71 protein-coding genes (1 of these 71 only partly in view) are annotated in these 90,239 nt (G+C 55.8%); 46 read left to right on the top strand and 25 right to left on the bottom strand.

The annotated features are described in order from the left end of the window. Positions 1–397: 397 nt before the first annotated feature. Positions 398–1,090, top strand: a complete 693-nt coding sequence (locus NHH03_RS10790) for a zinc metallopeptidase (RefSeq protein WP_253155968.1) — start codon at positions 398–400, stop codon at positions 1,088–1,090. A gap of 194 nt (positions 1,091–1,284) precedes the next feature. Beyond that, entirely contained in the window at positions 1,285–2,424 is a 1,140-nt protein-coding gene (locus tag NHH03_RS10785) for a DUF4832 domain-containing protein (protein ID WP_253155967.1), read from the top strand. Positions 2,425–2,573: 149 nt separating this feature from the next. Here NHH03_RS10785 and NHH03_RS10780 read toward each other — a convergent pair whose 3' ends face one another. From NHH03_RS10780 to NHH03_RS10735, 10 genes are all read right to left on the bottom strand, one after another. After that, complete coding sequence (locus NHH03_RS10780; RefSeq protein ID WP_253155966.1) at positions 2,574–3,368, bottom strand: hypothetical protein; 795 nt, start codon at positions 3,366–3,368, stop codon at positions 2,574–2,576. Beyond that, positions 3,365–4,300, bottom strand: coding sequence for an ABC transporter ATP-binding protein (locus NHH03_RS10775; RefSeq protein ID WP_253155965.1), 936 nt, complete (start codon positions 4,298–4,300; stop codon positions 3,365–3,367). Before NHH03_RS10775 ends, NHH03_RS10780 begins: the two co-directional genes overlap by 4 nt. Before the next feature lie 3 nt (positions 4,301–4,303). After that, entirely contained in the window at positions 4,304–5,296 is a 993-nt protein-coding gene (locus tag NHH03_RS10770; RefSeq protein ID WP_253155964.1) for an ABC transporter permease subunit, read from the bottom strand. Continuing rightward, positions 5,283–6,227 carry an ABC transporter ATP-binding protein gene (locus NHH03_RS10765; protein WP_253155973.1) on the bottom strand — a complete coding sequence of 315 codons (945 nt, stop codon included), beginning with the start codon at positions 6,225–6,227 and terminating at the stop codon, positions 5,283–5,285. The genes NHH03_RS10770 and NHH03_RS10765 overlap by 14 nt, the downstream gene beginning before the upstream one ends. Positions 6,228–6,387: 160 nt before the next feature. Continuing rightward, positions 6,388–6,693, bottom strand: coding sequence for a hypothetical protein (locus NHH03_RS10760; RefSeq protein ID WP_253155963.1), 306 nt, complete (start codon positions 6,691–6,693; stop codon positions 6,388–6,390). Then, complete coding sequence (locus NHH03_RS10755) at positions 6,690–7,154, bottom strand: hypothetical protein (protein ID WP_253155962.1); 465 nt, start codon at positions 7,152–7,154, stop codon at positions 6,690–6,692. The genes NHH03_RS10760 and NHH03_RS10755 overlap by 4 nt, the downstream gene beginning before the upstream one ends. Before the next feature lie 79 nt (positions 7,155–7,233). Beyond that, positions 7,234–7,740: a large conductance mechanosensitive channel protein MscL gene (gene mscL, locus NHH03_RS10750; protein WP_253155961.1), complete on the bottom strand. Its 507-nt coding sequence runs from the start codon at positions 7,738–7,740 to the stop codon at positions 7,234–7,236. A 78-nt stretch (positions 7,741–7,818) separates the two neighbouring features. Continuing rightward, positions 7,819–9,516 carry a hypothetical protein gene (locus NHH03_RS10745; protein ID WP_253155960.1) on the bottom strand — a complete coding sequence of 566 codons (1,698 nt, stop codon included), beginning with the start codon at positions 9,514–9,516 and terminating at the stop codon, positions 7,819–7,821. Beyond that, the gene (locus NHH03_RS10740) at positions 9,513–10,874 is read right to left on the bottom strand and encodes a DUF1501 domain-containing protein (RefSeq protein ID WP_253155959.1); all 1,362 of its coding nucleotides are present in this window, start codon (positions 10,872–10,874) and stop codon (positions 9,513–9,515) included. The genes NHH03_RS10745 and NHH03_RS10740 overlap by 4 nt, the downstream gene beginning before the upstream one ends. Then, positions 10,832–12,421, bottom strand: coding sequence for a DUF1549 and DUF1553 domain-containing protein (locus NHH03_RS10735; protein ID WP_253155958.1), 1,590 nt, complete (start codon positions 12,419–12,421; stop codon positions 10,832–10,834). Before NHH03_RS10735 ends, NHH03_RS10740 begins: the two co-directional genes overlap by 43 nt. Positions 12,422–12,902: 481 nt before the next feature. On the opposite strand from NHH03_RS10735, the gene NHH03_RS10730 reads away from it, so the two are divergent. Beyond that, entirely contained in the window at positions 12,903–13,328 is a 426-nt protein-coding gene (locus NHH03_RS10730) for a DUF5684 domain-containing protein (protein WP_253155957.1), read from the top strand. On the opposite strand, the gene NHH03_RS10725 is transcribed toward NHH03_RS10730, so the two are convergent. Continuing rightward, positions 13,325–14,851, bottom strand: coding sequence for a hypothetical protein (locus NHH03_RS10725; RefSeq protein ID WP_253155956.1), 1,527 nt, complete (start codon positions 14,849–14,851; stop codon positions 13,325–13,327). The two genes, NHH03_RS10730 and NHH03_RS10725, sit on opposite strands and share 4 nt — an antisense overlap. A 501-nt stretch (positions 14,852–15,352) precedes the next feature. Between NHH03_RS10725 and folE2 the strand changes: the two genes are divergently transcribed. Further along, positions 15,353–16,171 carry a GTP cyclohydrolase FolE2 gene (folE2, locus tag NHH03_RS10720; protein ID WP_253155955.1) on the top strand — a complete coding sequence of 273 codons (819 nt, stop codon included), beginning with the start codon at positions 15,353–15,355 and terminating at the stop codon, positions 16,169–16,171. 472 nt (positions 16,172–16,643) lie between these two features. On the opposite strand, the gene NHH03_RS10715 is transcribed toward folE2, so the two are convergent. Next, positions 16,644–16,784: a hypothetical protein gene (locus NHH03_RS10715; protein WP_253155954.1), complete on the bottom strand. Its 141-nt coding sequence runs from the start codon at positions 16,782–16,784 to the stop codon at positions 16,644–16,646. A gap of 2 nt (positions 16,785–16,786) precedes the next feature. Here NHH03_RS10715 and NHH03_RS10710 point away from each other — a divergent pair, with 2 nt between their 5' ends. The 3 genes from NHH03_RS10710 to NHH03_RS10700 all read left to right on the top strand — a co-directional run bounded on the left by NHH03_RS10710 (position 16,787) and on the right by NHH03_RS10700 (position 18,512). Then, a complete protein-coding gene (locus NHH03_RS10710; RefSeq protein ID WP_253155953.1) occupies positions 16,787–17,260 on the top strand; it encodes a hypothetical protein in 474 nt (157 codons plus the stop codon). A gap of 340 nt (positions 17,261–17,600) precedes the next feature. After that, positions 17,601–17,861, top strand: a complete 261-nt coding sequence (locus tag NHH03_RS10705) for a hypothetical protein (RefSeq protein ID WP_253155952.1) — start codon at positions 17,601–17,603, stop codon at positions 17,859–17,861. A gap of 162 nt (positions 17,862–18,023) precedes the next feature. Next, positions 18,024–18,512 carry a hypothetical protein gene (locus tag NHH03_RS10700; RefSeq protein ID WP_253155951.1) on the top strand — a complete coding sequence of 163 codons (489 nt, stop codon included), beginning with the start codon at positions 18,024–18,026 and terminating at the stop codon, positions 18,510–18,512. A 19-nt stretch (positions 18,513–18,531) separates the two neighbouring features. Here NHH03_RS10700 and NHH03_RS10695 read toward each other — a convergent pair whose 3' ends face one another. After that, positions 18,532–19,482 (bottom strand): sugar phosphate isomerase/epimerase family protein, encoded by a 951-nt coding sequence (locus NHH03_RS10695; RefSeq protein WP_253155950.1) that lies wholly within the window; start codon positions 19,480–19,482, stop codon positions 18,532–18,534. An 88-nt stretch (positions 19,483–19,570) separates the two neighbouring features. Between NHH03_RS10695 and NHH03_RS10690 the strand changes: the two genes are divergently transcribed. Together NHH03_RS10690 and NHH03_RS10685 are read left to right on the top strand one after the other, a co-directional pair. After that, positions 19,571–20,554, top strand: coding sequence for a hypothetical protein (locus NHH03_RS10690; protein WP_253155949.1), 984 nt, complete (start codon positions 19,571–19,573; stop codon positions 20,552–20,554). A gap of 116 nt (positions 20,555–20,670) precedes the next feature. Beyond that, on the top strand, positions 20,671–22,890 hold the full coding sequence (locus tag NHH03_RS10685) for a sulfatase-like hydrolase/transferase (RefSeq protein ID WP_253155948.1): 2,220 nt from the start codon (positions 20,671–20,673) through the stop codon (positions 22,888–22,890). On the opposite strand, the gene NHH03_RS10680 is transcribed toward NHH03_RS10685, so the two are convergent. After that, the gene (locus NHH03_RS10680; protein ID WP_253155947.1) at positions 22,872–25,325 is read right to left on the bottom strand and encodes a diguanylate cyclase; all 2,454 of its coding nucleotides are present in this window, start codon (positions 25,323–25,325) and stop codon (positions 22,872–22,874) included. The two genes, NHH03_RS10685 and NHH03_RS10680, sit on opposite strands and share 19 nt — an antisense overlap. 477 nt (positions 25,326–25,802) lie before the next feature. On the opposite strand from NHH03_RS10680, the gene NHH03_RS10675 reads away from it, so the two are divergent. The 5 genes from NHH03_RS10675 to NHH03_RS10655 all read left to right on the top strand — a co-directional run bounded on the left by NHH03_RS10675 (position 25,803) and on the right by NHH03_RS10655 (position 33,308). Then, on the top strand, positions 25,803–27,566 hold the full coding sequence (locus tag NHH03_RS10675) for a TolC family protein (protein WP_253155946.1): 1,764 nt from the start codon (positions 25,803–25,805) through the stop codon (positions 27,564–27,566). Next, a complete protein-coding gene (locus NHH03_RS10670) occupies positions 27,563–28,552 on the top strand; it encodes an efflux RND transporter periplasmic adaptor subunit (protein ID WP_253155945.1) in 990 nt (329 codons plus the stop codon). The genes NHH03_RS10675 and NHH03_RS10670 overlap by 4 nt, the downstream gene beginning before the upstream one ends. A gap of 68 nt (positions 28,553–28,620) precedes the next feature. Further along, positions 28,621–29,985, top strand: coding sequence for an efflux RND transporter periplasmic adaptor subunit (locus NHH03_RS10665; RefSeq protein ID WP_253155944.1), 1,365 nt, complete (start codon positions 28,621–28,623; stop codon positions 29,983–29,985). A 9-nt stretch (positions 29,986–29,994) separates the two neighbouring features. After that, positions 29,995–32,208 (top strand): site-2 protease family protein, encoded by a 2,214-nt coding sequence (locus NHH03_RS10660; protein WP_253155943.1) that lies wholly within the window; start codon positions 29,995–29,997, stop codon positions 32,206–32,208. A 50-nt stretch (positions 32,209–32,258) separates the two neighbouring features. After that, positions 32,259–33,308: an endonuclease/exonuclease/phosphatase family protein gene (locus NHH03_RS10655; protein ID WP_253155942.1), complete on the top strand. Its 1,050-nt coding sequence runs from the start codon at positions 32,259–32,261 to the stop codon at positions 33,306–33,308. Between the two features lie 5 nt (positions 33,309–33,313). Here the strand turns inward: NHH03_RS10655 and NHH03_RS10650 are convergent, their stop codons facing one another. After that, positions 33,314–33,655: a Rieske (2Fe-2S) protein gene (locus NHH03_RS10650; RefSeq protein WP_253155941.1), complete on the bottom strand. Its 342-nt coding sequence runs from the start codon at positions 33,653–33,655 to the stop codon at positions 33,314–33,316. Positions 33,656–33,773: 118 nt separating this feature from the next. Between NHH03_RS10650 and NHH03_RS10645 the strand changes: the two genes are divergently transcribed. From NHH03_RS10645 to pstB, 13 genes are all read left to right on the top strand, one after another. Beyond that, a complete protein-coding gene (locus tag NHH03_RS10645) occupies positions 33,774–36,608 on the top strand; it encodes a M16 family metallopeptidase (RefSeq protein WP_253155940.1) in 2,835 nt (944 codons plus the stop codon). Positions 36,609–37,082: 474 nt separating this feature from the next. Continuing rightward, the gene (locus NHH03_RS10640) at positions 37,083–38,069 is read left to right on the top strand and encodes a CHAD domain-containing protein (protein WP_261364201.1); all 987 of its coding nucleotides are present in this window, start codon (positions 37,083–37,085) and stop codon (positions 38,067–38,069) included. Between the two features lie 179 nt (positions 38,070–38,248). Beyond that, complete coding sequence (locus NHH03_RS10635; protein WP_253155938.1) at positions 38,249–39,871, top strand: ecdysteroid 22-kinase family protein; 1,623 nt, start codon at positions 38,249–38,251, stop codon at positions 39,869–39,871. Further along, positions 39,868–40,770, top strand: a complete 903-nt coding sequence (locus NHH03_RS10630) for a GAK system ATP-grasp enzyme (RefSeq protein ID WP_253155937.1) — start codon at positions 39,868–39,870, stop codon at positions 40,768–40,770. The genes NHH03_RS10635 and NHH03_RS10630 overlap by 4 nt, the downstream gene beginning before the upstream one ends. Then, positions 40,755–41,861 (top strand): HprK-related kinase B, encoded by a 1,107-nt coding sequence (locus tag NHH03_RS10625; protein ID WP_253155936.1) that lies wholly within the window; start codon positions 40,755–40,757, stop codon positions 41,859–41,861. Before NHH03_RS10630 ends, NHH03_RS10625 begins: the two co-directional genes overlap by 16 nt. Next, complete coding sequence (locus NHH03_RS10620; protein ID WP_253155935.1) at positions 41,843–42,790, top strand: NUDIX hydrolase; 948 nt, start codon at positions 41,843–41,845, stop codon at positions 42,788–42,790. The genes NHH03_RS10625 and NHH03_RS10620 overlap by 19 nt, the downstream gene beginning before the upstream one ends. Positions 42,791–42,800: 10 nt before the next feature. Continuing rightward, positions 42,801–43,484 carry a histidine phosphatase family protein gene (locus tag NHH03_RS10615; RefSeq protein WP_253155934.1) on the top strand — a complete coding sequence of 228 codons (684 nt, stop codon included), beginning with the start codon at positions 42,801–42,803 and terminating at the stop codon, positions 43,482–43,484. 9 nt (positions 43,485–43,493) lie between these two features. Further along, positions 43,494–44,861, top strand: coding sequence for a metallophosphoesterase family protein (locus NHH03_RS10610; protein WP_253155933.1), 1,368 nt, complete (start codon positions 43,494–43,496; stop codon positions 44,859–44,861). Between the two features lie 3 nt (positions 44,862–44,864). Then, positions 44,865–45,134, top strand: a complete 270-nt coding sequence (locus NHH03_RS10605; RefSeq protein ID WP_253155932.1) for an amphi-Trp domain-containing protein — start codon at positions 44,865–44,867, stop codon at positions 45,132–45,134. A gap of 604 nt (positions 45,135–45,738) precedes the next feature. Beyond that, complete coding sequence (gene pstS / locus NHH03_RS10600; RefSeq protein WP_253155931.1) at positions 45,739–46,791, top strand: phosphate ABC transporter substrate-binding protein PstS; 1,053 nt, start codon at positions 45,739–45,741, stop codon at positions 46,789–46,791. Between the two features lie 43 nt (positions 46,792–46,834). Continuing rightward, entirely contained in the window at positions 46,835–47,866 is a 1,032-nt protein-coding gene (pstC, locus tag NHH03_RS10595) for a phosphate ABC transporter permease subunit PstC (protein WP_253155930.1), read from the top strand. Beyond that, complete coding sequence (gene pstA, locus NHH03_RS10590) at positions 47,866–48,798, top strand: phosphate ABC transporter permease PstA (RefSeq protein WP_253155929.1); 933 nt, start codon at positions 47,866–47,868, stop codon at positions 48,796–48,798. Before pstC ends, pstA begins: the two co-directional genes overlap by 1 nt. 9 nt (positions 48,799–48,807) lie before the next feature. Further along, positions 48,808–49,638 carry a phosphate ABC transporter ATP-binding protein PstB gene (gene pstB / locus NHH03_RS10585; RefSeq protein ID WP_315861445.1) on the top strand — a complete coding sequence of 277 codons (831 nt, stop codon included), beginning with the start codon at positions 48,808–48,810 and terminating at the stop codon, positions 49,636–49,638. Here the strand turns inward: pstB and NHH03_RS10580 are convergent. Further along, positions 49,635–50,762 carry a pyruvate kinase gene (locus NHH03_RS10580; RefSeq protein ID WP_253155928.1) on the bottom strand — a complete coding sequence of 376 codons (1,128 nt, stop codon included), beginning with the start codon at positions 50,760–50,762 and terminating at the stop codon, positions 49,635–49,637. The two genes, pstB and NHH03_RS10580, sit on opposite strands and share 4 nt — an antisense overlap. Positions 50,763–51,055: 293 nt before the next feature. On the opposite strand from NHH03_RS10580, the gene ppk2 reads away from it, so the two are divergent. Beyond that, positions 51,056–51,958: a polyphosphate kinase 2 gene (gene ppk2 / locus NHH03_RS10575; protein WP_253155927.1), complete on the top strand. Its 903-nt coding sequence runs from the start codon at positions 51,056–51,058 to the stop codon at positions 51,956–51,958. A gap of 122 nt (positions 51,959–52,080) precedes the next feature. On the opposite strand, the gene NHH03_RS10570 is transcribed toward ppk2, so the two are convergent. The 4 genes from NHH03_RS10570 to hemE form a co-directional block, all read right to left on the bottom strand. Further along, positions 52,081–53,535 (bottom strand): DUF1501 domain-containing protein, encoded by a 1,455-nt coding sequence (locus tag NHH03_RS10570; protein WP_253155926.1) that lies wholly within the window; start codon positions 53,533–53,535, stop codon positions 52,081–52,083. A gap of 4 nt (positions 53,536–53,539) precedes the next feature. After that, the gene (locus NHH03_RS10565; RefSeq protein ID WP_253155925.1) at positions 53,540–55,975 is read right to left on the bottom strand and encodes a PSD1 and planctomycete cytochrome C domain-containing protein; all 2,436 of its coding nucleotides are present in this window, start codon (positions 55,973–55,975) and stop codon (positions 53,540–53,542) included. Positions 55,976–55,998: 23 nt separating this feature from the next. Further along, complete coding sequence (locus NHH03_RS10560) at positions 55,999–57,927, bottom strand: arylsulfatase (protein WP_253155971.1); 1,929 nt, start codon at positions 57,925–57,927, stop codon at positions 55,999–56,001. Between the two features lie 177 nt (positions 57,928–58,104). Continuing rightward, positions 58,105–60,054: a uroporphyrinogen decarboxylase gene (hemE, locus tag NHH03_RS10555; protein ID WP_253155924.1), complete on the bottom strand. Its 1,950-nt coding sequence runs from the start codon at positions 60,052–60,054 to the stop codon at positions 58,105–58,107. A gap of 142 nt (positions 60,055–60,196) precedes the next feature. On the opposite strand from hemE, the gene trmB reads away from it, so the two are divergent. The 15 genes from trmB to NHH03_RS10480 all read left to right on the top strand — a co-directional run bounded on the left by trmB (position 60,197) and on the right by NHH03_RS10480 (position 83,235). Further along, positions 60,197–60,877, top strand: coding sequence for a tRNA (guanosine(46)-N7)-methyltransferase TrmB (gene trmB, locus NHH03_RS10550; protein ID WP_253155923.1), 681 nt, complete (start codon positions 60,197–60,199; stop codon positions 60,875–60,877). 322 nt (positions 60,878–61,199) lie between these two features. Continuing rightward, positions 61,200–64,766, top strand: a complete 3,567-nt coding sequence (gene dnaE / locus NHH03_RS10545; RefSeq protein WP_253155922.1) for a DNA polymerase III subunit alpha — start codon at positions 61,200–61,202, stop codon at positions 64,764–64,766. A gap of 42 nt (positions 64,767–64,808) precedes the next feature. Further along, positions 64,809–66,512 carry a glucan biosynthesis protein gene (locus tag NHH03_RS10540; protein ID WP_253155921.1) on the top strand — a complete coding sequence of 568 codons (1,704 nt, stop codon included), beginning with the start codon at positions 64,809–64,811 and terminating at the stop codon, positions 66,510–66,512. 24 nt (positions 66,513–66,536) lie between these two features. Further along, positions 66,537–68,942: a DUF255 domain-containing protein gene (locus NHH03_RS10535; RefSeq protein ID WP_253155920.1), complete on the top strand. Its 2,406-nt coding sequence runs from the start codon at positions 66,537–66,539 to the stop codon at positions 68,940–68,942. Positions 68,943–68,970: 28 nt separating this feature from the next. After that, the gene (locus tag NHH03_RS10530) at positions 68,971–69,450 is read left to right on the top strand and encodes a hypothetical protein (protein WP_253155919.1); all 480 of its coding nucleotides are present in this window, start codon (positions 68,971–68,973) and stop codon (positions 69,448–69,450) included. A gap of 46 nt (positions 69,451–69,496) precedes the next feature. After that, positions 69,497–70,939, top strand: coding sequence for a sulfatase (locus tag NHH03_RS10525; RefSeq protein WP_253155918.1), 1,443 nt, complete (start codon positions 69,497–69,499; stop codon positions 70,937–70,939). 331 nt (positions 70,940–71,270) lie between these two features. After that, entirely contained in the window at positions 71,271–72,272 is a 1,002-nt protein-coding gene (locus tag NHH03_RS10520) for an AAA family ATPase (protein ID WP_253155917.1), read from the top strand. 75 nt (positions 72,273–72,347) lie between these two features. Further along, the gene (locus NHH03_RS10515) at positions 72,348–73,223 is read left to right on the top strand and encodes a DUF58 domain-containing protein (protein WP_253155916.1); all 876 of its coding nucleotides are present in this window, start codon (positions 72,348–72,350) and stop codon (positions 73,221–73,223) included. Then, complete coding sequence (locus NHH03_RS10510; protein ID WP_253155915.1) at positions 73,220–74,188, top strand: DUF4381 family protein; 969 nt, start codon at positions 73,220–73,222, stop codon at positions 74,186–74,188. Before NHH03_RS10515 ends, NHH03_RS10510 begins: the two co-directional genes overlap by 4 nt. Beyond that, positions 74,188–75,282, top strand: a complete 1,095-nt coding sequence (locus tag NHH03_RS10505; RefSeq protein WP_253155914.1) for a vWA domain-containing protein — start codon at positions 74,188–74,190, stop codon at positions 75,280–75,282. Before NHH03_RS10510 ends, NHH03_RS10505 begins: the two co-directional genes overlap by 1 nt. Before the next feature lie 7 nt (positions 75,283–75,289). Next, entirely contained in the window at positions 75,290–76,384 is a 1,095-nt protein-coding gene (locus NHH03_RS10500; RefSeq protein ID WP_253155913.1) for a VWA domain-containing protein, read from the top strand. Between the two features lie 41 nt (positions 76,385–76,425). Next, the gene (locus tag NHH03_RS10495; protein WP_253155912.1) at positions 76,426–77,568 is read left to right on the top strand and encodes a hypothetical protein; all 1,143 of its coding nucleotides are present in this window, start codon (positions 76,426–76,428) and stop codon (positions 77,566–77,568) included. 29 nt (positions 77,569–77,597) lie between these two features. Beyond that, complete coding sequence (locus NHH03_RS10490; RefSeq protein ID WP_253155911.1) at positions 77,598–80,327, top strand: BatD family protein; 2,730 nt, start codon at positions 77,598–77,600, stop codon at positions 80,325–80,327. Then, positions 80,327–81,478: a hypothetical protein gene (locus NHH03_RS10485; protein ID WP_253155910.1), complete on the top strand. Its 1,152-nt coding sequence runs from the start codon at positions 80,327–80,329 to the stop codon at positions 81,476–81,478. The genes NHH03_RS10490 and NHH03_RS10485 overlap by 1 nt, the downstream gene beginning before the upstream one ends. A gap of 461 nt (positions 81,479–81,939) precedes the next feature. Further along, on the top strand, positions 81,940–83,235 hold the full coding sequence (locus tag NHH03_RS10480; protein ID WP_253155909.1) for a hypothetical protein: 1,296 nt from the start codon (positions 81,940–81,942) through the stop codon (positions 83,233–83,235). Between the two features lie 49 nt (positions 83,236–83,284). On the opposite strand, the gene NHH03_RS10475 is transcribed toward NHH03_RS10480, so the two are convergent. After that, complete coding sequence (locus NHH03_RS10475; protein WP_253155908.1) at positions 83,285–84,373, bottom strand: primase-helicase zinc-binding domain-containing protein; 1,089 nt, start codon at positions 84,371–84,373, stop codon at positions 83,285–83,287. A 174-nt stretch (positions 84,374–84,547) separates the two neighbouring features. Here NHH03_RS10475 and queA point away from each other — a divergent pair, with 174 nt between their 5' ends. Continuing rightward, a complete protein-coding gene (gene queA, locus NHH03_RS10470; protein ID WP_253155907.1) occupies positions 84,548–85,639 on the top strand; it encodes a tRNA preQ1(34) S-adenosylmethionine ribosyltransferase-isomerase QueA in 1,092 nt (363 codons plus the stop codon). On the opposite strand, the gene NHH03_RS10465 is transcribed toward queA, so the two are convergent. After that, a complete protein-coding gene (locus tag NHH03_RS10465; protein ID WP_253155906.1) occupies positions 85,608–86,030 on the bottom strand; it encodes a hypothetical protein in 423 nt (140 codons plus the stop codon). The genes queA and NHH03_RS10465 overlap by 32 nt on opposite strands. Before the next feature lie 370 nt (positions 86,031–86,400). On the opposite strand from NHH03_RS10465, the gene leuC reads away from it, so the two are divergent. Both leuC and leuD read left to right on the top strand, forming a co-directional pair. Further along, on the top strand, positions 86,401–87,825 hold the full coding sequence (leuC, locus tag NHH03_RS10460; RefSeq protein ID WP_253155905.1) for a 3-isopropylmalate dehydratase large subunit: 1,425 nt from the start codon (positions 86,401–86,403) through the stop codon (positions 87,823–87,825). Positions 87,826–87,913: 88 nt separating this feature from the next. After that, positions 87,914–88,504 (top strand): 3-isopropylmalate dehydratase small subunit, encoded by a 591-nt coding sequence (gene leuD / locus NHH03_RS10455; RefSeq protein ID WP_253155904.1) that lies wholly within the window; start codon positions 87,914–87,916, stop codon positions 88,502–88,504. Positions 88,505–88,611: 107 nt separating this feature from the next. On the opposite strand, the gene NHH03_RS10450 is transcribed toward leuD, so the two are convergent. The 3 genes in view from NHH03_RS10450 to NHH03_RS10440 are tightly spaced (at most 16 nt apart) and all read right to left on the bottom strand, a layout consistent with a single transcriptional unit that may run on beyond the window. Continuing rightward, positions 88,612–89,103, bottom strand: a complete 492-nt coding sequence (locus NHH03_RS10450) for a 6-pyruvoyl trahydropterin synthase family protein (RefSeq protein ID WP_253155903.1) — start codon at positions 89,101–89,103, stop codon at positions 88,612–88,614. Between the two features lie 16 nt (positions 89,104–89,119). Beyond that, on the bottom strand, positions 89,120–89,968 hold the full coding sequence (locus NHH03_RS10445) for a triphosphoribosyl-dephospho-CoA synthase (RefSeq protein ID WP_253155902.1): 849 nt from the start codon (positions 89,966–89,968) through the stop codon (positions 89,120–89,122). Further along, positions 89,965–90,239, bottom strand: the 3' end of a protein-coding gene (locus NHH03_RS10440) for an alpha/beta fold hydrolase (RefSeq protein WP_253155901.1). It continues 619 nt past the right edge of the window; only the last 275 of its 894 coding nucleotides appear in the window; its start codon lies beyond the right edge, outside the window — the gene reads right to left on this strand; it ends in the stop codon at positions 89,965–89,967. Before NHH03_RS10440 ends, NHH03_RS10445 begins: the two co-directional genes overlap by 4 nt.

Below are 90,239 nucleotides of genomic sequence, written 5' to 3'. Positions count from 1 at the left end.
GGGATTGAGTGCATGCGACTCTCCCACTGGTTGGCACGCGAAGCTGGACGACCTCCCGGCGGGAGAGTAAAGAGATCGAAGCGGTAATTTGCTGAGTCATTTGAGTTGAAAAGGCTGTTTAACGCTGGCTTCAAAACGCGCCGGCAAAGCTGCCGATCGCAACCGGTCTGGAAACGTTGGGTTTGACGGCGACTTGATCAAACTCTGGAAATTCGAGCGATTCCCAAATTGAGACTCGCGAGCTGCGAGCAATAACCCGCTGTCTCAGCAGCGATGCCCCCCAGTTGCGTGAGCATGGCGTCTGGGATTTTGACTCTGGCGGTCCGCTTCTCGTCCCTTGGGCGTTATAAATTCAGGCCGCCGTTGCTGTTGTGTCACCTCTCGGAAGAATCCATTCATGTCTGATCCGTTGTTTCTGCTGCTGTTGTTTGGCATCCCCATGATCAGCCAAATGGTGTCATCGCAAATGCGAAAGCGGTTCGTACGATTCTCGCGTGACCCGATGCCGATATCGGGGCGCCAGGCCGCAGAACAAATGCTGCGTGATCACGGTATCACCGATGTCCAGGTCATCTCCACACCCGGTCAATTGACGGATCACTACGACCCCGGCAATAAAACGATCAATCTAAGCCAGGTTGTTTTTCAGGAACGCAATGTGGCGGCGGTGGCAGTGGCAACACATGAGTGCGGACACGCCGTTCAAGACGCCACTGGCTATCCCATGATGACAGCTCGCTCAAAAATGGTGCCACTGTTGAAACTCAGTAACATCGCACTGCCGGTACTGGCGTTCGGTGGCGCAACGGTCTTTCAACTCGCCGGCAATCGAGGGACCGCGCTATTGTGCCTGCTGGGGCTAGGGATGCCGGCCTTGTTTAGTTTGATCACCTTGCCGGTCGAGTTTAATGCCAGTCGTCGCGCATTGAAGTGGTTAGAGCAAGTTGGTATCGCCACCGGTGATCAATACGCTGGCGCAAGAAAATCATTGTTCTGGGCAGCGATGACCTACGTCGTCGGCGCTCTCGGCGCGATCGTCCAAGCCATGTACTTTGCCCGCTTCTTTTTCGGCCGTGGTCGTGGCCGCTGAAATTGCAGCCCTGACCGGTGGTCCGCGGACACGAACAGGCACTTGAAGTTTTTGAAATCGATACGAGATTGCGAACCATGCGATTCCCACCAACCATTTTGATTGTATGCCTCGCTGTCTCTCAGGCTGGTTCCACAAGGGCACAAGGGGCCCGCGGAGTTCCGCTAAAGTCATCGATCACGCGGGTCCAGCCGATGACCGGAATCGTCTTGTGGTCCGACAATGTCAACGCCGGCAAGCACCCCGATGCAATCACACTGGAATATCGATACTGCGGCTACAACGATGTCGTCGGCCCCGATGCAACCTACGACTACACCAAGATCGATCAAATGCTGGACGAGATCGCCGAACGCAACCACCAAGCTGTTTTGCGTTTCTATTTCTGTTACGTCGGCAAACCGACCACGGTCCCCGAATTCATCCGCGCTCGGTCGGACTACGAGGAGACGATTGGTACCAGCGAACGCAAAACGACACACTTCTGCGATTGGAGCAACCAAGCGTTGCAAGACTTCACGCTTGATTTCTACACCAAATTTGCCAAGCGGTACGACAACGATCCGCGCATCGCATTCCTACAAACGGGATTTGGTCTTTGGGCCGAGTTCCACATCTACGACGGACCTCGCGAGATCGGCAAGACGTTTCCGTCGAAAGACTATCAGGCCAAATTCCTGAAGCATATGGACAAACAGTTCACCCAGCTACCTTGGTCGATCAGCGTCGATGCCGCGGATAACGACTACACGCCGTTGGAAGAAAACCCTGAACTGCTGGCACTAAATTTTGGTGTGTTCGACGATTCGTTCCTGTGCAAATCACACCCCAAGGTAAACGCGATGAACTGGAAAACCTTGGGGGCAACCCGCTGGAAACGACAACCCGGTGGCGGTGAGTTCAGCTACTACAACAGGAACGACCAAAAAAACGCGCTCGCCAAAGACGGCCCCAATGGTGTCTCATTCGAGGAAGCCGCGAAACAGTTTCACATCACTTACATGATCGGAAACGACCAGTCACGGCACAGCACCGTGGACCGCATCACATCCGCCGGCATGGCAACCGGATATCGCTTTCGAGTCACCGAAGCCGCCGTCAAAAATGACGAACTGCGACTGAATGTCACCAATGAAGGGGTGGCTCCCCTCTACCGCGATGCTTTTTTCGCAGCTGGCAATAAGCGATCGGCAACGTCCCTAAAAGGCTTGCTTCCTGGCCAAAGCGCCGTTTGCTCGATCAGCGACGTCACCGCGCAAGATCTCAAGCAGATCACGATCCAAAGCGATGCAATTTTGCCCACACAATCGATTCAATTCAGCGCTGACCTGTAGCGGGCGTCGTTAGTGGGGAATGCCATTGTCGTAGCTGATCCCGCCAGGGTTCAGACGTCCTGATTGTTTCGACGACAGAACCAGGTAAACGCAAGTGCATTGAACTCCCGTCAGAATGTTCGATCGGGGCCAAGGGGCGGCTGCCGGCTCTATCCTTCTTGCTGCGTCGGATACTCCGTTCTTCCGACGCGCCACAATGCCAGTGTGATCAGCGTCAGTGCCATCACCGCCAGCATCGAGACATGGGTCGTTGCCGATTCACTGCCGAAGATGTTTTCGGCTTGACTGCGAGCGTCTTCCCAGCCCATCCAGTCGGCCAACAATCCACGTAATCTGTAATTGACCGTCAACTTGTTGACCAGTGCTGGAACAAACGACATGCCATACTCCACGACCATCGTGTAGACGACCGCCGCGACCATCGTGCGGCGGTAAAACACCGCGCCGATCAACACGTACAATGCGGCATGCACGACACATGACAGCACCGACAAGACCGATAGCACCCACCACAGTCGAAAAGAAACCTCGGGGCCGATGATCAGCGCGCTGATCCCGACCGAGACAAGTGCCGCCGAAAGTGTCCAGACAACAGCGGTCATGTATTTGCCCAGCAGAACCGTGCTGCGGCCCGCAGAACGCATGGTCAAGTAGACCCATGTTTGGCCTTCGATCTCACTACTGATCGCTGGCGTTGCCCACAGCAATAGCCCCAACAAACAGGTGACTTCGGGGACCAGAAAATACAGCGTCATGCCAAACGGTTCGACCAATTCCTGAGCATTGAACTCGGCGCCCAAGTTGATTCTGGCGATCGAACTGATCGTTGCGATGATGGCGACCGGGAACGCGACCAACAGGAACCACAGTGCCAGCCGGCCAAGCGTCATCGATCGACGCAGTTCGAAACGCATCACATCAAACGGCAAACTCCATGCATTCATGGCGTCTCCCCCCGATGATGCCGCAACAATGATTCGAACAACGCTTCCAAATTTCCATTGGAGGTTTTCAATCGGTCGATACTCAACTGATCGTCACTGATCCACTGTGGGATCAAACGATAGAACTCAGCGGTATCACTTAGCGAAACGTTCAACTGGGTGCGCTGATTAGTCAGGGACAACGAATTGACCCAAGGCGCGTCGGCCAATCGCTGAACCAATCGACTGGCATCGGCCCCCAGCACCACGACATCCTGCGGCGTGTCGGCCAAAATCGATTCAATTTCGTTTGCCGTCCCAGATGCCAACAGCCGCCCGCCGTGGATCAATAAAAAGGATGATGTGACCGCCTCGATTTCCTGCAGCACGTGACTGGCAAACAACAGTCCGCGTCCTTCGGATGCCCACGATTTTAGAATGGTAGTCATCTCCGATCGTCCCACCGGATCCAACCCGTTGTAAGGTTCATCCAAAATCAGCAGGTCCGGTTGATGTGCAATCGCCTGAGCCAGCTTGGTTCGTTGCCGCATCCCCAGCGAATAGGTTCCCATCGGTCGGCCCATCGCCTCGGTCATGCCAACGATCTCCAGCGCGGCTTCGGCCAATTTGCCACATTGGTGTCGATCGATGCCATGCAACCTGACTTGATAGCGCACCCATTCCAACGCTGAAACATTGGGGTACAACACATCAGACGCCGGGCACAGGCCGATCCGTCGCAGGATTTCGCGGTTGCGGGTCGGTGTTTTGCCAAACACGGTGACGCTGCCGATGGTCGGCCGGAAATGACCGATCAACAAGTTGATCAGCGTGGTTTTACCCGATCCGTTGGGGCCGATCAGTCCGTAGGCTGCCGAATCCAAGGTGACATTGATGTCATTCAAACCGACCACGTTTCCATACATCTTGGTCAAGTGTTGCAATTCAATCATCGTTCAAACACTTAACCTCGCCAGGATACGCCGGCGCACAATCCAGAAACCGACAACGGTGATGGCGACCAACAGCACGACACAGGGGATCACGCTCGCCGAAGTGGTGTCCAGCCCGAAGATCCAGGCCTGGACCTTGCCCAACGTGTGATACGGGGACAGCAATCGCCAGCGGTCCAAATCGACCCCCATTGCTTCCCAGTCCACCGGGCCGCGGCGACGGCGCGGCCGATCGCCTGACATTGCGGCGGGCGAAAAGGTCAGGATTTGATAGGCGACAAATCCCAATGCCCAGGTCGCAAACCAACAAAACGTCGCATACCGGCTCTCGGCAGTCAGTGATGAAAACAGAATCGCCAGCGTCGTTGTCGGGATCAATAATACAAATGACGCGGCAAAAATTCGCAGCGGAATGTCCCAAGTCTGCTGCACCACCGATAGATCCGGCGATAGCAGGACCCCCATACCGTACAACAACAGCGCCGGCAGCGTCACCACCATACCGAGCAAACACCAGATCACAGCTGATTTTCCGATGATGTACTGCGTCGGTGACAGTGGTCGCGAAAAATACATCAAGTAGGCTTTGGTGCGCAAGTCATACGACACCAACAACGGCGCGATCAATCCGATCAGAGCGACCATTGCAAACAATTGCGGATAGCGAAAAAACATTAGGATCAACGTCGACCAGACCTGATGCCGTGCTGCTTCCGGATCGTTGCGGATCAACGCGCCCAATTCGGGTTGTTGCAGGGGGCGGCTGACCAGACCGACGATCATGTCTTGCAGTTCAGGTTCGGTCGACGAGTATTCAAACGCAAAGATTCCGAACGCTGGGAACAACACCGGCAACCAAGCCAGCACCAGCATGATCCGCAGCCAACGCCGTTTGAAAACCAGTGCGATACCGGCGCGCGCGACCACCAACGGACGTAAAAAGTGCGCGGCGCGTTCACCACGCCACGTTCGATAGCCAAGATCATGGACCGGCACGATCGGCCTCTGGATCTAATCCTGCAGCGTGTAATCCCGCAGCAATCTCTTGCGTGCTACCCGACGTTTTCTTTCCCGCGGCGACGTCCATGAAGATCTGTTCCAGCGAGTTCACTGCCGGTTCCAAGCGACGAACGGCTGTTTCGGTTTCCGCGGCCCAACTCCACAACTGGGCTGTCTGGTCGGGAGCGATGCCACCGACCGTTAGCGTTCCCGTCTGGGCATTCCAACGGACGCTATGGCCGGCGGACGAGACTCGATCTATCAGCGTTTGTGGGTCACCCATGATCGACAGGTGCATTGTCGGCTCGACCGGGCGACTTAGGTTTTCCAGGGTGTCCATCACCCGCACCGTGCCGGCGACCAGGATCACGACGTGATCACAAACCGTTCTTACATCCGGCAAAATATGTGTCGACAAGATCACTGATTTTCCATGCTGTGTTGCTAAATTTCGAATGCGACGCAACATCGACAAACGCTGATCGGGGTCCAGACCCGTGGTCGGTTCATCCAAAATCAGCAGCGGCGGGTCATGCACCAACGTCTGCGCAAATTTCAGCTTCTGTCGCATCCCTGTGGAATAGGACTCGACCTCGCGATAACGTTCCTCTCCGAAACCACAAAAGTCCATCATCTCGTGGCTGCGACGCAATGCTTCTCCGGTCGGTAAACCGGACAGCTGAGCCATCAGCGTGACCGACTCGATGCCTTCCAATCCGGCGATGTAACAATCGTCTTCGGGCAGGTAACCGATCGAATCTCGAATCGCTCGTGATTGTTGCGGCCAGGCATGATCCAGCACCCGGCCGCTACCGGTTTGTGTTCGTAGCAATCCCAACAACGCCTTGATCAGCGTGCTCTTTCCCGATCCGTTGGGCCCCAGCAGTCCGGTGACACCCGTTGGAATACGCAGCGAAACATCGCGCAGCGCTTGGATGTCGCCGTAGGATTTTGTGACGTTCTGAAGATCAACAATGGTGTCCAGCTTGCCGCCTCTTCCGGTGTAGTTCGCGAGTGTCCATTCTAGACGTGTTTCTTGCAGCAGTTCGGCCCAGACATTGATTCCTTGCCTACTCTGACCAGGTTTTTCATTCTTCGAATCGATGAGCCATCGCCAGTGCGCGGCGTCTGGATTTCGCCCGTATTCGCAGAAATCCTATCAGCAGAAATCCGACCGAGCCGAGCAACAAACAAATTCCCAACGGAAATGCAAACCCACGGTAGGTGACTTGGTAGTTCGACCATCCAAACGTCAGCACGACCACCAATCCGATCGGCAGTCCGAACGACCCGATCGCCAAACAAAACAGCGACACGATCCCTCCGCGGGCGATCACGACAGGGGCGTCGGTCGCGGTGTCGAGGTTTTGATTCGATGGCTTATATGGATTCATCTCAACTGATCGTCGTCGTTGACCACGCCGTCACCATTTGTGTCCTCATCAGGAACCCAAGGCCGACCTTGGTGATGAGCGATACGCTTCAATGTACCGTCACCGTGGCGCACACGGCAGAAAATCCAGGCTTCTGCCGGAACCGCTGCCGCGACGGTTTCATACTGGATCAGTGATAGAGCCCGAGCAGCACGAACTTGTTGCAGGTTGGGGAATTGCGAAAGCACGCGAAGATCGGCGAGTTGTATCCCGCGATTTGGCAGCGTCACATAATGAACGTCTTCAACGGTGTAGACCGGCAACAGGCCACAGCACAGCCCCGTTCCCGCACAAGGGTCGCGGCCTTGCAATTCCATCCCGACCGATCGCAACCGATCGACCACCGCCGCAGTCGGATCATAGATGGGCGGGGCGTACATCAACGCAGTCAACAACGCTGTCAGAAGTGCTTGACCAGCCATCGGAAGTACCAAGAATACGTGAGTGCCCCACTACCGGCACGAGCCTATCGCAATCGGTTATCGCATGGCAAGATTGGCATCAATTTGTCGCCTGTGGGGCGGCTTCCAACTCGGAGGTGCAGTTGGGGCAGCGGGTGGCGCGGTAGGCGATCGTGGTGCGACAGAAATCGCATTTTTTGTCAGCCGGTTCACCTTCGGGGGGCTTGGATCCGAAGGCTTCGTCCAATTGTTCGTCGACTCGGTTGACCACACGGATGATAAAGAACATCGCCAGAGCGACGATCAGCAGCGATAAACAACTGTTAAAAAACTGTCCATAGTTGATCGTGATCGCCCCCGCCTCTTGCGCCGCCTTTAACGTTGGGAATCCACCCTCGGGCACAGTGGTGCCATCGGGAAGATTCAAGATCCAGAACAGATCTGAAAAATCGGCGTTGCCCGTCAGCCAACCGATCGGCGGCATGATGATGTCATTGACGAGCGACTTGACGACCGTCGTGAACGCCGCCCCCACGGTGAATCCGATCGCCAGGTCGACCATGTTGCCACGAAGCGCAAATTTCTTTAGGTCAGTCAGCAGGCTCATCCGTTCGCTCCCAAGGTAGGTTTTCGCTCCAATTCTATGGCACCGGGTTTCTGGTCGCTAGCTACGGTGGGCGCGGAATTAAGGAGTGGCGAGTGCGATTTCGTCGCTGCTTAAGAAGTGATCGCCATTGACGTCTAATTGCTGGAACGCCTTGAGCGGGCCAACGAATTCGTTGCGACTGATGTCCCCGTCATGGTTGCTGTCCATTGCGATGGCCCAGCGAGGACGGTCATCGGAGTCTTTTCGAACCGGTGTGGTCTGGAACAGCCTGTTGTCTTGATCGGGTTCGCCGCGACCGAATTGAATCAACAACGCCTCGGGAATCGCATCCGCACCCAGTGATCCATCGGCCTGGGAGATCTGCTGCAAGCGTCCGGCAGCCAAATGGATCTCACGACTGGACAGCATCTGGTCGTGGTTCAAATCCAACCAGGCAAACACGGCATCTGGCGATTCCGCGGCGCGGCCGCGTACTTGAATGGACCAGATCGAGGATTCGTTTTTCATTCCAGGCGAATCTTGTGCGATCACGTCAATCTGTGCAGCGGCGGTCGAAATCTGAATTCGATTTGCAAAGTGTTCTTGGACGGTTGCCGATTCGGCAAGTGATGGCGCAAGTTCGGCACGCACCGTCGGCCCGTCGCCGGTCTGAGAATCGAAGCGAATGATAAGCGTCAACTCAGGAGACACGTCCAGGATGGTGCGGGCTTCGTCGACAGAGATCCTGCCATCGTCGTCGGCATCTATTGCGAGCAGCGGGTTTCGTGGACCGATCAGCGGCGAGTGTTTGAGCATCCCGCCCATCGAGTACGACAGGTTGGACCAGTCGACATAGTCCGATAGATCCATCGCCACCTCACCATGTCGATCCGACCGCCGCCGTTGCCAAGGATCGTCCGAGCGATCCGAGAGTTCAGCCAGTTCGTCAGGGCTCAAGCAGCCGTCTAAGTTTCTGTCCACGTCCACCAGCAGCGACGTTTCTGCAGCAGCGATTTCCTGTTGATCAAGCCGTTGATCGCTGTTTCGGTCCAACGCTTTGAACAACGGTGAATGCGCGCGGTTGGACCAACTGAATGCGTCCGTCCCGTAGACCCGCAGTTGGCTGGCAAAGTTCACCTCGCGAAACAAGAAACGCAGCAATTCCGCCGGTTCGGCAATCTGGTTGCGGTTGCGGTCATAGCGTTTGATCAATCCCTGCTGTTGCCCGGCAACGCGCGACGCGTTTCGGCCAAACGTTGCCACGTCGTCGGAAACACGCTGGAGCAATGGTTTCCATCCCAAGGTCGCGTCGGTCGATTGCAACGTCTGTTGAATCGATTGAATTCGAGCGTCAAAGGCGTCTTGCAACGTCGCCTCGCCGATCCAAATCTCCAATCCAACCAACAACGGCCCGCCCGAGGTCGGAAACCATAACAGGTAGGGCGGCAGCGGATTCGCGATCGCAGATTCCGCCAAATCATCGTCCGGTTGCTCTGAGTCGCTGCCCGGTTCAGGGTCGCTGCCCGGTTCTGAGTCGCTGCCACGTTCAGAGTCGCTGCCACGTTCAGGGGCGTTCGTTAGTTCGGTATCGCGAGCGGGGTTAGTGTCACTGATTGATTCCGAGTCATCTCTGTCGCCGGGCGACGAATCGGCCGCGGTCGCCGGGGGAGTGGTTTCCGGCGGCGGTTGCGTTTTCGGTTGCGGCTGGGTGACCACGACCGGTGTGTGGTCACGCTGGCATCCGATAGCCGCACCGACCAAGATCATCACCGCGAGGACGCGGCGGTGATCAATCACAGCAAGACCTGTCGGATGACATTGCCTTCGGCGATCGCGATCGGGCGTCCACCTTCGGCGATGTTTTCGTTAGACGGATCAACGCCCAGTGCAGTGCAGAGCGTCGACAGCAAGTCCTGCTGGTCGATCTTGCCGTCGGTGACTTCCATCCCGTCGGCACTGGTCTGGCCATAGACTTGACCACCGGCGATGCCACCGCCGGCGAGCACGCAAGTGAACGCTTGTGGGAAATGGTCTCGGCCACCGTTGCTATTGATCACCGGCGTTCGCCCGAATTCACCGGCCATCATCAAGGTTGTTTTTTCCAATAGACCAAGATCGGCCAATTCAGTCATCAGCGTGGACCAGCCAGCGTCAAGCTGTTCACTTAATTGTCGAACGCGTTGAAAATTGTCGGTATGGGTGTCCCAGCCCAATCCATCTCCCAGCGTGACTTCGACAACCGGAACGCCACGTTGAACAAGTCGCCGCGCCAACAAACAACCCTGGCCAAACGTTCCGGTGCCATAGGCGCGGCGGACCACATCGGGTTCTTGTGACAGGTCAAATGCGTCATTGGCATCACTGGCTGACATCTCAATGGCTGATCGATAAACGGTGTCGTGAGCCACCACATTTTCAGTCTGGTGGGTGTTTAAGAAATTTTGCTGCAATGATTCCCAAATCGCCAACCTCTGGGCGACACGTTCCTGATCAATTGATGAAGGTGGCCGCAGGTGGTCAACACGCAACTGTGCATAGGTCGCTTGGTCGCCCGGGGCAGCGCCGTTGACGGAGGTCGCCGCGAATTTTGGTCCCAGGAACCCGGGACTGAGTGAGCGGCGGGCGAACGGGCCGGGAGAAACGGTGACATAGCTGGGCAGATGTGACCGGGAGTTGTGCAGCGATTTGGAAAGCGAGCAACCGATGGCGGGATAGCGAACCGGACCGCCTAGAGGATGCCCGGTGCGCATCACGGTGGTGCCGCGTTCGTGGTCGCCCTCTTTGGTCGACATCCCGCGCAGAATGGCCAGTCGATCGGCTTGCTTGGCCAGTCCCGGCAGGTGCTCACTGAACCGGATTCCCGGCACCGCGGTGGCAACCTCGCTGAATGACCCGCCATTGGCATGATTCGGTTTCATGTCAAACGTGTCGATCTGACTGGGACCTCCAGACATCCACAGCAGAATGCAATGACGGCCGTCGCGTTTGGCGGCGACATCGGCTGCGGCAGCAATCCTTGGCAACCAGCCGCTGGTCCCCAGCGCACCGCCAATGGACACTGCGGTCGGCATCCAGCGACGACGACTCATCACAGCGCCAAATGGGAATCGATTCAGGGACATACGAAACACTCCGCGGTATTGAGCAGCACCCATGCCAGATCGCTTTGTTTCGATGCGGCGGAGCGATCGCCGTTGGGGGCTGCCAGGTAATCCAGGAATTGCTGCGATTCTTGCTCGGTTGGCGCCCGAGACAAACAGGCTAAGAACAATGTCTCGACGCGCTGATGATCGGTCAGGAACGGAGCTTGAAGTGATCCGATCAAACCACTGCGTTGTTCGGCGGTCGCTGCCAACATCTCTGGCCCATTCATCATCCCTAGCACTTGCACCACGCCGTGCGGGTATTCCGTCGGAACTGCGTCGGGGGCCTGCATGCGAGCGAGAAACTGTTGGCGGATCATTTCGTCCGGTAGCGGTCGGCCGGGCACCGTCGACGTCGCAGAATCACGCGGCAAACCGCCCAGCAGGACGTTCTGACGCAGACTGTCAAAATACTGTTCAGCCGAAAGTGTTTTGACGTTCATCGCAGCGAATCGGTCCGCCGGCGGGCGCGGACGATCGCCAACCGCACTGCTACGGCCGTACGCTTGGGTGCGGCTAAGCATTTGATACAGTGATCGCAAATCGAATCGCTGCTCGATCAGATAGTCCGCTAGGAAATCCAACAACTGTGGGTGACTGGGCGGATTGTCGTTGTCCATCGCATCGACCGGTTCAACCAGTCCCCGGCCGAACAAATGAGACCACACGCGATTGGCGGCGGCGCGGGCAAAGTACGGGTTGTTCCGTGAAGCCAGCCAGATGGTCAACTGGCGGCGGCGAAAGTCCGTCGGATCAGGCTCCGGCGCCGCAGCCACACCAGGGTAGCGCGGTGACATCACACGCTCCGTCTCGGGGAACGTGACCTCACGGCCGCTACGATCTTCGATCGACTGGCCACCGGATAGATTTGATTGATCGAGTTCCAGTTGCGCAAAGAACGCGGCGAAGGACCAGAAATCATCTTGGGTCCAGCGAGCGTAGGGATGGTCGTGGCACTGTGCACATTGCAGTTGGATGCCCATGAACAATTGCGACGTCGAAGCGGCAAGTTTCACCGGATCCAGATTGCGCGAGGTATAGAAGATCGCAGGACCACGGTCACTTTTCCCACCGGCAGTCAAGAATCCGCCGATGATGTGATCATAGGGCGTGTTGCTCTGAAATTGCTTTCGCAGCCATCGATGCAGTGCCGCGGCATTGTCCTGGCCTCCGACCAACGCGTCCTCAGGCAACAGAGTCTGATTCCAGCGATTGGCCATGTGAGTGGCGAAACGTGGGGACGCCAACAGTTGATCGATCAATCGCCAACGCTTGTCCGGCGACGTGTCTTGCAGAAACGTTCGCAGTTGCCAAACCGGCGGCGCCACACCAGCAAAATCCAACCAGACACGGCGGCAAAATTCCGCATCACCACTCTGCGGCGTCGGCTGAATCGCTTCATCAGCCCAGCCTTGCTGAATCAAACGGTCGACGTTCTCAGTGGCTGCACGAGCGTCCGGCGCTGAATCCGCAGGCGTTTCGCCCTGCGACGGCGCAGCACCAGCGATCTGCAGTGCAATGACCAGTGTGACAACAGCAAGAGACGACGTAGAAGCCATGGGTGGATTAGCCGCGATGAACGATTGGCAACCAAGCCTTCAATGTATCAGCTGCGGCCGCTTTGCGTACATTTTTTTGAAGTCGCACTTTCGCGTCAGGCATTGGTTTTTTCGTAGCCCGACGCGTTAGTTTTGAAGTTGTGTTTTTGCGTGGGTATTTGTTTTTGGTAACCCGACGCGTCAGCGAGGGATCCCGTCAACCGGCTAAATCCCTCGCTGACGCGTCGGGTTACTATAAAAGCGCAACTTCAAAACGCGTTAGCGAAAGCTATTGATCGCCGTTGGCGTAGAGATGGCATTCAGTGCATGTGCCGATCCACTGGACTTGATTAGGCCGTTTAACGCTGGCTTCAAACGTTGAATTGAGTCGCGCTTAGGGACGATTCCACACTTGTCTGGTGAGACGACCGGCATTGCACTCTAATGGGGGTGTTCGATTCTGTTGAACCGTAAACAATTAAGGTGAAGAGCGATGAACGTCATGAATTTTCAAATGCTGTTGGGGCAACAACCAGATGCGGCGGTCACGGCGGCCGGCGGGATAGCGGGAGCGGTGTTCATGCTGGTTTGGCTAGCGCTGCTGGTGGTTGTCATCGCGGGCCTGTGGAAGACATTCGAAAAAGCGGGCAAACCTGGCTGGGCGGCGCTGATTCCCATTTACAACATGGTGATCCTGCTGGAGATCGCCGGGAAACCGATCTGGTGGTTGCTGCTGTACTTCATTCCGTTTGTGAACGTAGTGGTTCACATCTTGGTGTCTTTGGCAGTGGCAGAGAATTTCGGCAAAGACGTGTTATTCGGTTTGGGGTTGTCGTTTCTGGCGTTCATTTTCTTTCCGATCCTAGGCTTTGGCGATGCCGTTTACCGGCCTCGATCCCCGGCGGTCGGATCCGGACCGGCAGTTTAAATCTCCGTTTCAGGTCCCGTCTCGATAGCTTCGTTTGACTCGCGGCGCGGCAGAAATCGGCGCCGCCCTTCGCTGGATTCGCGTCGCCGGCGCAGACGTTCACGTAAGCTGGTCGCGTGTTGACCATCGCCGGATCCCTCCAACAGGCCTTCGACAATGCCCAGCACCGAGTCGGTGATTTCACGGCCGGCGGCCGATTCGCCAGCCAGTTGTGAATCCTCGCTCTGGTCACCCGACAAATCTCCGCTTGCAGGGTTTTCATCGGCCGGGTGATCAGCAGTAGAGCCATCACCAGTGGACTGGCTGTCGCTCCTTTGTTCTCTGGCGGCGAGCACCTCGTGCAGCCGATCGGTCCAACCGCCGCTGGAGTCGAGTTTGATTTTGGGATCATGCAGGGTTCCGCTGACTTGAATTTGCACCGACTGGGAGGCTAGGAATTTGGAGATCGCAGATTTTCCCAGCAGGTGCTCGGGAGCTTGGATTTCCAATTGCACGTCGATCGAGTCGTCGACGCCGACGCTGCCACTGGATTTGATTTCCAACGCTGAACCGCGTAGGGGCATCTGCATCACCAATCCTTGATGGTGAATGCGCCCCTGGGCCACCTGGAAATCGACCGCCGATAATTCACTGACAGTCATGGAGACCGTGCGGTCGAATTTTCCCAGTCGTTCAAGCAGCGGCACTAACTTGGCGACGATCTGGTTGTTCAAGCCGACTGTCACACCGTCCAGGCCGACCGCACCGGAGATTTCGACCAATTCGGAGCGTCGCTGAGGATCCATCGGGCCGACCGGGATGCTGAATTGATCCAAGCGAAACGAGACATTTCCGGTGACGTCGACCACGTTTGCCAATAGTGGTGCGACCAAGTGCAATCCTTGGCTGCACAATTGGGGCGTCAACGGTTCGTGATCGAGGATCGTGACCGGGTCGACAATCACCCGATCCGCATCAGATCCGGCTTGAGTCCGTACGATGAAATTGATGTCGTGAAGATTCACCAGCGGCTCGTCACTGCTGATCTGGCGCACGCGAACGGAAGCGTCAACAAATTGTGCCACCAACCGCGGCAACGATTTTTGCTTGGCCTGGTGCTGCGATGTTTCCTCCGCCGTGGATTCGTCGGGATCGTTTGCAATCCCGGTCACGATGTCGACCTTTGGATGTTCAAACGTAAACTGGCCCAATTCGCCGTCCGACATCAGCAGCGACAACCAAGATTGCTGCGCGTTGATCGATTCGATCTGTAATTGGAACACGCCGTTGTTCTGGCCCAATTGAAATCCGTTGATGGCCAGCGGGCTGAAGTATCCGAAGGAGGCATTGTCAGTCGACGCGACCAGTTTTGGATTGGCGATTGCAGCATTGATCAGGCGGTCCCGCAGGGACGTGTTGGCGATGATCGTCGGCGCCAGCAACAGCGTTCCCGCCAACACGATCAACAGGCCGGCTGCGATCGGTTTCCAGAGGCGGCGGGCAGTTGACTTTGCGGGGACGGCGTCGTCAGTGGAGGATGTCACGGTCAAAGTGTCTGGTCAAAGGGTTTCAAAGGGGGGGACTCAGCACGCCGATGCCGCGTGCGAATGGATGCGTGTGGGCGTTCCGCTGGCCGAATGGTAGGGGATTGATTTTACCGTTTTAGCAATAAATGCGGTGTTTCGGGCGCATTATTTGCAATCAGCATTGTCGAGGGGTTGCCATCACGTCACACTTCAGCGGCCGGGACAACTGCATTCGCATGCGACTCGGGTCACGCTGACGTGATCCGGGCACCGTTCTCCCGCCAGCCAAGTCAGGCTCGCCCACGGTAGCCGCCTCTTTTGGCTTAACTGTTTAACCACCGTAAACGCGATCCAGGGCAGACGATAGCGTCTTCCTTGCGGGCCCCGGAGGGGCTCGACCAATACGCCAGCTTTCAGGTGGCGCGGCCGGAGGTTTCCGAACACCTCATTCGCTGCGGCAACGACCGAAGCGGCAGCGCGTCAACGCAAGCCAGTTTTAACTGAGAGAAAACGAAGTCTATGTCTGATGCCGCCAGCGACACCACTCCGCTTCCCGATATCCAATCCAGCGGCGACGAGCGCCAAATTGCGATCAATAAAGTCGGCGTGACCAACGTCCGCTATCCGATTTCGCTGCGCACCCCTGGGAAGGGACAGGGCAATGAATTCATTCACACCGTCGCGACAATCAATATGTTTGTCTCGTTGCCGCACGACGTGAAAGGGACGCACATGTCGCGTTTCCTGGAGGTTCTGAACGAGTATCACAACGAGCTGTGCAGCGATTCGTTGCGATTGGTCGCCAATCGCATGAAGGAAAAACTGGACGCCAAAGATGCGTACTTGGAATTGAACTTTCCATACTTCGTCGACAAACAAGCACCGGTATCCGGCCAAACCGGTAAACTGGACTTCGACGTGACGTTCGAGATCGCCAGCAACGGCACCGACGATTTTGTCATGACGCTGAAGATCCCGGCCACCAGCCTGTGCCCCTGTTCCAAAGAGATTTCCGATTACGGGGCGCACAACCAACGCTGTGACATGACCGTCAAAGTACGGATGGCCGATGGAGTCCACCTGTGGATCGAAGAATTGTTCGCCATCGTCGAGCAATGTGCATCGACCCAAGTCTTCAGTGTATTGAAGCGACCGGATGAAAAATGGGTCACCGAGCGGGCCTATGAAAATCCAAAGTTTGTTGAAGACATCGTCCGCGATTTGGCCGTGGCATTGAACAAAGACGATCGCATCGTGTGGTATCAGTGCAGCAGCGAAAATTACGAATCGATCCACAATCACAACGCCTACGCATTCATCGAACGCGACAAACGTTGATCGGTAAAGGCGCTCACATCGACTAAGCTGCGTTCTCTGTTCGCTGCAGTCGCGTCACGTTCAGTAGATACAAATGCTCGGTGGTCCCGCCGCCGTCTGTAGTGACATACAGCCAGTGTTGTGTCAGCAGCGCCGAATCAGGGTGCTGGAAAATTGAGCACCACGAAGCGGGTTCCCATCGGGGACAGAGCATCAAGTGTGGTAGCCGAAATGAATGCTAGCATCGCCGAGGCATCTACTCGTCGGCCGAAGTGCTCTGTCCCCAGCCATTGCAGTCCCCAGCCATTGCACCCATTTTTCTTCTGTTGCCGGCCAATTTTTCTGCCCTCATTTTTCTGTCAGCTAACCAGGTCTGCTTCAACCCATGTCCCCGGTTCGGCACAGCCGCGCAGAAGAATGAGCGCACGGGTTCCCATCGGGGACAGAGCATCAAGTGTGGCAGCCGAAGTGAATGCTAGCATCGCCGAGGTGCCTACTCATCAGCCGAAGTGCTCTGTCCCCAGCCATTGTGTCCCCACTTGCTGGGCAGCTGCCAGGCCGGATGACGAATCGCATCGTCTTTGATGACGCGGCCGGTTGAATGGTAGGATAGGACCGACCGTTGATCAGGCATGCTTGAAAACTTGTGACACCAGGGGCACTGCGTTGGCCGCCGAATCTCATGAACTGAATCCCTACGCCACACCCGCAACGGTTTCCGATGCGCCTTTGATAGATGGGGCACGCTTGCGGAGTCCATGGCTGCGCCGCTTCGTTGTGCTGCAAGCAATCGTGATTGTCACATCACTTGCCGTTGAAGCCTACCAGCACGAATCCATTGTCGGCTCGGGGCCTCTCTTCTCGCTGGTTGGACTGGCAATCGCTGTCATCGCATTTCGAAAACGCGATTATGTCGCAGTGCTTTTTGGCGGCTCCGCAATCGTATTCGCTTCGCTAATCGTGTTTCTGATAAACTACAATTCTTGGGGGCCTCCTCAAGGCGATTATCCGATCACGCTGCTTTCGTACACCTACGCCGCCTTTGCTTTGCCCATTTCTTACTGGCTTGCGTTCGTTCGGCCCAGATCGGCAGGAAACCACTTGCTGTAACAAAGTTTGGTTCGCCGATGTGTTTACTCATCAGCCGAAGTGCTCTGTCCCCAGCCACTACCTCATGGACTCACGCAACGTTGCATCATTGGGTCGCCCTCCGAGGCTATGTCGCCCGCTGGGCTTAAGATAGCGCTGGCTTCAATGCAGACGCGTCGGGTTACTTAGAAAACAACGCCTGACGCGAGAAAGCATCTTCAAAGCAGGCGTGCTGGGGATGGGGTGAGTACTTAGGACGCGAAGGAGACTACTTTCCAGGACAAAGCTGAAACTGGCTCGCCGTCGCTGCGACTGCTCTAATTGAGGTTTGCATCAATCGAACTTACTTTCCCAAAGCAGAATGAAGACACTGACGTCTCTGATGATCATTGCATCGTTCATTGCGATTGAGGCGAGTGCCGCTTCGATTCGTATCGCGACGTACAACATCAATCGCGGCGGTGGAATTCGTGAAGCAATGGCGGCACTGTCAACGACTGAAGACAAGCACGCAGCTGAGATCGATGCAATCATCGCAGCGATTGATTGCGAGCGTCCAACGGTTATCGTTATCCGTCGCGACGGATCGGATCATTTTCTGGTGGTTGCCGAGCTCAAATAGCAAGACAGCACGGTTTTGACCGAGCGATTCTCGTGGCAATGTGAATTTGACACTTGATGCGAACGAGGCTAGGATCACGTGATCGCTTCACTTTCGTGACGTCCTGTCGACGGAGTGCATTCGGCGAGATTTCCTTTCCACTTGTTTTAGGAGACCTCTGTCATGTACTCGATCAGTGTCACTGAAATTCTGTTGACCTCTGTCACCGGCGCGCTTGCGATCGTGCTCTATCTCGCTGGGAATGAGCGTTCTCGCTGGGCGTTTGTGGCATTGTGCTGTGCGCTTTGTGCGTCGGTACTCTCACCGGCCGACCTGGCATCAATGCTCGTGCTCTGGATCGCCTTTCTCTGTTTTTTTGTTTTCGGATCGAGATTCAACGTCGCAACATCGGCTGAAAACGCAGAGAAGACGGCTCGTCAGAGTGATTGGGGAACGCCCGATTCCTTTCGGATTTCGATCGCAATCGCCTCGCTGGCTGTGTTGGTTTTCTTGTTCAGTCGGCTGTTTGTATTCACGGCGACCGAGCCGTTGCCGGCTTACCAGGTGTTTCGCGTGTGGTCAGCGACTGTCGCGAGTGCTGGTCTTTTTGCCACTGCAGCCGCGGTTTGGGTTTACAGTGTCGTTTGCCGGCATTGGAAGTTCAGCTCGTAACACGGACGGGCTGGAGCAGTCAGTCGATCAATGCAAATGCTTTGCGAATTGATTTGGAAGTGGCCGCGCAAGCCGCATCATTGTCCATCTGATTGAGAGCTTGGTTGAACGGTTCGGCACGTACCGGGCCGTCATAACCGACATCGACCAGAGCCTGCAAAAAGGATTTTACGTCGATCACGCCAGTCGCCATCGGCAATTCCCGTTCGTTGTCCAGCTGCTGATCGACGGCCAGTCCTTTGGGGGCGTCGTTCAGATCACAGCCGACGATTTGGCGGTTTTCCAGCGACCGAATTTCATTTGCGGTTTCACCAGCGGTGTACCAGTGCCAGGAATCGAGTACAAAGCCCATGTTGTCCACCCCGATCGCGTCATGCAGTTCTGCGGTCTCGCGCATGGTGTGGACAAACGGAAATCGCTTTGAATTTCGCAGCGTCGAAGTGCCGACGTATTCCAGTCCCAACCGCAGCCCGTTGTCTTTCAAAATCTTGGCACACTCGCGAAGCCGGTTGGCATGTTGTTTGAAGTTGGCGACGTACGGCAATTCGTCGTGACAGGGCATGATCCACGTTCCCATCCGATCCACCCCTGCACGCTGCAAGGCGGCGGCCAGACGTGGCAGTTCGCCGAGTCCTTGTTTGAAGGTCGCTTCGTCCTTGCGGAATTCCACGGGCAGACCGGATGATCCCCATGTTAAGTTGTTGGATTTTAGATTGCCGACGAGTGCATCACTTTCATCGTCACTGAGTTTGGCCAAGTCCTGTGGCGATGCGGCAACGGATTCGAAATCGTGCTTCGCAGCCAATTCGATCGCCTGGACTTGATTGGCGCTGACACCGATACTGCCCCATCGCAGGTCCACGGTGAATTTGCGGTTCGATTCGCTTGCCGCAAGCGCGGATCCGGTTGCAGCTAGCGAAACAGCACCGGCCGAAGCAGCCAACCATTCACGTCGATTCAATTTCATCATTCGTCCATTAATAAAAAGTAGGCCAGGTGCAACCTGGCGCCAGCACGCCCTTAATCGCACCAGTCTATCACAGCCCGCACGACCCAACATGATTCTGATTGCAACTGACGAAGCCGGCTACGGACCCAAGTTGGGGCCTTTGATTGTCGCAGCGTCGGCTTGGGAGATCGCTGAGGATGATAGCAGTCCCGCGGCACTGCAAGACGCTTTTGCAGCCATTCGTCGTCCTGCACGGATCGGTGCTCAACGGATCATGGTGAATGATTCGAAAGCCATTTTTAAACCGAAATCTGTGGCCCAGGGGACAGCACCGGCCTATCAAAAATTGGAATGGGTGACGCTGGCCGGTTGCCGTTGGTGTGGGTTGGATCAGCGACCGATCCGGTTGGCTGCTGACTTGGCGACCGACGACGTTCAAGCGATCCATGAAACACCTTGGTTGGTGAAATTCGCCGCCGCTACGATTGACACTGACCCGACACAATGTTTGGTCGACCAATGGGACGTGGGACCGGCCAAGCTAATCGATTTGCAGACCCGTGTGATCACCGCTGCTGAATTTAATCGGGCCTGTGGCGGAGGACGAAACAAGTCCGACTTGCTCTCATCGGCGACATTGGGCTTGGTTCATCAAATGCTGCATCGTGTATCCGCCGGTCGGTCGACAAGTGACGCACCTACGATCGCGGTCTATTGCGATCGACATGGCGGACGGCGTTACTATTCCAGTCCCTTGCAAGCCGAGTTCGACAGTGGGTTGGTGCAAGTGATGGAAGAATCAAAGACACACAGTGGCTATCACGTCCCGTTTGGCAATGGGGCGTTCACGATACACTTCACCGTCAAAGGAGATTCGTTTGCACCGGTAGCGTTTTCATCGATGGTCGCCAAATATTTGCGAGAAAAGGCGATGGAGTCGTTCAACCAATACTTTACGGACCTGCATTGCGGTGCATCGGCGCTGCGTTCCACGGCGGGTTATCCGGTGGATGCGGATCGGTATTTAGCCGACATTGCCCCCATTCTGAAACAGCATTCGATCGAGTCATCGAAACTGGTACGCGATCGATAGTCGCTCGTGCTGCAGCACTGTTTTCGTTCGAGTGGCTGCCGACTCGGTTGCGAGCATTGGTGCTGCGGGGTGATAATGTGCGTCTTTGACGACCGGCATATCGATTGTGTGATATTTTGACAGAAGTACACGACACGAAAACCGAATCACAGCAAGGCGCCGACCGCGCGGACCCGCAGTGCCGACGAGTCAATCGAGAGCGAGTCGCTGATGCCCAGAAACGTCTGGTGTTATTTGCACTGATGACGTGGGTTTGTACAGGTTTGATTTCCAGTCTTTATCCGCTGGATCGCCCTTTTGATGAATTGTCCGAACTGCCGTTTCTGTGGGCGCATGCTTGGGTGATTGCTCAAGCCTTTGCGCCGATCGCGGTGCTGTTGGTGCCACTGCTGGTCTGTTCTTATATTGCGCCGCGATGGGCATGGCGTCTCGGTGCATTGGCATTGGCATTGGTACCGATCGTGGTGTTGTTCGATTGCATCACGTTTCACTGGATCGGAGAACGTTTTTTGTCCAGCACCTTGCTGCATATCGTTCTGTCGTTGCTGCCGGGATTGATCCCGTTCTTGGGACCGACGACGATTCTGGCTGGTGTCGCGGTGGTGCTGGGCGTGATCGGATTGGCGTTTGTCGCGGCATTGCTGGCGACTCGATTTGCACGACGCTGGTCGGTGAATCGCAGCGGCGATGTTGCCCCCATCACGGTGGTTGGATTGATTGCGCTCAGCTGTGGTCTGATCGCGGTCCCGGCACTGTTGAATCTGGATCGCACGCTTGCCGAGATGCGTGACCATTCCATCCGGCATCCGCTGTGCTCACTCGGTGTGGTCCAACACCGCAGCGTCGGCCGCTCGGCTCCGGTCGGCGACGAAGCGGTGCAATCCAAGTTGCACGGTTTGGGGTTGGTAACGCCTGTCCAGCAGCGGATCACGATGTTCAAACAAGCCAGGGTTGCGGCGCAGAGCGACGAACAACTGCCGCCGAGGATTGATGGCGTGATCGTCATCATTGAATCGCTCCAGCACTCGTTGATGTCGCCCGACGTGATGCCCAACGTCCACCGGCTCGGTCGCGACGGCTACATGCTGCGCAACCATTTCTCGGGAGGGAACGCCAGCAACCTGGGCATTTTCAGTCTGTTAAACGGAACCGAAGCGAGTTATTTCCCGCTGTCGCACACGTTTCGACCGTTGATGAATCGATTGTTGCAGCAGGCCGGTTATGAATTGGGGTTCTATGGCGGTACGGATGATTGGGACAAATTTGGGATGAGTGGGTTTATTAAGCCCGACTACTACGATGATTTTCAAATTGAACCGGTGGACTGGATCGCGTCGGACCAACGATCGATCGATCGTGCGACGCAGTTTTTAGAACCCGGCAGCGATCCGACTCAACCGCGCCCGCCTCGAGTCGCAGTGGTCTATTTGTATTCCAGCCATCAACCGTTTGCCAGCCGTCCCGATCAGGAAGTGTTTCAACCGGCCGCCACACAAACGTTCATTGCACCCTACACGGGCAGCCAGCGAGAACTGGTTTGGAATCGCTATCGCAACAGTTTACGTTCGTTGGACTACATGATCGGCCCCTTGCTACAGCGAGATCGTTGGATTGTGATCGTGGGGGACCATGGGGAATCGTTCATGGATGACGGCACGATCGGACATGGGACACGATTGTCCAAAACGCAAAACACGACGTCCGCGATGCTGTATTTCCCGGAGCACGAGCCACGGGTGGTCGACGAACTGACGATGCACGCGGATGTGTTGCCGACAGTGCTATCGGCATTGGAATTCAACACGCAACCCGATGGCCTGTTCGAAGGAATTGATCTGGCAGAGTCATCCGACGCTGATTTGTCACAGCGTCTGTTCGCCACATTTCACTACATGTGGCCGGAGCTGTTATTGGTCGGGCCGTGGACGCGTTCGGAGGACCAACCGTTTGGCTATCGAGCTGCGTTCTCGACGCTCAAATGGCAGCTCGCTGCACTGAATCCTGTCGGCGAGAAAGGATTGGAATGGGACGCCACGGATGTCGAAACACAACCGTTGCAGGAGACGTTGGACCGGTGGTTGGTCCAGCGTTTCGGAGTCAATCCGACGCGTGAGCGGGCAACGCGGGACGAACTGTTTGCCCGTTATTTGAACAGCGAAGACGCATCGGTTCGATTGGATGCCGTCGAAATCGCCCGCTCAGTGGACGCACCCAGCGAGCGGTTGTTGCAATTGATCGGCGAACGTGTCGCCGATCCATCCAAACCCGTCCGTCAGGCGGCTGGTGAAGTCATCATTGCGTTGCAGAAACGATGGAATCAATCGCCGTCGAAATGACCGCCAAGCGGATCGTCGTCATTAGCAGCCGACTGGCCCACTGGGTGCAGCACTTCAGTCTCAGTCACGGCGTGGACCTGGTGACAGATGGCGAGTAGTTGTTCGGTCTCTCGCAACAAATCGAGCCAAGGGATTTCTAGTTCGGTGGCTTGGCCGCTGATACGATCCGCAGCCTCGGCAATCGTTTCGATTTGACAATGATGGGCATGGCGTCCCAATCGGGCAGCCAGATGACGCACGCCATCGATATCTTGTTCATTGATCGCATCGACCAATCGTTCGACTTGGAATTGGATTTGCAGGGTGGCTTCACTGAGTGGCTGGCTGATTTGGGGCTCCGGTTTGTGGGTGACAACGCTGGCAAAGTGTTCGACCAGTTCAGGGTCAAATTGCGTTCCGGCGAACCGACGTAGTTCGTCGACCGCCACATCGTGCGTGCACCCGGCGCGATAGACCTGGTCGGAAACCATGGAGTCGTAACTATCACAGATCGACAACAACCGGGCCCCGATCGGAATCTCTTGACCGCTGGGCAAATTGCGATCACGTCCGGACCCGTCAAAGAACGCGTGCCGTTGTTTGACAATCAGCGTCAGTTCCTGGCATTCGAACGCACTGTCCAAAACTTCGACACCGATTCGGTCGTGCAATTCCATTTGCTCTCGCTCGTCGGGGCTAAGCTTGCCACGTTTGAGCAGGATCTCGTCCGCCACGCCGACTTTTCCGATGTCGTGCAACAGTGCGGCATTTCTCAGAATGTACTGATCATTGGCGTCCATGTATTGTTTCGACACCCGAGCGCACAGATCCGCCACACGTCGACAATGTTCGGCGGTATTGGCATCGCGATAGGCCAGCGACGCTACCAGCGCCGTCACAGCTTGGCGAGGAATTTCAGGCAAACTGACGTCTTCAACGGCTGCGGCCTCGGCCTCCATTTGCGTGAAGTTCTCGCTGTAGGGAACAACACAATTGCGGCCGGTTCGCTTAGCCGCATACAGGCACAAGTCGGCTTGGTTGATCAATTCTTGGGGTTCGTTGGCATTGAACCGCGTTTCAGTCACACCCAGACTGGCGGTCAATTTCAACTCGGCTGGCTCGGCAAATCGGATCTGCTCGATACCGATTCGTGTTTGTTCCGCCATCTCCAACGCATCGGCAAAGTCCATGCCAGGCAACAAGACGCAGAATTCTTCACCGCCATAGCGGCAGACCAATCCATGACCGCTGAAGGTCTCACGCAGCAAACGTGAAACTTCGCGCAGCACGTCGTCGCCAACGCCGTGCCCGTAGGTGTCATTGACCGCTTTGAAGTGGTCGTTGTCGATCATGACACAGGACAGCGGTTTCTGAGTTTGTTGGGCCTGTTTCCAAAGCCGTCCGAACATTTCAAAGAAGGCGCGACGGTTCAAACAGCCGGTCAATGCATCTTGCGTGGCCAGGATTTCGAGTTTCTTGTTCTTCTGTTCGATCTCGTCTTGGCTGTCACGCAGCAGGGACAACATCGTTTCCAGCTCGGCGCGGTGCAGTTCGATATGGGTGACGTCACGAAAGGTCGCCAACGCGCCGCGGCGAGAACCGCCGCCGCCGCCGATAGGAGCTGCGTTGACGGAGAAGATTCGGCGTTGGCCGTCTGCCACACGCAGGTGCAACATCTGTTCGGTGACCGTGGCGGATTCGTCGATCGCTGTCATCCAGGGAAAGTATTCACAGGGCAAATCGTTTTCCTGGGTCCACGGCAGATCGTTCGCACCGGTTTCGACCAGCAGTTCTCGGGGGACATCGACCGTCTGCGCGAACGCTCGGTTGGCCAACACGATTTGCGCCTTTTCATCCAACACCAGCAGGCCTTCGGCAAGTGTGTCGAGCGCTTGGCGAACCCGGTCTGGAACGACTTGCGTGGTGCTGAAGACGCGCATCACCTTGCCGACGAACAGGGTGTAGGCGATGGTTCCGGCGATACAAAAGAAGGCCAACAGACGGACCAACGGGTGTTCGGCGATGGCCCCCATAAACGTCCGATCCGGGGCACGAAAACAGAATTCGACCTCGCCCCAATGTCGCCGGTTCAAAGTGATTGGCACACTGATCGCGTCGATACCGTTTGCATCGGTTGTTAGGCTTTGCCAAATCTCATCGTGATGCCCCGCGTCGACCTTCAGATCGCCGCGAATGCTGCGAACCCCCACTGAGAGCAAGTCGTTGTCGCGGTCGATCAGGGTTGCAATCGTGGCGCGCAAGTCGATCCATTGCTGTTTACGAACATGGGCCGCGGTGTTGATCGCCACCGCTTCGCTCAATCGGCGCCGCGATCCACTTTCGATCTTGGCCAGGTCCGGCATCAGCCCGAACCAGTGGCTAGCCAAAATCAAACTGGCGCCGATGCACACCAGAGCGATAGCCAGCCGAATCGATTGGAAGTAGACCCTACCCAAGGTGCAATCACAGTGATGTCAGAAGGTTGCGGACGATTGCATCAGGCCCGATTTCGCACCTGACGATCGCTGAAAGTTTGGCTTCCGACTGACAGATTTGCGGTTAGGAATTCTCTGCAATCCGAGCGGGGGGACAAAAGAAAATCTCGACGCGCCGTGACGGCCGGTCGCACCGATCATGACGGCGGCAAGTTCGACTTGGCAGAAGTCCGCCAACTGAAAATCCGGATCATGATCCCGGTCGGCTCTGTGATAGGGGGTTCCGAATCACTCCATCGGAACTGGTTCGACTTTGACGGCCCTAACGGTTATTCGGCAGCTGAGCACATTGGACTCTCCATTTCGGTGTACGCAGTGCGATCGATGCGACTGATACGTCCGATCCCAACTACAGCGCGCGTCCCTACCCATGTGACGGCGGCTGATGGCGGATGGTGTGCCGTTGAAACAGCGGAAATGGAGTAGACCCAATAGCAGATGTCGGGCAAGGCGAGTCGATCGAACTGGTGGCTGACGGTGACGGTGGCGTGTTACGTCATCGCCGGCCGCTGCGCGCTGGCTGATTCGCCGATCGGTGACCCTGATTCGCCACCGCGCGTCCTCTCCACAGACCCTGCTCCCGCCGGATACGCCCTGTTGCCGGGTCCGGCGATGAACAGCCAGGGCACTGCCACGGATTGGTGGGTGGGACCGGTTGCCGGGCCGGTGCTCGACCGCGACCGCTGGGTTCGTTTTGATTTGCAAACCGTATTGTTGGACACACTCGCCAACAGCCCACGCATTTTGGGGGTGGCGTTTCAAACCAGTGCTACCTACCAACGGATCGTGCAACAAGACGCCGCTTTTGATTCGACGATGTTGTTGGGCAGCCATCTGGGGGCAACCAATGACCCGGTCGGCAACACTCTGACCACCGGTGGTGCGGATCGCCTGCTGGAAGAATCCTTGAACTTCAATGCCGGTGTCCGCCGGAAAACCCGCCGCGGCACGGAGATCGAACTGCAACAACAATTTGGTTTGTTAGACAGCAACAGTTCGTTCTTTTTGCCTCGCAACCAGGGCAACGCCAGACTGAGTTTGAATTTGAACAAACCGTTGCTGTCCCGCGGTGGCAAATACTACAACGAGCGTCTTGTCACACAGGCCCAGATTGAAAGCCAAGTCGCGTGGCAGGAAATGCGAGGCGAGGTGGAACAGCGAATTGCGGATGTGATCGTCGCCTATTGGCAACTGTACCAATTGCGCGCCCAACTCACGCAGCAGCGCGCGCTTGTCGCACGCAGCGAACGAATCGAAGCCCTGCTCAGCGGTCGACAGGGATTTGATGCGACGCGGATCGAAATCGCCAAGGCTAGGCAACGGGTCGCCCGACGATCCGACCAGGTGATTGATTTAGACGCCGAGCTAATGAAACAGCAAACCCGACTGGCTGTCTTGGTCGGCAGCGACACACTGCTGGGTGCGGAACGCGATTTAGAATTGATTCCGGCAAATGCGCCGACGATCCCCGAGTCCCAATGGCAATTGCGCGATGCGGTCTCCCAGGCGCTGCAGAACCGACCCGAGGTTCGCGCGGCGACACATGCGATGGCGATTTCTGCGTTGGAGCTACAGGTCACTCGCGCCGAACTGGAACCGCAACTGAATTGGGTCTTTAACGGCTATTTGGCGCAATTAAATGGGGCCAGCCAAGTTGGTCGTTCGCTGGTGCAACAATTTGAACAAACCCCTGGTGTTTCAACGGGTCTGGAATTTGAACTGCCACGCGGCCGACGTGCGTTTCGCGCCCAGCACCAGGAGGCGCTGATGCGCTATCGCCAGCGCAGTGAACAGTTGCGAGAGGTCATCAAACAGACTCAGTTCGAAGTCGAAACGGCGTTGATCGACATCCGTCGCTACGGCCTGCAACAAGTTAGCAAACGAAAAGTACTATCAACGGCAATTGTCGAAGAAAACATCTTGACGGTTCAATGGGAAATCGCTGGTGGTGACGGGTCACGAGTCGGCATCAAGTTGGAAAACTTGTTGGACGCCCAGCGACGCCGCACCGATGCCGAGCAAGATATGGCCGCGGTGGAATCCGCCTACATGATCGCGTTGGTTGCGTTGCAGCGCGCGATGGGAACGTTGTTGATCAACGAAGGCGTCCAGCCGACTCAATCGAAGTGCAGTGGCGACGTTGATTTTTTACAAATGAGCCAAGTCGACCAGGAAATTGAGGCGGCCGAGCCAGCAAAATGATGACTCCAAACCAACTGACGATGATGCGGCGACGACCTGGGCTACTGCAATGGGCGATTTGCGTGCTGCTTTCCACTCCGACATTGCTGTCGGCCCAGGATCGCGCGCCCACGTCATCAACCTCGCGACTGCATCGAACCACCGTTTCAATGGACTTCGAAGGATTTACGACGCCAAAGTATGACGTCTTGGTCGCAGCGACAGAGATCGGGCGACTCGAGGAAGTCAATGTTTCGGTAGGCGACCGTGTGGCCAGTGGCGACGTGATCGCGAAATTGGAAGACGGCATGCAGATTGAAGCGGTCGCGACCGCCCAGTGGCGAGCGCAGATGCATGGTGAAATCGACGCCGCGCAAGCCGAAACCCGTTTGATGAAATTGCGATTGGACCAGTTGCAAACGCTTGCCGACCGACAGGTGGCTCGGCCGGACGAGCTCAAACGCGCGTTGGCCGATTGGGAAATTGCTATGGCACGCGAGTTGTCGGCCAAGGAACAAGACAAACTCCGCGGTCTGGAACTGTCTCGCTATCAATTGCAATTGCAGCGGCGCAAAATCCGAGCGCCCATGGAGGGGGTGGTCGCAGAAATTTTCCGAGCTCCCGGGGAATACATCACCCCGGCTGATCCGGCTGTGATTCGGCTGGTCGTGCTCGATCAGTTGTATGGCGTGTTCAATGTTCCCGTCGAAGACATCGCGGTGTTTCAAGTCGGCGGCAAGGTATCCGTTTTTCTGATGAGCGCCTCGAAAAGTGTCTCCGCGACGGTCGACTCGATCGCACCGGACATCGATGGGGAAAGCGGTACGATCAAAGTGAAAGTGTTGATTGAAAATCCCAACGGGCAATTGCGTGCTGGCGACCGTTGCCAAATGAAACCCGATCAAACACAGGCTGCCGCCAAGCGAATGCCTCGTCGCATGCCTTCGCCGTCGATGGTCAAACGGACTGTCCCGATAAAATCTCCATGGGAAACGGCGGTCCAATGAGCCAGAGAAATCTGCCTGAATCGAATTCTGCCCGACCCATTGGGGCAACCGCCGATGCAAGCACTCCGGTGAAGGCCGTTTCGCGCGCGCCACGCGGCACTGCGAAAGCGCGGCGAGATCCTCAGCAACGGCCTCAGGGAATTGCCCAGACGGACTGGGCCAAGGCGTTGACATTGGTGGAATCCGTCGCGCGGTCCGGCAATCGCCAGGATGCGGTGGTCGCATTGGTCAAACAGCTGACCGTTGAGTTCCCCGCCAGCAAGGTGCGGTGTGGATTAGGCACGACGCGTCTAAGACGTTTCTTTGATAGTCAATTGGGATGGCTGGGACCGGCCAGTGATCTGTTCCGCAGCGCTGCGGCGGGTTGGGACGAAGACGCTGCGCCGCTACCGACTCGGCCTGCTTTACCGGGTGATCCGGCGCCACAGTCGTTGGATGGTCAAATCGGACCGCTCCGGTTGAACATCGATGACGAACACGGACTGGGCCGCTGTGTGTTGTGGATTGATGGCGTTGATCTGACGCATAGCGATCGCATTTGGCTGCGTCGCGGGCTGCCGGCATTGCGCGCGGTTCTGTGGCAGCGCAGTGGTGGTCTGTTCTTTCAACTGTCGCGTTGGATTTCCAATTATGGCGCCAGCACGCGTGTCTATGCGACGTTGGCAAGTTTGTTTCTGGTCCTGGTTGTCATTTGGCCCGTGTCCTATCGCGTCCGCTGCACCTCTGTGGTTCGCCCCAGTCAATCGCGGGTCGTCGCGGTGCCGTTCGCAGCCACCTTGGAATCGGCCCATGTCCATCCCGGCGATTCCGTTGAATCCGGTGACGCACTGATCGAATTGGATGGCCGCCCGTTGCGATTGGAACGGGAGTCGATCGATGCACAGATCGCCCAAGTCCAAAAAGAACGCGACATTGCGATGGTCGCCGGACGCGTCGCAGAAGCCCAGCAGGCGCAACTGCGAACGCGTGAACTGAGCCGCCAACGTGATCTACTGACCGATCGGCTGGAACGGCTGACGGTCACCAGCCCGATCGACGGGGTCGTTGTTTCCGGCGATCTCAATCGCTCGATCGGCGCGCCGTTGGAAATGGGGCAATCGATTGTGGAGGTCGCGCCGCTGGATCAGATGGTGATCGAACTGGAAATCCCCGAATACGAAATCGGCTATGTCGATAAAGGTACGCTGGCGCGCGTGCGGTTGGCCGCCGGTGACGGCGAAGTGATCGAGTTACCGATCAACGGCATCTATCCGGCGGCTGAATTGCGGGACGACCAGAATGTGTTTGTCGCCCAGATCAATGTTAACAATCCCGCTGGTTCTCTGCGGCCCGGAATGCGTGGCGATGCGATCGCCTATGGTCCACTGCGTCCGTGGGTTTGGTCGATATTGCGCAGCGGATGGGAAAAAACTCTGTGGTGGGTTGGGTACTAGTGGCGCAACATGATCGATCCTAGTCATCTCGAATCGCAACCGACCGGCACAGATCCGATGGCGACCATCGTCGTCGGCGAAGCAACGCTGGAATTCACCGCCAGTGGTAGCGGCGCCACGGTCGGGTACGTCGCCAAGGATCCGCGAACCGGTCGGTTTTACCGATTCGGACCCCAGGAATTTCATTGCATCCAATGGATGGATGGCCACCGCAGTTTGGCTGAAATCCATCGACAGCTTGAACGTGATGGCGGCCACTGGACGGCGACCGATGTGCTGGCATTTGCCCAAGAATTGACCAAACACCATCTGGCGGCGGTCTTGGTGGCTGATGATGCGCCAACCGACGACGACGCTACGAATGCTGTGGTGGAGCAAGCGGACTGTTTACCCGCCGAGCCGCAGCAGCGGGTAACTGGCACCGGTCAACCGTCGTTGATTAGTCGATGGATCCGCTTCGGCAGTGGTCTGCTGTCACAGCGACTGCCTTTGGTCGATGGCGATCGAGTGGCAACACGACTGTTGCCTAGTTGCAGCGTTTTATTCTCACGGTTGGCGATGTTGGTTTGGACCGTGCTGGTTGCCAGCGGCATCGCAATCGTTTGGGACCATGCGGATTTATTTTCCAGTGAGATCCGTCGGGTTTTTGACCAGCAAATGTGGATCGTGCTGGCGGTGATCTGGTGCCTGTTGAAAGTCGTGCACGAATGTGGGCACGCGATTTGCGCAAAGCGGCATGGTGTGCGTGTCGGCCCGATGGGAATCATGTTCTTTCTATTTGCGCCCCTGGCCTACGTTGACGTTACCGATGCTTGGAAATTGATTCGCCGCCGCGATCGGATTCAAATCGCGTTGGCCGGTGTTTATCTGGAATTGGGAATCGGCGCGATCGCGGCTTGGGTCTGGTGGCTCAGCCCGATCGGCATGACCAAACATTTAGCGGCACAGATTTTTTTGGTCGCCGGGCCCGCAACATTGTTGGTCAACGCCAACCCGTTGTTGCGTTTGGACGGCTACTACGTGCTAAGCGATCTGTTGGAGATCCCGAACCTGCGTGCCCAGGGACGCCGTCGACTGATCGCTGTGATCGAACGGGTGTTGTTCGGGCTGCCGATCCCAGCCAGTGCATTGGCCGGCTGGCGACGTGATGCAGCCCTGTTGCATGCGTTTTGCTCGGTGATTTTTCAGATCGTTTGGATGACCGGATTGGTGATTGCGATTACCAGCTGGGCCAAAGGTTTGGGGATCGTCATCGCTGTGGTCGCCGCGTTGCTGTGGGGGCTGCTGCCGCTGGTGCGCTGGGCACACAAGATTTGGACCATTCAGCCGCCCGAAGGCTGGATTCTGAACGTCTATCAACGTCGATTGATCGCCTATAGCAGCCTAATCTGCATGGCGGTCCAGTTTGCCTGTTTGCACACGTCACCCTTTTCCAGGCGTGTGCCTGTCGTGGTTCGTTACCAAGACGAACAAATCGCCCGCGCTCCCGTTGCCGCCTTTGTCAGCGGCGTGTTTGTCCGTTGTGGCGACCGAGTCAGACGTGGAACACTATTGATGGAACTGGATCAACCAGAATTGATCATCACCCGCGAACAGTGGTTGGACCAGCGCGAGGTGGCATTGGCCAAAGCCATCCAGCATCGTCGGCGTGGCGAGATTGCGGTGTCGCGGATCGCACAAGATCAGGCCGATAGTCTTGATCGCAAATTAGCCGAGCTAGAACAGCAGATCGAAAGTCTACGAATCATTGCCCAACGTGACGGGCGGATCACCAGTCCCGCGACCGATCGACTGTTGGGCAGCTACGTCGCGGGCGGTCAAGAACTATTGCGAGTGTCGGATCCGCAGGAAAAAGAGTTGTTGGCGTTGGTGGCCGAAGACAATCTGTTGGCCTACCAAACGGCAGCGTTGGGTGGGCACACAGCCAATATCCGGCTGCGTGGCGGTGTGGCAATTGAAACCCCGCTGGTCGATGTCCAGCCGTCGGCGAGTCGCCAGATTCCTCACCCCGCCCTGGCCGCGACCGTGGGAGGACCGTTAGCCGTTCAGTCGATTGGAGCCGCTCACACACAAACATTAGTGCATCCGCAGTTGCAGTCAGTGTTACCATTGGACGTCTTGACCAGTTTGAAAGTCCAGTCGGGTCAAATCGGACGGCTCACCATCCCAGACGACCGCACGTTGATCTCGCGCATCTGGGACCATGTTCGCGAAAACAACTAAGTGATCACCGGGGGTGTCTTCGTTACAGCGTCTAACAGGGAAAACGGCTCATGCAGACTCGTGACGACAATTCCGATTTGCCGGCACCGGTCGCCGAGCCACGTGGTCCAGTGCGATGGGCGTTCACCACGCTGGCTCGGTTGGGCAGTCTGGGCGCAATTCTGTTGACCGCATCTTGTTTTCTGGCTCGCTACCACTGGGCCGCCGACTTGGTTGCCAATCTTCGCATCCAAGTGATGATTGGGATCTCCGGCACCCTGTTGGCCTGTTTGATCGCCCAACAATTTCGCTTGGCCGCACTCACCGCAGGGCTTGCACTGATCCATTTGCTGATCATGGCGCCGCAATTGTCACCGCCGTCGTCACCCGGCGAAGCGACCGAGGCGTCACCTCTGCGTTTGATGACCATCAATGTGTTGACATCAAACTCCGATCACGATCGGATCGCAGCGCACATCGTCGAATTGGATGCCGACGTGGTCGCGGTGATCGAGTTGAGTTCGTCGCTGCAGATAGCGTTGGAGCAGCGGATCGGCGACCGCTATCCGTATTCCCTTTTGCGTCCACAAGACTTGGGCAATTTTGGAATGGGGCTGTATAGTAAATCGCCGCTCGCATCGGCGCGTGTGTTTCAACTGAACGAATCCATTGATTCAATCGAAGCGACTTGCCAAGGCGTTCGTGTCATCGCCACTCACCCGCTGCCACCGATGGGTTCGCGGCAGTTTCTCTCTCGCAATGAGCATCTGAGGCAATTGGCCCAGCGTGTGGCCGATTATCAAACGGACCAACGGAAGATTCCGACAGTCGTGATGGGCGATTTGAACCTGACCCCCTGGTCACCGATCTTTGCTGAGTTCGAACGCCGATCCGGGTTGATTCGCGCCAGGCGTGGACTGGGGATCCAGCCGACGTGGTATGCCCGCGGCGGGGCATTCCCATTCGGGTTGGCACTGGACCATGTGTTGATTGATCCATCGATGCATTGTCGGTGGTATCAGGTCGGATCGGATGTCGGATCAGACCATCGCAGTGTGACGGTGGATTTGAGTCTGTCAGCGGCGCAATTCAGGAGCGACTCTCGCGGCAGTCTCCGCTGATCGGATCACTCGTCGACACGGATTTCAATTCGGTCGCCGCTGCGGCGCACGGGAAAGACACGTTGCAGGGGTTGATGATTCACCGTTTGAATGCCCGTGGCCAGTTCATATTGCCAGCCGTGCCAAGGACAGGTCACGCAGGTCAGACCGCGATCGGTTTTCGACAATTGGCCTTTTGCAATCGGTCCGCCTTGATGGGCGCACATTCCGTCGATCGCATAATAATCGTCTCCGTCGCAAAAAACCGCGATCACCCATTGGCCGACGACGACTTCCTTGGCACAGCCGTCCGGAATTTCCGCGGCATCAGCAACGTCGATCCAGGTTGTGTGCGATTGAGAATCCATGGCTTTGCCCCAGCTATGTCGTAGCAGTCAGTGCGATACAATGCGTTAAACGTGGATTGGTTTCCGCAAATGCCTAGCGACCAGAATATCAAAAAACTGGAAAAGACGGAGTTTGAAAGTGAAGCGAACTTGTTACGCGGTCGTGGCGCTTTTGGCGTCACTGATGATCGCCACGCCCCCCTTTGCAGTCGCTCAAGAAACGACGGATGCAAAGCCCGAAAACACAACCGATGTCGAAGCGGGTGACAACTCACCTAGCAAGCTGATGAAAGTCAATGAAATTGAAGGGATCTCGGAATACAAACTCGACAACGGTGTTCGGGTTTTGCTGTTCCCAGACGAAAGCAAGGAAGTGGTGACGGTCAACATGACCGTCTTCGTCGGCTCGCGGCATGAGGGCTACGGCGAAGCCGGGATGGCTCACCTGTTGGAACACATGTTGTTTAAAGGCACGCCCGCACACCCGGCGATTCCGAAAGACCTGCAAGACCGCGGTGCCCGGTTTAACGGCACGACGTGGGTCGATCGAACGAATTACTACGAAACCCTGCCTGCGAGTGACGACAATCTTCGATTTGCGCTGGAACTGGAATCCGATCGCTTGCTCAATAGCTTTATCAAAGGGGAAGACCTGGAAAGCGAAATGACGGTGGTTCGCAACGAATTCGAACGCGGCGAGAATTCTCCGTTTCGCGTGATGATGCAGCGGATGCAATCAGCGGCCTATGAATGGCACAACTACGGTCATTCGACGATCGGCAACCGCAGTGACATTGAACGTGTGCCAGTGGTTAGTCTGCGGCGTTTTTATCGCAAGTATTATCGACCCGATAACATCCTATTGATCGTTGCTGGCAAGTTTGACCAGCAGAGCGCGATGGAGATGATCGGCGAAACCTTTGGCGGACTGCAATCGCCGGATACCCCGATCGACCCCACGTACACGGTCGAACCACCCCAGGACGGCGAGCGAACCGTCGTGCTACGTCGCGTCGGCGATGTCCAATTGGTCGGCGCTGCGTACCACGTCCCATCGGGCAGCCACCCTGAATTCGCTGCGGTGAAAGCACTGTCGATCGTGTTGGGTGATGAACCGAGTGGGCGGCTGTATCAAGAAATGGTCGAAACCAAAATAGCCAGCAATGTTTACGCACTCGCGTTTGCATTTGCCGAACCGGGATTGTTGATGTCGATCGCCGAGGTCCCCGAAGACCACTCGATCGAAGAAGCGCGTGCGAAATTGGTCGAGATCCTGGAGGATTCGTTCAAAACGAAACCGATCACGGAACAGGAGGTGGAGCGGGCCAAGCAACAAATTCTGAAACAGCGAGAACTGGAAGCATCCAATACCGATCAGTTGGCCGTGTCGCTTAGCGAATGGGCCGCCCAAGGCGACTGGCGTCTGTATTTCCTATTCCGTGACATTGTCGAAGAATTGAACGCCGAAAAAGTTCAAGCAGTCGCCGACAAGTACTTGGTTCAAAACAACCGAACGGTTGGGCTGTTTATCCCCAGCGAATCAGCCGAGCGAGTTTCGATTCCCGAATCGCCCGATTTGATTGCGAAACTGGACGGATACAAAGGCCGTGAAGTCATCCAGGCCGGGGAACAATTCGATCCAGATCCGATCAAAATCGAGCAGCGCACCGAGCGAGGGGAACTGACCGATGGCGTGCAGTACGCTGTGTTGCCAAAACAGACTCGCGGCGGTTCGGTCTCACTGGTGTTGACGCTGCGTTTCGGCACGGCAGAAACGATGATTCAGCGACTGGGTGCGGTCGAACTACTGGGCGCCTTAATGGTGCGCGGTACTGAAACACTGGACTATCAAGCGTTGCAGGATGAATTGACGCGACTGCGGGCTGAAATGCAAATCAATAGCACGCCAGGATTGATGCAGATCGAAGTCAAAACAAAACGCGAGTTTCTGGCGCAAGTCATTCAGTTGATCGGCGATGTGCTGCGGCATCCGCGGCTGAGTGCCGACGAACTGGATGTCATCAAACGCCAGGTCATCACCAGTTTGCAGCAGAATGCCAACGAACCGACGTCACGAGCCGTTCGAGCGGTACGTCGGGGCATTTCGCCGTATGGCAAAGACGACATTCGTTATGTCATGACGCTTGACGAAGAGATTCAGATGTATGAAGCGGTCACCGCAGACCAAATTAAATCACTGTACAACGACCTCCTGTCAGCGGATTTAGGTGAACTGGCGATCGTTGGCGATTTTGATATCGACGAAGTCAAGTCAGAGGTGCAACAGATCCTGGCTGATTGGACAACGGACGTGGCCTATGTTCGTATCGACCGTCCAGCCAACACAGCGGCGGCCGGCGGCCTGTCAACGATCGAAACCCCTGATAAGGCCAACGCGTTCTTCTATTCGTCGGCACAGATGGATCTGGCGGATACCGATCCCGAATACGCATCGTTGGTCCTCGGCAATTTCATTTTAGGTGGCGGTGCGCTCAGCAGCCGCTTGGGTGATCGAGTGCGTCAACAGGAAGGGCTGTCGTACACCGTCCGTAGCAGTTTGAGCGCACGTGCGAAAGACGATCGCGTTGATTTGTCGATCTATGCGATCACCAATCCGGAAAACAAAGATCGTTTGATCGAAGTGATCCGCGAAGAAGTCGAAAGACTTTGCAGCGACGGTGTGACCGCCGAGGAACTTGAAAAGGCAAAGCAGTCCTATCTGCAAGCCGAACGTGTGCGTCGCTCCAGTGATTCGTCGTTGGCAAGTGAATTGTTGCAGACAATGTTCCTGGATCGCACCATGGAGTATGCTCAGCAGCACGCTGAACAGATCGAATCCGCAACGGTCGAAAGCGTCAATGCGGCGATCGCCAAATACATTGACTGGGACAAACTGGTGATGTCGATTGCTGGAGATTTCGCAGCGACATCCGATGCGCAGCCTGAAGCCAAGGGTGATGCCGGCGATCAGTAGGACGGTTTGCCGCCAGCCGTCTCGCAGCTGCGGGGCGGCTGTTTAGGAATGCATTTTGCCAAGCGTGATTGAAGTTGCGCTTTGATGATGGTAACCCGAGCGTCAGCGAGGGATTAGGGTGTTAACGGGATCCCTCGCTGACGATTCGGGTTACCAAAAACCTTTGCCCCACGCGAAAACGCTGGCTTCAAAGCTTGCTCGTCGGGCCGCTGCTGGGGTGACTCGCAATCGGTGCTGGAGTGCCCATCACATTATGAAGAATCAACGTTGGCCTGCTAAAACGGCTTGCCTTAGTGCAATGCGAGTCTAAACTCGGCGATTGGTTGCGTGTTCCTTTGCGTTCGAAACGCAACGTTGTGTAATTCAGCAGCAACATCTTTCATGTCTCTTAGCAACGGTGCTCGCAGCTTCGCCATGGAAATCTAGTTGACGTTCGGTCATGTGCTGATTGGCCAACAACACTTTAGTGTGCCAATGAGCCGATCTCGTAAATGGGGCAGATGTGATAACCCCGCTGAACCCGTTTCGCAGGTTGCCTGCCAATCCATCCAGTCCAGATTAAAGGAAGTTTGGAAGCACGCACCGATGGCGGCGGGCAACCATCCGGGAGTGAGAGATGTCCACCAGTTGCGGGTCAGCGTGCGACGGGCCGAAGCGGCGTTAAAACTGTATGCAGACCTGTTGCCGACCAAGCGAACGCGATTGATTCGAAAACAGTTGCGGACGCTGCGCCGAGCGGCGGGGCAAGCCAGAGATTTAGATGTCGTGTCGCTGCAATTGGCAGAACTCGACAGCGAGCAGCCTAGAAAAGCCCTAGCAAAACTTCGAAAACAGGTCGCTGCCAAACGAATCAAAGCGCAGCGACCGCTGAAACGCAGTTATCTCGACGCCAAAAAAGATGGGTTTGTCAAACGTAGTGCGCAATTAATCAAACGCATTCGCTGGCGTGGCACTGGCGACGAGCCTTCGTTTCAGGATTTTGCCCACCGTTCCTTGGATTCAGTTGTCAATCGGTTTTTTGCCGCCGGACAAGCTGATTTGGCAGAGATCGATGCGCTGCATGAGATGCGAATCCAGGGCAAAGGTGTCCGATATGGGATGGAGTTACTGGCACCAGCATTTGCAAAACGATTTCGCAAAGAGCTCTATCCGGTTTTCGCCAAGGCCCAAGAGCGACTCGGCAAGGTCAATGACCACGCATCAGCTATCGAGTTCTACCGCAGCCAGTTTGCTGACGATGACAACCGTAACGTCGGAAAATTGATTCAGGAACTGTTGCAAAAAGAGCATGCGGAGTTGGAAGCCAAGCATCGCGCTGTTTTGGATTGGTGGACGCCGGAACGCGCTGACGAACTGCGTGCCCAATTCACTACTGTGTTGACAGTGTCGGTAGCTGAGTCGGATGTTGTGAATGAATCGCTCGCAACGGACTCAGACGAGATTTCAACTCCGCTTCTTTAGAGATCGATGTCAGCCGCACATGCAATCGGATCGGTTGGAATGCTGCTGCAATCATGTTGGTTCTGTTAACGATCAATGGTGACGTCGATTGAATTGCTCTTTCCATAAACGCTGCAACACATTCTGATTGACGTTTCCAAGGATACGCCTGCTTTCTTTTGATTTGTTTGACTGACACGATGCGTTTACCACAACCGATTCGCGACAACCTTCGGTTTCTGTTGGCCGAGACGAGTACTCAGCTGAACAATTTGGTCGCATTACTGACGGCTCCTTCGTCCGAATTGACTCAGCGGATCGTCGACCGACGTGGTTACTCGTACAACCTCAAGATGCGAATCCATGACGGTTGTGCGCAAGCGATTCGTGCGACTCCACCGCCGCGTGCGTTGGAACTGTATTCGTTGCGTGCTGCCGAAGCGATTTCGACAAAATTGGATCGATTGACCGAATTGGTTTACGACTGCGTCCGCCAGCTGGACGGCCAGAAACGCCGCGGCATTTTGAAAACGCTTTCATCGTCCGGTTTGCTGGAGGACGTCCAGAAAGGGATCGATCTGATTCGTTCGGGAATTGACGAAGAAGGCACCAAGACAGCGATCAAGGTCAGTGAACTGGCCGATTCGATGTCGCAAAAAGGCGACTCGTTCTTCGAAGAGCAATCGCGTGATCTGCAGAGTATCGAGCACCCGGATCGCGTGGTTTGCGCGCTGTTTGTTGCGACTCAATTGAACGAGATGGGCAATGTGCTGCGGGAGGTCAGCGAGTCGTTGGTCGGCGCTCGAGTCGGCAGACCGCTGCCGATGGACCGCTACCGTTTGCTAGAAAACGCGTTTGAAGATCTGGGGATTGATCAAGCCGAAGTCGCCAAGGCAGCCGAGACTAATTCGGGGACCAATATTTCTCGGATCGCCGGGCGAGCGGGGACGGATTTTGTTGCGATCGTCAAAGACGGTGAAAAGCGAAAGCTGAAAGAAGAGCGTAAGAGCGTTGAAAGCTGGCACGAAATCTTTCCCGGGCTGGCACCCCAAATCCTGTCGTTTCGCCAACGCGGCGACAATGCGTCGCTGATGATCGAACATCTGCCGGGGTTCACGTTTGACCGTGTCCTGCTGTCCGGCAGTGATGAACAGTTGCAAACGACGCTGGATCATTTGTCGAAAACTCTGAACGCAGTCTGGCGGGAAACCAAATCGGAACAACAGACGTCGTCCCGCCACATGTCACAGTTGCGGAAACGTTTGGACAGCGTATTGGAAATTCACCCTTCGTTCGGACGTGGGAAAGGCCGTGTCTGCCAAGCCAGTACCCAATCACTGTGGGACCTGATCGATATCGCCGAACAGCGCGAATCAGCAATCGAGCCGCCGTTTAGCGTTTATATTCATGGTGATTTCAATCTGGACAATATCATTTTTGATCCCAACGACAAACGGATCTATTTCATCGACCTGCATCGATCCAAGTATTCCGACTACACTCAAGACGTCTCGGTGTTCATGGTTTCAAACTACCGCCTGCAGGCACTCGAGAAACAGGTGCGTTGCCGCATCACCAAGGTTGCGGTCGATTTCTATTCAGCGGCCAGGAAATTCGCCCGCCGACAGGATGATGAAACCTTTGAATTGCGATTGGCCTTTGGACTGGCGCGATCCTTTATCACGTCGACGCGCTTTATTCTGGACAAATCGCTTGCTAAAGCGATGTACTTGCGTGGGATCTATATTTTGGAACGTGCGATCGACCATCCCACCAAACGGGCGGCTGATTTTCGGCTGCCGATCAAGGATCTGTTTTCGTGAACCATTTGAAAATTGGTGTGATCGGTATTCCCGGGAAGTGGTCCACCGAAGTGTTGGCTGACGCCTTGGAAGCGGCGACCGGATTCCGTTTGGTCGTGGACATGGCCGATGTCTGTGCGGATCTGGGGAATGGACGATTGCATGCTGGTGCACACGACCTGTGTCAGTTGGATGGATTGATCGTCAAGAAGATCAGTCAAACCTATTCGCCTGCAACATTGGATCGAATCGAATTGTTGCGGTTGGCCGAAAATGCCGGCGTGCGCGTGTTCTCACGGGCCGAGGTCATCATCCGCATGATTGATCGCCTCGCATGCACGATGACATTGCGTGGCGGCGGCGTGCCGATGCCGGAAACCACCGTCACCGAAAATCCAGCCGCCGCGATGGATGCCATCCGTGGCTATGGAACCGCCGTTCTCAAACCGATGTATTCGACCAAGGCGCGAGGCATGGAAGTGGTCGATGCCCAGTGGGACGACAGCAAGTTGTTGGCTGCCATCGAACGTTTTCGCGGCGAAAACCCGATGATGTACATCCAGCAAAAAATCGACCTGCCCGGACGCGATTTGGGCATGGTGTTCCTAGGGGGGGAATATTTGGGCAGCTACGCACGCGTCAGTCAATCCGACGCATGGAACACGACGATTCATAGCGGCGGTCGCTACGAAGCCCACCAGCCGCCGCAAAGCACGGTCGAGCTGGCCCGCAGAGCACAGGCTCTGTTCGACATGGATTTCACCACCGTCGACGTCGCCGAAACGGCGCACGGTCCGGTGGTGTTTGAAGTATCCGCGTTTGGCGGATTCCGAGGTGCTCAGGACGGGATCGGTATCGATGCCGCACAGTTGTACGCCGACTACGCGATAGGAGAATTGAACGCATGCGCGACGCGTTAGCCGCCGCCGATCGATTGACAGCGGATTTTGAGATGTCACCGGAATCGGTGTTGTTGGACTTGGATGGTTTTCACATTGAAATACGGTCCAATTGCACCCCATTGCTAGACCGCCTGCGTGGCTACTTTTCGCACGCGCTGGGCAGTGGACCGGCAACGGTGACCGTGTCGGCGATCGAAACGTCGCCGATCGATTTGCAAGTTGAATTCAGTGATTGGTACCGCGAGCCTGGAAAGACCGGTCGCAAAGACAGCTACCATGACCTGATCGATGGACGATTGGTCCGCAAAGTTCGTACGGGGATGTTGTTTCTGCAATCGAATCAGCATCGGATCGCGGCGGGGCCGTGTTTCATCAACGACAATCAAGTCATCAATTTCATCAACAGCCAATACATGAATTGGCTGCAACAGCATGACGCGGTCATCTGTCACGCTGCGGGAGTGGTTCTGGGGGATACGGCGATGGCGATTGCCGGATTTTCCGGCGGCGGAAAGTCGTCGTTGATGCTGCGGATCATGGAGCAGCACCAAGGACAGTTTCTAAGCAATGATCGATTGTTCGTGCAGGCCGATGGGGAGCGACGGCAGATTGCGATCGGCATTCCCAAAATGCCGCGAATCAATCCTGGCACCATTCTGAGTCTGCCAAGTTTGGAATCGATGCTGGATCCTGGCCAACGAAAATCCCTGAAAAAACTTGACCCCAACGACTTGTGGGAATTGGAGCAGAAATATGACGTTCCGATTGAAAGTCTGTACGGCAGCGGACGCATCCGCGGACGTGCGCCGCTGACCGATTTGATGGTCTTGAATTGGGATCGCCGATCAAATGACGCCTGCACGATCTCCGCAGTGGATCTGACGCAACGATTGGATTTACTGCCAGCGATCACCAAATCAGCTGGCCCGTTCTACTGCAACGAACAGGGCGAATTTCGCGCCGATGCCACCGCGATCGATCCGCAACCGTATCTGGATCGTTTTCGTCATGTGAATGTATGGGAAGCATCAGGGACGGTCGATTTTGATTTTGCATCGCAACAATGTCGCGAAATTATGGAAAGCGAACCATGCGAAAAGACCTATTGATTTATTGTCATGCACCAGTCGAGGCGGCGGACCTAACCAAAGAAGGTAAGCGAGACGCACAACGGTTCGGGGTGTGGATGCGCTCTCAGCGATTGATTCCACAGCAAGCCATTGCTGCGTCCACCGTTGCTGCCAAGACGGCGGCTGAGAAAGCATGTAAATCGGCAGGGCAAAACCAAGCGATCGTACAATTCCGTCCGGAGCTCAATAAACAGGACTCGCAGGCTGGGCTCGATTGCATTCGGTCATTTCGCGATGATGTCAGCTGTGGACTGGTTTCGGTCAAGACGACGGTCGGTAGAGCGCTGTGCGGCCAGCTGTGCTGCGATGATTTGGATGCCACATTCAAGGCCGACATTTCACCGGGGGTGATGATCCACTTGCAACACGATGACCACTGGCGTGACGTCAAGAGTGGAACGATGCAAGCGATCCGAACGATCGCACCAGCGACTTTGCCGCGTCTGTTTCCCTATCCCGATGTGGATGGCGATCAACGACGCCCGCGTCCGGCGTACTATTACCGTCAATCCGGCGTGATCCCTTATCGCTATCATCAGGGAAAACTTGAGGTATTGGTGATTTCGACCAGTAAGCAAAAACGCTGGGGCGTGCCCAAGGGGATCCACGATCCCGGCAAAACCGCTCAGGCATCAGCCGCCAATGAAGCGTTGGAAGAAGCCGGCGTGCTGGGTGACGTGATTGATCAGGAACTGGGACGCTACCAACACCAAAAATGGGACGCCGAATGCACCGTGACGATTTATCCGATGCATGTCACCGAGCAACTGGACGAATCGCAGTGGCAAGAAAGTCATCGAAAACGCCAATGGCTTTCGCCGCAGGCCGCCTCCGATCGCGTTCATCATCCGGATTTAAAGCAAATGATCCAGTTGCTGCCCACGCAAGTTTCAGAACGCATCAATTAATAGGAACCTGATGTCGGAACGAATTTGTATCTTGCTGCGGCACGGTGACTATCATCAATTGGCCCACACGCCCAGTGCGCACCAGCCGTTTCCGTTGAACGCGAACGGTCAGGCACAAGCCGAGGCGGGTGTCGAATCGGTGCGTCGACTCGTTCAACAACAAGGCTGGTCGATTCAACCGGAAGTGCACAGTTCGATTTTGTTGCGTGCCTGGCAAACCGCACGGATCATTGTCGATGGTTTGCCCGAATGTGAGCGGATCATCGAAACCGACCAATTGACAGAACGCTGCGTAGGAAGCGGCGCCAATTTAACCAAGCAACAAATCGAGAGAGTCATCGACCAAGATCCTCGTTACGCGTCCTTGCCCGCCAATTGGAAATCAGATAGCCAATTCCGACTGCCATTTGTCGGCGCTGAATCGTTGTTGGATGCCGGGCGACGGGTGGCAGACTACATCGAGCGAACCATGCAGAGGGTTTCTGGTGATGGGCAGGCGGTACTATTCATCGGCCACGGTGCGTCGTTTCGTCATGCAGCACATTGTCTGGGTGTGCTTTCGTTGGATCGGGTGTCGAGTTTGAGCATGTATCATGCCCGCCCGGTCGCTCTGGCACTGTCGGCTGACGGGCATTGGCATCATGCCGGCGGTGATTGGAAACCTCGTCACGCTGCGACTCAGTACACAGATTAGGGCAGCGCAATGGGTAACAAGAAAAAACGAGATCCCTACCAACCGGACTACCGTGGCAAACGGTGGATTGAAGTCGATTTGCCGACCCAATCCTGTGACTGGTCAACTGGTGGCGAGCAATCAATTGTCACCGACCGAGACAACGTTAACGACCTGGTCGAAGTCCTTGGCAATTTCCAGGCCGGAAAGAAGTGGCAATGGCCTAAACGACAGCTGTACTTCATCTCGGATCTACACGCTGATCCTGATGCTTTCAACGCGTCGCTGGTTGCATCGTCGGGTGTCAGCCAATTTGGTAGTGGGCATCGCGATTTCAAATTGACGTCGTCCGGCCGTAAGGCTCGGTTTGTGATCGGCGGAGATTGTTTTGACAAAGGCCCGGACAACCTGGGGTTGCTGCGCGCAGTGCGACACCTAAAAGATCAGGGAGCACGGCTAACCCTATTGGCAGGCAACCATGACATTCGACTGTTGTTCGGGATGCGTGTGGTGGGCGCTGAAAAAGAGGTTCGCAACGAGCATTTTTTTGTCCGATCAGGCCAGAAAATCATTCCCTTGCTGCGCGAGATTTGGGAGGTCTATTTGGCCGGGAAAACGAAGACGAAGGATTTGCCAAACGTTGCGACCTGTCGGCAACGACTGTATCCGCGGGCGTCTTGGTTCGATGAGTTCCCCAAGATCAAAGGCGGTGACATTTTGCCGTCGCAATTCGAGCGTGAATTGCAGCGAATCGCGAAAAAGATGGATCGTTTTGAGAGTTTGTGCGGTGACGCCGGGTTGGACCTGCGCCAGGTTTATGCCGCAACACAGCAATGGAAGGCGTTGTTTCTAAAGCGGCGCGGAGAATTTCGCTGGTTCTACAATGACATGCAATTGTGTTACCGATCCGGATCCTTTCTGTTTGTTCATGCGGGCGTCGATGACGAAGTGGCGAGCATCTTGGCCAGAGATGGCGTTGCCCAGTTGAACCGGGCGTTTCAGACCTCCGTTCGTCTAGCTCCGTTTGATTTCTATTACGGCGCGCTGTGCAACACGATTCGGACAAAGTATCGTGCCGTCGATCGACCGTTCACAGCCAAAGGCGCGAAACAGTTGCGCAAGGCCGGTATCACGGCGATCGTTCACGGGCATCGAAATCTGCATCACGGACAGCGTTTGTCGCTGCGTCAATCACAACTCAATTTCGAATGCGATACCAGTTTGGATCGCCATACACGCAAAGTTGAAAATGTCGTCGGCCGCGGTGCATCGGTCACCATCGTGCATCCAGACGGTTACCTGCTGGGTGTCAGTTCCGACTATCCCAAAATCAAAGTCTTTCATCCTCGGCAAACCTTGGATGAGTTGCGGACCAAGTCGAGTTCGGCCAGGAAATAAGCGATGAAACAGAGCACTCGATTTCGACACGAATCGCTTCAGGATAGCGAATCGATCAAACGCCTTTTGAACGCTTTGGTCGAGGGCGTCAACAAGGGGAAATTGGTCCTCGAGGACGAGGACGGCACGATGGTGATGAAACCCAAGGGGTTGGCCAATCTGAAAATATCCGCCTCTCAGGATGAGAAGAAGAATCGTTTGGATATCCGTCTGACATGGTATGAGAGCACCGATCCGGTGCGTGAAAAGGACATCAAGATCTCGACCAAGTAACGATTTGTCTGCGGCTCATCTGCGGCAGCAAGACGGCATGTGAATTGGCTCAGAAGTGCTCGCGGTCCGACGCGAAATCCGTTCGCGACTCTATTTCTGGCTATTCCCAACGGTTGATAAGTACGTCTTTTCGACGCCTGAAATTCAACGTTGATGCCAATCTTCTCGGTGTAGTTCCGGCAGCCTTTTCGGCGGCTAGCCGACTAGGGGCAGTGAAAACACCACTATCCAGTTCTCGGCAGCGGGTGCGGGTGGAAGATTCATCAAACCTTCACAGAGGAGCATTTCGGTCCGGAGGTCACACTGGACGAAGGAACGAGTGGGTGGATGTTGCCGTTGCTGAGGGTGTGACGGGGGCATCCGAAGCGGTGAACGCGCTTTCATGATAGGGGCATACCGAAGGGATTGTGAAGATTCAATGTAGTCTGGTTGGCTGACGTTGTGGAAGCCATTGGACGCATCTAAAACGACTTCATGGACAGGCAAGCATTCTTTCCTGAGAGTTGCCTGTTGTCCGGCCGATCTTCCCCGAAACATTTCCTCTGCAAGGCTGTTTTTCTGTGCGTCCACAACACTGCATGGGGCGCGCAACACAGGAATACAAATGACCATTCGATCGATTCTATTCACGTCTCTTAGCACACTTGTCTGTGTCTTAAGTCTTGGCTGTGGTTCAGCGGCCAACAAAGACTTTGTCAAATTGCAAGGCGCCGGAGCAAGCTTTCCTGCTCCGTTGTACAACAAATGGCTGAAGGAATATTCGGCGGCGCATGACGATGTCCAAATCGACTACCAGTCGGTCGGCAGTGGTCAGGGTGTGAAATCGGTGATCGACCACACCGTTGATTTTGGTGCCAGCGACGCGGCGATGAAGCCGAGTGAAATGGAACAAGTCGACGGCGGCGTGCAATTGTTGCCAATGACCGCCGGCAGCGTGGTGCTAGCGTACAACCTGGAGGGTGTTGACGGTCTAAAACTCTCGCGCGAAGCCTATGTGAACATCCTGTTGGGAAAGATCACCCAGTGGAATGATCCGGCGATTGTGGCGACCAACGACGGTGTCGAGTTGCCCGATCTTCCAATCAACGTTGTCGTTCGCTCGGATAGTAGCGGAACCACGTACGTGTTCACAAAACACTTGGCCGAAATCAATTCTGAATTCGCCGAATCGGTAGGCGTCGAGAAAGCTCCCAACTGGCCGGTCGGAACCAAATCCAAGGGCAACGAGGGTGTCACCGCCAGCATCACGACCACGCCAGGTTCGATCGGTTACATCGAGTTCGGTTATGCCAAAGGCGCGAAACTAGAAATGGCTTCGCTGGAGAACAAAGCCGGGAACTTTATCAAACCCTCCATTGAATCGGCGCAGTCCGCAATGGCTGCCGTGCAAATGCCGGACGACTTGATCGCCTGGTTACCGGATCCTGAAGGCGACGAAGCGTACCCGATTGTCACATACACGTGGATCATCTGTTACCGATCCTACAGCGATGCGAAAAAAGTCGAGGCGCTCAAGGCGATGCTGAACTACTGCCTGACCGACGGGCAAGCATCGAGTGAACAACTCGGGTACATCCCCTTGCCAGCCACCGTTGTGGAAAAAGTCAAAGCCGCTCTCGACAACATCACCGTTTCCGAGCCCGGACCCGCTGCCTAGTTTTCACTGTCAGCCTCACCCTAGCTCGGACATTCGTGCGTCGATGGACTTAGACACCTCTTCCGAAATTTCCCGACCGCCGTCCACGTTTCAACGTGTCAGCGACAGGGGATTTCGCATCCTGAGCCTAGGGTTTGCCTGGCTGACGATTTTGGTCGTGCTGTACATCATCTGGGAGATCGGCAGCAAGTCGACTCCCGCGATGAAGACGTATGGCGCCGGGTTTCTAACCGGAACCACCTGGGATCCCAACACCGGCGAATTCGGTATTCTGCCGGAGATCTGGGGGACGCTCTACAGCTCCATTTTGGCATTGACGATTGGCACCGTGTTTGGTGTCGCAGTCGCTATCTTTTTGACCGAAGGCTACTTGGGCACGGTCGTTTACAACACGCTGCGTCTGTGTCATTTGCAACAGCACCGACTGTTCAGCAAGGCTCCCACGGCATGTGAAACGTTGCTCAAAAACTTGGTGGAATTGCTGGCAGCGATTCCCAGTGTCGTGTATGGGTTGTGGGGAATCTTTGTCGTGATCCCAATGATTCGGCCGACGTGCAATTGGCTGCACGAAAGTTTCAGTTGGATACCGTTTTTGGGGACCCCGCTTAGCGGTCCAGGCATGTTGCCCGCGGCATTGGTCTTGGCGGTCATGATCCTGCCAACGATTGCGGCAATCAGCCGTGACGCCTTGGTATCGGTTCCGCCGAAATTGCGTGAGGCGTCATATGGATTGGGCGCGACCCGCTGGGAAACATTGTTGGCGGTGATTTTGCCAACCGCCGCAGGTGGCATTTTTGGCGCGGTGGTGTTGGCGTTCGGACGTGCCTTAGGCGAAACCATGGCGTTGGCCATGTTGGTCGGCAATGCCAATCGCATCAGCGTTTCATTGTTCGCACCCGGCAATACATTGGCGTCGCTGCTGGCAAACAATTTTGCGGAAGCCGGCGGTGATGAAAACAAAGTCGCGGTGTTGATGTTTGCGGGTTTGGTACTGATGGCCATCACATTGGTGGTCAATATGATCGGCGCATTGATCCTGCAGCGTGCGACTCGTGGATTAAAGGGGCTGAACTGATGCCAGAACTGATAGATGCTCCCGCACCGAGTCAATCTGCTGGATCGGATCAGCCAAACCTGAATGCGTTGGAACGATCGCTGCGCAAGCCAAGAACGTTTTTCAGTGTGCTGCTCAGCATTCTGGCAACGCTGCTAACGATCATTGCTTTGGTGCCGTTGTTCTCTGTGATTTTTATGCTTTTCTACCGTGGCGGTTCCAATCTGGTTGCTTCCAATTTTTGGAACCTGCCGCCAGCTCCGTTCGGCGAAGGCGGTGGATTTGGCAACGCGTTGGTGGGCACGTTGGTGATGGTCGGGATCGCCAGTTTGATCAGTGTTCCCTTTGGGATTCTGGCGGCGGTCTTTTTGGCCGAATTGGGTCCGTTCAGCCGAACGGCAAATGTCGTGCGTTTCTGTGCGAAATTATTGAGCGGATTTCCTTCGATTCTGGCAGGTGTGTTTGCCTACAGTGCTGTGGTGCTGGTCACAGGTGGATTCTCGGCGTGGGCAGGCGGCATCGCGTTATCGATTCTGATGCTGCCGATTGTGATACTGACAGCCGAAGAAGCAATTCGAATGGTGCCCAGCAAGATGCGTGAGGCATCGATCGGCATGGGCGCCACACATACACAAACGGTCCTGCGGATTCTGTTGCCAACAGCGATGCCCAGTATTTTGACAGGCGTGATGCTGGCGATTGCCAGAGCGGCCGGTGAAACGGCTCCGTTGCTGTTCACGGCGCTGTTCAGCAACTATTGGATTGTGACCAACAATCAACTCGATCTTAACCAGCCGACTGCCTCGATGGCGGTGCTGATCTACAACTTTTCCGGTGTCCCTTTCGAAAACCAGGTGCAGCTTTGCTGGTCCGCTTCATTGGTGCTGGTGCTGATGGTACTAGTTGTCAATTTGGTGGGCAAAAGCCTTTCTAGCCGTGCACCCCAACGGTGAATGAAACCAATGATTAATGTTCAACCTAACCTGGCCATGGACAACGGCCCCAATAACCCCAAGGATTCGGAAACCGTCATTCAATGTGACCTGAAAGAACTGCACTACGGTGCGTTCAAAGCGGTCCGCGACACGCGGATTCCGATTCGCAAGGGCGAGGTGACTGCGTTCATTGGGCCATCGGGATGCGGCAAAAGCACGGTGCTGCGCTGTTTGAATCGAATGAACGATTTGATTCGCGGATTTCGCTTTGACGGCAATGTGCATTTCCGCGGTCGCGACATTTATCATCCAGGTGTCGACCCGGTTGCTGTGCGACGCTACATCGGCATGGTGTTCCAACAGCCCAATCCGTTTGCGATGAGCATCTACAAAAACATCACCTACGGTTTGCGGATCAACGGCTATCGAGGCGACTATGACGAGATCGTTGAAAAGGCATTGCGTGGCGCGGCGTTGTGGGATGAAGTGAAAGACAAGCTGCGTCAGAGCGGGTTGTCGCTTTCCGGTGGTCAGCAACAACGACTTTGCATCGCTCGGGCGATTGCTGTTGAACCGGAGGTCTTACTAATGGACGAACCCTGTTCGGCATTGGATCCGATTGCAACGCGCAAAGTCGAGGATTTAATGTCTGAACTGAAAGAGAAGTACACGATCGCAATCGTGACGCACAACATGCAACAGGCTCAGCGCGTCGCCGATCGGACCGCGTTCATGTACGTCGACACCACGCAAGGCGGACGCACGGGGTATTTGGTCGAGATGGGGGAAACAGGCCAAATCTTTGAAGACCCTACTGAACAGCACACACGAGACTACATCAGCGGTCAATTCAGCTAACGCACGGTCTCGACGACAAATCCGTTGGCCTGGTCCTGGGATTGATCGGGATAGCCAGAAACCACAATGATGCGTTCTCCGGAAGCAGCAATCCCCAAGTCTTTTGCCAGGTCACCGGCCTTGCGCAATAGTTCTGGGGTATCCAGTGGTGCGTCGACGTGCCGTGAAATCACGCCGTGTAGTAATGCCATCCGTCGAGCCGTGGCGGCATGCGAGGTAAAGGCCAAGATCGGGGTGTCAATCCAATTCTTGGAAATCACGCGCGCGGTCGTTCCGCTAATGGAGTACACCGCGACGGCAGCGATTTCCTGCATTTTCAACAAGTGCCGAATCGAATAAGCCAGTGCGGCTGTGTTCGGTGGTTGACCAAATCCCACCCGCACCGGTCGATCGGTGACCTCCAAATAAGCCTCCGCGGCAATCAAGATGTCTTGTGCGGTGGACAGTGGTTGGAGCACTTCCTGTTCAGCGAACGTATCGGCGGCTAAAACGACTCCGTCGGCATGGTCGAATACAATGTTGGCCAAATCGAAGACATCGGCCTGAGCATCGCGAGGCGCGACCGCTAAATGCTGCAGTGAATCACGCTCCACCAGACACGGTTTTGCCGCTGTTTGGCAATGACGCGAAACGGTTTTCTGCGCGATCGGAGAATCACTCGGTGGCAGGGATCGCAGCCCTTCCAAGGTGATCATCACCGCATCTGCGGCTGCGGTGATTCCTTCGATGTTCTCAAAGCAACTCGCTGAATCCAGTTTGGCAATGATGTCGATATCACGAGCCCCATTCTGACGGGATCCGGCAAATAATTCTCGCAACCCCATGATGCCACCTCCGCCCGAACTGGCCGACACGGCAATCATTTCGACCGCTGGTGAATCTTGCTGTGCAGCCAACTGCTCTGCCATCTTGCCGCTGGGCAGATCAAGAATGAATGCGATCGGGCGTCCAGCATCGGTTTCGAATTCTCGCACCGTCGCTGACATCAACTGCCATTGATCAATCTGTTTATCGCTATAGGTCATCATCACGGCATCTGCGCCGGCGTCGAGCCAATGTTTCAGACGCACCGGTTCAACGATTGATTCGCGAAGATTGATACAGAGTTTGGTTTGGGTTTGCATTTCAAAAACCTGGAGAAGACAAGTCCTGATCACTGTAGCGTCCCAGCGACAATTGCGGCAGTCAGGGTACGGCCAGTCGCTCCAACACAGGCACCCGAAAACTCGCAATGATCACTCAATCTTCACGCGGTGTTCATCGACCCGGGCCGACGGTTTGACACCGGCGGATGAAGTCGGCAAAACCGGTTCCAAACGACGTTGACCCGTCGGGGCGGGGCGAGACAATGGTTTCCTGCGAAGGCCCGTCCGGTCTTTTCCATCGATTGCCCATCACGTCAGATACACCAAAAGTCATGCCCGAACAAATCAGTGATATTGAGCGATTGCGAGAAGAGTTGTTGGACTCTTTGGACGAAGAGTTTGAGAATGAAATTGATGAGGTGCATGAAGACCGTGAGCGTACCGATGGCAGCCAACACGGTCGACTGCCGCGGAAAACGTATTACTCGGAATTGTTGCGACTACAGCGCGAGCTAATCGAATTGCAAGATTGGGTGGTCGCGACGAAATCGAAAATTGCAGTGCTGTTCGAAGGACGTGACGCAGCCGGGAAAGGGGGCGCGATCAAGCGGATCACGCAACGATTGAATCCACGGGTTTGTCGCGTCGTTGCACTTCCTGCACCCACCGAGCGTGAACAGACACAGTGGTATTTTCAACGCTACCTCGCTCACCTGCCGGCCGGTGGTGAAATCGTGTTGTTTGATCGCAGCTGGTACAACCGTGCGGGCGTCGAACACGTCATGGGTTTCTGCAACGACCAACAATACGAACAGTTCTTTCGTGACGTTCCAGAGCTCGAACGCATGCTGGTGCGATCAGGTATCCATTTGATCAAGTACTGGTTTTCGATCACCGACGAAGAGCAGCAGTTTCGGTTTCAGTGCCGCATCGAAGACCCGTTGAAGCAGTGGAAACTGAGCCCGATGGATTTAGAATCACGCCGACGTTGGGAAGAGTACACGGTGGCAAAGGAACGGATGTTTGAACGTACCAATATCCCCGAAGCGCCGTGGTGGGTCGTCGAAGGCGTCGAGAAAAAACGTGCGCGGCTGAACTGCATTAACCATTTGCTCAACCAGATTCCCTACAAACCTGTGGAACACGACCCGATTGAATTGCCACCACGCCAGCGGAGCGAGGAATACCAACGCAAAACGTTACCCAAAGAGGTCTTTGTGCCCAACGTGTATTGAACGATGGCGGTTGTTTCAACGCAGAGAACCATTTCGCCGGGCACCGAGCTGTCTGGAACTTGCGTTGATTCAGCCACGCCGTCGGATTCTGTCTGGCAAAGCGACGATCGGTTCCAGTCCACCTATGTCAGAATGTCTTTGACAACATGGGCTTCTTCGACACCGGTTAGTTTTTGGTCCAGACCACGAAACGGGAACGTCAACTTGTTGTGATCGATCCCCAGTTGATGCAAGATCGTTGCGTTGAAGTCACGGACGTGCACCGGGTTTTCAACGATGTTGTAACTGAACTCATCGGTTTGTCCGTAGCTGATGCCACCTTGGATTCCGCCCCCGGCCATCCACACGCTGAAACTTCTAGGATGATGATCACGACCATATTGGGTCGGCGTCAGTTTGCCTTGGCAGTACGTTGTACGGCCGAATTCGCCGCCGAAAACAACCAACGTGTCATCTAACAATCCACGTTGCTTTAGATCTTGCAGTAAACCAGCCGATGCTTGATCGACGTCGTAAGCTTGCCCACGCAGTTTTTTAGGTAATCCGACGTGGTGGTCCCAGCCACGATGAAAGAGTTGAATGAATCTGACACCCCGTTCGGCCATCCGCCGGGCTAATAAACAGTTGCGGGCAAATGAGCCGCTCTTTTGAACCTCCGGACCGTACAGATCAAGGACCTGTTGCGGTTCGTCGCTTAGATCCGTCAGTTCCGGCACCGAACTCTGCATGCGAAACGCCATTTCCTGCTGCGCAATCGTGGTGCGGATTTCGGGGTCACCGATCTCGTTCAAGTGGTCTCGATTCAATTCGCTGACCAGGTCCAGCATCGTCTTGCGACTGCGGGTGGTCACGCCAGTTGGATTGGACAGAAACAGCACCGGGTCACCGGACGGCTGGAACGAAACGCCCTGATGTTTGGACGGCAGGAAACCGGAACCCCACAATCGGCTGTAGAGGGCTTGGACGTTGCCGGTGCCGCCGGTCCAAAACGCCGAATTCATCACCACGAAATCCGGCAAGTTTTCGTTCATCCGGCCGAGCCCATAACTCAGCCATGCGCCCAGACTGGCCTTGCCAGGGATTTGTGATCCGGTGCAAAACAATGTTTTGGCGGGGTCGTGGTTGATCGCGTCGGTGTGTAACGATTTGATGATGCATAAATCGTCGGCCATCCCAGACAAGTGAGGCAACAATTCACTCATCATCAACCCGCTCTGGCCCTGGCGGGAAAATTTGAACATCGAGGGGGCAACCAGTTGGGCTTTGCCTTTGGTCATCGCTGTCACGCGTTGCCCGTTGCTGACGCTAGGCGGCAGGGGTTTGTTGAATTGGTTGACCAGGTCGGGCTTGTCATCGAAGAGGTCCAGCTGGCTGGGCGCACCGGCCATGAATAAAAAAATCACTCGCTTTGCTTTGGGCGGAAAGTGAGCGATTTGATTTGCCGCCTGGGACTGTGTCTGCGACAGCACCGATGCCAGCGCAGTGGTTCCCAGTCCCATCGAACAACGCTGCAGGAATTGACGTCGACCGGCGGGCGCAGGCGAATGGATCGAAGTCGATGGATCGGCAGAATTCATAGGTCTATTCACGAGTTTTGGTTTCGTCCAAATTCAGTAGCGAGTGGACTAGCATTGTCAGTGATGCCAGTTCGATTCGCTGGTCTGAATCATAGGTGTGGTCTTCGCCGGACCGCCGGTTGGCCGCGATCATCTGGTCTGCGGCGTCCACGTCATCCCGATAGACCGCGCGAAAGTGATCGAGTGCGACGGTGCACCGATTTAACACGGATTCGCTAGGCTGGTGCGATGTGATCGTTTCGTAGGCGATTTCGATTCGGCGACGGTCCTCCAAATCGGCCCGCTGCAAAAGATCGTTGGCTAAATGCAAGGCTGCATGAAAGTACTCTTGTTCATTCATTAACACCAACGCCTGCAACGGCGTATTGGTCCGTTCACGCCGCGCCGTACAACTCTCTCGCGTCGGTGCATCAAAGATCGTCATTTGTGGAGGCGGCAAACCGCGTTTCCAGAACGAGTACACGCTGCGACGATAGATTTGGCTGCCCTGATCGGGTTCAAAGATGCGTGGATAGGAACTGGGCATTGCCACGATCTTCCACAGTCCTTCTGGTTGCGGCGGTTTAACACTTTTGCCGTACAACTCTGGATTCAGCAGTCCGCTGGTTGCCAGTACTTGATCACGTATGACTTCGCCATCAAGACGGTAGCGTGAACCACGACCGAGCATGCGGTTGGTCGGATCGCTGACAAACTGTTCGCGATTCGCCTTGGACGATTGGGCGTAGGTTTCGGACAGTACGATCGATCGGATCAATGCTTTGACGTCCCAACCCGAACGAATGAATTGCAACGTCAGGTGGTCCAGCAGTTCGGGGTGGCTAGGCGATCCGCCCTGGGCGCCAAAGTCCTCGGAGGTCTGCACCAGTCCGACGCCAAAGACTTGCTGCCAGAACCGGTTGACCGCAACACGCGCGGTCAAAGGATTCGTTGGCGCCACCAACCAACGCGCCAAATCCATCCGTGTTTTAACGCCGTCGCCTGGACCGTCAATCACGTCATCAAGCGGCGGCAGAAAACCGGGGGTGTCGCGCTGAACCACGTCGCCGGGTTGGTCATAATTTCCGCGGATCAAGAGATGGGCCGGACGGACTTCATCGCGTTCCTTCATCACCAAGGTTGCCGGAATGGACTCGATGAGCGCATCGCGCCGGGCACGAACTTTTTCGATCGACTTGGCAACTTGCTCGGATCGTTCGCCGTCTTTGAGTTTGGCATCGGACTGCAGTGTCTGGTGCTCGGCGGTCAACCGATCCAATTCGACGTCGATTGCGGCTAATTGTTTCTCCTGTTCCTCCGATGGCAATTCCAGATAGGGCGGCTGCAAGCCTCGTTTGAAATCCAATCCATTGCGGCCACCGGTTTCCGGGCCTCCGTCAAAGTTATTGAAGAACGCGTACATTTGATAGAAGTCGCGTTGCGTGATCGGATCGTATTTGTGGTCGTGGCAAACCGCACATTCCAATGTCAGACCCAGGAACGCGGTGCCGACGGACGAGACTCGGTCGACGACATTGCGATTAAAACTTTCTTCCGGCAACGCGGTGCCGCGATCAATGATCAGGTGCAGGCGGTTGAATCCCGATGCGATTTGTTGCTCGATGCTAGGGTCGTCATACAGGTCGCCGGCAATTTGCCACATCACGAACTGGTCGAATGGCAAATTTTCGTTGAATGAGCGAATCACCCAGTCGCGATAGGGAGTCATCTCGCGATAGTGATCGTGGTGCAATCCGTTGGTGTCGGCGAATCGCACCAGATCCAACCAGTAGCGCGCCATGTGTTCGCCGAATTGGGGTTTGGCCAATAATCGTTCGACCAAATTCTCGTAGGCCTCCAGTGATTCGTCATGCACAAACGCATGGACCTCGTCCGTTGTCGGTGGCAATCCGGTCAAATCCAATGACAGGCGGCGAATCAAGGTCCGCTTGTCGGCTGATGGTTGATGTGGCAACCGCTGCTGTTGCAGTTTGTCCAACACGAATCGATCGATGGCGTGTCGGTTCCAGGTGTTGTCATCAACCGTGGGAACCGGATGTTCGCGTGGCGGTACAAACGACCAATGTTGTTCGTATTCTGCTCCCTGCTCGATCCACCGTTGCAACTGGGTGACCTGCTGATCGGACAGAGGTTTGTTTAGTTCAACCGGCGGCATCACCATGTCAGGGTCATCACTGGAAATCCGGTCCAGCACCTCGTCTAAATCCACCTCGTCAGGGATGTCCAGACGCACCCCCGCCTTGCGGTCTTCACCGTCAGGTCCATGGCATTGAAAGCAGTGATTGGACAGAATCGGCCGAATCGTCTGGTTGAACGAGACCGATTGCTCGGCGGATTCGGTTGCCCCTGCATACCCACCGAAAAACACCGATGCAGTGGTAATCCATCCGGCAACGATCAGGTGATGGAGTGAGATTCGAAAGGCACGGATTCTGGTCACGTTTTTCTGTCTTGGAATGGAGATCATTTCGTTGTCGCGTCCGGCCAGCGGATCAACGGTTTGCCGTTGGCATCACACAGTTGAAGCCGGCGAATGGTTGCTCGACCGGGCCCGTCGCTGACGTCCAGTCGGAGTTTGGCCAATGGTTTATCGGTCGTTAAATCAACGGCATAGGAGTTCCATTGCTGATTCGATTTTACCGCAAATGGAATTCGGTTGCCTTGCGGAAGTGAAGCCTGGAGCGACGTCGTGAAATACATTTCGCCGTTTCCGACGGCATCGCTGTTGAGTTCGAACGACAGTTGATAGGGTCCCGGCGGCAATGTGGTGGGCAAGCGGTCAAAGGCCAGCCCCGGGTCGTCACCACTGAATGTCAGATTCAACTGATCGCCCTGGATGATCAATCGTGTGTTCTTTCGAGCACGAATCGCGTTGGCTCGGCCGCGCGCGGCGGCCTTTGATTTCTTGACATTGCCGTTTCCATTGACACCATCGACAGGGTCTTTGGAGAAATCAGTCCATTCGGGATGCCGGTGTGTTCCCACATCGCTGTCCACAGCGGCATAAGAACCTGGAGCGGCGTGCAGGACTTGATCGGCCATCGTTGTCCAAGTGTCGACCATCGCTGCGGTCCGCTCGGGGTGATCGGCCGCAAGGTTTTGACGTTCGGTGCGGTCGTTGGCAATGTTGTACAGTTCCCACGGCCCGCTGCGAAAACTAACGGCTTTCCAATCGCCATCGCGCAGTCCACGATCCGCAGCAAACAGAAAATGAATCGGCTGTTCCCGTTGGAGCACCTCGCCATTGAACAGGGGCTGTAGTGAGATGCCAGAAACCGGCCGTAGATCACGGTCGGCAAAGGTCGTCGGAACCGTCGAACCGGTGACGGCGGCCAGTGTGGGCATCACGTCAATCAAATGGGCAGGCTGTCGCAGGATACTTCCCGCCGCAACCGAAATTCCCGCGGGCCAGTGCACGATCGCCGGCGTACAGGCACCGCCTTCGAATTGGTTTTGTTTGTAGTAGCGGAATGGGCTATTGCGGGCCCAAGCCCAACCGGTGGAATCGCTCCACGAGACAGTGCCATCCGTTGGCAGCGAATCAAGATTGTTGCTGCGACGATCGTAGGGGCAGGCTCCGTTATCAGACACAAACCAAATCAATGTGTTGTCCAGTTCTCCGTTGCGTTGCAAATCATCGACCAGTCTGCCGATTTCTTGATCCACGCGATCAATCATCCCTGCCAGTGCCGTCATTCGTTTTCGTTCGAAACGCTTGCGATTCTCTGTCAACGAATCCCAAGCGGGAACGTGATCCGGGCGCTCGCTGGCGGTCGTCGATTTCGGTAACAGCCCGAGCTGTTGCTGCCGGCTGAGACGCTTCTGGCGCATCACATCCCAGCCAGCGTCATAGCGTCCCTCATATTTAGCGTAGTCTGATGGCAATGCCTGCAGGGGAGCATGAGGCGCGTTGAAGGCGACATACAGATGCCAAGGTTGCCCGCTTTGTCGGGCTTGGTTCAAAAACTGCAAGCCGAAATTGACGTCGGCGACGGTGGTGTAAAAGCCGTCGTCGGGAACCGTCCAGGGTTGGCCATTGAGCCGAAACGACTTGTCGCCCTTGAAATAGTTGCAGGCTCCGCTGAGGTGTCCAAAGTAACGATCAAAACCGAATTCTGTCGGCTGGCCTTTCAGATGCCACTTGCCGCTCATTGCAGTGAAGTAACCGCCGCCGCGCAACACTTCTGCACTGGTCACCGCGTGGGTCAAAGCAACATCGCCAGCCGCGATACAGTACTGACCGGTCAGCAAACAGACGCGAGACGAGTGGCATTTGGCGGTATTGTAAAATTGTGAAAACCGCAATCCGCCACCGGCCAGTTGATCCAAGTGTGGCGTTTCGATTTCACTGCCGTAGCAACCGATATCGGAAAAACCTAAATCGTCGACCATGATGATCAACACGTTCGGTCGCTCGGCAGCCCGGCCGGGCGCAGGCAATCCAAGGACCAGAATCAACGCCGATAGAATCCAGAAACCGTTACGCATCAGTTTGCCTTGAGAGCGAAGGTCGATTGGGGGAACAATCCGGCCAATTGGTCTTTCCGTCGAGGCGCTATTGGCTGTGACCTATTGTACGCTCAGCTCTTTGACGGCATCGACCAGCGCGATTGCGTTTTCAACCGGGGTTTCTTTGAACACGCCGTGACCCAAATTGAAGATGTGACCGTTTTGGCCACGGACGCTGTTGAGCAGTTCCGCGGTACGGGAGCGAATCACTTGGGGATCGGCCAATAGCACTGCCGGATCCAAGTTTCCTTGCACACTTTTTTCGCGTCCGATTCGATCCCATGCCGTGGCAATCGGGATCCGCCAATCGACACCGACCACCGTGCGTTGATCGCCTCGCAGCAATGGCAACAGTTCCGGATTTCCGGTGGCAAAGTTGATCACCGGAACGCCGGGTGCGATCCCGGCAATGATTTGGTTCATCCACGGCAAGATAAATTCGCTGTATTCGATCGGCGACAAACACCCGGCCCAACTGTCGAACAGCTGAACACACTGCGCACCGGCGGCGATTTGATGGTTCAAGTAGACCGTGATCGCTTCGGACAACGTGCTCATCAATTCGTTCCAGGCCCCGGCATCGCTGTACATCAAACGTTTGGTGTTGGTGTACACCCGACTGCCGCCGCCTTCGATTGCATAACTAGCGAGCGTGAACGGCGATCCGGCGAATCCGATCAGCGGGATCTCGGCCGGCAAATCGGCACGCGTTTGACTGACGGTTTCGTAAACAAATCCCAGTGCCTGCGGATCCTCCAGTCGCTTCATCCGAGAAAGGTCAGCATGCGATCGGATCGGATTGTGAATCACTGGCCCGTCACCGGCGACAAACTCCAGATCAAATCCCAGCGGCTGAAGCAATGGCAGCAGATCGGAAAAGATGATTGCGGCATCGACGCCCAATCGATCCACCGCCGTGCACATCACCTCGCTGCAGAGCGCCGGGTTGGCACACAGTTCCAAAAATGATTGCTTCGCACGCACCTCCCGATACTCGCTCATGTAGCGGCCGGCTTGACGCATCAACCACACCGGCGTCCGCTCGGTGGGTTCGCCGCGACAGGCCTTCATAAACAAGCTGTCTTCCGAGGGATGCTTGTCGCCGGCATCGATCGCGTCGGTGGCCACCGAGATGGATTGGCGAATCGACACCTCGCTTTCCTTCATTCGCTGCTTTGATTCGACCAGTTGCAGCGCTCGCTTCGCCGATTCCACCACCAGATGACCCATTTTAGGGTGTGACGGTTCCAGGTCAGCTTGCAAATCGCATTCAGTCAGCATCTGCGTGGTGGTTGGGCCGATCGACGCAATCACGGTGGTCCGCAGACCGCTGCGCAACTGGTTTGTGATGCCCAACTGTTCGGCCATCCGCATCATGTTGACGATTTGATGGGCGCTGGTCACCAGCAGCATGTCGCGTTTGCCGTCGGCGATGGCCTGGACGTTGGCGCGTAACGGGGCGGTGTCCTCGGGGAAATCCCAACCGTAGACGCGGACCGGGACGACGGTTGCGCCGCGAGCTTCCAAACCGGCGACTAGCGATGCGTTGGCAACGCCATACTCCTGCAGCCCGATGACTTGGTTGGCGATTGAGATTTTTTCGGCATCGATGTATTGCAAAATCTCGCGCCAGGTATTTGGTTCGCCGATTTTGTGCGTCGGCTGGACGCCAAATTCACGCAGCGCCGCGACCGGTTTGGGACCGCGACAGATGGTCGTGATGTCGGACAGAGAGTTCAGGAAACGCTTGGTGTCCAAGTGTTTTTCGATTGATCGCATCAGGAATCGAAACCCAACACCCGTCATCACGATCACAAAGTTGACTTCGCCGGTCATCACGCGATAGGCAAAATCGATCGCCGGACGGTTCGGTTCAATCGGCACTTCGCGCATCGACGGGCTGACGTGGGCGGTGCCGCCATGCCGCTCGATCATCCGCAACATGTCATCGGCACGGCGGCTTTCCAAAGAAGCAATCTGAAGGCCGGCAAAATCAGCGACGTCGGACATGATCGGATGGGGTTGCGAGAGGGGGGGTAGAAGTTCTGGATTTCAACTCGATCGCGGCATTGTAGGCGTTTTGGCGACCGTTACGATTACCGGTTGACGAAGCCGACAATGTTCTTCCCTCTTTCTGGCCCCAGTTCAAGCGATGCCTCGCAGCCCCATTCGTGCCCCCAAGCCCTCCTTGGACCTAAGTGGTCACCTGCTCATTTTCCGCAGCCCGATCGAATCTCCGCAGGCTGGCGATCCCGATCCGGTCCCTGAAACGCTGACCAGCGAATCATTGTTCCAAAATCAGTTGCCGCTGGAAATCGAAGTCGGCAGCGGAAAAGGCTTGTTTTTGACCAGCGAATCGGCACGCAATCCGGATCACAACTATTTGGGCATCGAAATCATTCACAAATACGCCAAGCATTCCGCGGCGCGGTTGGCGAGAGCCGGCAGGACGAATGCCAAAATGGTTTCCGGAAACGCCGAACCACTGTTCAGCAACCATGTTCCGGCGGGATCATTGGAAGCGGTGCATGTGTATTTTCCGGATCCCTGGTGGAAAAAACGTCATCGTAAACGCCGGGTCGTGAACCAGCGCAGCATCCAGAACTTTTTGACCGCTTTGCGACCGGGGGGGCGGTTTCATTTTTGGACCGATGTGTTGGACTATTTCGAATCGACGATCGAATTGATCGCCGAAATTGCACCGGAATTTGGGGTGCCGATCCCGGAAGAAAAACAGCTGTCCACGCACGATCTGGACTACCGCACCCACTTCGAACGCCGCAGCCGAAAAAATCAGATTCCGGTCTATCGCGTTCGCTACGAAAAAAAGTGACCGCGGGAGCGGGGGGAACTGGCGGAAAGAGGAGTCCGGAAGTCTCAGCGCGGAACGCTCGACGCCTGCACTTTTGCGTGGTGCATTGGTTTTTGGTAACCCGAAGCGTCAGCGAGGGATCCCGTTAACACCCAAAATCCCTCGCTCACGCGTCGGTTACCATAAAAGCGCAACTTCAAAACTCACGCGTCGCGCTTGCGATAAAAGCCCCATTTCAAAACGATCGGTCCCCCAGCCAGACGATTATCGCCGGTCCATTGAGACGCTAGATTAGTGTTTCATTCCCCTGGCCCAGTCAGCCCTTCAAGGAACAACGCCACGCATGTCGGATATTGTCGTCCCGGATTCGATCGTCACGCCCACCCGTCCCTTTGTTCACCTGCACTGCCACAGCCACTACAGCTTGCTGGACGGGGCTGGGGATATCAAACGATTGGTCGGCCGAGCGGTCGACCACGGAATGAATGCGCTTGCATTGACCGATCACGGCAACCTGCACGGGGCGTTGGAATTCTACCGTGCGGCCAAAGACGCCGGGATCAATCCGATCATCGGTTACGAAGCCTACATCGCACCGGGCAGCCGATTCGACAAAGGCGGCGCCGGGCGCAGCAAAGACGCCAGCTACCATCTGACCCTGCTGGCAAAAAATCGGACTGGATTTAAAAATCTGATCAAACTGGCCAGCGCTGCGTCACTGGAAGGGTTCTATTTCAAACCGCGTATCGACAAAGAAATCTTAGAGACCTTTAACGAAGGCATCGTTTGTTTGTCGGGTTGTGTCAGCAGCGAGTTCAGTCGCACGGTGCTGCAGGGCTGCGACACTCAAGATGTCGAAAAACAGGCGATGGAGATCGCCGGTTGGTTCCACAATGTGTTTGGCGACCGTTATTTCATCGAAGTGATGAATAACGACTTGGAAATCCAGCGGATGCAGTTGGAGGGCGCCGTCAACATCGCCAACAAGATGGGGTTGCCGCTGGTCACGACCAGTGATTGCCACTACGTCGACCCGGAAGACGCTGAAGCACAAGACATCATGCTGTGCATCAACACCGGTCGTTTTCGGACCGATACGTCGCGGATGAAAATGGAGAACGACCAGTTCTTCTTGCGTAGCCCCGACCAGATGTATGAAAAGTTTCCCGGCATGGAAGACGCCGTTGCGCGCAGCCAGGAAATCGCCGACACCGTCGACATCGATTTAGAACTGGGCAAGTACTACTTTCCAAAATTCGAATGCCCGGAACAGAAAAAGCCGATCGACTACCTGCGCGAGCTGTGTATCGAAGGCCTGTTGGAACGCTACGAAGGCGACGACGAGCGGATCATCGACGGCAAGCTGTCCGACGAAGTCATTTCCAGGCTTGATCGTGAACTGGGTGTCATCGAAACACTCAATTACCCGACCTACTTTTTGATCGTCTGGGACTTTGTGATTCATGCCCGAGCGAAAGGCATTTCGGCAACGGCACGGGGCAGCGGCGTCGGGGCGATCGTCTGCTATGCGCTGTATATGTCACACGTCTGCCCGCTGCGCTACGATTTGCTGTTCGAACGGTTTCTCGATGAAAGCCGAACCGAACCGCCGGATATCGACATCGACTTTGAAAAAGAACGTCGAGTCGAGGTCATTGAGTACGTCAAGGAACGCTACGGCAGCGACAACGTCTGCCAAATCGGAACGTTCGGAACCTTGGCCGCCCGGGCTGCGATCAAAGACACCGGTCGGGCGCTGGGGATTCCCTTGGCACGGGTCAATCAGATCACCGAAATGGTGCCTGATGAGCTGAAGATCACCATCAAAAAGTCGCTCGAAAAGAGCGCCGATTTGAAACAGACCTACGACGGCGACCCGGAGATCCGCGAGTTGCTCAATCTGGCGATGAAGATCGAAGGTTTGGCGCGGAACGTCGGCACCCACGCCGCGGCGGTTGTGATTGCCGACAAACCACTGTCGGAATACGTTCCGCTGACGCGTGTGCCCGGCAAGCAGGAAGTCATCACGCAGTGGTCGATGAATGACGTCGAAGCCAGCGGTTTGTTGAAGATGGATTTTCTGGGGCTGCGCAACCTGACGATGCTCAGTCGTTCGGTGCAGTTGATCAAACAGACCACCGGAAAGACCGTCGACCCGCTGAAGTTCCCGCTGGACGATAAAGCCACCTACGCGCTGTTGCAACGCGGCGAAACCAAAGGGGTCTTTCAACTGGAATCGGGTGGTATTCGCGATCTATTGACGCGAATGAAACCCGACAGTTTTCACGACATCATCGCGACCGCCGCGCTGTATCGCCCAGGGCCGCTCGAGGGCGGAATGGTCGATGACTATGTGAACATTAAACATGGTCGACAGCAGCCGGAATACAAACACCCGGTGCTCAAAGACATCCTGGAAGAAACCAACAGTGTGATGGTTTACCAGGAACAGGTGATGCGGATTCTGAACCGCTTGGGCGGTGTGCCGCTGGCCAAGGCATACACCTGTATTAAAGCGATCAGTAAAAAGAAAGAATCGCTGATCAACCAGAACCAGGAAGTGTTTCTAAAAGGTGCCGTCGAAAATGGGCTGGGGCAAAAAGACGCCGAGGACATTTGGAACCTGATCGTCAAATTTGCCGGTTATGGTTTCAATAAATCTCACTCCACCGCCTATGCACTGGTCGCCTTTCAAACCGCGTATTTGAAAGCACATTATCCGGTTGAGTTCATGGCGTCACTGCTGTCGAGTGACATCGATGGGCGAAACTTTAAACGCAAGGATGCGCTAGTCGAACACATGGAAGATTGTGATCGCATGGGCATCGAAGTGCTGCCGGCCTGTGTGAACACGTCGGAAGCCGATTTTAGTGTCGCCGATGGCAAGATCCCGTTTGCAATGTCGGCCATCAAATCCTGCGGCGGGTCCACCGCCATTTCGATCCAGAAAGAACGCCAGGCCAACGGGCCGTTCAAAGACATCTTTGATTTCTGTGAACGTGTTGATCCACAAGCCTGTAACAAATCGTCGATTGAAACGTTGATCAAAGCGGGTGCAATGGATTGTTTTGGCGCCAAACGCAGCCAGCTGGTTGCCGTGATCGAAAAAGCGATGCAAGCCGGAGCGGCGATTCAAGCCGACAAAAAGAGCGGACAGGCCAGCCTGTTTGGCGCGTTCGAAGACGAAGAAGAAGCAGCCGGCGGCAAACCGTCGGCCGTGTTGCCCGACATGGATGAATGGCCCGAACGTGAAAAATTGGGCTATGAAAAAGAGGTGCTGGGCTATTACTTGGATTCACATCCGCTGGCCGAATTCGAACCCAAACTGGCCACGTTTCGTACCCACACCACCGACTCGTTGGCCGATATTAAGGACCGCGGCGAAGTGATCTTGGGCGGCATGCTCAGCTCGATCAAAATTGCCCACACCAAGAATCCTAAACCGGGCCAACCGTCCAAGTACGCCAACTTTGATTTGGAAGACATGCAGGGCGCGATTCGCTGCATCCTGTGGCCACGCGGGTTTGCCGACCATGGCGAAAAAGTGCAACCGGATGCTGTTGTCTTGGCCAAAGGCAAAATCGACCGCCGCGGCGGGGGTGACGAAGCGAACCTGATCATTGATGAACTGATTCCGTTGACGGAACTGGACAACCGCTACACCCACGGCATGCGAATCCGGTTAAACGAATCCGAACATGATCACCAAACGATCATTCGATTAAAAGAAATTCTTCGCGGTTACCCTGGCAACCAAGAACTTTTGTTCAGCATGCAATTGGACGCAGGCGAACTTGTCCACTTGAAGGCAGATAAATTCAAAGTCCATGTCTCGGTGGAAATGCGTGATCGTATTGACGATCTGCTGGGTACAGGCAACTATCGTTTGATGATGAGTAAACCGCGGTAACCGTCTCTCGCAACGCCCTCGTTCGAAACAAGCCTAGCCTACATGATCCGTTCACTGATTTCTCGCGTTTTGGTGATGACTGTTGTGGTTGTCATCGCTGATGGTCAACTGACATTCGCCCAGTCCGATGTCGCGATCGAATCTGCCGCCAGTGAACCTGCGGTTGCCCAGCACGGTCCGGACGATTCCGTCAACGACACATCGCAACCGGTTCAGTCGCCGCCGATTCAAGATGCGCTGACGCCAACCGAGATCAACGATTTTCAGTCGCTCGCTGAGTTCGCGCGGCAACAAGCGAAGAATGCGTTCACACCCTCCATTCCGCCGGTCAAAGTTCTTGCCGATTTAGATTACGACCAATTTCGCAAGATCCAATTCATTCATCAACGTGCCAAGTGGGATGATGGAAAATCGCCGTTCTGGTTGGAGATGTTTCATCGTGGATTTGTCCAGCGCGACCGGGTGGAAATGTTCTCGATCGAACAGGGGAAATCAAAACCGTTTCCGTTTTTAAAACAAGATTTTCAATATCCCGATTCGATCAAAGCGGACCAAATTCCCGACGATTCTGGATACGCCGGTCTGCGAGTGGTAGGACGATTTCCGGGCAATCATGATGCCCAAGAAATGTTGACCTTTGTCGGATCCAGTTACTTTCGTGCGCGTAGCGCCGAAACCATTTATGGATCCTCCGCACGTGGACTGGCAATCAACATTGCGTTGAACCAGGATGAAGAATTTCCTCTGTTTCGTCGCATCTGGGTCATCAAACCCGGTGAGGACGATCGCCAATTGATGTTGTTGGCGCACCTCGATAGCCCGTCGGTCAGCGGCGCGTACCAGTTCACGCTACAGCCCGGCAGCGCCGAAACGGTGGTTACCGTGAACGCCAAAGTGTTTCTGCGCGAACAGGCCGATGCGACTGAACCAGCGATCGAAAAAATTGGCATCGCGCCGCTGACCAGCATGTGGATTTGGGGTGATGGGTTGAAGGGTCCGCCACAAGACAAACGGCCTGGGGTGCATGATTCCGACGGGTTATTGGTTCACAGCGGCGAAGACGGATGGATCTGGCGTCCCTACAGTCGGCTGCCCTATCCGTCGACCTCGTTTCGCAAAGTCCGCGCGCTGTTGGGGTTTGGTGTTCTGCAGCGTAACCGTGCATTCTTTCACTACGACGATTACAACGCCAAGTACCACATGCGACCGAGTATTTGGGTGACACCGCACACGCCCTGGCAAGACGGTCGCGTGGAATTGTTGGAGATTCCCGGGGCACACGAAGGCATCGACAATATCGCAGCCTACTGGGTTCCCGATCAGATGCCGGCGCCCGGCCAGCCACTGGAGCTCAATTATGACCTGGCGTTTTTCCCCGGTGATATCGGCGCGGAGAACTACGTTGGCCGTTCGACCAATTTTTATGTCGATCGCAATCCGGTTGCCGATCGTATCGGATTGACGATTCGTTTTTCTGGATTGGCACTGCGTCAATTGCCGGTCGACCGCGCGGTGAACATCGTCACATCGATTGCTGGCGCCGATCTGCTGCACAGCGAATCCACGCGAACCGAGACAGGGGACTACATTGTAGATGTCACCTTTCGTGCAACCAGTGAGTCCCCGGTCGATCTCGCGGTCAAGCTGCAAGACGGGGAGCGTGCGTTGACAGAATTGTTCACGTATCTGTGTCCCGTCGCGGAACCTGAATTCAATTATCCAAGTGTATACACACGACAGGAGTGATTTTCCTGTCACCCGGAGTCGCCGATGCCGAATTTGACACTGCGAAATTGTTTTATCGCAATCGTCCTCCTGCTGATGGGCGGCTTCACGATTCCGGCGCCCGGTCAAGATCCCGATTCCGCTGCCCCACCAACCGAGCAAGGCGTGGATCATAAACACACCAATCGGCTGATCAACCAGACCAGTCCCTATCTGTTACAGCACGCCCACAATCCGGTGGACTGGTACTCATGGGGGCCTGAGGCGTTTGCGGCCGCCAAGGCGGAGAACAAGCCGATCTTTCTGTCGGTCGGCTATTCGACCTGCTATTGGTGTCATGTCATGGAACGCGAATCGTTCGAGCGTGACGATGTCGCCGCGATCATCAACCAGCATTACATCGCCATCAAAGTCGACCGCGAGGAACGGCCCGAGGTTGATCAGCAGTACATGATGGCGACTCAGTTAGTCACCCAGCGCGGTGGCTGGCCGAACTCCGTCTGGTTGACGCCCGATGGAAAAGCCTGGATGGCGGGCACCTATTTTCCGCGTGAACAATTTAAACAGGCACTTTTGACACTAGCCGACGTCTGGGAAACCCGCCGCGATGAAGTCGACCGCCAAGCGGCTGCGATCACCGCGGCGATTGAGCGCCGTGGCAACGCCGTGGCAGCCACCAAACCCATTTCTCAATTGCTGATCGATCAAGCCGTCCAAGCCAGTCGCAACCATTTCGATCCACAGCATGGCGGATTCGGCGGTGCGCCAAAATTCCCGCCACACGATCAGCTGGCTCTGTTGATCGATCAGTATCGTCGACAACCCGACGAATCATTGGGCGCGATAATCGAAAAGACTTTGACCGAGATGAGTCGCGGTGGGGTCTATGATCAAATCGGAGGCGGCTTTCATCGCTATTCAACCGATGATCATTGGTTGTTGCCGCACTTCGAAAAGATGCTGTACGACAACGCTCAACTGATGCGGTCGTACACCGACGGTTTTTTGATCAGCCAGAACGAAGCGCACAAAACCACCATCGCCGGTGTGTTTGACTGGTTGTCACGCGAAATGACTTCGCCACAAGGCGGGTTCTATTCTGCGGTCGATTCGGAAAGTGATGCCGAGGAAGGCAAATTCTACGTTTGGACATTGGCCGAAATCATTGCCGCACTGGGTGAATCGGAGGGCAAACGTTTTGCGAACGTTTACCAAGTCAGCGATGTGGGGAATTTTCACGAGGAATCCACTGGCAAGCTAACGGGCAACAACGTCCTGCACCGCAACGGGTCCATCGCCGACTATGCCAACGAACATGAACTCGACGCGGTCGAGTTACGACAACAGCTTGCCGACCAGCGCGAGAAACTGCTGCAGGTCCGGCAGCAACGAGAGTACCCCCACCTGGATGATAAAGTTTTGGCGGCTTGGAATGGGTTAATGATCGAGGGCCTGGCCTATGCCGGGCGCCAGTTGGACCAGCCGCAATACACCGCCGCGGCGCAAAAGGCCGCCGACTTTATCCTGGATGAAATGGTTATCGATGGAAAATTGCAACGCACCTATCGATCCGGCAAAGCCTCGCTGGACGGCTATTTGACCGACTATGCGTTTGTCATTTCCGGATTGATTCAGCTGTATCGGGCGACCGAGCAGAAACGCTATCTGGATGCCGCCCAATCGCTGGGCGACACCGCGATCAAACTTTTTCAAGACGATCAGAACGGCGGTTTCTTTTTCACCGAAGCACCCCAGCCAAATGACATCTCAGAATTCTTGATTCGCACCAAGAATCTCGCCGGTGGTGGCAATCTTCCCAGCGGCAACGGTGTGATGGCACAGGCACTGTTGCAACTCACGGAATTGACCGCTGAAGCCGAATACGCTGATGCCGCCCGCCGGGCGGTGACGGGATTGTCTGGTTCGCTGTGGCAATCCGCGGGCCAGCCAGACCATCTGTTGATTGCGGCCGCAATGATTTTGGCGGATCCACAGCCATCAACCCCACCGCGCAAGTCGGGTTTTCGCACCGCCCAACTGAAGGGTGCAGTGTCGGTATCCGAATCAAAGTTGCGTCCCGGCCAGAGTTTTGAACTGACCGTCACGTTGGACATTCAACCCGGATGGCATTTGTACGCTGCCAACCCGGGGATCGATTTCATTCAACCGACCCGATTGCGTTTCGCCGATCAAAACGCTGCCGACGTCAAACGGATCATTGCCCCCAAAGGCGCACAGAAGCAAGATCCTGTCTTTGATCAATCGCTGGCAATTCTTCAGGGCCAAGTCAAGTTCAACGTCCAGCTGGAAATTCCCGAGGATGCGTCCCCCGGCAAGGCGTCGTTGGCATTGACCGTCGACGTACAAGCCTGCGACGACACGCAATGCGCCCGCCCCCAGTCTCATCCGTTAGAAATCGAGATCGAAATCATCTCGGCGAAGACTCCATAGACGCTTTGCGAGTTGCCAACGGAATCGAATGCTGGAGACATCGATGATCAATCCCTATCGGTCGCCATCGACGATGGATTCGAGCCCGGACCGACCGCTACCGGACGAGCGAGTGTCGATTTGTCGCGCAGCGGTTGTGGCGATCTATTCGTTCAGCGTTCTCTGTGTGCTGATCGCTGGATCGAGCCCAAGGTACATGTCGATTGCGTTGGGGTTGGCGCTGTTGACTGCTGCACCAGCGGCGATGTGGGCCTACCTTGATTCGGATTTGCGACACCACAAAATACGCGCCCGTGAGATTTTGTTGATCGCGACGATTTGGCCGATCGGATTGCTGGTCTATCTTCGTCGCACGCGAGACCACGGCACAACATTGTGGCTAAAACATTGCGGCTGGATTGGAATTGCTTGTATCCTATTCGTGACGATCGGATTCTTGCTGATCATGGTTCTTGTGATTGCGATACTCCATTTTATGCCGTCCGCTGAATTCACTGGCCCCGGTTGAGATAGTTGAAGCTGTGATTGCCCTTCCTTTTTTTCTGAGCCCGACGATGAACTTTCGCTACGCTGCGTTGGCAGTGATGTTGGTTTTGCTGGTTGGCGATTGCCAAAGCAGTGCGGCCGAACGTCCCAATGTGCTGTTGATCTGCGTTGATGATTTGAAACCGACACTGGGCTGTTACGGTGACAGCAACGCAATCACGCCACACATCGATGCATTGGCCGCCAGTGGTCTGCGACTGGACAGTGCCTATTGCAACCAAGCGGTCTGTTCGCCCAGTCGAAATTCGCTAATGACTGGTCTGCGGCCGCAAACGATCGGAGTTTACGACCTGGGGACCCATTTCCGATTGGCGGCGCCCGACGTGGTCACGGTTAGTGAGAATTTCAAACGCCATGGCTACCACGCGGCGGGTCTAGGCAAGATCTATCACACCGGACATGGCAACAAAGACGATGCGCGCTCGTGGAGCGAGCCGTCGTGGCGCTCCAAGGCTCGCCAGTACTTGGACCCCAAGAATGTGGCTGCGATCAAACCGGATAACAAAGGCAAACGGCGTGGTCCGGCGACCGAGTCCGCGGTGGTCGATGACGCAGCGTATGGCGATGGCCAGACGGCCAATGAGGCGATCGCAAGATTGGACGCCTTCAAAAAACAGCCTGATCAACCGTTCTTCCTGGCCGTCGGATTTGTCAAACCGCACCTGCCCTTTGTCGCTCCCAAGCGTTACTGGGACTTGTACGATCCGAGCAAGCTGCCGATGCCGAAAGTGACCAAGGCACCGGAGGGGGCGCCGGACTATGCCAAGACCAGTGGCGGCGAATTGCGTAATTACAGTGACATCGACAATGGCAAAATTGATCGTGCGACGACACGTCATTTGATCCACGGCTATTATGCCGCAACCAGCTACATCGATGCCCAGATCGGCCGCGTGCTGGAGGAACTGGATCGCTTGCAATTGAGCGATAACACGGTGGTTGTGCTGTGGGGTGATCACGGGTGGCACTTGGGCGATCACGGAATGTGGTGCAAGCACACCAATTACGAACAAGCCGCGCGAATTCCGCTTCTGATCCGGGCCCCCGGCGGTGTGGCAAACCAGTCCAGCGCTGCGATGGTGGAGACGGTGGATCTGTATCCCACGCTGTGTCAACTTGCCGGGTTGCCGTTCCCGATGGAGGTCGACGGCCAGAGTTTTGCCGACGTGGTTCTGGGCAAGTCCGACCAGGCACGCCCCTATGTCACCCATGTGTATCCGCGTGGGGGCCGGCTCGGTCGTGCCATTCGTGATCCGCGATACCGCATGGTCCAGTGGAAACTTCAGGGCCAGCCGAACGACACCGCAGACATCGAATTGTATGACTACCAAACCGATCCACTGGAAACCAAGAACCTGGCATCATCCGAGCCCGAGGTCGTTGCGGCAATGCTCGCGTTGCTGGACACGCACCCCAAACCGAAACGGCAGTGGAAGCCAAAGCAAAACTGATCCAGATCACACGGCCAACCCCTGGCCCTTTGCCGATCCAAGTTGATCGGGGATGATGTGTCGGACAGGCAATTCGATTGCCAGGTGGTGCGGCGGTGAAGCGGGGCAGTCTGGTGCGGCCGGGGCAAAATGTCCCGATCGATGCCCAGTGCGTCATCCAGGCCAGGCATTGGGGTTGGCCGCAGTGGATCGTGTGAAAGATCCTGGCGCGTGCGGATCTTTGGCAAGATCCACTCCCCGGACGTTGAATTCTGCCGCCGTCATCGAACTGGTATGCAAGTTGCGTTGGGCTGCCCACAGCGACTGCTATTTTGACTCAAAGGAATCTCGTATGACCTCCGTTACCCGTGATCAGATTGATCAACTCTCTGACCAAATCCGAGCCGCCAGCGAACCGTTTCAACGGTTGGTCACCGAAGTGGGCCATACGATTGTTGGCCAAGAACGATTGATTCACCAGATGCTGATCGGTTTATTGGCCAACGGTCACCTACTGATCGAGGGCGTTCCGGGGTTGGCAAAAACAACTGCGGTGGCATGTTTGGCCAAAGCCATCTCGACTGATTTTCAACGCTTGCAATTCACGCCCGATCTGTTGCCAGCTGACTTGATCGGAACGCTGGTCTATCGGCCACAGGACCAGCAATTTGTCGTCCAGAAGGGCCCCATTTTTTCCAATTTGATTCTGGCCGATGAAATCAACCGGGCGCCGGCCAAGGTGCAGAGTGCCCTGTTGGAGGCGATGCAAGAACGCCAGGTCACGATCGGCTCGGAAACCTTTCCACTGGACAACCCGTTCTTGGTGATGGCGACGCAAAACCCGGTCGAACAGGAGGGCACGTATCCGTTGCCAGAGGCCCAGATGGACCGCTTCATGATGAAGGTCATCGTGGACTATCCGAATCGCGATCAAGAACTGGAAATTTTGGGACGGATGTCCAAGACGCGGCAAACGATCGAAGTCAAAGCGGTGACCACACCGGCGGAAATTTTGGCCGCCCGTGATCTTGTCGATCAAATCTATGTCGACCGAAAGATCGAAGAGTACATCGTCGACTTGATCATGGCGACACGCAATCCACAATCTTACGGGTTGGACCTACAGGAACTGATTCAGTTTGGCGCGTCGCCGCGGGCCACCATCAATTTGACGCTTGCCGCCAAAGCCAACGCATTCTTGAATGGGCGTGGGCATGTGTTGCCAGAGGACGTCCGCGAAATGGCGCTCGATGTGTTGCGTCACCGTGTGATCATCACCTACGAAGCCGAGGCGGAAGAAAAGACGTCTGACGATTTGGTACGCATCATTCTGAATTCGGTCGCGCTGCCGTGATTCATTTGCTGCCGCCAACGATTCCTGTCCAATCGTTCCCAAACGCCGTCCCTCACACCGTTCCCGTTCAATTTGATGATCCCCCGAGAAATGTTCCAGCGGATTCGCCGCATTCAAATTCACACGGCGCATATCGTTGACGATCTGCTAGCCGGGCAGTGGCATTCCGCGTTCAAAGGACGTGGGATTGAATTTGAAGAGGTCCGTCCGTATCAGATCGGAGACGATGTTCGCGCGATCGATTGGAATGTGACGGCCCGATCGGGGGAACCATTCATCAAACTGTTTCGTGAAGAGCGCGAGTTATCGGTGATGCTGCTGGTGGACGTTAGCGCTTCGCAAACGATCGGGACGCAGCACCAGACCAAACAAGAATTGGTCTCGGAACTTTGCGCGACGCTGGCATTTTCCGCGATCAAAAACAATGACAAAGTAGGATTGACCTTGTTTACCGATGCGGTGGAAAAATCGTATCCGCCGCGTCAGGGTGCGCGTCATGTGTTGCGATTGATACGGGAACTGCTTTATTGCCAGCCGATCGGACGGGGAACCAATTTGACGGCGGCATTGGAACATCTGAACCGAACGGCCAAACGTCGTTCGGTGGTTTTCTTGGTCAGTGACTTTCAAGATTCGGGTTATGAAAAATCGCTGCGGATTGCCAAACGGAAACATGACATCGTGCCGTTGGTGATATCCGACCAACGCGAATTGAGTATGCCCAGCGTCGGCCTCGTCCGGTTGCGTGACGCGGAAACTGGGAAGATTGTCCAACTGGACACGTCCAGTCGTGCCGCGCGACACGCGTACGAATCGGCCGCCCGGTTGCGTGCCCAACAGCGTGATCAATTGTTTCGCAAACTTCGCCTGGACCCGATCCACATCGACACCGGCAAGGACTTTGTCGAACCGTTACAAAAATTCTTCCGACGACGCGAGCTAAAGAAATGAAATACAGGGTTGTATTATTTAGCCTGTTCGTCATTGCCAGTGCTCTGTCGGCCAGTGCTCTGTCGGCCAGTGCGCAAACCGCCACTGCCGACCCGGTGCAGCTGCATACCGCGGTTGATCGCGAAACGGCTCAAGTGGTGGATCCGATCAAATTAACCATCACGGTGACTGGTCCGGCGGGGACCAAGGTCACGTTTCCCGAACGGGCCGAACAGCTAGGTCCCTTTGACGTTCAACAGTTTCAGACGACGATGGACGTGCCCGTCGCAGGCGGAGGCCAGCGACGTTGGATCGCACACTGGACTCTGGATAGTCTGCAATCCGGACCGTTAACCATCCCAGCCATTGCGGTTCAATATCGCGTTGCGGGACCCGGCCAGGCAGAGGGCACGCTGCACAGCCAACCGATCCCGATACGCATCACAAGCCTGTTGGAAGATCGCGCCGCGCCGACTGATTTTCGCGACATCAAACAGACCATCGACATTCCGGTTGCGACACCCACGTCTTATGCCTGGCTGTGGTGGAGTCTGGGAGCGACCGGCGGCGTGATTGTGTTGACGGCGGCGATCTGGTGGCTGCTTGGTCGCCGGTCTGGCGTTTCACCGGCCCAGTGGGCACTGCAGCAAATTGTGTCGCTCGAATCAACCGACGATCGTCAGATCAGCCGCGAAGCCGTCTTTGCCGAACTTGCCGATGTGATCCGCCAGTTCATCGATTATCAATACGGCATCGCCGCCCCCAGTCAATCTAGCCAGGAATTGCTAGGCAACGTTGCCAGCAATCAGACGCTGCCCGCCGCAGCGACGGATCGACTGCGCCAGTTTTTGTCTGTTGCAGATGATGTGAAGTACGCCCGACGAACGATGGACGCAGACCAGCTGGCTGAATCGATCGATCAAGCCAAACAATTCATCACCGCCTGTCAACACGGCGGCGACTCGATTGCCAAGGAGGCCGCGTAATGTTTGCCGATCCTTGGGTTTTATTGTTGCTGTTGTTGGTGCCGGTGATCGTTTGGCGTATGTGGGCGACGCGCAGCACCACGGCGGTGGAATTCAGTACCACCGAATTTGCCGCCGACATTCCTCGTTCCATTCGCCAGCGACTGCACTGGTTACCCGCCGCACTCACCGTGCTGGCCGTGATCTTGATCATCTTTGCACTGGCGCGGCCCCGTAATGGGCGTGAACAAACCGTCATCGATTCCGAAGGCATCGCGATTGAAATGGTGGTTGACCGCAGCGGTAGCATGCAAGCCATGGATTTCCAGATCGATGGTGAGCATGTTGATCGGTTGACCGCAATCAAAAATGTTGCCGGCACCTTTGTCGCTGGGGACCAACCGGACGTGGATTCCGATTCGCTGCGTCTGTCCGGTCGTATCAGCGACTTGGTCGGCTTGGTCTCGTTTGCCGGCTATGCCGATGCGATCACACCACCGACGCTGGACCATGCGTTTGTGGTATCGCAATTAAACAAATTGCAAATTGTCGACGACCGCAGCGAAGACGGGACTGCGATCGGTGATGCGATCAGTTTGGCCGTTGAAAAGCTGACTTCGCTAGACGACCGCAAACAAGAAAAGGTCAAAAGCAAAGTCGTGATCTTGTTGACCGACGGTGAAAACAACGCCGGCGAATTTGATCCGGTGCAAGCTGCCGAATTGGCTGAGAAAATGAATGTGCGGATCTACACCATCGGTGTGGGAACCCGAGGCCAAGCGCCGGTGCCCGTCCAGAATCCGTTGACGGGCAGACAATCCATGCGTTGGATGAGTGTGAATATTGACGAAGGCACCTTGCGTCAGATCGCAGATGCGACCGGTGGCAAGTACTTTCGGGCGACCGATACGGAGTCGCTGGAAAAAATCTATGCGGAGATCGATCAGCTGGAAACGACCAAAATCGAAGCCCAGCACTTCGTCGACTATCGCGAACTGGCCATTCAATCCATTCATCTGGGCGCCTGGAATATGCCGCCGTTGGTATTGTTGGCAATGCTGGTCTTGGTTCTACGACTGATCCTCAGCCATACCTTGTTGCGCCCCTTTGCTTGATCAAGAAATGATGGACATACAAATTGGCGATCTGATTCAACTGAACTGGCTGTGGCTGGTTCCGCTGTGCATCGCGACGGGCGTCTACGCGGTTGTCGCCACACGTAGAGCGCGACAGCGTTTTGCCACCGCGGATCTGATCGGCCGGGTGCTGCCGCCGACATCCAGTCGCCGCCTGTTTCTGCGCACGCTCTTGGTTGCCGGTTCGCTGGTGTTACTGGTGCTGGCGTTGATCGATGTCCGCTGGGGCAAGGTCTGGCGTGATGTCCCGCAGAAAGGAATCGAAGTGATGTTTGTGTTGGATGTGTCGCGGTCGATGTTGGCCGAGGACACGACGCCGAATCGGTTGAGCCGCGCCAAACAACAGATCAGCGACACCATCGACGAAATGGCCGGGGACCGAGTCGGCCTGGTTGTCTTTGCCGGTACCGCTCGCCAACAAGTGCCACTGACCAGCCACTATGAAGACTTTAAACAGACACTTGACTCGGTCGGTCCTCACAGCGTTCGCATGGGCGGTTCGCGTTTAGGCGACGCGATTGCAACGGCAGCGGACGGTTTTTTGAGTAAGACGAATGATCATAAAGCTATCGTGATTTTGACCGATGGGGAAGACCAGGAAAGTGAACCGTTGCGTGCCGCCAAACTTGCTGCCAGCGAACATGGGATCCGCATTTTTACGATCGGGCTGGGCGACATGGATCAGGGAGCACGCATCCCCGTACAGTCCGACAACCAACGCCAGTATGTGCAACACGACGGGCAACAGGTGTGGTCAAAGTTGAACGGCAAAGTGCTGCAGCAGATCGCGACAGAAACAAACGGGGCCTACATTCCCGCCGGCACCAAACGCGTCAACATGGCCGATGTCTACCACGGCTATATCGCCAAAGTCGAGCAACAAGAATTCGAAATGGCACGCATCAACAGCTACGAAGCCCGCTTTCAGTGGTTTTTGGCACCGGCATTGCTGATGTTGCTAGCGGAAATCGTTGTGTCAACTTGGCCCCGACGTCGATCCGCCACACAGCAAGGTTTCGGTGGCAATGAAGGTTTGGGCGATGGACAACAAGTGAACGAAACAACGAGGGTCGCCGCATGAGTCACGCCAATCCACGAACGAGTAAGCGTCGATGCCACGGCATGATTGGAACGGCAATGGGGGTTGCCTTGTTGTTGACGACTTCAATGGCCAGCGCTGTTGAACCAGCCGATCGAGAATTCGCAATTCGAGTCAACGAAGCTAATCGGGCATTGAGCAACGAACAGTTTGACAGCGCGATTGCAGGCTACGAAGCTGCCGAGGAAATCGAAAGCGGACGCGAAGAAACGACCTATAACAAAGCCGTCGCTTTGTACCGCAAGAAAGATTACTCGGCGGCGCTGTCGCTGTTCGATTCCGTGTCTGGATCGCTGGACCAATCCCTGGCTGCCAAGGCCCGGTTCAACGCCGGCAATTGCCGCTACGTCAGTGTCATCGGGCAAGAAGAGCAAGACCCTGCAACGTCAATCGAACAGCTTCAAAGAGCCATCGCAGATTTTCGTGGCGCGATCGCACTGAATCCCACCGACAGTGACGCACGCACCAACATCGAACTCGCTGCCAAACTGCTTAAACAGATGCAGGACCAGGAACAGCAGGACCAGGAACAACAGGACCAGAAGCAGCAGGATCAGAAGCAGCAGGATCAGAAGCAACAGGATCAGAAGCAACAGGATCAGAAGCAGCAGGATCAGGATCAGCAGGATCAGGAACAGCAGGACCAGGAACAGCAGAACCAGGGACAGCAGGACCAGGATCAGCAGGACCAGGATCAGCAGAACCAGGAACAGCAGAACCAGGGACAGCAGGATCAGGGACAGCAGGATCAGGGACAGCAGGATCAGGGACAGCAGGATCAGGGACAGCAGGATCAGGGACAGCAGGATCAGGATCAGCAGGATCAGGGACAGCAAGACCAGGGACAGCAGGATCAATCCGACGAAAAGCAAATGGATCAGTCAACGGAATCCGATCAGGGAACGTCAGAGGCAGAGGCACCATCCGATTCCAAAAATGAAGACGGCAGCCAGGAGCCTCCACAGGGTCAGTTGTCGTCGGATAATGAACCAGAGGATGCGATTGATCAGCAACAACCAGAAACAGCAACGATCCAAGAAGGAGAGATCACCGAACAGGAGGCTCGGAAAATGTTGCAAGCCATTCGTGACCGTGACTTGTTGCGACGTTATCGCCGCGAGCGAGAGCAGCGTTCACGGCACGTTCCTGTCGACCGCGATTGGTAGGTAGCAGCATGTATTCACAGGAGAAATCGATGACAAAACCGACGATTGTGAGATGCGTGCTGCTCGCAGCACTGCTGGTGACCTGTTGTGGTGCGATTGCATCGGCCGCCGATGTAGCGGCCGGTTTGTCTGGACGTGAGACATACGTCGGATTGCCGGTGCGTCTGCAAATTCGCATCAGCAACGCCTCAGAATCCGAACCTCCGACGGTGCCAACAGTAGATGGCCTGGTGATCGAGGACGATGGTGTCCCCCAGCGAAGTTCTCGAACTAGCATCATCAATGGTCACCGATCGAGCAGTCATTCACTGATCTACACTTACCGGATCACACCACAACGCGAAGGCACGTTCACGATTCCGTCGTTTACGGTCCAAGCCGATGGTGAATCACACTCCATCTCCGAACTGCAATTGGTTGCGACCACCAGTGAAACGGGCGACCTGATGTTTGCCGAGATCGTTGGTAATCATGATCGGATTTACGTCGGGCAATCCCTGGATTTGTCGCTGAAAATTTGGTTGCGTCCCTATCGCGACAAGGAGCGAAGTCTGGTGTTGTCGGAAGGGGACATGTGGAATTCAATCGCCGAGGAAACCAATTGGGGGCCTTTCACCGACCGCATGAAAGAACTGAATCAACAAAATCAGCGCCCCGGCGGTCAAGAGGTGCTGCGAGACGATGGTGACGGCAACCAACGCAGCTACTACCTGTATGAAATCGGCACCACGGTTTACCCCCAGCGACCGGGCAAAATCGACGGCGACGATGTTCAGATCATCGTCCGCTATCCGACGGAATTGGGACAGGCACGTGACCCTCTCTCGCGTTTCTTCGGTGGTCGTTTTCCCGGTGCCCGAGGGGGATTCGATGACGATTTCTTTGCCTCGCCATTTCAGTCTCGGCTGAGTGTCACGGCGGTGCGCCCATTGGTCGTCAATGCCGAAGTCCAACCGATTCAAGTGCAACCGATCCCCAGCGAAGGACGACCGGCGGACTATCGTGGTGCGGTTGGCCAATACCAGATTGTGACCGAAGCCAATCCGGTTCATGTTCAGGCCGGTGATCCGATCCGATTGCACGTCGGCATCGCTGGCAGCGGCCCGATGGATCGCGTCCAGGCACCTCCGCTAAGTGAGCTGGCGATGTTGACGGACGATTTTCGTGTGCCCGACGAACCACTCGCGGGAATCGTCGATGGAGAACAGAAACTGTTTTCGACAACCATTCGTCCGCGAAAGCAGGGAATCACCGAAATCCCCGGCATCCCGCTCAGCTATTTTGACCCAGACCAAGAAAAGTTTGTCACGGTTTACAGCCATCCCATTCAAATCACGGTCGACCAAGCAGACACGCTTGAACTGAGTTCGATTGTGAGCGGGGGCGACAATGCGTCGTCGGGTGATTCGAGTGATGCTACAACAAATCCATCATTGGTTTCGTTTGACAACTTTAGCGGACAGAGTGTTTTGAACAGCCGCCCTGGTGCCGCGTCGTTGCTAGCTGCCAATCGCTGGTGGTTGGCAGCCGCACCTTTGGTGACGTTGCTGATCGCGCTGCTGCGGGTTTGGCGACCGATCAGTAGCCTGTCCGATCAAATTCGATCCCCGCTGCGAATTTGTCTCTCCAGAATCGAAGCGGCTGAGTCAAACCGACAGATCGGGAACGCTTTCAGAGAGTTTTTGACGCGACAGTTCCGCCGACAACTGGCGACGGAAACTCCGGCTGCAGCGATCGGCGTGCTGCGGAAATCCGGCTCACGGCAATTGGCGATTCGGTCCGAGCGGCTATTGGAACAGTGCGACGACCAATACTCGTCCAACGCTTTCCCTCCGCTGGATGACCTTCAACGGATCGCATCCGAACTGGTTCACGACATCGCCGTGGAATCGCTGCCGCGTCGCCCTGTGGCACCGCGCGCAAGCAAACGTTCAACCGTGACAACCGCAACCGTCTTGTGTTTCAGTCTTGCGATTGCCGCAACGTCTGTCTCCGCCGCCACTACTGATGCCGCCGACACGCAAGTCTTGTTGGACGAAGCCACGGTGGCCTATGAACATGCATTGGATCTGAAAACGGATGCGCCGGCCGACAGCCAAGCGTCGGCAACAGAAGCCGCGACCAAGTATCAGTTGATCGTTGATTCCGGAGTCGAGAGTGATCAACTGTATTTCAATTTGGCAAATGCGTACCAATTGAGCGGTCAGAGTGGGCGAGCGATTGCGAATTACTACCGCGCACTGAAACTCGACCCGACCAACGCCCACTATCGCGCGAATTTGGATTATGTGCAATCGACATCCGGTGCGGTCCGCAGTGATCCGCCGCGTGCCGAGGGGATTGCCAGTCATCTAAACGCCGCGAATCAGTTTCTGACTCGCTACGTTCACCCCAACACGCTGGCCATCGTCGCCGTCATTGCCTGGATTGCGTTGTGGGCTGTAATTTCCATTGGATTGTTGAATGTCCGATTTGCATGGAAATCCATCGCGGTGGGATGTTTACTGTTATTTGTGCTGGCCGGTGGTTCATTTCAGTTGGCGGTACAATCGGCGACGGACCCTAGCATGGCTGTTCTGGTTCCGGCGACAATTGAATTGCGTTCCGGCGACGGTGAACAATTCGCCAGCACCGGTCGGATTGAAGACGCGCAAGGACGACGCGTGGAATTGATTCACCGCCGCAACGAATGGGCCAAAATCCTGGTCGATGCAAACCACAGTGGATGGGTCCGCTCCGATCAAATCGAAGTGATTTAATGGCTACCAAAGGTCCCAGCGCCGGGTTCAGTTTGAAAGACCAGTTGTTCAACCGCGACCGGGTCGAATACTTGGCAAACCAGTTTCGTAGCGCCGACGATGATTTTGACGACAAGGGTTTTATCAGGGACGTGATGGATTCGCTGGTCGAATTGGAATTGAAGCAGCGAATCGTGCACATCGCAGGGAGTTTGGAAAAGTATTTGGCCGACGATTATGCTACGGCGGCCAAACAGATCACTGCCGCGTTGCCCCCGCCGTTGGATCCGAATCGCACCGATGACGATTTCGGTGATTTCATCTTTGCCGCATTGGGCGAGTTTGTGGTCCGCAATGGTACGGCCAAGAAACATTTGAAACTGTCTTTGCGGACGCTCAAAGCACTGACGCAGCGGTTTTCAATGGAAGACGCGATCCGTACGTTCATCGATCAGCATCCCGAGGTCACTTTGGCTGAATTGCAGAAGTGGTCCAATGACAAAAACTATCACGTCCGGCGTTTGGTCAGTGAAGGCACACGACCATTGCTGCCATGGTCACGGCGATTGTCGATCGATCCCACCACACCGATTCCCTTTCTGGACACGCTGCACGCTGACCGAGCCCGCTATGTGACACGATCGGTTGCCAATCACTTGAATGACATTTCAAAATCGCAGCCCGATGTCGTCTTGGAAACGTTGCGACGTTGGAAAAACCTCGATCGTCAAGACGCTCAAGAATTGCAATGGATCAACCGACACGCGCTGCGCACCCTTGTCAAACAAGGCCACCCCGGCGCGTTGCGATTTCTGGGCTTCAATCCTCAGCCAAAAATCGAGGTCAGCGAGTTCCAATTGACTCCACCGGTCGTTTCCCCTGGTCAGGCGATCGAACTTTGTTTCACCGTCACCGCAGATCGCAGTGAGGCGTTGATCGTTGACTATGTGATCGAATTCGTGAAAGCCAACGGGACGCGGTCGCCCAAAGTCCACAAGATCAAGCAGTTGCGATTGGGGGCGGGCGAGTCCTGTGTGGTTCGTAAGCGTCATCTACTGCGCGCCGCCGCGACGACGTTCCGGCTGTATCCTGGCACACACCACGTCACGCTTCAGATCAACGGGAAACCGCAGGGGACCCGATCGTTTGAATTGATCGGAATCGAAACTTAAACGTCTGGGATAGGCTTGGTGGGGGGAGAATTGGCGGAGGGGCGATGTTGACGATCCCTGGCACCGAGTCACTGTTGCCGATTGTGCCGATTCTCTGGATCACTCCGCCGACGCGAAATACCGAACCGTCAAACTTTACCAGGCTTCACTAGAAACGGGGGGTGGATTGACCAGACCGTCTGTTTGTGTCTGAACTTTGGCATGACTTCAGCCGATTTTAGAGAACAGGGCAGATGTCTAAATTCGCATTCAGATTTTCGTGAACGAGAATCCTCGATCGGGCGCTTCGCGGCGAGATGGCGATCGACACACCAACGGCAATGGATTGCATTGTGAAAACTAACCAACTCATCCGGATTTCTGCGGTGGCGGTCGCCTTGAGCACTGGGGCACTGAGCACTGGGGGACTGAGCTACGCCCAAACGCCCGCAGCCGCGCCGACCCCGACGATCTGGCGCTTCATGGGCATTCCACAAGGCATCCAGAAAATCCGTGACGTCACCACCAACCGCCGTGGCAACCATCCGGGACTGGAACGAAAACCAGCGCTAAAGCGGATCGGTGATCCGGCAAACTTGGAATCCGAAAATCCAGCCATTAAAGCGGCTGCGGAAGTCAAACAAGCCGAAGACATGAAGGCCCAGAAGATCAAAGCGATCAAGTACTTGGCCAAAATGGGCTGCGGTTGCTACGACAAAGAAGGCAAGATCACCGACGCACTGTTGGCTGCGATGGACGACTGCACGCCGGACGTCAGACTCGCTTCGATCGAAGCGATTGAAGAAACCGCGTCGGGTGAATGTTGCAAAAAATGTGGTTCGACATCTTGCTGCAGCGAAAAAGTCACGAAACGGCTGAGTGAGATTGCTTACGAACGAGACGATTCGGGATGCATGTTGGAGCCCAATGCGGAAATCCGTCAGGCGGCTGCTCGTGCGATGAAGGTTTGTTGCCCCAACCGCGCCACCGGTCCGATCGAAGAAGACATCCCTGAATTGGCCGATCCTGAACCGGAAACGTTGCCGGAAGTCACACCGGAGGCGATTCCCGGTGAAGGCGAAGCACAACCGAGCGCCATCGAGGGCGAAGGAAGCGTGCAAACGTTGCCCGAGTTTGATAGTGAAGAGGAAGCGGAAAAGAAAAAGAAGGCTCGCGAAGACGCTGAAGCGGACGATTCGGCCGCGATCGGTGCACCATCAAACGCCGAATTGACCCTGATGCAATCCGCTCAGGTTCAACGAAAACCGATTCGGGTCGAAGTCGGAAATCTAAAGGTGGTCGGAGGCATGCGAATCCAACCGGTGACGATCACCCCGGTCTCGGCCACCGACACGGCGACACCGCCAGCTGTTAACTATTCCCTCTCGGATCGATCGGGTGTCACCGAGTCGCGCAGCCGTCAGCAAACCCTGACCAACCTGCCGCAACCGGTCACCTTGCCACAGCCGATCGCGTTGCCGATTCGTGCTCGTGCTACAACAGCCAAACCGATGCCAACCCAGTCGGCGACGGAACGACGCCGCGTGACGGCAACGGTATTGGGAGTCGACCAGCCCAGCGGACGTGTGCTGCTGCAAAGCGGCAACCGAATGACCGTGGGAGCCTCCGTTGCGGTCTACCATCACTACCTGACTGGCGAACGATTGGTGGCGCATCTGTTGATCCAGGAGATCAGTGGAAGCCACGCGATCGCGGTGGCCACTGACGCAGCCGGATTGGTCAAAATTGATGCCGGCGACCGCGCCGTCTGCTTCTAAAGAAAACAGCGGCGCGCCGGGAGTCCTTTCCAGCCGCTTCGACGACGCGTTAACACTGTCCGGCCGTGTTCCATGGCTGGCTCTCGAAATTCAGCATCGGTTGGCTGGATTGGCGGTATTGCGAAACCGGCGTGGCGCCGCAAATGTCGGCCTGGTTGGCTCCCTGTGCAATCCAGCGGCGCAGATCCATGGACGGTTGCGGTGGTACGATCACGTTGACCGAATCCATGCCGGACGGCATCGTTTCACGCAACGATTTTGCCAGCCGCATTGCCCCGTTCAATCCCGCGGCATCGTTATCGGCGATGATCGTCACACGTGGCGGTTTATGAATGGCAATGTAGCGGTCGATGAAAAAGGTCGATGTCGTGCAACTCGCTCGTCCGATCGCCCACAAGCCTAGACTGTTGGCTGCGGCCGTGTCGGACGCGCCTTCGGTGACATACAACGGTCGCTGACCGCAGTCTGATTCCCGGGGAATGAATAACCCGCTGTGGCTGCCGCGCCGTGACCATTTGGCGTTGCCTGCGCCCGTCCAGGGCAGCGCACTGATGCGGACGCCGATCACTTGTCCGGATTCGTTTCGCATCGGCCACGTCGCACACTGTTCGTCGGACGTCATGCCCACCCGCAAGGAGGTTAGGGCAGCGGGCGAGACATACAGGTGCCGCGCCAACCGATCGCGATCGGTCGGTTGCATTCGTTGATAGGCCTGGCGCGCAAAGTGCGTGTGCTGGTGGATCAATTCCGGCGACAGGTCCGTCGGTACTTGCGCAGCGATGCTGGATGCCCATCGCGCATGGGAGCGTGGTGCCAACGCGGCGGTCTGAGAGTGCACACCGAGAGCGCCAGCCAACATCGCCAGCGCGTCGGCAAAGGAACCGCCGGTCCACCAGCGGATCGTGGCAATTCCGTCACACGGTGCGATCTGACTTCCACGGGTGAAACAATGACGACAGTGGACGGCGCCGCGTTGGTCCAAATCTGAAAAGGCCGCAAATCGATCGTGCCCGCCACATTTGGGACAGGCGTGGTTGCGGCCATCTAAAACCGACGCTGGCAGTCCAGCCGAGACCAGGATGTCTGCCCAGCGGCCTTGGGCGGATTGTCGCAATTGGTCAACGTTGTAAAACGGCATCGTGGCTCCGCGGCAGATAGGAATGGTCGACACGGTTGTACAGAACTTTGATTCGGCAACGATCCGGCGATCGAGTGAATCAACCCGCGTAAGTTTGAATTCGGGCCGGTTGTGTCGGTCAGCGAAACTTGTGTCCCATCTTCACCATCGGCGATCGTTGTTACACTTGCCGGAATGAGTGAAATCGACCAATACGACTATGAACTTGCACGCGAGCGGATCGCGCAAGAACCGCTGGCGACACGTAGCGATGCACGGCTGATGGTGGTGCATCGTGGCAGCGGTGAAATTGAACATTTTCACGTCCGCGACCTGCCGGATTTACTACGCAGCGAAGACACGTTGGTACTGAATGATAGCCGGGTGATCCCCGCCCGAATGGTCGGTTTTCGGACCAAGACGATGGGCCGTTGGCAGGGGCTGTATCTGCGCCAGGACAGCGAATCGGGCATCTGGGAAGTGTTGACAAAGACCCGTGGGAAACTGGTGGCCGGCGAAACCATCACCGTGGAGGATCGCAACGGGTTGCCGGGCATGCGATTGGAGGTCGTCGCGCGGACCGACCAAGGCAATTTGTTGGTGATTCCACACCTTCCGACGGCTTTGGCGGACGCCGGACTGGACACCGACAATTGGAGCGCCGCCGATTGGTTGCAGCGGTACGGCCGGGTTCCGCTGCCGCCCTATATCCGCGACGGGCACATGGTGGACGCTGACGTCGAAAACTATCAAACCGTGTTCGCACGCTCGCCGGGTAGTGTCGCCGCACCGACCGCAGGCCTTCATTTCACCCCCAGTTTGCTGCGGCAAATCAGCGACGGTGGTACCGAAACAGCTTCGGTCACACTGCATGTCGGACTGGGGACGTTCCGCCCGATCAGCACCGACACGTTGGACGAGCACGACATGCACACCGAGTGGGGCCAGATTTCGGCGGACAATGCGGAACTGATCTGTGAACGCCGCGCTGCCGGCGGGCGTTGTGTGGCGGTCGGGACAACCAGCGTCCGCGTGCTCGAGAGTGCCGCGGCACAGCAGGGCGGATCACTCGCCGCTTGGACCGGAACAACCGACTTGTTCATTCGGCCGCCCTATCGGTTCCAGGTCGTTGACGCCCTGATGACCAATTTTCATCTGCCCAAAAGTACGCTGTTGGTACTGGTCAGCGCCCTGGCGAGCCGAGAACTGATTCTCGAGGCCTATGCCAAAGCGATTGAAAATGAATACCGCTTCTTCAGCTATGGAGATGCGATGCTGATCGTTTAGCTCGCATCCCGATCAACAGCAGTCCGATCGCTGGGATCATCGCCAGCCCGGCCCAACCGTGGGTTTCCATCAGCACGTGCATCTGTTCGGTCGATGCGATCGGAAGCATGCACGCCAGCACCGTCAAAATCGTCAGCAATCCGGTTGCAATGGTCGCCAAATAGCCGGCTTGCTGGGCTTTGCTGGCAGGCTGGGAAGGACGCAAATGCCGCAGGAAAACCAATGCAAACAGCGGTAAGCCCACCACCAGCACGCCGCTGGCCATCATGTGAATCAGCAAAGTCTGACCGCCCAGCGTTTGCCCTGCAAAAAAGGGTAACGCTGTGATCGTCAACAGGGCCACAACCAGAATCAGAGCCAGCAACAGAATTCGATCGATCCAAACGGACATCGGTGGAACTAGACCAGAGGGAGATGGGACGGGCACGGGATTGGAAGCCCCCATAACCTAACCGGTTTGTCGCACCGTGGGAAATCCGGCGAAACAGCAGGTACGGTCGGTTCGCTGCCCTCACATCTGTTGATTCACCGCGACAAGTGAGTTTTGGAGCCAGCGCTTTCGCGTGGAGCATTGGTTCTTGGTAACCCGAAGCGTGAGCGAGGGATTCCGTTAACACCCTAAATCCCTGGCTGACGCGTCGGGTTACCATAAATGCGCAACTTGAACCCGCGTCAGCGAGAGCTCATTGACAATTGGGGCGTTTCAGCCGACAGTTATTGGCACGAATTCCGTTTCTTCCGTTTCGCCCCTCCCCCCTCTCATGACCGATGCCACCCTGTCCGCGCCGCGGACCTTGTTAGACAAAATCTGGGACCAACATGTGGTCCTGCAATCGGAATCCGGCCCAGCGATTTTGTACATCGATCTGCACCTGGTGCACGAAGTCACCAGCCCGCAGGCGTTTGAGGGGCTGCGGATTAACGGGCGCTCGGTGCGGCGTCCCGAGCGGACGTTGGCGACCCCCGACCACAACGTCCCCACCAGCGATCGATCCTTGCCGATCGCAGACCCGATCAGCCGCAAACAAATCGAAACACTGCGCAGTAACTGTGCGGAATTCGGAGTGCAGCTGTTCGACATCGGCGATGTCCGCCAAGGCATCGTGCACGTGATCGGGCCGGAAAACGGATACACACAACCCGGCATGACGATCGTCTGTGGCGATAGTCACACGGCGACGCACGGCGCATTTGGCGCTCTGGCATTCGGAATCGGTACCAGCGAAGTCGAACACGTGTTGGCGACCCAGACACTGTTGCAATTCAAACCCAAAACGTTTGAGTTGCGCGTCGATGGTGCGCTCTCCAAAGGTGTGACTGCCAAAGACATGATCCTGTATCTGATTGGCAAGATCGGCACCGCCGGCGGCACCGGTTACGTGCTCGAATTCACCGGGGATTGCGTTCGCAATATGACAATGGAAGAACGGATGACGGTCTGCAACATGTCGATCGAAGCCGGGGCCCGGGCCGGAATGATCGCGGCCGACCAAGTCACGTTTGACTACTTGCGTGGGTTGCCCGAAGCGCCGGCCGATTTTGATGCTGCCGTCGCCCGTTGGAGCGAACTGACGACGGATCCCGGCGCGACCTATGACAAATCGTTGTCATTCAATGGTGCCGACATCGAACCCCAAGTCACTTGGGGGACAAACCCCGGGCAAGTGCTGGGTGTAAAAGACAAAACGCCCAACCCAGCCGATTTTGCCGACGCTACCGATCAAAAAACCACCCGTGACGCGCTCACCTACATGGGTTTGCAAGCCAACACGGCGATCGAAGACGTCAACATCGATCGCGTCTTCATCGGTTCTTGCACCAACGCGCGAATCGAAGATTTGCGGGCGGCCGCCGACGTCGTCAAAGGCCATCATGTCAGCGACACGGTCAGCGCGATGGTGGTTCCCGGCAGCGGAAAAGTCAAAGAACATGCCGAACGAGAAGGTCTGGATCAGATCTTCCGCGAAGCCGGATTTGATTGGCGCGAAGCCGGTTGCAGCATGTGTTTGGCGATGAACCCCGACAAATTGGCTCCCGGTGAACGCTGTGCAAGCACCAGCAACCGGAACTTTGAAGGCCGACAAGGAAAGGGCGGACGCACGCACCTGGTCAGTCCCGCAATGGCCGCCGCTGCCGCCATCGAAGGCCACTTCGTCGACATCCGCGACTGGTCCTACAAAGCCTAGGGCTACAAAACGAAAGCGGCCGGGATCAAAGCTCCCGGTCGCTGGTCGTCTCTCACCCATTCACACTTGCACCGCACCTGCTGTTTCCATGCAAAGCTTTATCAAACACACCGGCCTTGTTGCCACCATGGATCGGGCCAACGTCGACACCGACCAGATCATCCCCAAACAATTTCTCAAACGGATCGAACGCACTGGGTTCGGCCAATTCCTGTTTTACGATTGGCGATTTGAAGAAGACGGAACCACACCCAATCCGAATTTCGAATTGAACCAAGCGGCCGTCAAAGACGCTTCGATCCTGGTCACTCGAAAGAATTTTGGCAGCGGATCGAGTCGCGAGCATGCGGTCTGGGCACTCGATGACTACGGCTTTCGCTGCGTGATCGCCCCGTCGTTTGCCGACATTTTCTTCAACAACTGCTTCAAGAATGGCGTGCTACCGATCGCATTGCCCGAGGCGGACATCGATCATCTGTTCGCTGCCGCGGATCGGGGACCACTGCAGCTGACGGTTGACTTGGAAAAGCAAACGGTCAGCGATGGCGACGGATGGGAACGATCGTTCGAAGTCGATTCGAGTCGCCGCGAAAAAATGCTGCAAGGTTTGGACGACATCGGCGAAACGCTGAACTTTGAAGCAGCGATCACCGAGTACGAAAACGCCCGCAGCTGGTAAAAAGGGGAAAGGGGTTTTATTGAGCTCGCGTCGGACTCCGCCGAGATTGCATGGGGAGTTTGTAACGATGAGCGGTCGGATAAATCCTCCACACCAGCGTGAGTGGGCTACCAGGGCAGACGGCAGACGCCCCATTGGCCTTGGTTTTCGTCCACGGCGACCTCGATCCAACTGAGCGCGTTGCCAAACTTTTCGCGCGTTTTCTGTTGGACGCGTTCGGCGATCACCCGCGCGATTTCTTCGGCGGTCGTATTGATCACCGGCAGAATCACGCAGTCTTCGTTGGGAAACACCCAGCGGCGATCGCGAAACGTTGCCGTGGTTTCTTTGTCGTCTTGACTGATTTTGATCTCGGCGTGATCACTTGGTAACAACACGTGGTGATCCAGTGCGGTGGTTTGTTCCAACACGGCGTCACGCAGGGCGATGAAGTCGACCACGTAGCGGTTTTCATCCAACGGGCCTTCCACGCTCGCGCGGACGCCATAGTTGTGGCCGTGTAGTCGTTCACAGATGTCACCGGCAAAGGTGATGAAGTGGGCGGCTGAGAAAATGAATTGCTCTTTGGCAACGTCGACACGAAAGCTGGGTTGGGTCATCGGTAGAATCTGTTGGCTATTGTTCGCGTAGAAGAATGTAGAGTGCGGCGGCAATGAGGTCGGCGGTGGTGCCTGGGTTGAATCGTTGGCCGGTTCGTAAAAAGTGATCCAGATCGGCAGATTGTTGTGGGTCAGCAGGATCAATTTTCGATCGGTCCTGCACGTCGCGGGCAACGTGCAAACCATGTTTACGCGCGATCAAGGTATCCGGCTCTTCGGTCAACAGTTGCAAATGGGTCGCGGCGATACCGGCCAACATGTCTCCGCAGGTTTCGATCTTGCTGAACAGTAGCGGCACGATGTGCTCAAACAAATCGGAATACTCGTTGGCGTAGTTGCGTGCGATCCGGTCTCGCGACTGGGCCGTTTTCATTGCCGCCAAAAAACTGTCCGGCGCCGGGCCAGATAAATCCATTTCAGCGGCCTGGCCCATTCCACCGGGAAGAGCGACGTTGATAGCAGCGTACAAGCGGGCCGAATCGTCGGCGGTCAATCGCGGCAATAAATCGGCCACGCAACGTTGCCACTGTTTTCGCGACAGTCGATCCGGGGAGGCGGTGGCGTCGGCCTGCACCAATGGCCCGATCAGCAACAGGATTCCTAGATTGACGTTGGTTCTGATGCGTTCGGCGATTTGCTGACAGGCCCGTAGCACTGCTTGGCTAAAGACCGCCGGCGACGCATCAAAGGCGGACGACGCGATTTCCGCGGCGGCAACAAAATCAGCAAAACACAGATCAGCGAAAGGCTTGCCCGGGGACACATTGCCGACTTTGGGCGCGGTGGCTTCCAAGACACAGGCCCAGCGAACCGCATCCGCTGGATCGGTGCATTGAGACCGGATCAGTTGCAATCCGGTGTTCATGCGATTTGGTGCTGCAGGAAACTGTCGATCGCATCGAGTGTTTCCTGGGGGGCGTCTTCGATCACGTAGTGGCCTGCGTCGTCGATTTCTACCGCAGTCGCATTCGGCCACGCGGCTTGGAATCTTCTTAAGCACTCCGGCCGGAAACACCAGTCCTGCATCCCCCAGACCAGCAGCGACGGCAATTCGGCGAGCTGTGGGAGCGAGTTTTCCAAATCCAGGAGGGTTTGATAGGTTGGGTGCCGTTTGGACAGGGGGATGTCACGGACAA

This window comes from Stieleria tagensis, assembly GCF_024129865.1.
In the GTDB taxonomy this organism is placed as follows: Bacteria; Planctomycetota; Planctomycetia; order Pirellulales; family Pirellulaceae; genus Stieleria; species Stieleria tagensis.
This window is presented reverse-complemented; position numbering and strand designations above follow the sequence as displayed.

Coding starts and splice junctions, on each gene's coding strand:
- NHH03_RS10790 (WP_253155968.1), top strand. CDS start 398: ATGTCTGATCCGTTGTTTCTGCTGCTGTTGTTTGGCATCCCCATGATC.
- NHH03_RS10785 (WP_253155967.1), top strand. CDS start 1,285: ATGACCGGAATCGTCTTGTGGTCCGACAATGTCAACGCCGGCAAGCAC.
- NHH03_RS10780 (WP_253155966.1), bottom strand. CDS start 3,368: ATGAATGCATGGAGTTTGCCGTTTGATGTGATGCGTTTCGAACTGCGT.
- NHH03_RS10775 (WP_253155965.1), bottom strand. CDS start 4,300: ATGATTGAATTGCAACACTTGACCAAGATGTATGGAAACGTGGTCGGT.
- NHH03_RS10760 (WP_253155963.1), bottom strand. CDS start 6,693: ATGAATCCATATAAGCCATCGAATCAAAACCTCGACACCGCGACCGAC.
- NHH03_RS10755 (WP_253155962.1), bottom strand. CDS start 7,154: ATGGCTGGTCAAGCACTTCTGACAGCGTTGTTGACTGCGTTGATGTAC.
- mscL (WP_253155961.1), bottom strand. CDS start 7,740: ATGAGCCTGCTGACTGACCTAAAGAAATTTGCGCTTCGTGGCAACATG.
- NHH03_RS10740 (WP_253155959.1), bottom strand. CDS start 10,874: ATGGGTGCTGCTCAATACCGCGGAGTGTTTCGTATGTCCCTGAATCGA.
- NHH03_RS10735 (WP_253155958.1), bottom strand. CDS start 12,421: ATGGCTTCTACGTCGTCTCTTGCTGTTGTCACACTGGTCATTGCACTG.
- NHH03_RS10730 (WP_253155957.1), top strand. CDS start 12,903: ATGAATTTTCAAATGCTGTTGGGGCAACAACCAGATGCGGCGGTCACG.
- folE2 (WP_253155955.1), top strand. CDS start 15,353: ATGTCTGATGCCGCCAGCGACACCACTCCGCTTCCCGATATCCAATCC.
- NHH03_RS10715 (WP_253155954.1), bottom strand. CDS start 16,784: ATGCCTGATCAACGGTCGGTCCTATCCTACCATTCAACCGGCCGCGTC.
- NHH03_RS10705 (WP_253155952.1), top strand. CDS start 17,601: ATGAAGACACTGACGTCTCTGATGATCATTGCATCGTTCATTGCGATT.
- NHH03_RS10700 (WP_253155951.1), top strand. CDS start 18,024: ATGTACTCGATCAGTGTCACTGAAATTCTGTTGACCTCTGTCACCGGC.
- NHH03_RS10695 (WP_253155950.1), bottom strand. CDS start 19,482: ATGATGAAATTGAATCGACGTGAATGGTTGGCTGCTTCGGCCGGTGCT.
- NHH03_RS10690 (WP_253155949.1), top strand. CDS start 19,571: ATGATTCTGATTGCAACTGACGAAGCCGGCTACGGACCCAAGTTGGGG.
- NHH03_RS10675 (WP_253155946.1), top strand. CDS start 25,803: ATGTCGGGCAAGGCGAGTCGATCGAACTGGTGGCTGACGGTGACGGTG.
- NHH03_RS10670 (WP_253155945.1), top strand. CDS start 27,563: ATGATGACTCCAAACCAACTGACGATGATGCGGCGACGACCTGGGCTA.
- NHH03_RS10660 (WP_253155943.1), top strand. CDS start 29,995: ATGATCGATCCTAGTCATCTCGAATCGCAACCGACCGGCACAGATCCG.
- NHH03_RS10655 (WP_253155942.1), top strand. CDS start 32,259: ATGCAGACTCGTGACGACAATTCCGATTTGCCGGCACCGGTCGCCGAG.
- NHH03_RS10650 (WP_253155941.1), bottom strand. CDS start 33,655: ATGGATTCTCAATCGCACACAACCTGGATCGACGTTGCTGATGCCGCG.
- NHH03_RS10640 (WP_261364201.1), top strand. CDS start 37,083: ATGAGCCGATCTCGTAAATGGGGCAGATGTGATAACCCCGCTGAACCC.
- NHH03_RS10635 (WP_253155938.1), top strand. CDS start 38,249: ATGCGTTTACCACAACCGATTCGCGACAACCTTCGGTTTCTGTTGGCC.
- NHH03_RS10625 (WP_253155936.1), top strand. CDS start 40,755: ATGCGCGACGCGTTAGCCGCCGCCGATCGATTGACAGCGGATTTTGAG.
- NHH03_RS10620 (WP_253155935.1), top strand. CDS start 41,843: ATGCGAAAAGACCTATTGATTTATTGTCATGCACCAGTCGAGGCGGCG.
- NHH03_RS10615 (WP_253155934.1), top strand. CDS start 42,801: ATGTCGGAACGAATTTGTATCTTGCTGCGGCACGGTGACTATCATCAA.
- NHH03_RS10610 (WP_253155933.1), top strand. CDS start 43,494: ATGGGTAACAAGAAAAAACGAGATCCCTACCAACCGGACTACCGTGGC.
- NHH03_RS10605 (WP_253155932.1), top strand. CDS start 44,865: ATGAAACAGAGCACTCGATTTCGACACGAATCGCTTCAGGATAGCGAA.
- pstS (WP_253155931.1), top strand. CDS start 45,739: ATGACCATTCGATCGATTCTATTCACGTCTCTTAGCACACTTGTCTGT.
- pstC (WP_253155930.1), top strand. CDS start 46,835: ATGGACTTAGACACCTCTTCCGAAATTTCCCGACCGCCGTCCACGTTT.
- pstA (WP_253155929.1), top strand. CDS start 47,866: ATGCCAGAACTGATAGATGCTCCCGCACCGAGTCAATCTGCTGGATCG.
- pstB (WP_315861445.1), top strand. CDS start 48,808: ATGATTAATGTTCAACCTAACCTGGCCATGGACAACGGCCCCAATAAC.
- NHH03_RS10580 (WP_253155928.1), bottom strand. CDS start 50,762: ATGCAAACCCAAACCAAACTCTGTATCAATCTTCGCGAATCAATCGTT.
- ppk2 (WP_253155927.1), top strand. CDS start 51,056: ATGCCCGAACAAATCAGTGATATTGAGCGATTGCGAGAAGAGTTGTTG.
- NHH03_RS10570 (WP_253155926.1), bottom strand. CDS start 53,535: ATGAATTCTGCCGATCCATCGACTTCGATCCATTCGCCTGCGCCCGCC.
- NHH03_RS10560 (WP_253155971.1), bottom strand. CDS start 57,927: ATGGTCGACGATTTAGGTTTTTCCGATATCGGTTGCTACGGCAGTGAA.
- hemE (WP_253155924.1), bottom strand. CDS start 60,054: ATGTCCGACGTCGCTGATTTTGCCGGCCTTCAGATTGCTTCTTTGGAA.
- trmB (WP_253155923.1), top strand. CDS start 60,197: ATGCCTCGCAGCCCCATTCGTGCCCCCAAGCCCTCCTTGGACCTAAGT.
- dnaE (WP_253155922.1), top strand. CDS start 61,200: ATGTCGGATATTGTCGTCCCGGATTCGATCGTCACGCCCACCCGTCCC.
- NHH03_RS10540 (WP_253155921.1), top strand. CDS start 64,809: ATGATCCGTTCACTGATTTCTCGCGTTTTGGTGATGACTGTTGTGGTT.
- NHH03_RS10535 (WP_253155920.1), top strand. CDS start 66,537: ATGCCGAATTTGACACTGCGAAATTGTTTTATCGCAATCGTCCTCCTG.
- NHH03_RS10530 (WP_253155919.1), top strand. CDS start 68,971: ATGCTGGAGACATCGATGATCAATCCCTATCGGTCGCCATCGACGATG.
- NHH03_RS10525 (WP_253155918.1), top strand. CDS start 69,497: ATGAACTTTCGCTACGCTGCGTTGGCAGTGATGTTGGTTTTGCTGGTT.
- NHH03_RS10520 (WP_253155917.1), top strand. CDS start 71,271: ATGACCTCCGTTACCCGTGATCAGATTGATCAACTCTCTGACCAAATC.
- NHH03_RS10515 (WP_253155916.1), top strand. CDS start 72,348: ATGATCCCCCGAGAAATGTTCCAGCGGATTCGCCGCATTCAAATTCAC.
- NHH03_RS10510 (WP_253155915.1), top strand. CDS start 73,220: ATGAAATACAGGGTTGTATTATTTAGCCTGTTCGTCATTGCCAGTGCT.
- NHH03_RS10505 (WP_253155914.1), top strand. CDS start 74,188: ATGTTTGCCGATCCTTGGGTTTTATTGTTGCTGTTGTTGGTGCCGGTG.
- NHH03_RS10500 (WP_253155913.1), top strand. CDS start 75,290: ATGATGGACATACAAATTGGCGATCTGATTCAACTGAACTGGCTGTGG.
- NHH03_RS10495 (WP_253155912.1), top strand. CDS start 76,426: ATGATTGGAACGGCAATGGGGGTTGCCTTGTTGTTGACGACTTCAATG.
- NHH03_RS10490 (WP_253155911.1), top strand. CDS start 77,598: ATGACAAAACCGACGATTGTGAGATGCGTGCTGCTCGCAGCACTGCTG.
- NHH03_RS10485 (WP_253155910.1), top strand. CDS start 80,327: ATGGCTACCAAAGGTCCCAGCGCCGGGTTCAGTTTGAAAGACCAGTTG.
- NHH03_RS10480 (WP_253155909.1), top strand. CDS start 81,940: ATGGGCATTCCACAAGGCATCCAGAAAATCCGTGACGTCACCACCAAC.
- NHH03_RS10475 (WP_253155908.1), bottom strand. CDS start 84,373: ATGCCGTTTTACAACGTTGACCAATTGCGACAATCCGCCCAAGGCCGC.
- queA (WP_253155907.1), top strand. CDS start 84,548: ATGAGTGAAATCGACCAATACGACTATGAACTTGCACGCGAGCGGATC.
- NHH03_RS10465 (WP_253155906.1), bottom strand. CDS start 86,030: ATGTCCGTTTGGATCGATCGAATTCTGTTGCTGGCTCTGATTCTGGTT.
- leuC (WP_253155905.1), top strand. CDS start 86,401: ATGACCGATGCCACCCTGTCCGCGCCGCGGACCTTGTTAGACAAAATC.
- leuD (WP_253155904.1), top strand. CDS start 87,914: ATGCAAAGCTTTATCAAACACACCGGCCTTGTTGCCACCATGGATCGG.
- NHH03_RS10450 (WP_253155903.1), bottom strand. CDS start 89,103: ATGACCCAACCCAGCTTTCGTGTCGACGTTGCCAAAGAGCAATTCATT.
- NHH03_RS10445 (WP_253155902.1), bottom strand. CDS start 89,968: ATGAACACCGGATTGCAACTGATCCGGTCTCAATGCACCGATCCAGCG.